The organism is Ponticoccus sp. (in: a-proteobacteria) (assembly GCF_048381735.1).
The window spans coordinates 161,351-274,268 of sequence record NZ_JBLXGL010000001.1; the positions used below are offsets into that span (position 1 = coordinate 161,351).

95 protein-coding genes, 2 tRNA genes and 1 pseudogene (2 of these 98 cut by a window edge) are annotated in these 112,918 nt (G+C 68.2%); 53 read left to right on the forward strand and 45 right to left on the reverse strand.

Annotated elements, in window-relative coordinates; genetic code table 11:
* The 6 genes from ACN5KJ_RS00790 to ACN5KJ_RS00815 form a co-directional block, all read right to left on the reverse strand.
* Positions 1–516: the 5' portion of an ABC transporter permease gene (locus ACN5KJ_RS00790; protein ID WP_418591606.1), read on the reverse strand. It extends 384 nt beyond the left edge of the window; only the first 516 of its 900 coding nucleotides appear in the window; it begins with the start codon at positions 514–516; the stop codon falls past the left edge of the window.
* Positions 517–528: 12 nt separating this feature from the next.
* The gene (locus tag ACN5KJ_RS00795) at positions 529–1,494 is read right to left on the reverse strand and encodes an ABC transporter permease (RefSeq protein WP_418591608.1); all 966 of its coding nucleotides are present in this window, start codon (positions 1,492–1,494) and stop codon (positions 529–531) included.
* An 81-nt stretch (positions 1,495–1,575) separates the two neighbouring features.
* Entirely contained in the window at positions 1,576–3,201 is a 1,626-nt protein-coding gene (locus tag ACN5KJ_RS00800; protein WP_418591610.1) for an ABC transporter substrate-binding protein, read from the reverse strand.
* Positions 3,202–3,848: 647 nt separating this feature from the next.
* The gene (gene ampH, locus ACN5KJ_RS00805) at positions 3,849–5,009 is read right to left on the reverse strand and encodes a D-alanyl-D-alanine-carboxypeptidase/endopeptidase AmpH (RefSeq protein WP_418591612.1); all 1,161 of its coding nucleotides are present in this window, start codon (positions 5,007–5,009) and stop codon (positions 3,849–3,851) included.
* Positions 5,010–5,520: 511 nt separating this feature from the next.
* Positions 5,521–6,306: a Bax inhibitor-1/YccA family protein gene (locus tag ACN5KJ_RS00810; protein ID WP_347167151.1), complete on the reverse strand. Its 786-nt coding sequence runs from the start codon at positions 6,304–6,306 to the stop codon at positions 5,521–5,523.
* Between the two features lie 145 nt (positions 6,307–6,451).
* Positions 6,452–6,625, reverse strand: a complete 174-nt coding sequence (locus ACN5KJ_RS00815; protein ID WP_347167152.1) for a hypothetical protein — start codon at positions 6,623–6,625, stop codon at positions 6,452–6,454.
* A gap of 125 nt (positions 6,626–6,750) precedes the next feature.
* Here ACN5KJ_RS00815 and ACN5KJ_RS00820 point away from each other — a divergent pair, with 125 nt between their 5' ends.
* Positions 6,751–7,599 carry a LysR family transcriptional regulator gene (locus tag ACN5KJ_RS00820; RefSeq protein ID WP_347167153.1) on the forward strand — a complete coding sequence of 283 codons (849 nt, stop codon included), beginning with the start codon at positions 6,751–6,753 and terminating at the stop codon, positions 7,597–7,599.
* Between the two features lie 132 nt (positions 7,600–7,731).
* Here ACN5KJ_RS00820 and ACN5KJ_RS00825 read toward each other — a convergent pair whose 3' ends face one another.
* Positions 7,732–8,130 carry a hypothetical protein gene (locus ACN5KJ_RS00825; protein ID WP_347167154.1) on the reverse strand — a complete coding sequence of 133 codons (399 nt, stop codon included), beginning with the start codon at positions 8,128–8,130 and terminating at the stop codon, positions 7,732–7,734.
* A gap of 144 nt (positions 8,131–8,274) precedes the next feature.
* On the opposite strand from ACN5KJ_RS00825, the gene ACN5KJ_RS00830 reads away from it, so the two are divergent.
* Positions 8,275–9,888, forward strand: coding sequence for a GMC family oxidoreductase (locus ACN5KJ_RS00830; protein ID WP_418591614.1), 1,614 nt, complete (start codon positions 8,275–8,277; stop codon positions 9,886–9,888).
* Positions 9,889–10,101: 213 nt separating this feature from the next.
* Here the strand turns inward: ACN5KJ_RS00830 and ACN5KJ_RS00835 are convergent, their stop codons facing one another.
* Positions 10,102–10,743 carry a TetR/AcrR family transcriptional regulator gene (locus ACN5KJ_RS00835; protein ID WP_206566586.1) on the reverse strand — a complete coding sequence of 214 codons (642 nt, stop codon included), beginning with the start codon at positions 10,741–10,743 and terminating at the stop codon, positions 10,102–10,104.
* A 267-nt stretch (positions 10,744–11,010) separates the two neighbouring features.
* Between ACN5KJ_RS00835 and ACN5KJ_RS00840 the strand changes: the two genes are divergently transcribed.
* From ACN5KJ_RS00840 to ACN5KJ_RS00870, 7 genes are all read left to right on the forward strand, one after another.
* Complete coding sequence (locus ACN5KJ_RS00840) at positions 11,011–12,126, forward strand: sugar ABC transporter substrate-binding protein (protein WP_418591617.1); 1,116 nt, start codon at positions 11,011–11,013, stop codon at positions 12,124–12,126.
* Between the two features lie 66 nt (positions 12,127–12,192).
* Positions 12,193–13,158, forward strand: coding sequence for an ABC transporter permease (locus ACN5KJ_RS00845; protein WP_418591619.1), 966 nt, complete (start codon positions 12,193–12,195; stop codon positions 13,156–13,158).
* A gap of 11 nt (positions 13,159–13,169) precedes the next feature.
* The gene (locus tag ACN5KJ_RS00850; RefSeq protein ID WP_418591621.1) at positions 13,170–14,672 is read left to right on the forward strand and encodes a sugar ABC transporter ATP-binding protein; all 1,503 of its coding nucleotides are present in this window, start codon (positions 13,170–13,172) and stop codon (positions 14,670–14,672) included.
* Positions 14,673–14,679: 7 nt separating this feature from the next.
* Positions 14,680–15,621: an ABC transporter permease gene (locus ACN5KJ_RS00855; RefSeq protein ID WP_418591623.1), complete on the forward strand. Its 942-nt coding sequence runs from the start codon at positions 14,680–14,682 to the stop codon at positions 15,619–15,621.
* A gap of 13 nt (positions 15,622–15,634) precedes the next feature.
* Positions 15,635–16,672 (forward strand): zinc-dependent alcohol dehydrogenase, encoded by a 1,038-nt coding sequence (locus ACN5KJ_RS00860; RefSeq protein WP_418591625.1) that lies wholly within the window; start codon positions 15,635–15,637, stop codon positions 16,670–16,672.
* A 221-nt stretch (positions 16,673–16,893) separates the two neighbouring features.
* The gene (locus ACN5KJ_RS00865) at positions 16,894–18,396 is read left to right on the forward strand and encodes an aldehyde dehydrogenase family protein (protein ID WP_418591627.1); all 1,503 of its coding nucleotides are present in this window, start codon (positions 16,894–16,896) and stop codon (positions 18,394–18,396) included.
* A 345-nt stretch (positions 18,397–18,741) separates the two neighbouring features.
* Positions 18,742–20,343, forward strand: a complete 1,602-nt coding sequence (locus ACN5KJ_RS00870; protein WP_418591629.1) for a GMC family oxidoreductase — start codon at positions 18,742–18,744, stop codon at positions 20,341–20,343.
* Positions 20,344–20,803: 460 nt separating this feature from the next.
* Here the strand turns inward: ACN5KJ_RS00870 and ACN5KJ_RS00875 are convergent, their stop codons facing one another.
* On the reverse strand, positions 20,804–21,622 hold the full coding sequence (locus ACN5KJ_RS00875) for an aldo/keto reductase (RefSeq protein WP_418591631.1): 819 nt from the start codon (positions 21,620–21,622) through the stop codon (positions 20,804–20,806).
* A 122-nt stretch (positions 21,623–21,744) separates the two neighbouring features.
* On the opposite strand from ACN5KJ_RS00875, the gene ACN5KJ_RS00880 reads away from it, so the two are divergent.
* Genes ACN5KJ_RS00880 through ACN5KJ_RS00890 form a run of 3 tightly spaced genes read left to right on the forward strand, consistent with a single transcriptional unit; the run spans position 21,745 to position 24,392 of the window.
* Positions 21,745–23,310, forward strand: coding sequence for an acyl CoA:acetate/3-ketoacid CoA transferase (locus tag ACN5KJ_RS00880; RefSeq protein ID WP_418591633.1), 1,566 nt, complete (start codon positions 21,745–21,747; stop codon positions 23,308–23,310).
* Positions 23,307–24,080 carry an enoyl-CoA hydratase/isomerase family protein gene (locus tag ACN5KJ_RS00885; RefSeq protein ID WP_418591635.1) on the forward strand — a complete coding sequence of 258 codons (774 nt, stop codon included), beginning with the start codon at positions 23,307–23,309 and terminating at the stop codon, positions 24,078–24,080. The genes ACN5KJ_RS00880 and ACN5KJ_RS00885 overlap by 4 nt, the downstream gene beginning before the upstream one ends.
* A complete protein-coding gene (locus tag ACN5KJ_RS00890) occupies positions 24,081–24,392 on the forward strand; it encodes a Dabb family protein (protein WP_418591637.1) in 312 nt (103 codons plus the stop codon).
* Positions 24,393–24,745: 353 nt separating this feature from the next.
* On the opposite strand, the gene ACN5KJ_RS00895 is transcribed toward ACN5KJ_RS00890, so the two are convergent.
* The gene (locus ACN5KJ_RS00895; protein ID WP_418591639.1) at positions 24,746–25,201 is read right to left on the reverse strand and encodes a MaoC family dehydratase; all 456 of its coding nucleotides are present in this window, start codon (positions 25,199–25,201) and stop codon (positions 24,746–24,748) included.
* A complete protein-coding gene (locus ACN5KJ_RS00900; RefSeq protein ID WP_418591641.1) occupies positions 25,198–26,211 on the reverse strand; it encodes an aldo/keto reductase in 1,014 nt (337 codons plus the stop codon). Before ACN5KJ_RS00900 ends, ACN5KJ_RS00895 begins: the two co-directional genes overlap by 4 nt.
* A gap of 132 nt (positions 26,212–26,343) precedes the next feature.
* Between ACN5KJ_RS00900 and ACN5KJ_RS00905 the strand changes: the two genes are divergently transcribed.
* The 4 genes from ACN5KJ_RS00905 (at position 26,344) to ACN5KJ_RS00920 (ending at position 30,378) form a co-directional block, all read left to right on the forward strand.
* Positions 26,344–27,489, forward strand: coding sequence for an acyl-CoA dehydrogenase family protein (locus ACN5KJ_RS00905; protein WP_418591643.1), 1,146 nt, complete (start codon positions 26,344–26,346; stop codon positions 27,487–27,489).
* A 121-nt stretch (positions 27,490–27,610) separates the two neighbouring features.
* Positions 27,611–28,378, forward strand: a complete 768-nt coding sequence (locus tag ACN5KJ_RS00910) for a 3-ketoacyl-ACP reductase (RefSeq protein ID WP_418591645.1) — start codon at positions 27,611–27,613, stop codon at positions 28,376–28,378.
* Positions 28,379–28,390: 12 nt separating this feature from the next.
* A complete protein-coding gene (locus tag ACN5KJ_RS00915; protein WP_418591647.1) occupies positions 28,391–29,539 on the forward strand; it encodes a dihydrodipicolinate synthase family protein in 1,149 nt (382 codons plus the stop codon).
* Complete coding sequence (locus tag ACN5KJ_RS00920; protein WP_418591648.1) at positions 29,539–30,378, forward strand: sugar phosphate isomerase/epimerase family protein; 840 nt, start codon at positions 29,539–29,541, stop codon at positions 30,376–30,378. Before ACN5KJ_RS00915 ends, ACN5KJ_RS00920 begins: the two co-directional genes overlap by 1 nt.
* A 334-nt stretch (positions 30,379–30,712) precedes the next feature.
* Here the strand turns inward: ACN5KJ_RS00920 and ACN5KJ_RS00925 are convergent, their stop codons facing one another.
* Entirely contained in the window at positions 30,713–31,750 is a 1,038-nt protein-coding gene (locus ACN5KJ_RS00925) for a LacI family transcriptional regulator (RefSeq protein WP_418591650.1), read from the reverse strand.
* 203 nt (positions 31,751–31,953) lie between these two features.
* Between ACN5KJ_RS00925 and ACN5KJ_RS00930 the strand changes: the two genes are divergently transcribed.
* From ACN5KJ_RS00930 to ACN5KJ_RS00945, 4 genes are all read left to right on the forward strand, one after another.
* Complete coding sequence (locus ACN5KJ_RS00930; protein ID WP_418591652.1) at positions 31,954–33,198, forward strand: ABC transporter substrate-binding protein; 1,245 nt, start codon at positions 31,954–31,956, stop codon at positions 33,196–33,198.
* Between the two features lie 90 nt (positions 33,199–33,288).
* Positions 33,289–34,179, forward strand: coding sequence for a sugar ABC transporter permease (locus tag ACN5KJ_RS00935; RefSeq protein ID WP_347167175.1), 891 nt, complete (start codon positions 33,289–33,291; stop codon positions 34,177–34,179).
* Entirely contained in the window at positions 34,179–35,060 is an 882-nt protein-coding gene (locus ACN5KJ_RS00940; RefSeq protein ID WP_347167176.1) for a carbohydrate ABC transporter permease, read from the forward strand. Before ACN5KJ_RS00935 ends, ACN5KJ_RS00940 begins: the two co-directional genes overlap by 1 nt.
* Before the next feature lie 401 nt (positions 35,061–35,461).
* On the forward strand, positions 35,462–36,571 hold the full coding sequence (locus ACN5KJ_RS00945; protein WP_418591655.1) for an ABC transporter ATP-binding protein: 1,110 nt from the start codon (positions 35,462–35,464) through the stop codon (positions 36,569–36,571).
* A gap of 160 nt (positions 36,572–36,731) precedes the next feature.
* On the opposite strand, the gene metH is transcribed toward ACN5KJ_RS00945, so the two are convergent.
* Together metH and ACN5KJ_RS00955 are read right to left on the reverse strand one after the other, a co-directional pair.
* The gene (gene metH / locus ACN5KJ_RS00950) at positions 36,732–39,455 is read right to left on the reverse strand and encodes a methionine synthase (protein WP_418591657.1); all 2,724 of its coding nucleotides are present in this window, start codon (positions 39,453–39,455) and stop codon (positions 36,732–36,734) included.
* On the reverse strand, positions 39,452–40,501 hold the full coding sequence (locus tag ACN5KJ_RS00955; protein WP_418591659.1) for a homocysteine S-methyltransferase family protein: 1,050 nt from the start codon (positions 40,499–40,501) through the stop codon (positions 39,452–39,454). The genes metH and ACN5KJ_RS00955 overlap by 4 nt, the downstream gene beginning before the upstream one ends.
* A 310-nt stretch (positions 40,502–40,811) precedes the next feature.
* On the opposite strand from ACN5KJ_RS00955, the gene ACN5KJ_RS00960 reads away from it, so the two are divergent.
* From ACN5KJ_RS00960 to ACN5KJ_RS00975, 4 genes are all read left to right on the forward strand, one after another.
* A complete protein-coding gene (locus tag ACN5KJ_RS00960; protein ID WP_418591661.1) occupies positions 40,812–41,552 on the forward strand; it encodes a Crp/Fnr family transcriptional regulator in 741 nt (246 codons plus the stop codon).
* 123 nt (positions 41,553–41,675) lie between these two features.
* A complete protein-coding gene (locus ACN5KJ_RS00965; RefSeq protein WP_418591663.1) occupies positions 41,676–42,632 on the forward strand; it encodes a sensor histidine kinase in 957 nt (318 codons plus the stop codon).
* Positions 42,633–42,792: 160 nt separating this feature from the next.
* Positions 42,793–43,131, forward strand: coding sequence for a RidA family protein (locus tag ACN5KJ_RS00970; protein WP_418591665.1), 339 nt, complete (start codon positions 42,793–42,795; stop codon positions 43,129–43,131).
* A 21-nt stretch (positions 43,132–43,152) separates the two neighbouring features.
* Positions 43,153–44,409 carry a D-amino acid dehydrogenase gene (locus ACN5KJ_RS00975; protein WP_418591667.1) on the forward strand — a complete coding sequence of 419 codons (1,257 nt, stop codon included), beginning with the start codon at positions 43,153–43,155 and terminating at the stop codon, positions 44,407–44,409.
* A 45-nt stretch (positions 44,410–44,454) separates the two neighbouring features.
* Here ACN5KJ_RS00975 and ACN5KJ_RS00980 read toward each other — a convergent pair whose 3' ends face one another.
* Positions 44,455–45,915 carry a mannitol dehydrogenase family protein gene (locus tag ACN5KJ_RS00980; RefSeq protein WP_418591669.1) on the reverse strand — a complete coding sequence of 487 codons (1,461 nt, stop codon included), beginning with the start codon at positions 45,913–45,915 and terminating at the stop codon, positions 44,455–44,457.
* Positions 45,912–47,120, reverse strand: a complete 1,209-nt coding sequence (uxuA, locus tag ACN5KJ_RS00985; RefSeq protein ID WP_418591671.1) for a mannonate dehydratase — start codon at positions 47,118–47,120, stop codon at positions 45,912–45,914. Before uxuA ends, ACN5KJ_RS00980 begins: the two co-directional genes overlap by 4 nt.
* A 101-nt stretch (positions 47,121–47,221) precedes the next feature.
* Here uxuA and ACN5KJ_RS00990 point away from each other — a divergent pair, with 101 nt between their 5' ends.
* A complete protein-coding gene (locus ACN5KJ_RS00990; protein ID WP_418591673.1) occupies positions 47,222–47,983 on the forward strand; it encodes a GntR family transcriptional regulator in 762 nt (253 codons plus the stop codon).
* Positions 47,984–48,118: 135 nt separating this feature from the next.
* Here ACN5KJ_RS00990 and ACN5KJ_RS00995 read toward each other — a convergent pair whose 3' ends face one another.
* Positions 48,119–48,514, reverse strand: a complete 396-nt coding sequence (locus ACN5KJ_RS00995) for a cupin domain-containing protein (protein ID WP_418591675.1) — start codon at positions 48,512–48,514, stop codon at positions 48,119–48,121.
* Between the two features lie 549 nt (positions 48,515–49,063).
* On the opposite strand from ACN5KJ_RS00995, the gene dusA reads away from it, so the two are divergent.
* Both dusA and ACN5KJ_RS01005 read left to right on the forward strand, forming a co-directional pair.
* Positions 49,064–50,104, forward strand: a complete 1,041-nt coding sequence (dusA, locus tag ACN5KJ_RS01000; protein ID WP_418591677.1) for a tRNA dihydrouridine(20/20a) synthase DusA — start codon at positions 49,064–49,066, stop codon at positions 50,102–50,104.
* Positions 50,101–50,922, forward strand: coding sequence for a sulfite exporter TauE/SafE family protein (locus ACN5KJ_RS01005; protein WP_418591679.1), 822 nt, complete (start codon positions 50,101–50,103; stop codon positions 50,920–50,922). The genes dusA and ACN5KJ_RS01005 overlap by 4 nt, the downstream gene beginning before the upstream one ends.
* A gap of 114 nt (positions 50,923–51,036) precedes the next feature.
* Here the strand turns inward: ACN5KJ_RS01005 and ACN5KJ_RS01010 are convergent, their stop codons facing one another.
* From ACN5KJ_RS01010 to ccmI, 3 genes are read right to left on the reverse strand one after another with little or no spacing between them, the layout of a single operon-like run.
* Positions 51,037–51,288, reverse strand: coding sequence for a DUF1289 domain-containing protein (locus ACN5KJ_RS01010; RefSeq protein WP_347167200.1), 252 nt, complete (start codon positions 51,286–51,288; stop codon positions 51,037–51,039).
* Positions 51,289–51,298: 10 nt separating this feature from the next.
* Complete coding sequence (ruvX, locus tag ACN5KJ_RS01015) at positions 51,299–51,769, reverse strand: Holliday junction resolvase RuvX (protein WP_418591681.1); 471 nt, start codon at positions 51,767–51,769, stop codon at positions 51,299–51,301.
* A 22-nt stretch (positions 51,770–51,791) separates the two neighbouring features.
* Positions 51,792–53,024 carry a c-type cytochrome biogenesis protein CcmI gene (ccmI, locus tag ACN5KJ_RS01020; RefSeq protein WP_418591683.1) on the reverse strand — a complete coding sequence of 411 codons (1,233 nt, stop codon included), beginning with the start codon at positions 53,022–53,024 and terminating at the stop codon, positions 51,792–51,794.
* Between the two features lie 177 nt (positions 53,025–53,201).
* Between ccmI and ACN5KJ_RS01025 the strand changes: the two genes are divergently transcribed.
* The 8 genes from ACN5KJ_RS01025 to rarD all read left to right on the forward strand — a co-directional run bounded on the left by ACN5KJ_RS01025 (position 53,202) and on the right by rarD (position 61,526).
* Complete coding sequence (locus ACN5KJ_RS01025; protein WP_418591685.1) at positions 53,202–54,449, forward strand: sarcosine oxidase subunit beta family protein; 1,248 nt, start codon at positions 53,202–53,204, stop codon at positions 54,447–54,449.
* Positions 54,450–54,582: 133 nt separating this feature from the next.
* Complete coding sequence (locus ACN5KJ_RS01030; RefSeq protein ID WP_418591687.1) at positions 54,583–54,957, forward strand: hypothetical protein; 375 nt, start codon at positions 54,583–54,585, stop codon at positions 54,955–54,957.
* A 126-nt stretch (positions 54,958–55,083) separates the two neighbouring features.
* A complete protein-coding gene (locus ACN5KJ_RS01035) occupies positions 55,084–55,422 on the forward strand; it encodes a sarcosine oxidase subunit delta (RefSeq protein ID WP_347167204.1) in 339 nt (112 codons plus the stop codon).
* A gap of 66 nt (positions 55,423–55,488) precedes the next feature.
* Complete coding sequence (locus ACN5KJ_RS01040) at positions 55,489–58,512, forward strand: sarcosine oxidase subunit alpha family protein (protein ID WP_418591689.1); 3,024 nt, start codon at positions 55,489–55,491, stop codon at positions 58,510–58,512.
* Positions 58,505–59,077, forward strand: a complete 573-nt coding sequence (locus ACN5KJ_RS01045; protein WP_347167205.1) for a sarcosine oxidase subunit gamma — start codon at positions 58,505–58,507, stop codon at positions 59,075–59,077. Before ACN5KJ_RS01040 ends, ACN5KJ_RS01045 begins: the two co-directional genes overlap by 8 nt.
* 76 nt (positions 59,078–59,153) lie before the next feature.
* Positions 59,154–59,573: a hypothetical protein gene (locus tag ACN5KJ_RS01050; protein WP_418591692.1), complete on the forward strand. Its 420-nt coding sequence runs from the start codon at positions 59,154–59,156 to the stop codon at positions 59,571–59,573.
* Positions 59,574–59,668: 95 nt separating this feature from the next.
* Entirely contained in the window at positions 59,669–60,268 is a 600-nt protein-coding gene (locus tag ACN5KJ_RS01055) for a superoxide dismutase (protein WP_023848843.1), read from the forward strand.
* 307 nt (positions 60,269–60,575) lie between these two features.
* Positions 60,576–61,526 carry an EamA family transporter RarD gene (gene rarD, locus ACN5KJ_RS01060; protein WP_418591694.1) on the forward strand — a complete coding sequence of 317 codons (951 nt, stop codon included), beginning with the start codon at positions 60,576–60,578 and terminating at the stop codon, positions 61,524–61,526.
* Here rarD and ACN5KJ_RS01065 read toward each other — a convergent pair.
* Positions 61,433–61,984 carry a TIGR00730 family Rossman fold protein gene (locus ACN5KJ_RS01065; protein ID WP_418591696.1) on the reverse strand — a complete coding sequence of 184 codons (552 nt, stop codon included), beginning with the start codon at positions 61,982–61,984 and terminating at the stop codon, positions 61,433–61,435. The genes rarD and ACN5KJ_RS01065 overlap by 94 nt on opposite strands.
* A gap of 123 nt (positions 61,985–62,107) precedes the next feature.
* Here ACN5KJ_RS01065 and ACN5KJ_RS01070 point away from each other — a divergent pair, with 123 nt between their 5' ends.
* The 4 genes from ACN5KJ_RS01070 (at position 62,108) to ACN5KJ_RS01085 (ending at position 67,229) form a co-directional block, all read left to right on the forward strand.
* Positions 62,108–63,733, forward strand: a complete 1,626-nt coding sequence (locus ACN5KJ_RS01070; protein WP_418591698.1) for a LysM peptidoglycan-binding domain-containing protein — start codon at positions 62,108–62,110, stop codon at positions 63,731–63,733.
* A 114-nt stretch (positions 63,734–63,847) separates the two neighbouring features.
* Positions 63,848–65,662 carry an ABCB family ABC transporter ATP-binding protein/permease gene (locus tag ACN5KJ_RS01075; RefSeq protein WP_418591700.1) on the forward strand — a complete coding sequence of 605 codons (1,815 nt, stop codon included), beginning with the start codon at positions 63,848–63,850 and terminating at the stop codon, positions 65,660–65,662.
* Between the two features lie 342 nt (positions 65,663–66,004).
* A complete protein-coding gene (locus ACN5KJ_RS01080) occupies positions 66,005–66,781 on the forward strand; it encodes a gamma-glutamyl-gamma-aminobutyrate hydrolase family protein (protein ID WP_418591702.1) in 777 nt (258 codons plus the stop codon).
* 1 nt (position 66,782) lies between these two features.
* A complete protein-coding gene (locus ACN5KJ_RS01085) occupies positions 66,783–67,229 on the forward strand; it encodes a thiol-disulfide oxidoreductase DCC family protein (protein WP_418591704.1) in 447 nt (148 codons plus the stop codon).
* A gap of 148 nt (positions 67,230–67,377) precedes the next feature.
* Here ACN5KJ_RS01085 and ACN5KJ_RS01090 read toward each other — a convergent pair whose 3' ends face one another.
* From ACN5KJ_RS01090 to ACN5KJ_RS01110, 5 genes are all read right to left on the reverse strand, one after another.
* On the reverse strand, positions 67,378–70,152 hold the full coding sequence (locus ACN5KJ_RS01090; RefSeq protein WP_418591706.1) for a Hint domain-containing protein: 2,775 nt from the start codon (positions 70,150–70,152) through the stop codon (positions 67,378–67,380).
* A gap of 315 nt (positions 70,153–70,467) precedes the next feature.
* Positions 70,468–72,708, reverse strand: coding sequence for a molybdopterin cofactor-binding domain-containing protein (locus ACN5KJ_RS01095; RefSeq protein WP_418591707.1), 2,241 nt, complete (start codon positions 72,706–72,708; stop codon positions 70,468–70,470).
* Between the two features lie 3 nt (positions 72,709–72,711).
* Entirely contained in the window at positions 72,712–73,164 is a 453-nt protein-coding gene (locus ACN5KJ_RS01100; RefSeq protein ID WP_418591709.1) for a (2Fe-2S)-binding protein, read from the reverse strand.
* Positions 73,165–73,235: 71 nt separating this feature from the next.
* Positions 73,236–74,240 (reverse strand): alkane 1-monooxygenase, encoded by a 1,005-nt coding sequence (locus tag ACN5KJ_RS01105; RefSeq protein ID WP_418591711.1) that lies wholly within the window; start codon positions 74,238–74,240, stop codon positions 73,236–73,238.
* 595 nt (positions 74,241–74,835) lie between these two features.
* Positions 74,836–75,723: a lytic transglycosylase domain-containing protein gene (locus ACN5KJ_RS01110; RefSeq protein WP_347167215.1), complete on the reverse strand. Its 888-nt coding sequence runs from the start codon at positions 75,721–75,723 to the stop codon at positions 74,836–74,838.
* 102 nt (positions 75,724–75,825) lie between these two features.
* On the opposite strand from ACN5KJ_RS01110, the gene ftsY reads away from it, so the two are divergent.
* Positions 75,826–76,965, forward strand: coding sequence for a signal recognition particle-docking protein FtsY (ftsY, locus tag ACN5KJ_RS01115; protein WP_418591713.1), 1,140 nt, complete (start codon positions 75,826–75,828; stop codon positions 76,963–76,965).
* Between the two features lie 86 nt (positions 76,966–77,051).
* Here ftsY and ACN5KJ_RS01120 read toward each other — a convergent pair whose 3' ends face one another.
* The gene (locus ACN5KJ_RS01120) at positions 77,052–77,540 is read right to left on the reverse strand and encodes an MgtC/SapB family protein (protein WP_418592219.1); all 489 of its coding nucleotides are present in this window, start codon (positions 77,538–77,540) and stop codon (positions 77,052–77,054) included.
* A 135-nt stretch (positions 77,541–77,675) separates the two neighbouring features.
* Between ACN5KJ_RS01120 and ACN5KJ_RS01125 the strand changes: the two genes are divergently transcribed.
* Positions 77,676–78,578 carry an EamA family transporter gene (locus ACN5KJ_RS01125; protein WP_418591715.1) on the forward strand — a complete coding sequence of 301 codons (903 nt, stop codon included), beginning with the start codon at positions 77,676–77,678 and terminating at the stop codon, positions 78,576–78,578.
* 37 nt (positions 78,579–78,615) lie between these two features.
* Positions 78,616–79,257 (forward strand): inner membrane-spanning protein YciB, encoded by a 642-nt coding sequence (locus tag ACN5KJ_RS01130; protein WP_347167217.1) that lies wholly within the window; start codon positions 78,616–78,618, stop codon positions 79,255–79,257.
* Positions 79,258–79,294: 37 nt separating this feature from the next.
* Here ACN5KJ_RS01130 and ACN5KJ_RS01135 read toward each other — a convergent pair whose 3' ends face one another.
* A complete protein-coding gene (locus ACN5KJ_RS01135) occupies positions 79,295–79,732 on the reverse strand; it encodes an Lrp/AsnC family transcriptional regulator (RefSeq protein WP_347168037.1) in 438 nt (145 codons plus the stop codon).
* A 118-nt stretch (positions 79,733–79,850) separates the two neighbouring features.
* On the opposite strand from ACN5KJ_RS01135, the gene ACN5KJ_RS01140 reads away from it, so the two are divergent.
* From ACN5KJ_RS01140 to ACN5KJ_RS01155, 4 genes are all read left to right on the forward strand, one after another.
* On the forward strand, positions 79,851–80,969 hold the full coding sequence (locus ACN5KJ_RS01140; RefSeq protein WP_418591717.1) for a type III PLP-dependent enzyme: 1,119 nt from the start codon (positions 79,851–79,853) through the stop codon (positions 80,967–80,969).
* A gap of 71 nt (positions 80,970–81,040) precedes the next feature.
* Complete coding sequence (locus ACN5KJ_RS01145) at positions 81,041–83,335, forward strand: xanthine dehydrogenase family protein molybdopterin-binding subunit (RefSeq protein ID WP_418591718.1); 2,295 nt, start codon at positions 81,041–81,043, stop codon at positions 83,333–83,335.
* On the forward strand, positions 83,313–84,356 hold the full coding sequence (locus ACN5KJ_RS01150) for a DUF2235 domain-containing protein (protein ID WP_418592220.1): 1,044 nt from the start codon (positions 83,313–83,315) through the stop codon (positions 84,354–84,356). The genes ACN5KJ_RS01145 and ACN5KJ_RS01150 overlap by 23 nt, the downstream gene beginning before the upstream one ends.
* Before the next feature lie 214 nt (positions 84,357–84,570).
* Positions 84,571–85,038, forward strand: coding sequence for a CoA-binding protein (locus ACN5KJ_RS01155; RefSeq protein WP_418591719.1), 468 nt, complete (start codon positions 84,571–84,573; stop codon positions 85,036–85,038).
* Positions 85,039–85,337: 299 nt separating this feature from the next.
* On the opposite strand, the gene ACN5KJ_RS01160 is transcribed toward ACN5KJ_RS01155, so the two are convergent.
* From ACN5KJ_RS01160 to hisA, 4 genes are all read right to left on the reverse strand, one after another.
* Entirely contained in the window at positions 85,338–85,649 is a 312-nt protein-coding gene (locus ACN5KJ_RS01160; protein WP_347167220.1) for a phosphoribosyl-ATP diphosphatase, read from the reverse strand.
* A 126-nt stretch (positions 85,650–85,775) separates the two neighbouring features.
* Positions 85,776–86,534, reverse strand: a complete 759-nt coding sequence (hisF, locus tag ACN5KJ_RS01165) for an imidazole glycerol phosphate synthase subunit HisF (protein WP_418591720.1) — start codon at positions 86,532–86,534, stop codon at positions 85,776–85,778.
* 230 nt (positions 86,535–86,764) lie between these two features.
* The gene (locus tag ACN5KJ_RS01170; RefSeq protein WP_418591721.1) at positions 86,765–87,217 is read right to left on the reverse strand and encodes a DUF4168 domain-containing protein; all 453 of its coding nucleotides are present in this window, start codon (positions 87,215–87,217) and stop codon (positions 86,765–86,767) included.
* 522 nt (positions 87,218–87,739) lie between these two features.
* Positions 87,740–88,459: a 1-(5-phosphoribosyl)-5-[(5-phosphoribosylamino)methylideneamino]imidazole-4-carboxamide isomerase gene (hisA, locus tag ACN5KJ_RS01175; protein ID WP_347167222.1), complete on the reverse strand. Its 720-nt coding sequence runs from the start codon at positions 88,457–88,459 to the stop codon at positions 87,740–87,742.
* Between the two features lie 135 nt (positions 88,460–88,594).
* Between hisA and ACN5KJ_RS01180 the strand changes: the two genes are divergently transcribed.
* The gene (locus ACN5KJ_RS01180) at positions 88,595–88,972 is read left to right on the forward strand and encodes a DUF2147 domain-containing protein (RefSeq protein ID WP_418591722.1); all 378 of its coding nucleotides are present in this window, start codon (positions 88,595–88,597) and stop codon (positions 88,970–88,972) included.
* Between the two features lie 247 nt (positions 88,973–89,219).
* On the opposite strand, the gene hisH is transcribed toward ACN5KJ_RS01180, so the two are convergent.
* The 7 genes from hisH to ACN5KJ_RS01215 all read right to left on the reverse strand — a co-directional run bounded on the left by hisH (position 89,220) and on the right by ACN5KJ_RS01215 (position 96,710).
* Entirely contained in the window at positions 89,220–89,852 is a 633-nt protein-coding gene (gene hisH / locus ACN5KJ_RS01185) for an imidazole glycerol phosphate synthase subunit HisH (protein WP_347167224.1), read from the reverse strand.
* Between the two features lie 3 nt (positions 89,853–89,855).
* Positions 89,856–90,443 (reverse strand): imidazoleglycerol-phosphate dehydratase HisB, encoded by a 588-nt coding sequence (gene hisB, locus ACN5KJ_RS01190; protein WP_418591723.1) that lies wholly within the window; start codon positions 90,441–90,443, stop codon positions 89,856–89,858.
* Positions 90,444–90,642: 199 nt separating this feature from the next.
* Positions 90,643–90,717, reverse strand: a tRNA-Gly gene (locus ACN5KJ_RS01195).
* 59 nt (positions 90,718–90,776) lie between these two features.
* Positions 90,777–90,851 (reverse strand) — tRNA-Gly (locus ACN5KJ_RS01200).
* Positions 90,852–91,055: 204 nt separating this feature from the next.
* Positions 91,056–91,670, reverse strand: coding sequence for a DUF2314 domain-containing protein (locus ACN5KJ_RS01205; RefSeq protein WP_418591724.1), 615 nt, complete (start codon positions 91,668–91,670; stop codon positions 91,056–91,058).
* Positions 91,671–92,022: 352 nt separating this feature from the next.
* The gene (locus ACN5KJ_RS01210) at positions 92,023–95,466 is read right to left on the reverse strand and encodes a pyruvate carboxylase (RefSeq protein ID WP_418591725.1); all 3,444 of its coding nucleotides are present in this window, start codon (positions 95,464–95,466) and stop codon (positions 92,023–92,025) included.
* Positions 95,467–95,552: 86 nt separating this feature from the next.
* A complete protein-coding gene (locus tag ACN5KJ_RS01215) occupies positions 95,553–96,710 on the reverse strand; it encodes an alpha-hydroxy acid oxidase (RefSeq protein ID WP_418591726.1) in 1,158 nt (385 codons plus the stop codon).
* A gap of 109 nt (positions 96,711–96,819) precedes the next feature.
* Between ACN5KJ_RS01215 and ACN5KJ_RS01220 the strand changes: the two genes are divergently transcribed.
* Both ACN5KJ_RS01220 and ACN5KJ_RS01225 read left to right on the forward strand, forming a co-directional pair.
* The gene (locus ACN5KJ_RS01220; RefSeq protein ID WP_418591727.1) at positions 96,820–97,602 is read left to right on the forward strand and encodes a hypothetical protein; all 783 of its coding nucleotides are present in this window, start codon (positions 96,820–96,822) and stop codon (positions 97,600–97,602) included.
* A 125-nt stretch (positions 97,603–97,727) separates the two neighbouring features.
* Entirely contained in the window at positions 97,728–100,085 is a 2,358-nt protein-coding gene (locus ACN5KJ_RS01225; RefSeq protein WP_418591728.1) for an ATP-dependent helicase, read from the forward strand.
* A 115-nt stretch (positions 100,086–100,200) separates the two neighbouring features.
* Here the strand turns inward: ACN5KJ_RS01225 and ACN5KJ_RS01230 are convergent.
* Both ACN5KJ_RS01230 and ACN5KJ_RS01235 read right to left on the reverse strand, forming a co-directional pair.
* A pseudogene (locus ACN5KJ_RS01230) lies at positions 100,201–100,554 on the reverse strand (ATP-binding cassette domain-containing protein); the annotation flags it as partial.
* Between the two features lie 9 nt (positions 100,555–100,563).
* Entirely contained in the window at positions 100,564–100,782 is a 219-nt protein-coding gene (locus ACN5KJ_RS01235; RefSeq protein WP_418591729.1) for a hypothetical protein, read from the reverse strand.
* A 463-nt stretch (positions 100,783–101,245) separates the two neighbouring features.
* Here ACN5KJ_RS01235 and ACN5KJ_RS01240 point away from each other — a divergent pair, with 463 nt between their 5' ends.
* Positions 101,246–102,178 (forward strand): aldo/keto reductase, encoded by a 933-nt coding sequence (locus ACN5KJ_RS01240; RefSeq protein ID WP_418592221.1) that lies wholly within the window; start codon positions 101,246–101,248, stop codon positions 102,176–102,178.
* Positions 102,179–102,298: 120 nt separating this feature from the next.
* Here ACN5KJ_RS01240 and ACN5KJ_RS01245 read toward each other — a convergent pair whose 3' ends face one another.
* Positions 102,299–102,973 carry a nitroreductase family protein gene (locus tag ACN5KJ_RS01245; RefSeq protein WP_418591730.1) on the reverse strand — a complete coding sequence of 225 codons (675 nt, stop codon included), beginning with the start codon at positions 102,971–102,973 and terminating at the stop codon, positions 102,299–102,301.
* Positions 102,970–104,049 carry a CaiB/BaiF CoA transferase family protein gene (locus ACN5KJ_RS01250; protein ID WP_418591731.1) on the reverse strand — a complete coding sequence of 360 codons (1,080 nt, stop codon included), beginning with the start codon at positions 104,047–104,049 and terminating at the stop codon, positions 102,970–102,972. The genes ACN5KJ_RS01245 and ACN5KJ_RS01250 overlap by 4 nt, the downstream gene beginning before the upstream one ends.
* Before the next feature lie 232 nt (positions 104,050–104,281).
* Between ACN5KJ_RS01250 and ACN5KJ_RS01255 the strand changes: the two genes are divergently transcribed.
* Positions 104,282–106,723 (forward strand): ligase-associated DNA damage response DEXH box helicase, encoded by a 2,442-nt coding sequence (locus ACN5KJ_RS01255; protein WP_418591732.1) that lies wholly within the window; start codon positions 104,282–104,284, stop codon positions 106,721–106,723.
* A gap of 277 nt (positions 106,724–107,000) precedes the next feature.
* Here the strand turns inward: ACN5KJ_RS01255 and ACN5KJ_RS01260 are convergent, their stop codons facing one another.
* Positions 107,001–107,477 (reverse strand): Lrp/AsnC family transcriptional regulator, encoded by a 477-nt coding sequence (locus ACN5KJ_RS01260; protein WP_418591733.1) that lies wholly within the window; start codon positions 107,475–107,477, stop codon positions 107,001–107,003.
* 128 nt (positions 107,478–107,605) lie between these two features.
* Between ACN5KJ_RS01260 and hppD the strand changes: the two genes are divergently transcribed.
* Entirely contained in the window at positions 107,606–108,703 is a 1,098-nt protein-coding gene (gene hppD / locus ACN5KJ_RS01265; protein WP_418591734.1) for a 4-hydroxyphenylpyruvate dioxygenase, read from the forward strand.
* A 218-nt stretch (positions 108,704–108,921) separates the two neighbouring features.
* Here hppD and ACN5KJ_RS01270 read toward each other — a convergent pair whose 3' ends face one another.
* A complete protein-coding gene (locus ACN5KJ_RS01270; RefSeq protein ID WP_418591735.1) occupies positions 108,922–112,389 on the reverse strand; it encodes a hypothetical protein in 3,468 nt (1,155 codons plus the stop codon).
* A 164-nt stretch (positions 112,390–112,553) separates the two neighbouring features.
* Here ACN5KJ_RS01270 and ACN5KJ_RS01275 point away from each other — a divergent pair, with 164 nt between their 5' ends.
* Positions 112,554–112,918, forward strand: the 5' portion of a protein-coding gene (locus ACN5KJ_RS01275) for an SIMPL domain-containing protein (protein ID WP_418591736.1). It continues 331 nt past the right edge of the window; only the first 365 of its 696 coding nucleotides appear in the window; its start codon is at positions 112,554–112,556; its stop codon lies beyond the right edge, outside the window.

Sequence of the window (112,918 nt, forward strand, 5' to 3'; positions counted from 1 at the left end):
GCCGTTGCGCCAGAACAGCAGGACGATCACGAGGATGATGTTGTTCACGCTCGGCCCCAGCAGCCCGACCGCCACGATGGCGAAGGGCAGGGTCGGGATCGACAGGGCGATGTCGGTGATCCGCATCAGCAGGTCGTCGATCCATCCGCCGAAATAGCCCGAGATCACCCCGAACAGGGTCGAGATCACGCCGACGGCGAAGGCGCCCAGCAGGCCCACCAGCAGCGCCACGCGGAAGCCCAGGATGAACTGGGAAAACACGTCGTGGCCGAAGGTGGTCGTGCCCAGAAGATGCTCGGCAGAGGGGCGGGCGAGGCGGTTGAGCCGCCCGCTTTCGGTCATCGCGGATGCGAAGGGGTCATGGGTGGCGATCATCGGCGCGAAGAGCGCGATCACGAAGAACAGGCCCAGGATGATCAGCCCGCCCAGGGCGAACCGGTCGCGCGCCACGGCGGCGAAGGGGTCAAGGAACCACGCGAAACGCTGGCGCCTCGGATTTGCGGTCATGTCGGTCATTGCTCTATGCCCTCAGCGGTAGACGACGCGCGGGTCGAGTTTGCCGTAGGTCAGGTCTGCGGCAAGGTTGGCCAGAACGATCATCACGGCCAGCAGGAAGAACGCAGCCTGTGCCAGCGGATAGTCCTGGCGGGTCACGGCAAGCACCAGCTCGCGGCCGATGCCGGGCCAGCTGAAGACGATCTCGATCACCACGATCCCGGCGATCGTCTCGGCCAGCGCCGGGAACAGCCATGTGATCAGCGGCAGCAGCGAGTTGCGCGCCGCGTGCCACGCGACCCGGGCGTTCGAGACGCCCTTGGCGCGGACCAGTTCAACGTAATCCTCGTGCCGGTTCTCGACCACGCCCGAGCGCATGAGAAGCAGGTTTTCCGGCAGGAAGTAGATGACGACGGCCAGAACCGGCAGCGTCAGGTGGATCAGGAATTCCCATTGCAGGAACCGCGCCAGACCCTCTTTGCCATTGGTGTCGCCCATGCCGAAGCCGGGCAGCCAGCCAAGCCAGCTGGAAAAGATCGCCAGCAGGACGATCCCGAGGATGAAACTGGGGGTGCCGCGGATCACCGTGGCCAGCAGGATGCCGGTCCGCTCGACGGTGCCGCCCCGGCGCGACCAGCCGACGATCATGCCCAGCCCGGCGCCGATGAAGGCGCCCAGCAAAAGCCCCGGAACGGCGATCCAGAGGGTGTTGTAGATGCGCGGCAGGATCACGTCCCAGACCGGCTGGCGGTAGAAGAAGCTGTTGCCGAAATCGCCGACCAGAAGGTTGCCCATGTAGTGCAGGTACTGGTCCCAGAGCGACCCGGTCAGGCCCCAGCGTTCGAGCAGCGCCTGCCGCGCTTCCTCGGACATCCCGCGCTCGACCATCATCGCTGTCGGGTCAGAGGGGACGATGCGGAACATCAGGAACATGATTGTCGTGACGGCGAAGATGACCACGATGGATTGGAGAAGGCGGCGTATGATATAAGAGCGCATGGGGTCTCGCGTTTTAGGGCTGCGGAGGACGCGGAGAGACGAGCGGCCCCCGGACAGGGGGCCGCTCCTGAGCGAAAGGGCTCAGTTGGCGGGCAGGTGCAGCTTGCCCGAGGAGTCCCAGCCGTAACCGGCTTCCTCCAGGACGGCGCGCGCGGCCTCGACATCGAAGGCGACCGGCTCGATCTCGGCGTTGTACCACTGGCCGAGGGCACGCGGGACCGGCCCTTCCGAGGCGGGGATGGCGAAACCCTGCCAGCCCTCGATCATGACCCGGTTCTTGTCGCTGGCCATGCGCACGGCGCGGCGGAAGGCCTGATCGTCGAAGGGCGCTTTCTCGTTGTTCATCCAGACGTAGAGAGTCGCGTGGGACGGCACTTCGATGAACTCGAGATTGTCGTTCTGCGCGGCCAGATCGGACATCGTCGCAACCGGCAGAACCGTCGTGGCGATATCGCCGGTGCCGTCCAGCATCGCAGAGCGGATGGCATCGGCCTGCCCAAGGGCAAGGCGGCGCAGACCGTCGTACTCGGGCGCTTCCCAGTGCTCGGCGTAGGTCGCCAGTTCGTGCACCTCGTTCGGGCGCCATGTCTGGAACTGGAAGGGGCCAGAGCCGATCACCGCGTCGTCGGCGACGATGTCCCATTCCAGCAGGTCGCCGTCGTGGGCCGACCAGATATGTTCGGGCAGGATGAACATGTAGGTCAGGACGGTGATCTCGAAGGCCGCGTCCGGGGCCTTCAGGTTGATGCGGAAGGTCAGGTCGTCGATCTTCTCGGCGCTCGTGATGTTCGAGGTCCGCGAGGACACGGCGGGCGGCGCGAGGTCGACGACGGTGTTGATGGTATAGACCGCGTCATCCGCCGTCACGGCCTCGCCGTCATGGAAGGTCATGCCGTCGCGCAGGGTGACTTCGAGCGTCGTGTCGTCCACCCAGGTCCAGCCAGCCGCGGCCCAGGGCACGGTTTCGCCTTCCGAGTTGTTCTTGGCGAAGGTGTCGAAGATGAAGCGGACCCAGCCCACGGCGCTTTCTTCCACCAGCGGGTTGTAGGTGCTGACATCCTCGAAATAGGCCCAGTCGAGCCAGCGGTCGTCGGTCAGCGGACGGGCCTTGAGCCAGGGGTTCACCATCTCTTCATGGGCGGCGACCGGCTCGGGGCTGGTCACGTTTTCCCATTTGTCGGAGTTGTAGACGATGCCGTAGATCCGGTTGATCACCGGGAAGAAGGGCATCGCCTCGGTGAATTCGGCCTGCAGGGCATGGACGGCCTCGACGCGCTCTGCGCGGTCGACAAGGGTGCGCTGCTTGGCGGCGCGTTCGCTATAGCCTTCGTCGCACCATTTCGAACCGTTCCGGCGCAGCCCGCAGGCGGCGACGTCGTAAACCCAATAGGTCGGATCGACACGGTCGGGGTCGGCCCCGACAGAGAAGACGGCCATGTCTTCAAGTTGCCCGCCGACAATGTACTGCGACACGAAGGTCGAGAACTGAACCGGGACCAGTTGCAGGTCCAGGCCAAGCTTCGCCCAGTCGTCGGCCAGCGCCCGGGCCGATTGTTCGAACTCCGGTCCCATGTCGGACGCGTAGTAGACCACGGTCATTTCTGGGGCCGGCTCCCCCAGCTGCTGCGCGCCCACGGCGCCGGCTGCGATCATCGCGCCAAGGGCGGCGCCTGTCATCCAGCCGCGCCCGGTCAATCCTCTGTGCATCTCTTCCTCCCTGTTGTCGCGGTCGGCGCGGTCTCCTGTGTCCGCGCTCGCGCCGATGCAGGTTAGTATACAGTTGTTTGGATTGTCAACGATGCCTGAGGTGTTGTGAGTTCGTGTATAATCAGGCAAAAACAATAGTATAGTTGGTTAAGCTGTGAGTTTCTGTCTTTCTGTCCTGCGCTTTATTGTACGGAATAAAAACATTATTGCTTTGAGTGCGGATCGCGCGCACCTCCCGAGTCGGCTGGCGGCGGGGCACATTCAGGCGCCGAAGGCATGGATGGGATCCGCGTGTGCCGCGCAAGGCGGCAGCGTCGCCGGGCAAGTCCCGGCAGCGCTTTTGCGGCTGGGCCAGGGCGCGGCGCGCGCTGCGATCCGGTCGGAAACGGCCCTGCGCAGCCGTGGCCGGGGGCCCAAGGCCAGCCGCCGCGTCGGGTGGTGGCGGCGGGGCTTCTGGCGGCATTGCAATGGTGGGGCGGCCCTCGTCGCGCAGGGGGCGGGACGTCCTGCGCCCGCGCGCCGCCGGTCGGTCGGGCGCGCGGCTGTGGAGCGTGATGCTGGATGAGGAGAGGCCAGAGGGCGCTGGCCGCGCTGCCCGGCGCCGCTGCCCAATTCCTGCAACGGCGCCGGAGCGATATGCCGGGGTGTCAGTAGCCGCTGAGGGTTCTCAGCAGCGCGTTGGCCGCCTCGGTCATCCCTGCGGCGGCGCCGAAGTCGTACTGGTTCATGGTGATCAGCACCGCGGCATCGTATTGCGGGGCAAAGGCGATGTAGGACATCTGCCCCTGAAGGGCCCCGGATTTCTGCAGGTAGAAGGGGCTTTCGGCTGTTGCGTTCATCGCCACCCATCCCAGCCCCATGGCGTCCATGCGCCCGGATTCGTCCATCGAGACCACCGTCTCCAGCCCGTCGCGGGGCAGGTAGACCGCGTGGTCAAGCAGGCGCACCTGCGCATCCGGGCCGGTTTCATCCAGATGCCAGCGCATCCAGCGCAGCAGGTCGTTCGCCGTGCTGTAGAGGCCGCCGGATCCGGTGATGACCGCGCCGGTCGGCACAATCGGCAGCGCCTCGCCATCCGGCGCGTGGCCGATCATCTGGCGCTCGGCCATCCCGGCGGTCGGCGTGAAGGTGGTGTCGTTCAGTGCCAGCGGACGGGTGATCCTGTCGGCCAGAAGGTCGGGATAGCTGGCGCCCCCCGCGGTCGACAGCGCCGCAGAGAGCAGGTCGAAGCCGAAGTTCGAATAGGCCGAACCGCGCCCCGGCGCGAACTGCAGCGCATTGCCCTGAAGCCAGTCGGCAAAGGCATCGGGGGTGATGGTCCGGAAGGGGTCGCTGTCGGGGCTTTCCGCGCGCGGGACTTCGCGGGGCAGCCCGCCGGAATGCGTCGCAAGGTCGATCAGCCGGATGTCCGGGTGCTGGGCCGCCGCCGCGCCGAGCGGGTCGGCCAAGAGCGGGGCGACCGGATCGGTGAAGGCAACCTCGCCGCGGGCCACCGCATGGGCCAGCATCTCGCCCGCGAAGACCTTGGTGATCGAGCCGATGCGGAAGACCGTGTCGCCATCCGGCGTGATGCCGTTGCCCCGTGCGGTTTCCCCGAAGCCCTCGACCACCACGGTGTCGCCCTTGATCGCGCCAAGGATCAGGCCCGGCGCATCGCCTTCGAGATAGGTGATCGTACCGCTCAGCGATATCATTTCCTCGATCATCGCCTCGGGGATCGTCTGGCCGGTGTCCGCCCGCAGCGGGACAGCGGCCACGGTGGCGCAGGCGGCGATGACCGTGATTGGGATCATCCTGATTAGACTCATGGCAGTTTCTACCTCGCAAGTGCCACCGGAATGGCGCGTTTCCCTGTGACGGGTGCGCATGCGGGGTTGGGTCAGACCGGAAACCGGCTGACCTGCTCCCAAGGCGTCCCGTTGCGCAATTATGCACCAGACGGGGGCGGTGCGCTCAACCCCCGTTCGTTGCGATGGGGCGGATTTTGTTGATTTTCCCGGCGCCAGACGGATTTGCAGCGGGCCTGTCTTGGGGGCGCGAATAGGCCGCCGGTCCGGGGGGGGGCTTCAGATCCTGCTGGTCCGACAAGCAGGGGCTGGCCCCTGCCTGAAGGGCCTGGCGGTGCGTGGCGGGTGCCTGCAGGGGAGGGGCGGGCGATCCCTTCAGCCTTATCAGGCGCTGTCCGATCGGCCTTGTGCAGGCACTGCCCGACCGCTGGGGCCAAGGCGGGGGTGTCTGGGGCGTGGGTCGCAAAACGAAAAAGCCCCGCCGAACCAGGGGTCGGCGGGGCTTGTGGTCTGTGTCGGCCGGTGGCCTGCGTTACTCGCGGTTGCCCATGAGCTGCAGCAGGAACATGAACATGTTGATGAAGTCGAGGTAGAGGCTCAGGGCGCCCATGATGGCGGCCTTGCCCAGCCACTCGCTGTCACCATGCGCAGCGTGCTGCAGGTAGGTGTTCTTGATGTTCTGCGTGTCGTAGGCGGTCAGGCCCGCGAAGATCAGAACGCCCAGGACCGAGATCGCGAAGCCCATCGCCGAGGAGGCGAGGAAGATGTTCACGATCGACGCGACGATCAGGCCGATCACACCCATGATCAGGAACGATCCCCAGCCGGAGATGTCCTTCTTGGTGGTGTAGCCCCAGAGCGACAGGCCCGCGAAGGCGATCGAGGTCACAAGGAAGACCTGCACGATCGAAACGCCGGTGAAGACCAGGAAGATCGAGCTGAGCGACAGGCCCATCAGCACGGCGAAGGTGTAGAACAGCAGCTGTACGCCGGCGGCGGACAGGCGGTTCATGGCGGCGCCGAAGCCGAAGAAGATAAAGGCCAGCGGGGCGAACATGATCACCCATTTCAGCGGCGACATGTAGATCGCCTCGCCGAAGGAGGTCAGGTACTGGCCCTCGCGGATCATGGCAGAGGCACCGGTCGGATCGGTAGTGACCGCGAGACCGGCAATCGCCCATGCGGCGAGGAAGGTGATGAACGTGCCCACGGACATGGTGCCGTAGACCTTGTTCATATGGGCGCGAAGGCCCTCATCGATCTGTGCGGAGCGGGCGCCTGCGACGCCTGTCGTCCGAATGGTGTCGTATTGTGCCATCAAAACCTCCGTTTGGCGGGACCCCGCGCGGATGCGCGCGGAATTGTTGCGCTTGATATTGTCAAAGCGGACGGGTTTTTCAAGATTTTCCGGTGCGAAAACACACAAGTATTGGAACTTGATCGATGCGGAACCGTTGGGGCCGTCACAGCCGCCAGTGCGCGGGGGCCGACCAGAGCTGTTCGGCGCTGTCGCGCTCGAACCGGTTCGGCTCGCGCAGCGAGGGGGTTTCCGCACGGCGCGGGCGCGCGGTGTCGGGGCCGGAGGGGCGGCGCGCCGGGCGGGTGCGCCCCAAAAGGATGTCAAGAGCACGGATCATGATGGGCTCCTTCACGGATCGTGATGATTGATTGTTCTGCCATTTTCGTTACTGATGGTTATGTCGCAATCCGGATCATGCTGGAAACGAATGTTCTTGAGGTTTGTCATCATGGAGCTTGATGGATGAGGAATCTGGACGTCACCGTCCTGCGGTCGTTCCTTGCGGTGGCGCAGGCTGGCGGGGTCACGCGGGCCGCCGGGTTCCTGAACCTGACGCAATCCGCCGTCTCGATGCAGCTGAAGCGGCTGGAAGAGATGCTGGGCCTGCAACTGCTCGACCGTTCCGCGCGCGGCATCTCTTTGACGCCCGCCGGGGCGCAGCTGCTGACCTATGCGCAGAAGATCGTCGACCTGAACGACGAGGTCTATACCCGGCTCACCGACCAGGCCTGGGAGGGTGAGGTGGTGCTGGGCGTGCCCGCGGACATCGTCTACCCGGTCATTCCCGACGTGCTGCGGCGCATGGGACGCACACATCCCCGGGTGAAGGTCTCGCTGGTCAGTTCCTTCACGCGGGTGCTGAAGACCCAGTTCGCGCGGGGCGAGGTGGACGTGATCCTGACCACGGAGCCGGGGGTCGATTCGGGCGGCGAAACGCTGATAGAGGTGCCGCTGCGCTGGATCGGGGCGCCGGGCGGTCAGGTCTGGAAGAACACCGCGCCGCTGCGCATCGCCTTCTGCCGCAACTGCGGGTTTCGCGAGGACACGCTGGCGCGGCTGGACCGGGCGGGGGTGGCATGGGAAATGGCGGTCGACTCGCAGAGCGACACGACCATCGACGCCAGCGTCAGCGCCGATCTCGCCGTGACCGCGCGGCTGGAGGGGCATGTGCCGGATTACCTGGCCTACATCGACAGGGGCGTTCTGCCGGATCTGGGGACGCAGAAGATCAACATGTATGTGGGCAACGGCAAGGCCGAGGTTGTCGGCGCGCTGACGGACTATATCCGGCAGGGGTTCTGCGCCCTGTAGCGCTGCGGGCCAAGGTCCGTCTCGACCGGGTTTGGGCGGCCCCGGGGCGGATCGCGCCGCGCCCGGTGGTGCAGCCGGGGCGCGGCAGGGGCGGGTGACCTTTGCGCCGGTCCCCGACCTCAGGCCCTGACCTCAGACTCCGACGTCGGGTCCGTGGCAGAGCATGGGCTTGTCGTCCTGCTGCGCCTCGTAAAGCGTGGTGCTGGTCAGGTCGTTCTCGAAGACCGCGCGCAGGCTGCCGCCGTTGCGGTAGAAGCTCCAGCACTGCGGGTCGGGGTTGTCCTCGTAGACAAAGCAGATCTGCCCGGCGTTCTCGTACCAGAAGCCGTCCTTGCACTGGCCATCGAGGAAGGACCAGCGCACCTGACGGTCCGGCAGGTATTCCTCGACCCCGTAGGGCTGGCCGCTTTCGCCGTAATACAGCGTCTTGCCGGTGACATAGCTTTCGAAGTCCGAGGCCGACATGGGCTCTGCCGCCATCGCGGGCAGCGCCATGAGGCACGATAGGACAAGGGCGAGCGTCTGTTTCATGCGCCCTTTCTGCCCGAAACCTCCCGGTTTCGGAAGTCGGGTATTCATGGGTGGGTCCGGGCCGGGCGGGGCGCCGCCGATCCTTGACAGATGGGGCGGCGGCTGTCACGGAATTAACTGTCTGGTTACTATTCGGGAGGGGGCATGGCGGCATACGACTATATCGTGACCGGCGGCGGCTCTGCCGGCTGCGTGCTGGCGGCGCGGCTGACGGAAGACCCGGGAACGCGGGTGCTGCTGCTGGAGGCCGGGGGGCGCGACCGCAACCTGCTGTTCCACTGGCCCGCCGGTTTCGCCAAGATGACCAGGGGCATCGCCAGCTGGGGCTGGTCGACGGTGCCGCAGCGCCACATGCAGGGGCGCAGCCTGTGGTACACGCAGGCCAAGGTGATCGGCGGCGGCTCGACCATCAACGCGCAGGTCTACACGCGCGGCAATGCGCTGGACTACGACGCATGGGAGGCCGAGCACGGCTGCCCGGGCTGGGCCTACCGCGACGTGCTGCCCTATTTCCGCCGGGCCGAGGGCAACGAGCGTTTCAACGACGCCTATCACGGGATCGACGGGCCATTGGGCGTGTCGATGCCGCGCGCGACCCTGCCGGTCTGCGACGCCTTCATCCGCGCCGCGCAAGGCTGGGGCCTGCGCTACAACCCCGACTTCAACGGTGCCTGTCAGGACGGGGTGGGCTTCTATCAACTGACGCAGCGCGACGCGCGGCGGTCCTCTGCCGCCGTGGCCTATCTGAAACCGGCAATGCGGCGTCCGAACCTGACCGTGCTGACCGGCGCAGAGGCCCTGCGCGTCGAGGTCGAGGCCGACCGCGCCACCGGCGTCACCTACCGCCACGAGGGCCGGGTCGAGACCGCGCGGGCGGAGGCCGAGGTCATCGTGTCCAGCGGCGCCATCGGCTCTCCGCGCCTGCTGATGCTGTCGGGCATCGGCCCGGCGGATCACCTGCGCGCGGTGGGCGTGGACGTGGTGCACGACCTGCCCGGGGTGGGCGAGAACCTTCAGGATCACATCGACCTTTGTGCCCTCGCGGAGCTGTCCGGCCCCTACAGCTATGACGGTTGGGACAGGCTGCACCGGAGCGCCTGGGCCGGGCTGCAATACCTGCTGTTCAAGAGCGGCCCGGCGGCGGCCTCGCTCTTCGAGACCGGCGCCTTTGCCACCGCCGACCCCGAGGCGCGCTCGCCGGACATCCAGTTCCACTTTGGCCAGGGGTCGGGGATCGAGACCGGCATCGCCAAGATCGACGGGGCCGGGGTCACGCTGAACTCTGCTTTCCTGCGGCCGCGGTCGCGCGGCACGGTGCGTCTGGCCTCGGGCGATCCCGGCGCCGCGCCGCTGATCGACCCGAACTACTGGTCCGATCCCTACGATCTGAATATGGCGCTGGAGGGCCTGCGCATGGCGCGCGAGATCCTGTCAGAGCCGGCGCTGGGGGATTTCGTGCGCAAGGAGGTGCTGCCGGGTCCGGACCTGCGGTCCGAGGCGGAGCTGTTCGACTATGCCTGCAAGGTCGCCAAGACCGACCACCACCCGGTGGGCACCTGCCGCATGGGCACCGGGCCGGATGCGGTGGTGGGTCCCGACCTGCGCCTGCACGGCCTGGCGGCGCTGCGGGTCTGCGATGCCTCGGTCATGCCCGCGATCAACTCGTCCAATACCAACGCGCCCAGTATCATGATCGGTGAAAAGGGCGCGGACCTGATCCGCGACCTGACGCCGCTGCCGCGCGCCAAGCTGCCGTGATGCGCCGCGGTGCCTCTGCCCGTGCCACCCGGCGGCGCCCGCCTGCCGGTTCTGTTGCGCGTCCCGGCGCGCCCCTGTCTTCCGACGTGCCCCCGCAGCGCGTCCCGTTCCCTGAGGACACCACCGGGGCTTGATGGCGGGGGTCTTGCACAGAGGGCGCGGCGCGCTCTGTCCCGGGATTGCGGCGCCCCGTGACCCTGGCCACCCGCCGTCTCAGGGTTCGATGCAGATCATCCGCAGGATGGTGTCGATGTTGAAGGCGATGCGGGCGTCCAACGCCTCTTTCGCCATCATGTCGCGTTCGAACAGCAGCGTGCCGGTGTAGCGGTTGGTCAGGTAGTAGTAGTTGACCGCCGCGATGGTGATGTTCAGTTGCACCGGGTCGATGCCCGGGCGGAAGACGCCCTCGGTCACGCCCCGGTTCAGGATGCCCTCGACCATGGACACCAGCTGCCGCTGCGCCGGGCCGACGCGCTCGGACTTCTTCAGGTGGCGCGCGCGGTGCAGGTTTTCCGAGTTCACCAGCGTCACGAATTCCGGGTTCTTCAGGTAGTACTCCCATGTGAAGCGCACGAAACGCTCCATCGCCTCGCGGGCGGGCAGGTGTTCGAGGTCCAGCTTCTTCTCGGCGGCGCGGATGTCCAAATAGGCCTCTTCCAGCACGATGCGGAAGAGATCCTCCTTGTTGCCAAAGTAGTGGTAGATCATCCGCTTGTTGGCCTTGGCGCGTTCGGCGATCTCGTCGATGCGCGCACCGCCAAGGCCGTTGCGGGCGAATTCCTTCTTCGCGGCGGCAAGGATGCGCGCCTGCGTCGCCTCGGCATCGCGCTGCCGTTTCTCGGGTTTCGGGTCCATCGTCGTCGGGCCTTTCGGGCGGTGGTTCCGCACGCTCTTACAGCAGCCATGGCGGAATCGTCAAAACCCATCCACCCGTCACCAGAGCGCGCCGCGCCCCGCTGGCCCTATCGTTTCCTGTTGACGCCTGCGCATTTCATGAAGTAACCAGTTAGTGCGTTAAGGTCGGAATCATATCGATCTTCCGCGTGCAGGGGCTGTCCGGCAGAGGAGTGGGGCAGGGGGCGCGCGAAAGTTCCGGACCAGGCACCAACGGGAGGAAATCCATTGTCGACGTTCATCAAGGACTTCATCGAGAAAGAGAAACTGAGCCGCCGGAATTTCCTGCTGGCCTCGGCCTATGGCGTGTCCGGCGCCGCGGCGATGCGGATGTTCGGCCCCTCGCCGGTCATGGCGGCGACCTATGACGACCCGACCATCGCCTGGTCCTATCGTAACCGCACCAATCCCTACTGGAACGAGATCGTCACCGGCGGCGAGGCCTTCGTCGAAAGCCTGGGCAAGCCCAGGGATGCGATGGTCCACCTGATCAACGAGGGCTCGTCCGAGAAGTCGCTGGGTGACGTGAAGTCGCTGCTGGCCAAGACCGGCGGCGAACTGGCGCTGGCCATCGACACCAACGACGCGCCCAACTGCCGCCCCATCGTCGAGGCGGTCTCCGAGGCGGGCGGCTATGTCTCGACCATCTGGAACAAGACCGACGACCTGCACCCCTGGGACTTCGGTGACCACTACGTCAGCCACATGACATGGTCCGACGAGGGTCCGGCGGAAGAGACCGCGCGCATCCTGCTGGAGGCCATGGGCGGCAAGGGCGGCGTCGTCCACCTTGGCGGCATCGCGTCGAACAACCCGGCCATCGAGCGCCTTCAGGGCCTGAAGAACGCGCTGAAGGATTACCCCGAGGTCGAGCTTCTGGCCGCGGAACCCGCCGACTGGGACACCCAGAAGGCCAACCAGGTCATGAGCGCCTTCCTGACCCGCTTCGGCGACGAGATCACCGGCGTGCATTGCGCCAACGACACCATCGCCTATGGCGTGCTCGAGGCGCTGCGCGCCGAGGGCATCGAGGACATGCCCATCGTGTCCTATGACGGCAACCCGCAGGCCGTGGGCCTCGTGGCCGAAGGCAAGATCCTCGCCACCGTCTTCACCAACCCGCATTGGGGCGGCGGCATCACGGCGGCGCTGGCCTATCACGCGGCGCGCGGCGACTTCAAACCCTCGGAAGAGCCGCAGGAGCACCGCGAGTTCTACGGCCCGACCATCATGGTCACGCCCGAGGACGCCGCCGAGTTCAAGGCCAACTACCTCGACAGCACGCCGGAATACGACTGGAGCGACTTCTGGGGCCCGACGGGCGGCCAGATCCAGTACAAGTAAGCCCGGCCGGGGCGGTCCACAGGGCCGCCCCCCTTCTGACTGATCCCATTTCCCCGGAGGTGCCCCTTGTCCGGCAATCTCTCGCGCGAGGCCCTGTTGAAATGGGCCCCGCTGATCGTCCTGTTGGTGCTGATCGCCCTCTTCACGGTGCTCGAACCGCGCTTTCTGACGGTGCGCAACCTCGCCCGGATCGCGATCTCGGCTTCGCCCGCCCTGATGGTGGCCATCGGCGTGACCTTCGTCATCATCATGGGCAGCATCGACCTGTCGATGGAGGGCACGGTCAGCGTCTCGGCGGTGGTCTTCGCCTATGCCTTCCTGGGCCTTGGCGGCACGGTGCTGGGCCTCGGCTGGCTGGCCCTGCCGCTGGCCTTGCTGGTCGGCGCCTGCATCGGGCTGGTCAACGGGCTGGTGCATGTGAAGCTGAAGATCCCCTCCTTCATGGCCTCGCTGGCCATGGGCTTCGTCGGCACCGGGCTGGCCCTGCTGCTGACCGGCGGCGACCGCGTGCGGGTCGAGGACGAGGTCTTTCGCGGGTTGCTGACCGAACGCCTGCTGGGTTTTCCGCTGATGGTCTACGTCGCGGGCCTGTTCCTGCTGCTGGCGTGGTTCATCCAGTCGCGCACCGCCTTGGGGCGGAACTTCTACGCCGTCGGCGGGGGTGAGGAACTGGCCCATGCCTCTGGCCTGAACGTCAGCCGCGTGCGGGTGCTGGGCTTTACGCTGGCGGGGATGTTCTACGCGGTCGGCGCGCTGCTGGCGGTGGGCCGCATCGGCATCGCCGAAACCGCGACGGGCAACAACTTCATGTTCATGTCGATCACCTCGGTCGTCGTCGGCGGCACGGCCCTCTGGGGCGGCATCGGCGGCGTCTGGAACACGCTGGTGGGCGTGCTGATCGTCAATGTCATCGGCAACGGCATGGTGGTGATCGGGCTGCCCGGCTACGTGCAGGACGGCGTGCTGGGCGCGATGGTCATCGCCGCGGTGGTGCTGAGCACCGACCGCAAGTCCGTCGCCTTCGTGAAATAGGGGAGGGGGTCATGTATCAACTCAGCAAGGTCGACAAGACGTTCCCCGGCGTGCGCGCGCTGAAGGCCGTCGACTTCACCATCGGGCGCGGCGAGATCGTGGGTTTGGTGGGCGAGAACGGCGCCGGCAAGTCCACGCTGATGAAGGTGATCTACGGCGCCTATCAGGCGGACGGCGGCACCATCACCAAGGACGGCAAGGCGGTGCGGTTCCAGAACCCGCGTCAGGCCATGGACCACGGCATCGGCATGGTCTTTCAGGAACAGTCGCTGATCACCAACCTGACGGTGATGGAGAACATCTTCCTCGGCTTCGAGAAGCAATTCGTGCGTTTCGGCGTGATGAACTGGAAGGCCATGGCGGCGGCGGCGCGTGCCCAGCTGGCCAAGGTCAAGCTCAGCATCGACCCCGCGACGGTGACGGCCAAGCTGTCCTTCGCGCAGCGGCAACTGGTCGAACTGGCCAAGGTGCTGACGCTGGAAGAACGCGTCGAGGGCGATCTGGTGATCCTTCTGGACGAGCCGACCTCGGTTCTGGCCCGCGAAGAGGTGGAGCTGCTCTTCGGCATCGTGCGCGAGTTGACCACGCGGGCCTCGTTCATCTTCGTCAGCCACCGCATGGACGAGGTGCTGGAGCTTTCCGACCGCGTCTATGTCATGAAGGACGGCGAGGTGGTGGACGTGGTCACGCGCGAGACCGCGCGGATCGACGCCATCCAGCACAAGATGGTCGGGCGCGACGTCGACAAGGAATACTACCGCGAGCAGAAGCAGAAGCCTCATGGCGACGAGGTGCTTGTGCGCTTCGACGGCGTGTCTGTGGCGAACCGCTTCGAGGATATCTCGTTCGAACTGCGGCGTGGTGAGGTGCTGTGCCTTGTCGGTACGGAGGGTTCCGGGCGCGAGGCGATCCTGCGCACGGTCTTCGGGCTGGAAAAGCCCACCGGCGGCTCCGTCACGATCAAGGACAAGCCCGCCACCCGCTTCAGCGCGCAGGACAGCGTCGCGGCGGGGGTGGGCTATGTCCCCCGCGAGCGCAAGGTCGAGGGCATCGTGGCGGGCATGAACGTCTACGAGAACATGACCCTCAGCCAGATGAAGAACTATTCCGGCGGCGGCGTGCTGCGCCTCTCCGAGGAAAAAGCGCTGGCCGAGGACTGGGTCAAGAAGCTGAAGATCAAGACGCCCAACATCTACAAGGATTGTGGGGGCCTTTCGGGGGGCAACCAGCAGAAGGTGGTTCTGGCCAAGTGGCGCTCTGCCGGGTCGGACATCATCCTGCTGGATCACCCGACGCGGGGTCTGGATATCGGCGCCAAGGAAGACGTCTACGACATGGTCCGCGACATGAGCGCGGCGGGTGCGGGGATCATCCTTGTCGCTGACACGCTCGAAGAGGCCATCGGCCTGTCCCATACGCTGCTCGTCCTGAAGGACGGCGTGCAACAGCAGGTCTTTCACGGGCGCCCCGGCGACAAGCCGAGCCTCTACGACCTCGTCCACCACATGACCTGAGGGTGACATGAGCATCGAAAGACTGAAACCGCATCTTCCTTGGATCACCCTGCTGACGCTGGTGGTGATCGTGGGCGTGGCGGACGCGAACTTCCTGCGGCCGGTGAACCTGCTGAACATGGTCGCCGACATCATGCCGCTTTTCATCATGGCGCTGGGGCTGACCTTCGCCATCTACATCGGCGGCATCGACCTTTCGGCGCAGTCGCTGGCGAACATGACGACGGTGATCGCCACCGTCGCGCTGCCCTCGCTGGGGATCGGCGCGGCGCTGGTCTGTATCCTCGCCGGGCTGACCTTCGGCGCCATCTCGGGCTTCATCACGACGAAGCTTTACGTGCCCTCCTTCGTCTCGACGCTGGCGGTGGGCGGCGTGGCCTACAGCTATGCGCAGTACCTGTCGGGGCAGCGCGCGCTCTATATGGACGCGACCCTGCGCGACTCCTCCTTCGGCTGGATGGTCGGCAATACGGCGGGCATCCCGCACGAGATCTTCGTGGGCGCGGTGCTGGTGCTGGCCATGCTCTTCCTGCAAGAGCGCACGACCTTTGGCCGCGCGCTGAAGGCGGTGGGGGCGGGCGAGCTGGCCGCCGTCGCATCCGGCCTGAACGTGACGCGCATCAAGGTCATGGCCTTCGCGCTGTCGGGGATGCTGGCGGCGATCGCGGGGCTCTTGTTCTCGGTCAAGCTGTCGGGCGGCGCACCGACGCTGGCGAACGGCTTCCTGCTGCCCGCCATCGTGGCGGTGCTGGTCGGCGGCACGCCCCTGACCGGCGGCGTGGGCGGTGTGCTGAACACGCTGATCGGCACGCTGATCGTCGCGGTGATCCGCTCTTCGATGCTGTATTTCGAGGTCGACGCCACCATGCAGCAGATGGTCTTCGGCATCATCCTCATCCTTGCCATTGCCCTCACGATAGATCGCAGCAAACTGCGCATCGTCAAATAAAGGGGAGGAGACCATGACCATGATGAAAGCCGCCGTTCTGGTGAAACCGGGCCGTTTCGAGATCGAAGAGCGCCCGATCCCCAAGCCGGGGCGCGGAGAGGTGCTGATCCGCATCACCCGCACCGGAATCTGCGGCACCGACATCCACATCTTCCACGGCCACTACGCCGCCGAAAGCCTGCCGATGATCCCGGGGCACGAGTTCACGGGCCGCATACAGGCGCTGGGCGAGGGCGTCGAGGGGCTGACCTTGGGCGGCAAGGTGGTGGTGGACACCAATGTCGGTTGCGGGCGCTGCTACTGGTGCCGCCGCAACGAGATCCTGAACTGCCCGGACATGAAACAGATGGGCATCCATGCCGACGGCGGCTTCTGCGAATACATGGTGGTGCCCGCGCGGCTGGTTATCCCGGCGCCGGAGCACATCCCCGACGAAGTTCTCGCCCTGACAGAGCCGCTGGCCTGCGTGGTGCGCGCGGCGCGCAAGGCGCGCGTGCGGTTCGGCCAGTCGGTGCTGGTGATGGGCGCCGGGCCCATCGGCAACCTGCACGTGCAGCTGATGCGCACCATCGGCGCGGCGCCGATCATCGTGACGGACCTTTCGGCGGACCGTGTGCGGATGGCGGTGAAGGGCGGGGCCGACATCGGCGTGTCCGACCCCGCGCAACTGACCGAGGCGGTGATGCAGGCCACCGATGGGCGCGGCACCGACATCGTGATCGAAAGCGTCGGCAACCTCGCGCTCTACAGCCAAGCGCAGCGGCTGATGCGCAAGGGCGGCCACCTTGCCTTCTTCGGCCTGACCGGCCCCGAAGAGGCGCTGCCCATGCCGATCCTCGACACCATCCTGCGCGAGAACTCTGCCAAGGGGTCGGTCGCGGGCATGGGCGAGGATATGCACGACGCGCTGACCCTGCTGGTGCATGGCCGCATCGACACCGCGCCTTTCACCGGCGCGACCTATGCGCTGGAGGACATCCAGAGCGCCTTCGACAGCTTTGCCGACAGGCCGATGGACCTGAAGACCCAGATCGTGATGGGGGCGACATGACGGTCGGGCGCGCATGGCCCGACCGTCCGCGGGGGCGCAGGGCACAGCAGAGAGGCGCCGGTCGCCCGGTCTGACAGGGGCGCAGCGCCCGGACAAAGCCCCGGACCGCGTGGCCCGACCGGGGCGCGGCGGCCTGAGAGAAACGCCAAGGCCCGCGTGGCCGGATGCGGGGGCGACCCCCGCTGCAACGATGAAGGCCCGCATGGCCGGAAGGAGATCCAATGGACCAGATCAGTACCCGCCAGTCGCTGCCCGCAGAGCCGCGCGACTTCGGCTTTTACGTGGACGGGGCCTGGGTTCCGGCGGCAGAGCGAGCGGTCTTCACCCGCCACTCGCCCGCCCATGACGTGCCCGTGACGCGCATCCCGAAATGCACCGAGGGTGACCTCGACATGGCCGTCGACGCCGCGCGCCGCGCCTTCGACGACCGGCGCTGGTCGGGGCTGAGCGGGCAGGCACGCGCCGCCGTGCTGCTGAAGGCGGGTGCGCTGATCCGCGCGCGCGCGGAGGAAATCGCCTATTGGGAGACGCTGGAGAACGGCAAGCCCATCGCGCAGGCGCGCGGCGAGGTGTTGGGCTGCGCCGACATGTACGAATACGCCTCCGGTCTGGCGCGCAGCCTGCACGGCGACAGCTTCAACAACCTCGGCGACGGGATGATGGGGCTGGTGACGCGCGAGCCGGTGGGCGTTGTGGGCATCATCACCCCGTGGAACTTCCCCTTCCTGATCCTCTGCGAACGCGTGCCCTATATCCTCGCCTCGGGCTGCACCATCGTGGTGAAACCGTCAGAGATGACCTCGGCCACCTCGCTGATCCTGGCCCAGATCCTGACCGAGGCGGGCCTGCCGGATGGCTGCATGAACGTGGTGACCGGCTCTGGCTCGACCATCGGGCAGGCCATGGCCGAACATCCGCGCATCGACATGTTATCCTTCACCGGATCGACCGCCGTGGGTCGCCGCGTGGTCGAGGCGGCGGGCAAGTCCAACTTCAAGAAGCTGGGGCTGGAACTGGGCGGCAAGAACCCGCAGGTGGTCTTTGCCGACGCCGATCTGGAGGACGCGGCGGACGGCGTGGCCTTCGGCATCGCCTTCAACACCGGGCAGTGCTGCGTCTCTGGCTCGCGGCTGATCGTCGAACGCTCGGTGGCGGACCGGTTCGCCGAGATGGTGCGCGACAAGCTGTCCCGGGCGGTGGTGGGCGATCCGCTGGACGAGGCCACGCAGATCGGCGCCATCACGACCGAGGCGCAGAACCGCACGATCCTGTTCTACATCGAGAAGGGCAAGGAAGAAGGCGCGCGGCTGATCTGCGGCGGCGGTGCGCTGGACATGGGGCAGGGGCAGTACATCGCGCCGACGATCTTCGGTGACGTGACCCCCGACATGGTCATCGCGCGGGACGAGATCTTCGGCCCGGTGCTGACGATCCTGCCCTTCGATACGCTGGACGAGGCCATCGCGATTGCCAATGATACCGACTACGGTCTGGCCGCCTCGGTCTGGACCAAGGACATCGACAAGGCGCTGGTGGTGACGCGGCGCGTTCAGGCGGGGCGGTTCTGGGTGAACTGCACGCTTGCGGGCGGGCCGGAACTGCCGCTTGGTGGCTTCAAGCAGTCGGGCTGGGGCCGCGAGGCGGGCAAGTACGGGGTCGAGGAATACACCCAGATCAAGTCCGTCCACATCGAGATCGGCAAGCGCAGGCCCTGGATCGCGTGAGGGCGGTGGGCCGGGCGCTGCGGTGTTGCATCGGCGCGCGCGACGGTCCCGAGCGTCGGCAGCGATGGGTGCGAAACCCTGGCCCTGCGGCTGGCTGAGGCGGCTACAAGGCCCTGGCCCTGCGGGTGGCGCACACAGGTGCAAGACCGTGGACCGGCGGGTGACGGACAAGGGCACAAGACCGTGGCCCTGTGGGTGACAGGCAGGGCTTGCAGGCCCGGAGGCCCCTGCCACGGGGCGCGCCCGGGCGATGAAACGAGGCGCGGCAGCGTCGGGAAATCCGATGCTGTCCAAGGAAGAGGGAGGCCCGGCGCGCACAGGCCGCGCATCGGGGGAGGAGGCGAGATGGCTGAGGGTTACGATTACATCATCGTCGGCGGCGGCTCGGCGGGCTGCGTGCTGGCCAACCGGCTGACCGGGGACAGCGCCTGTCGCGTGCTGCTGCTGGAGGCGGGGGGCAAGGACAACCACCCGCTGATCCACATGCCCGTGGGCTTTGCCAAGATGACCACCGGGCCGCTGACATGGGGCCTGACGACGGCGCCGCAGAAGCACGCCAACAACCGCGAAATCCCCTATGCGCAGGCCCGGGTGATCGGCGGCGGCTCGTCGATCAACGCCGAGATCTACACGCGCGGCACGCCCTCGGACTACGACCGCTGGGCCGAGGAGGGCGCCGAGGGCTGGAGCTTTGCCGAGATCCGCAAGTATTTCATCCGCTCCGAGGGTAACACCATGCTGGCGGGCGAGTGGCACGGCACCGATGGCGAGCTGGGCGTGTCCAATGTGCCGCAGCCGCAGCCGATGACGCGGGCCTTCGTGCAGGCCTGTCAGGAACGCGGCATCCCCTTCAACCCGGATTTCAACGGCGCCGTGCAGGAGGGTTCCGGCCCCTACCAGACGACGACGAGGAACGGGCGGCGCTGTTCGGCGGCGGTGGGCTATCTGCGCCCCGCGTTGAAGCGGGCGAACCTGACGGTGAAGACCGGCGCGCTGGTCAGGCGCATCGTGATCGAGAAGGGGCGCGCCACGGGGGTGGAATATTCCACGGGCGGGGCGTCTCAGGTTGCGCGGGCCGAAAGCGAGGTGCTGCTGACCTCGGGCGCCATCGGGTCGCCCAAGACGATGCTGCTGTCGGGTCTCGGGCCTGCGGCGCATTTGCAAGAGATGGGCCTGCCCGTGGTGGTGGACCTGCCGGGCGTGGGCGAGAACCTGCAGGACCACTTCGGCATCGACATCGTGGGCGAGCTGACGGGACATTACAGCCTCGACAAGTACAACAAGCTGCACTGGATGCTCTGGGCGGGCGCGCAGTACATGCTGTTCAACAGCGGGCCGGTGACGTCCAACGTGGTCGAGGGCGGGGCCTTCTGGTACTCGCGCGAGGGGCTGGCAACGCCGGACCTTCAGTTCCACTTCCTTGCGGGCGCCGGCGCCGAGGCGGGCGTGCCGAGCGTGCCCAAGGGGTCGTCGGGCGTCACGCTGAACAGCTACACCGTGCGGCCCAAGTCGCGCGGCACGGTGCGGCTGCGGTCGGCGCGGCCCGAGGATGCGGCGGTGGTCGATCCGAATTTCCTTGCTGAACCCGACGACCTGCGCTGTTCGGTCGAGGGGGTGAAGATCAGCCGCGAGATCTTCGAACAGGCCGCGATGCAGAAGCACCTGCGCGCGATCCGCTTCCCCGGACCGGATGTGAAGACACAGGCCGATTACGAGGCCTATGCCCGGCAGTACGGGCGCACCTCCTACCACCCGACCTGCACCTGCAAGATGGGCGCCGAAAGCGATCCAATGGCAGTGGTGGATGCACAGCTGCGGGTGCGCGGCGTGGACGGGCTGCGGATCTGCGACAGCTCGGTGATGCCCAGCCTCGTGGGGTCCAACACCAATGCACCGACGATCATGATCGGCGAGAAGGCCGCCGATCTGGTGCGCGGAAACCGCTGAGGGATCCTCCACGTCCTCCCGGCGGTCAGGAGGGGCGGTCCGATGGGCCGCCCTTTTTCTGTTTTTGGTGGGATCATGGGTGGATTGGCACCCTTGGCTCCGACGCCATTGTCCCCCGGCTTGTGGCACAAGGTTCGGTGGCTTGGTCGCATCCGTGGCGATCAGTCCTGAAAGGCACTGTGTCTCCGTCTTCCGCCCGGCGCGGAAACAAGGCGAAGCCGCCGCGCATCATGCCAGAGGCATGTCTCCGACATGACGGGCCGTCCCGGGGCCCGGCGATTTGGCTGATGCTGGCGCAACCTGACTGAGGTTCTACGGACTTGGCCGGGATAAACTGCCTTCCTGAACCCGCAGGTTCGCCGGACCACGGCCCGACGATGCGCGGCTTTGCGTTGGACTCGGGCGGTCAGTAGAAGAGGGGGGCGGAAGCGTAGCTCGACCGACGTCCGCCCTGCCGCCCTCAGTCGAAGTCCGGCGCGTAGGGGACGAGGTCGCGCGACACGATGCGGTAGCCTGTCCGCGTCATCTCTTCGATCCGGTCCATGTCGATGGATGACAGGGTGAAATCCATCACTTCGAAATTCGCGCGGATGTTGACGGGCTTGGTCGACATCGTGTTGATGCTGACGCCCTTCTGCAGGATCCAGCGCAGCACCACCTGCGCGGCGCTCTTGCCGTAGGCCGCGCCAATCTCGCCGAAGATCGCGTGCTTGAAAACCTCACCCCGCGCCACCGAACAGTAGGAGGCCAGCGGAATCCCCGTCTCTGTCGCAGCCGCCAGCAGGACGTCCTGATTGAGCAGCGGATGGAACTCCACCTGGTTGGTGACCAGCGGCGCCTCGACGATGCGCCTGGCGTCGCGCATCATCTGCGCGGTGTAGTTGGAAATGCCGATGTGCCTTGCCAGCCCCCGGTCGTGCGCCTTCTGCAACTGCTCCAGCGAAAGGCGGATGTCGCCGCCCGGCGTCGGCCAGTGCAGCAGCAGAACGTCGGCCTGATCGATCTGCAGAGCCTTCAGGCTGGCCTCGACCGAGGGCAGAAAGGCCTCTTCGGTGAAGTTCTCGACGCCCACCTTTGTGGTGATCAGAAGGTCCTCGCGCGCAAGGCCGGTATCCCGCAGTGCCGCGCCCGTTTCGGCCTCGTTGCCGTACATCTGCGCGGTGTCGAAGGCGCGGTAGCCCACCTCTGCGGCGGCCATCACCGCGTCGCGAAGCTCTGGCCCCTTCAGCGGGAATGTCCCGAAACTGCGCTGGTAGGTCTTTTCGAAGTAGATGGTCAAAGCGGCGTCCTCCCTGGATCGCGCGACCGCCCGGGCAATTCTCCCTTGATCGAGTCGCGGCTTTCGTCGTATCACAAATAACCATTTGGTTACAAAAAGGGCAAGGTCGGATGTCGAAGGTGATGACAGCGGAGGAGGCCGTCAGCCATATCGCCAGCGGAGCTGTCGTGGCGGTCAATTCGTCGAGCGGGCTGTGCTGCCCGGATGCGGTGCTGGCGGCGCTGGGGGCGCGGTTCGACCGCGAGGGCGCGCCGCGGGACCTGACCTCGATCCACCCGATCGCGGCGGGGGACTTCTTCGGCACCAAGGGCGTGGACCACATCGCCAAGCCGGGAATGCTCAGCCGGATCATCGGCGGCTCCTACCCCTCGGGGCCGACCAAGGCCGAGCCGCCGCTGATCTGGCAGATGATCACCGGCAATCAGGTCAAGGCGTGGAACGTGCCCTCGGGGATCGTCTTCGACATGCTGCGCGAGGGTGCGGCCAAGCGCCCCGGCGTGCTGACCAAGGTGGGGCTGAAGACCTTTGTCGACCCCGACCTTGAAGGCTGCGCCATGAACGAGGCGGCGCGCTCGGAATCCATCGTCGAGCACCGGGCGTTCGACGGCGAGGATTGGCTGTACTTCCGCGCACTGAAGCCTGACGTGGCGATCATCCGGGCCAGCACGGCGGACGAACGCGGCAACCTGACCTTCGAGCAGGAGGGCGCGGTGCTGGGCGCGATGGAGATGGCGCTGGCGGCCCGCAACAGCGGCGGCAAGATCATCGCGCAGGTGCGCCGGATCGCGGCCAATGGCTCCTTGAAGGCGCATGACGTGCGGGTGCCGGGCATCCTCGTCGACATGATCGTCGAGGCGCCCGAACAGTTGCAGACCACCGCGACGCTCTACGATCCCGCCATCTCGGGCGAGTTGGTGCGCCCGCTGAACACCTTCCAGACGCCCGAGTTCAACGTCGGCAAGGTCATCGCGCGCCGCGTCGCGCAAGAGCTGCGGCAGGGCTGGGCGGTCAATATCGGCTTCGGCATCTCGGCCAATGTGCCGCGCATCCTTGTCGAAGAAGGGCAGCACGGCGCCGTCACATGGATGATCGAGCAGGGCGCGGTGGGGGGCATCCCGCTTCTGGACTTCAAGTTCGGCTGCGCCGCCAATGCCGAGGCCTTCGTCGCCTCGCCGCACCAGTTCTGCTACTTTCAGGCGGGCGGCTTCGATGCCTCGCTGCTGTCCTTCCTCGAGGTCGGCCGCGACGGCTCGGTCAACGTCTCGCGCCTGTCCGCGACGCCGCACCGGACCGCCGGGGCCGGGGGCTTCGTCGACATCACCGCGCGGGCGCGGAAGATCGTCTTCTCGGGCATGTTCAACGCGGGCGCGAAGATGCGGGTGGACGAGGGTCGGCTGATCATCGACACCGAGGGCAAGATCGCCAAGTTCGTGGAGGCGGTGGACCAGGTGTCCTTCTCGGGCGCGCGGGCGCTGGAGCAGGGGCAGGACGTGACCTACGTGACCGAGCGCTGCGTGATCCGGCTGATCGAGGGGCGCCTGACGGTGACCGAGGTGGCGCCGGGGCTGGACCTGAAGCGCGACGTGCTGGATCAGGCGGCGACGGAGCTGCTGGTCGCCGACGACCTGCGCGAGATGGACGGCGCCTTGTTCCGCCCCGAGCCGCTGGGCCTGAGGTTGCAGGCATGAGCGGCTTCGACCTCGAGGTCGCGGGCGGTGTCGGCGTGTTGCGCATCGACCGCGAGGACAAGCGCAACGCGCTGGATGCCGGGATGGTCGATGCCCTGGGCGCGTTCTGCCGCCGGATCGAGCGGCGCAGCGACATCGACGTGGTGATCCTGACCGGCACGGGGCGCAGCTTTTGCGCCGGTGGCGATATCCGCGCGTGGTCGGACGAAAGCGCCACCGCCTTCGGGCGCCACTGGGTGCGCGACGGGCACGAGACCTTCGACCGGCTGGCCCGGCTGCGCCAACCGGTGATCGCGGTGCTGAACGGGCACGCGCTGGGTGGCGGGCTGGAGCTGGCCGCCTGCGCCGACTACCGCGTGGCCGAGGCCCATGTGAAGATCGGTCAGCCCGAGGCGGGCCTTGGCATCATCGCGGGCTGGTCCGGCACGCAGCGCGCGGTGCGCCGCTTCGGTGCGCAGGCGGTGCGGCGCATGGCGCTGATGGGCGAGGTCTTCTCGGCGGAAGAAGCGCTTGGTCTGGGCGTGGTCGACGCGGTGGCCGCGACGGGCGAGGGGCTGGCCCGGGGGCGGGCGCTGGCCGAGACGCTGTTGAAGCGCGGGCCGCAGGCGACCGAACTGACCAAGATGCTGATCAACGCCGCCGAGGGCGAAGAGCGCGAGCGGGTGCTGGAAAGCCTCGCCGGTCGTCTCGCCGCCTCTGGCGCCGAGTTGCGCGAGGGCGTGGCGGCCTTCTTCGACAAGCGGCCCGCCGATTTCCCGAGGGAGGGTTGAATGATCCGGCATCTGGTACACCTGCGGTTTCGCGACGACGTCAGCGCGGCCGAGAAGCAGGCGCTTTATGACCGGCTTGCGGGGCTGGGCGGGCATATCGACGGCATCCTCGACTTCCAGAGTCGTCGGAATGTGTCGGTTGAGACGCCCTTGGTGCGCGGCTTCCTCGACATGTTCTGGCTGGATTTCCGGGATCAAGCGGCGCGGGACGCCTATCTCGTGGACCCCGAGCATCAGGCCATCGGCGCGGATATCGTGGCCTGCCTGGAAGGCGGGGCGGAGGGCGTCTACGTCTGTGATATCGATGTGTGAGAGGGTGACGGCGCCGCAGTCTCGTTGCACTGCCGCAACTAACTCGCGGTCAAGCCCTGACGTTGTCGAAAAGGCGACCTTCCTGACGCCCACCCGGCGCGGAATCAAGGCCGTAGGCCGCCGCGCATCGCTGGGCCGTCCGGGGGCCCGGCGATTTGGTTTATGATGGCGCGACCTGATTCAGGTCGTACGGACTTTGCCAGGATAAATTGCCTTCCTGGCCCTTCAGGGTCGCCGGACCACGGCCCAGCGATGCGCGGCTTGGTGACCTTGGAGTATTAGGTTCAGGAGGGGCAGCATTCCGGGCTGCTGGTGTCCTTGGAAGAGAGTGGAACGGTATTCCTCGACCGCCCTCATACATAGACCATCAGCGCGTTCGTCCCCCTCTGCACCGTCTCGCCCCTCTGGTTGGTCACATCGAAGCGCAGCGTCGCCACGCCGCGCTTGCCGTCCGAGGTTGCCCGCAAGGCCTCGACCGTGATCATCACGCCGATGGTGTCGCCCGCCAGCACCGGGCCGGTGAACTCCCAGTCCCAGCCCAGCGAAGCCATGGCCTCGAACTGCGCGCCGGCCTGGTTCTTCAGCCCGTCCACCATCGACAGCACCAGCAGGCCATGCGCCACCCGGGCGGCAAAGCCGTGGCGCTGCGCCGCCTTCTTGTCCATGTGGATCTCGAAGCGGTCGCCGGTCATCTCGGCAAAGGCGTCGATCAGCGCGGTCGAGACATGGCGGCGACCGGTCTCGATCCGGTCGCCCACCTGCAAGGCGGCCAGACCGTAGCGGCCCGGCCCAAGCATGCGCCCGCTCATGGCGTCGGTGCGTCTTCGCGCAAAAGCCCCTTGGCCTTCAGGTCGGCCCAGAACGCCGCCGGGATCGGGTGGCTGAACCACGCGAGGTTCTTCTGCAACTGCTCGACCGTCCGGGTGCCCGCGATGAAGCTGGGGATCGCCGGGTGGGCCACGACAAATTGCAGCGCGGCGGCGGGCAGGGGCACGTTGTGCTCGGCGCAGACGGCTTCGATCTTGCGCACCCGCTCCATGATCCCGGCGGGGGCGGGGGCGTAGTTGTACTTGGCGCCCTCGACCGCGCCGGTGGCGAGGATGCCCGAGTTGAAGCCGCCGCCCACGACCACCGCCGCGCCGCGTTCCTCGCAGAGCGGCAGGAAGGTGTCGAGGCTGTCCTGTTCCAGCAGGGTATAACGCCCGGCCAGAAGGAAGCAGTCGAAGTCGCGCTGTTCGAGGGCGGTCTGGCAGACTTCCCACTCGTTCACGCCGACGCCGATGGCCTTGACCACGCCCTGATCGCGCAGGTCCGACAGGGCCTTCCACGCGCCGTCCATGGCCTGCCGGAAGACCTCGGGCTGCTCTGCGCCGCGGGTGAAGACGTCGATGTCATGGATGAAGACGATGTCCATGTGTTCGAGGTTCAGCCGCTGCAGGCTGTCCTCGAAGCTGCGCATCGTGCCGTCGTAGCTGTAATCGAAGTTCAGCGTGAAGCGGCCCGCGTTGGTCCAGGGCGCATAATCGATGTCCTGCTTGCGCGCGGGCTTCAGCACCCGCCCGACCTTCGACGACAGCACGAAATCGTCGCGGTTCTTCCAGCGCAGCGAGTGGCCCGTGCGCAGTTCCGCAAGCCCGTGGCCGTACATCGGCGCGGTGTCGTAGTAGCGCACGCCCGCATCCCAGGCGCTCTGGATCATCCCGTCAGAGGTCTCTTCGTCGATCTCGCGAAAGATGTTGCCGATGGGCGCGGTGCCGAATCCGAAGGCCGTGACCTCCAGGTCCGTGCGGCCGAATTTCACCTTGGCATCCGGTTGCATGATATCCTCCCCATAAGTAACCGTATAGTTATTAACGCATGGTTTCGCGCCCGGTTCAAGCGCAACAGCATCTTGACCGACCGGGGAATCGCCACTATCAAGTAACCACTTGGTTACTGGGAGGGTCCGGGGATGTATCTGTCCGAAACGCATGTGCAGGTGCGCGACATGGCGCGCCAGTTCGCAAACGAAGTGGTACGCCCGCTGGCCGAGGAACTGGACCGGGAAGAGCGTTTCCCGGCAGAGATCTACGACCAGATGGGTGCGCTTGGCCTCTTCGGCATCGGCGTTCCCGAAGAGATGGGCGGCCCCGGCTTCGACACCGTGACCTATGCGCTGGTGATGGAGGAACTGTCGCGCGGCTATGCCTCTGTCGCCGACCAATGCGGGCTGGTCGAACTGCTCTCGACGCTGCTGGTGACCTGCGGCAGTGACGCGCAGCGGGCAGAGTGGCTGCCGGGCCTGCTGTCGGGCAAGTTGAAGGGCGCCTACTGCCTGACAGAGGCGGAGGCAGGCACCGACGTCTCGGGTATCCGCACCTCGGCGGTGCGGGACGGCGAGGGCTGGGTGCTGAACGGCGGCAAGATCTGGATCCACAACGCGCCGGTGGCGGATGTGGGCTTTGTCCTTGCGCGCACCGATCCCGAGGCGGGCCATCGCGGCATGTCGATCTTCATCGTCGATTTCCACAAGGATGGCGTCTCGCGCGGGCCGAAGGAACACAAGATGGGCCAGCGCGCCAGTCAGGTGGGCGCGCTGAACTTCGACGACGTGCGCCTGCCTGCCAAGGCGCTGCTGGGTGTCGAGGGGCGCGGCTTTCACATGATGATGAGCGCGCTCGACAAGGGCCGCGTGGGCATCGCCTCTCTGGCCGTGGGGATCGCGCAGGCGGGCCTCGAGGCGGCGGTGGACTATGCCCAGCAACGCAAGCAGTTCAAGAAGCCGATCTCCGAGTTTCAGGGCGTGCAATGGCTGCTGGCGGACATCGCCAAGGACGTCGAGGCGGCGCGCCTGCTGGTGCACAACGCCGCGTGGAAGATCGACACCGGCGCGGATGCCACGCGCTATTGCTCCATGGCGAAATGCTTTGCCGGGGACATGGCCGTGGCGCGCACGGCGGATGCGGTGCAGGTCTTTGGCGGCTCTGGCTACATTCGCGGGTTCGAGGTCGAACGGCTGTATCGCGACGCCAAGATCTGTCAGATCTACGAGGGGACGAACCAGATCCAGCGCATGATCATCGCCCGCGAACTGCTGTCGAAAGGAGCCGCCGCATGAGCCGTCATGGATTGACCGACGCCGGGAAGGGCCACCCGTTCCACGGCGGGTCCCGCCGCGACGGGCCGCGTGTCTTGCGTGCGGGTGAACGCCCCGTCACAGCCAAGGAAGGAGCCGGGGCATGAGCCGCAATGTCGCCCTCGTCACCGGGTCGAGCCGGGGCATCGGCCTCGCCACCGCCGTGGAACTGGCCCGCGAGGGCTTTGCCGTGGCCGTCAACGGGCCTGCTGACGACGACGAGTTGCGCGCCGCCGTCGAGCGGGTGCGGGTCGAGGGTGTTCAGGCCGTGGCCGTGGCCTTCGACGTCTCGGAGCTCTCGGCCCATGCGCCCGCTCTGGCGCGCGTGGAAGAGGCGCTCGGCCCGCTGACCACGCTGGTCAACAACGCGGGCGTCGGCGTGCTGGACCGGGGCGACCCGCTGAAGGTCTCCGAGGCCAGCTATGACCGCTGCCTTGCGGTGAACACCAAGGCGCAGTTCTTCCTGACGCAGGCCTTTGCGCGGCTGCTGCTGGGTAGGGCGCGCGCCGATCTGTTCCACAGCGTGGTCAACGTGACCTCTTCGAACGCGCTGGCCGTGGCGGAGCCGCGCGCGGAATACTGCGTGTCCAAGGCCGCCGCCGCCATGTCGTCCAAGGCCTGGGCGGTGCGGCTGGGGCGCGAGGATATCGCCGTCTACGACGTGCAGCCGGGCCTGATCGCGACAGAGATGACGGCCCCCGTCATCGCGCAATACGAAGAGCGCGCGAAGGCGGGCCTGACCCTGCTGCCGCGCGTGGGCCAGCCCGCAGAGGTGGGGCGGATCATCGCCTCTCTGGCCTCTGGAAAGCTGCCCTACACCACCGGCCAGGCGATCTCGGCGGATGCCGGGATGCTGGTGCCCCGTTTCTGAGGAGCCGAGACCATGAAGATCGCCCTGCCGGACGAGACCGGCGCCCTCACCGACTACACGCTGACCGGCACCCCGGTGCCCGAGGCGAAGCTGCCCGCCAACCCGGCCCGCGTGGTCTATAGCGCCGCGCATGTCGTGGCCGATCCCTTCACCGCCAACGCCCCTTCGGGCGTGGCGACGGTGGATTGGGCGGCGACCATGCGCTTTCGCCACCACCTGCACGGCATGGGTCTTGGCATCGCCGAGGCCATGGACACCGCGCAGCGCGGCATGGGCCTCGACTGGGGCGGCGCGCTGGAGCTGATCCGCCGCACCCGCGCCGAACTGCCGGATGCGCTGGTCGCCAATGGCTGCGGGACGGATCACCTCGATCTTGCCAAAGTCGACGGGCTGGAGGACGTGAAACGCGCCTATCTCGAACAGCTGCACGCGATCCAGTCGCTGGACGCCCGGGTGATCCTGATGGCCAGCCGCGCGCTGGCGAAGGTGGCGACGGGGCCGGACGACTACGTGAAGGTCTACGCCGATATCCTTTCGGACTGCGATCACCCGGTGATCCTGCACTGGCTGGGCGATATGTTCGATCCGCAGCTTGCGGGCTACTGGGGCGCCGACACCTTCGAGCAGGCGCTGGAAACGGTGGTGCAGATCATCGAGCAGAACGCGGCGAAGGTGGACGGCATCAAGATCTCGCTGCTGGACAAGCACAAGGAGATCGCCCTGCGCCGCCGCCTGCCCGAGGGTGTGCGCATGTATACCGGCGACGACTTCAACTATCCCGAACTGATCGAGGGCGACGAACAGGGGTTCTCGCACGCGCTTCTGGGCATCTTCGACCCGCTGGGGCCGGCGGCGGCCCATGCGGTCGATCTGCTGGGGCAGGGCGATGCACAGGGCTTCCGCGCGGTACTGGACCCGACCGTGCCGCTGGCGCGGCTGATCTTCCGCGCGCCGACGCAATACTACAAGACCGGCGTGGTCTTCCTCGCGTGGCTGAACGGCTTTCAGGACCACTTCGTCATGCTGAACGGCGCGCAGGCCATGCGGCCCTTGCCCTATTTCACCGATGTCTTCCGGCATGCCGACGCCTGCGGGCTCTTGCGTGATCCCGATAGGGCGGTCGGTCGGATGAAGCGGCTTCTGGCGGTTTACGGCTGCTGATGCGGGACTTTGCCCGCGATACCTCGGCGCTTGCGCTGAACACGGCGACGCTGGGCCACAACCTCGACGGCCACGGCATGGGCTGGCCGGTGGAACGCGTGATTGACGCCTGCGCCGAGCGGGGCTTTGGCGGGATCGTCTTTTGGCGGCGCGAGATCGCTGCGCGCGCGCAAGAGATCGGCGACCGGGTGCGCGCGGCGGGCATGCGCGTCGATGGCCTGTGCCGGACGCCCTACCTGACCGGGCGCGAGGCCGGGACGGAGGCCGAGGTGCGCGCCAGCATCGACATGGCGGCGGGCCTTGGCGCGCCGGTGCTGACCATCGTGACCGGCGGGACGGAGCCCGGCACGCTGGGGCTGGAGCCCAGCCTCGACCGGCTGGCAGAGCGCGTGGCGGCCCATGCCGACTATGCGGCGGGGCAGGGCGTGGCGCTGGCGCTGGAGCCGCTGAACCCGATGTTCGGCGGCAACCGCACGGTGCTGTTCACGCTGCGCGATGCGCTGGAGGTCTGCGACCGGATCGGCGCGCCGAACCTTGGCGTGGCGGTGGACGTCTACCACGTCTGGTGGGATCGCACCCTTGCCGCGACCCTGCAGGAGGCGCGGGGCCGGGTGCTGGGCTACCACCTTTGCGACTGGCTGGAGGACACGGCGCACATGCTGCTGGACCGGGGCATGATGGGCGACGGGGTGGCCGACCTGAAGGCGCTGCGGGCCGCCGTCGAGGGCGCGGGCTACACCGGCCCCTGCGAGGTCGAGGTCTTCTCGAAGCACTGGTGGCAGCGCGATCCCGCTGAGGTGCTGGACGTGATCGTCGAGCGGTTCAGGACGGTCTGCTGAGGTGGTGCCGGGCGTTCCTGTCCCGGCCCCGGCGTCCCCGATGGCGCCTTCCGCAGTGCCTGCGTTGCTTGCCCCTCTGGGTGGCGCTGATGACGGCCCGCGCGCCGAAAGCGGAGGGGCCGAGGGCAGAGGTTTGTCGGCGGAAGGCGGCGGGAGGGGGTCGTTTGCAGGCCATGGCCCCTGCGCCGGTAGCGGCCTGTGTGGCGGCGGCATGAGTGTCGGAGGTGGCGTGTATGCAGGCAGAGGCGCGTGTGGTGAGGGCAGCGCGCACTCAGGCCGCGGCCCGTGCGCCGACAGAGGCCCGTGCGCCGGACAAACCTGCGCCGCGCCCCGTTCAGTCGTGCGGGGTGAGCTGTCTTTCCGATGCGATCAGGCCCGGCTGGATCAGGTGATGAAGCGCGTCCGGCGCTTCGCCCCGCAGGCGGCGCAGCATCATCTCTCCCAGCCGCCGCGCGGTCTCGGTCAGATCCTCGACGATGGTGTCGACGCGCGGGCGCATCAGTTCGAAGATCGGCGAGGCCTGCTTGACCACGATATCCACGTCGCGCCCCGGCACCTGTCCCGCGTCCTGCACGGCCGACAGGGTGGCAATGCCCATCACCTCGCCGACGCAGATATGCCCGTCCGGCGGGGTCGGCCCGCGCTGGATCTCCAGCAGGCTGGCGGCCAGCTTGCCCGGGGGCGTTTCCAGCGTCAGATCCCCGGCGATGACGTGATCGACCCCGGCCTCGCGCACCGCCGACAGAAAGCCGTAACGCAGGTGCTGGGCAAAGGTGAACTGCTTCTCGGGCAGGACGATCATCAGCCGCCTGCGCCCCTTGGCGACCAGCCGCTGCACCGCCTGCCGGGCAAAGCTCTCGTTGTCGAAATCCACGTAAGGATGCGGCGCGGTGAACTCTGTCCGGCCATGGCTGACGAAGGGAAAGCCGCGCTCCAGCAGCAGGCGGACGCGCGGGTCGAAACATTCGGTCCGCGACAGGATGATGCCGTCGGCAAGGCGGTTGCGCAGGATGTTCTCGATCACCGCGATCCGGTCGTCTGCGATGAAGTCGGGCATCAGCGTGACCGAATAGCCGGTGCCGCGCAGGGCCTCGACAATGCCGGTCTGGATCTGGCTGAGAAAGCCGAGGAATTCGTGGTCGGGGTTGATCAGCAGCGTGATGACCTTGGTCCGCCCGGTGCGCAGGCGCTGCGCGGCGCGGTCCGGGACATAGCCCAGGCGGCGCGCGGCCTCGGCCACCTTCTGGCGCGTGGCGGGCGCGATCTTGGGGTCTCCGGACAGCGCCCGCGACACGGTCGTGACGGCGAAACCGGTGGCATCCGCCACGGTCCGCAAGGTCGGTTTCCCGCGCTGTTTCCCGATCTCTTCCATGCCCCGGCCTCCGGTCCGGTCGGTCTGTTCCGTGCCGCGCATTTGAAACGTTGCAAATCCCTTTCGTCAAGCGGGGTTTCATGCTGCGCGGCAGCAAACGCTTGCGCCCTGGGGTGCTACAAACATGTTGACAGGTCTCGGATTTGTATCGTTACAATTCCCGCCAGACGGTGCGGATTAAAACCGTCACAGGGAGGAATGACATGACCATGATGAAGACACTGAAGATGTCCGTGGCGGCCCTTGCGCTGACCGCGACCCATGCCGTGGCCGAGGACGTGGAGGTCCTGCACTGGTGGACCTCGGGCGGCGAGGCGGCGGCGCTGAACGTGCTGAAGGAGGACCTGCAGGGGCAGGGCATCGGCTGGAACGACATGCCCGTGGCGGGCGGCGGCGGCGAGGCCGCGATGACCACGCTGCGCGCCCGCGTCACCGCCGGCAACGCGCCGACCGCGGTGCAGATGCTGGGCTTCGACATCAAGGACTGGGCCGCCGAGGGGGCATTGGGCAACCTCGACTCGGTCGCCGCCGACGGCAGCTGGGACGAGGTCGTGCCGGACGCGCTGCAGAACTTCTCGAAGGATGCGGACGGCCACTGGATCGCAGCGCCCGTGAACGTGCATTCGACCAACTGGGTCTGGATCAGCAAGTCGGCGCTGGACGCCACCGGCATGGATGCGCCCGAGAGCTGGGAAGACCTGATCGCCGTGCTGGACGCGATGAAGGACAACGGCATCACCCCGCTGGCCCACGGCGGTCAGGCCTGGCAGGACGCGACGATCTTCGACGCGGTGGTCCTGAGCCTTGGCGACGATTTCTACAAGGCCTCGATGATCGACCTCGACCCCGGGGCGCTTGGCGGCGAGAAAATGGTCGAAGCCTTCCAGCGCATGGAAACCCTGCGCGGCTACGTCGACGACAACTTCTCGGGCCGCGACTGGAACCTTGCCTCTGCCATGGTCATCGACGGCAGCGCCGGCATGCAGATGATGGGCGACTGGGCCAAGGGTGAATTCCTGCGCGCCGATCAGGTGCCGGGCGAGGACTTCGTCTGCATCCGCTTCCCCGGAACGCAGGGCGCGGTGACCTTCAACTCGGACCAGTTCGCGATGTTCAAGGTCGACGAAGGGCAGGAGGCGCAGCTGGCCATGGCGGCATCTGTGATGGACCCGGCCTTCCAGTCGGCCTTCAACGTGGTCAAGGGCTCGGTGCCCGCGCGCACCGACGTGCCGAACGACGCCTTCGACGATTGCGGCAAGAAGGGCATGGCCGATCTGGCCGACGCCAACTCTGCCGGTCGCCTCTTCGGGTCCATGGCGCATGGCCACTCGGTCCCCGCGGGCGTGAAGAACGCGATGTACGACGTCATCACGGCGCATTTCAACGGCGAGTTCAGCGCCGAGGAAGCCGCCGAGGAAATGGTCAACGCGGTCGAAGCCGCGATGTGATCCGGCGGGCGGGGCTCCACGGCGCGTCCCGCCACCCCTTTACCGCCGACGCCTTGACCGCCGGTCCGCAGAGCTTGCGGAGGATACCCCATGGCCACCGATACCCCGGACTTCCGCACCCGTTTGCAGGACTGGATTCCGAAACTGGTGCTCTCGCCCTCGCTGGCGATGGTGCTGGTCTTCGTCTACGGCTTCATCGCCTTCACGGTCTACCTGTCCTTCACCGACAGCCGCATGCTGCCCAGCTACGACTGGGTCGGCTTCGAGAACTACGCCAAGCTCTGGGGCCTCAGGCACTGGCACACGGCCATTGTGAACCTTGGCATCTTCGCCTTCCTCTATATCTCGATCTGCACGGTGATCGGGCTTGGCCTTGCGATCTTCCTTGACCAGAAGATCCGGGGCGAAGGCATCCTGCGCCCGATCTACCTCTATCCCATGGCGCTGAGCTTCATCGTGACCGGCACCGCGTGGAAATGGTTCCTCGACCCCGGCATCGGGCTGGAACACACCATGCACCTCTGGGGCTGGGAAAGCTTCGAATTCGGCTGGATCAAGGATCGCGACATGGCGATCTACACGGTGGTGATCGCGGCGGTCTGGCAGACTTCCGGCTTCGTCATGGCGATGTTCCTCGCGGGGCTGCGCGGCATCGACAACGAGATCCTGAAGGCGGCGCAGATCGACGGCGCCTCGAACTGGAACCTCTACCGGCGCATCGTGATCCCGCTTCTGCGGCCCGCGTTCCTCTCGGCCTTCGTGATCCTCGCGCACCTCGCGGTGAAGTCCTACGACCTGGTGATCGCGCTGACCGGCGGCGGGCCGGGGCGGGCGACCGAACTGCCCGCGACCTTCATGTATTCCTACACCTTCACCCGGAACTCGATGGGGATCGGCGCGGCCTCTGCGGTGATCATGCTGATGACCATCGCGGCGATCATGATGCCCTACCTCTACGCCGAACTGAAGGAGAAGACGTGATGGCCGTCGCTGAACAGGACACCGCCGTCCGCACCGGGCGCATCACGCGGACCTTCATCTACCTGCTGCTGCTGCTCTTCGCGCTGTTCTACCTGCTGCCCTTCTTCGTGATGCTGTCGAACTCGCTGAAGCCTTTGGACGAGATCACCGGCGGCAACATGATGGCGCTGCCACGGGAATGGACTATCGAGCCCTGGCTGGCCGCCTGGTCCACCGCGCAGATCGGGGTGGAGCCGACGGGGCTGAAGCCCTACTTCCTGAACTCGATCCTGATGGTGGTGCCCGCCGTCGCGATCTCGACCATCCTCGGCGCGCTGAACGGCTACGTGCTGACCAAGTGGCGTTTCAGGGGCGACACCCTGCTGTTCGGGCTGATGCTCTTTGCCTGCTTCATCCCCTTCCAGATCGTGCTGATCCCGATGGCGCGGATGCTGGGGCTGATGGGGCTGGCAGGATCGACGCCCGGGCTGGTGCTGGTGCATGTGGTCTACGGCATCGGCTTCACCACGCTTTACTTCCGCAACTACTACGCCGCCTTCCCGACCGAGCTGGTGCGCGCAGCGATGATCGACGGGGCGGGCTTCTTCCGGATCTTCTGGCGCATCCTGCTGCCGGTCTCGGGGCCCATCGCCGTGGTCTCGGTCATCTGGCAGTTCACCAATATCTGGAACGACTTCCTCTTCGGCGCCTCCTTCGCGGATCTCGACTCGATGCCGATGACCGTGGCGCTGAACAACCTCGTGAATTCCTCCACCGGGGTGAAGGAGTACAACGTCCACTTTGCCGGCGCGATTCTGGCCGCCCTTCCGACGCTGCTCGTCTACATCGTGGCGGGGCGGTATTTCGTGCGCGGCTTGATGGCCGGATCGGTCAAGGGATGAGGCGCGGTCTCTCGCAGAGAGATCGGAGCCTCCGGGGGAGGGTCCGAAGCGCCGAACGCCCCGCGCCCTACGCGCGGGCATGCGGTCTCTCGCAGAGAGATCGGAGCCTCCGGGGGAGGGTCCGAAGCGCCGAACGCCCCGCGCCCTGCGCGCGGGCATGCGGTCTCTCGCAGAGAGATCGGAGCCTCCGGGGGAGGGTTCGAAGCGGCGAACGCCCCGCGCCCGGCGCGAGGGCACGCGGTCTCTCGCAGAGAGATCGGAGCCTCCGGGGAAGGGTCCGAAGCGACGAACGCCCCGCGCCCTGCGCGACGCCGCTCGCGGCACGCGCAAAATTCATCGAAGAATTTTGCCAAGAGTTTTCGAAAACTCTTGGCGCCAGACAGAACCGACGGAGCTGACGCATGGGCTTTCTCGACATCGACAACGTCACCAAATCCTACGGCGCGGTGGAGGTCCTGCACCGGGTCGACATTGCCGTGGAAGAGGGCGAATTCCTCGTGCTGGTCGGGCCTTCGGGCTGCGGCAAGTCCACGCTTCTGAACATGATCGCGGGGCTCGAGGGCATCACCAGCGGCGAGATCAGCATCAGGGGGCGCGTGGTGAACGGGGTGCACCCCTCGAAGCGCAATATCGCCATGGTGTTCCAGAGCTACGCGCTTTACCCCAACATGACCGTGGGGCAGAACATGACCTTCGGGCTGGAGATGCACGGCGTGCCCAAGGCGGAGCGCGACAAGGCTCTGGCGGATGTGGCGAAGCTCTTGCAGATCGAGCAATTGCTGGACCGCAAGCCGGGGCAGCTGTCGGGTGGCCAGCGCCAGCGGGTGGCCATGGGCCGGGCACTGGTGCGCGATCCGGATGTCTTCCTGTTCGACGAGCCGCTGTCGAACCTCGACGCCAAGCTGCGCGTCGACATGCGCACCGAGATCAAGAAGCTGCACCAGAATCTGGGGACGACCATCGTCTACGTGACCCACGACCAGATCGAGGCCATGACGCTCTCGACCCGGATCGCGGTGATGAATGGCGGTTATGTGCAGCAGCTGGGTACGCCGCAGCAGATCTACGACGACCCCGAGAACGTCTTTGTCGCCAGCTTCATGGGGTCGCCCTCGATGAACCTCGTGCAGGCCGTGGCGCGGGTCAGTGGCGCGGGCGCGGGGGTCGAGGTCACGGGCGCGGACGGGGTGCCGCATGTGCTGCCGCTGCCGGAGAAGCCTGCAGGCCTCACGGACGGACAGCAGGTGCTCTTCGGCATCCGGCCAGAGGCGGTGACGGACAGTGAGGGCGCGGACCGCAACGCGCGGGTGCTGGCGCGGCTGGTGAACCGGATCGAGGTGATCGAACCGGCGGGGGCCGATACCTTCGTGACCACGACGCTGTCAGGCCGGGACGTGATCGCGCGGATGCGTTCGCAGACCAGCTGCCGCCCGGGCGATGACTTCGAGCTTGTGCTGAACATGGACAAGGCGGTGCTTTTCGACCCGGAGACCGAAAAGCGTATCCGCTGAGGGGGCTACCGGGGCCCGCAGGGTCGGACGGCGGGCGGTAGGCGGGGGACGTTGCACCTGCGCCGATGCGGCAAGCCGTTCGCCGGGCCTCGTGCCCCGGCTTCCTGACTGCAATGGGCCTCCAGCCCGGCGGGGGGAAGGGGGCGCGCGCCCCCTTCGGTCACGCCGCCGTCGTGGCGGGCGTTTTTCCGGGGATGTAGTTCAGGACCGGGGCCAGCCAGCGCTCGGCCTCTTCGATCTCCATCCCCTTGCGGGCGGCGTAATCCGCCACCTGGTCGCGTTCGACCTTGCCGACCCCGAAGTAATAGCTGTCCGGGTGCCCGATATAGAGCCCCGAGACCGAGGATCCCGGCCACATCGCCATGCTTTCGGTCAGCGTGACGCCGGTCGCCTCTTCGGCGTCGAGCAGGCGGAAGAGCGTGCGCTTTTCCGTGTGGTCGGGCTGGGCCGGGTAGCCCGGCGCCGGGCGGATGCCCGCGTAGGGCTCGCCGATCAGCTCCTGCGGGTCGAAGCCCTCGTCCGGCGCATAGCCCCAGAACTCGCGCCGGACGCGCTCGTGCAGCATCTCGGCCATGGCCTCCGCAATGCGGTCGGCCAGCGCCTTGACCATGATCGCGCCGTAGTTGTCGTTGGCCTTGTCCAGCCGGTCCGCGATCTCTGCCTCTTCCGGTCCCGCGGTCACGACGAAGCCGCCGACATGGTCCGCGCCCTTGCCCTGGGGCGCCACGAAGTCCGACAGGGCGAGGTTGGGGCGGCCCGGGCGCTTGCCGGTCTGCTGGCGCAGCGTGTGCAGCGTGGCAAGGCCCTGCGTCCGCTCCGCATCGGCGAAGAGGCGGATGTCGTCGCCCGAGGCATTGGCGGGCCAGAAGCCCACCACGGCGCGCGGCGTGAACCAGCGTTCAGAGACGATCTTCGCCAGCATCTCCTGCGCGTCGGCAAAGAGGGACCGCGCGGCCTCTCCCTGCTTCTCGTCGTCGAGGATCTTGGGGTACTGGCCGCGCATCTCCCAGGTCTGGAAGAAGGGCGTCCAGTCGATATAGCGCGCGATCTCGGCAAGGTCCCAGTCGTCCACGACGCGGGTGCCGGTGAAGGCGGGCGCTGGCGCCACCACGGTCCAGTCGAAGCTGCCCGCATTGGCGCGCGCGGCAGAGAGCGGCAGGCGCTGCTTGGCGCGTTCGGAGCGTTCGTGCTTTTCCGCCACATCGGCATATTCAGCGTGGATGCCAGCGACGTAATCGGCCTTGCGTTCGGGGCTGAGCAGCGCGCCCACCACGCCGACCGCGCGGCTGGCGTCGGTCACATGCACCGCCGGGCCGCTGTAGCGGGGCGCGATCTTCACCGCCGTGTGCACGCGGCTGGTGGTGGCGCCGCCGATCAGCAGCGGCAGGTCCAGCCCCTCGCGCTCCATCTCGGAGGCGAGGTGCACCATCTCGTCGAGCGAGGGGGTGATGAGGCCCGAGAGGCCGATGATGTCCACGCCCTCGTCCTTGGCGACCTGAAGGATCTTCTGCGGCGGCACCATGACGCCAAGGTCCACGATCTCGTAGTTGTTGCAGGCCAGCACGACGCCGACGATGTTCTTGCCGATGTCGTGGACGTCGCCCTTTACCGTGGCCATCAGGACCTTGCCGGCGGATTGGCGGCCCTCGCCGCCATTCAGGCGCTTTTCCTCTTCCATGTAGGGCAGCAGAACGGCCACCGCCTGCTTCATCACGCGGGCGGATTTCACCACCTGCGGCAGGAACATCTTGCCCGCGCCGAACAGGTCGCCGACCACGTTCATGCCCGCCATCAGCGGGCCTTCGATCACATGCAGCGGACGCTCTGCCGCCGCGCGGGCCTCTTCGGTGTCCTCTTCGATGAACTCGGTCAATCCGTTGACCAGCGCATGTTCCAGCCGCTTCTCGACCGGCCAGTCGCGCCAGGCCAGATCGCGGACCTTTTCCTCGCGCTTGCCGCCCTTGAAGCGCTCGGCCAGGTCCAGCAGGTTCTCGGTCGCCGTGCCGCCCGCCTTGGGGGTGCGGTTCAGCACCACGTCCTCGCAGGCCTCGCGCAGGGCCGGGTCGATCTGGTCGTAGACCGCCAGCTGGCCCGCGTTGACGATGCCCATGTCCATGCCCGCCGCGATGGCGTGGTACAGGAAGACCGCGTGCATGGCCTCGCGCACGGTTTCGTTGCCCCGGAAGGAGAAGGACAGGTTGGACACTCCGCCCGAGACATGCGCATGGGGCAGGTTCTCGCGGATCCAGCGGGTCGCCTCGATGAAGTCGACGCCGTAGTTGTCGTGTTCCTCGATGCCGGTGGCGACGGCAAAGATATTGGGGTCGAAGATGATGTCCTCGGGCGGGAAGCTCATCTCCTCGACAAGGATGCGGTAGGCGCGGGCGCAGATTTCGGTCTTGCGGGCCTGCGTGTCGGCCTGCCCGGTCTCGTCGAAAGCCATGACCACCACCGCCGCACCATAGGCGAGGCAAAGCCCGGCATGGTGGCGGAAGGCGTCCTCACCCTCTTTCAGCGAGATCGAGTTGACCACGGGCTTGCCCTGCACGCATTGCAGGCCGGCCTCGATCACCTCCCATTTCGACGAGTCGATCATGATCGGCACGCGGGCGATGTCGGGCTCCGAGGCCACGAGGTTCAGGAACTCGACCATGGCCTGTTTCGAGTCGATCAGGCCCTCGTCCATGTTCACGTCGATGATCTGGGCGCCGTTCTCGACCTGATCGCGCGCGACTTCCAGCGCGGCGGCATAGTCGCGGTTCACCACCAGTTTACGGAAGCGGGCAGAGCCGGTGACATTCGTGCGCTCGCCGACGTTCACGAAGGGGATGTCGGGCGTCAGGACAAAGGGTTCGAGGCCGGAAAGGCGAAGGAGATGGGTCATGCGGGCACCGTGCGGGGGGCAAAGGGGGCGACCGCTTCGGCGATCGCGCGGATGTGGTCGGGCGTCGTGCCGCAGCAGCCGCCGACGATATTGACGAGTCCTTCCTGCGCGAATCCCGCCACCTGTTCGGCGGTCTGCTCGGCGGTCTCGTCGTACTGGCCGAAGGCATTGGGCAGCCCGGCGTTGGGGTAGGCGCAGATCAGCGTCGGCGCCACGCCCGACAGCTCGGCGATATGCGGGCGCATGGCGGCGGCCCCCAGCGCGCAGTTCAGCCCGACCGAGAAGGGGCGGGCGTGGGCCACCGAGTGCCAGAAGGCGGTGGGCGTCTGCCCCGACAGGGTGCGGCCAGAGGCATCGGTGATGGTGCCCGAGATCATGATCGGCAGGCGTCTGCCCGCGCGCGCAAAGGACTCGAAGGCGGCAAAGATCGCGGCCTTGGCGTTGAGCGTGTCGAATATCGTCTCGATCAGGATCAGGTCCGAGCCGCCCTCGATCAGCCCGTCGATCTGCTGGCCATAGGCGGTGCGCAGGTCGTCGAAGCTGACGGCGCGATAGCCGGGATCGTTGACGTCCGGGCTGATCGAGGCGGTGCGGTTGGTCGGCCCCACGGCGCCCGCGACAAAGCGCGGACGGCCGTCTTCGGCGGTGGCGCGGTCGGCGGCGCGGCGGGCCACCTGCGCGCCCGCGACGTTCAGGTCGTGCACTGCCGACTCCAGCCCGTAATCGGCCTGCGCGATGGTGGTGGAGGAAAAGGTGTTGGTTTCGAGGATGTCGGCGCCCGCCATTGCAAAGGCGAAGTGGATGTCCTCGATCGCCTCGGGCCGGGTGAGGCTGAGCAGGTCGTTGTTGCCCTTCTGCGGGCGGTCGGTCGGATGATGACGGCAGCCGGGGCCGTGAACGTGACCGCCGTCGGTGAAATCCTCCTCGGACAGGCCAAGGGTCTGGATCATCGTGCCCATCGCGCCGTCAAGGATCAGGATGCGTTGCGCTGCAACCGCGCGAAGGGTCGCGAGGGCAGGGGCGTCGGGCAGGGCAAAGGGCAGCATGGGACCTCCGGTCGGGATTGAGCGCCCTCCTTACCGCATCCGGAACATGAGTTGAATTGAATTCCCCTTGGGATCTTTATGAAATCCGCGCATGATTCGAGTGTGTCATTTCTTAAACGAAAACCCCGTTCCGATGCGGCCCCGGAGGCGCGCGGGCGGGGATTAAATTCCACCTGTGTGAGGCGAAATCCGCTTTCCGCGCGTTGTTCCCGCAATTCGCGTGGTGCCTCGCCGTGGCAATCCTATTAACAAATGTTAAATATTCCCACCGGGGCGGGTTTGTCCGATCCGGAACCGGGCAGGAGCACGCATGACCGATGACGACTATCCGAACACCCGGCGGTTCCTTCAGGGCCGCTCTCGGGAGGCCCTGACCGCGCGTGAGAAGGGCGTGCTGGAAGGGCTTGTCGAGCGGACAGAGCGCTTCACCGGCCCCCATGTCATCCTCGAACGCGGCACCCTCCTTCAGCAGAGCACCATGCTGATCGAAGGCTTCGTTGCCCGCGTCATCCATGCCGAGGGCAAGCGGCATATCGTGGCGCTGCACGTGCCGGGGGATTTCGTCGACCTGCATGCCTTTACCCTGAAACGCCTGGATCATGACGTAGTTTCCATCGGCACCGTGCAGATCGGCTATGCGCCACACGCGCGCATCGAAGAGGTGCTGAGGACCGAACCGAACCTGGCGCGGATGCTGTGGTACTCGACCCTGCTGGACGCGGCCATGCACCGCGAGTGGATCATGAAACTGGAACGGCTCAGCGCCGACGGGCGCGTCGCGCATCTGGTGGCGGAACTCTGGCGGCGTCTCGATTTCGTGGATCTTGCCTCGGCGGGGGGCTTCCCCCTGCCGTTGACCCAGCAGGAGCTTGCGGATGCCTGCGGCACCACATCGGTGCATATGAACCGGGTCGTGCGCAAGCTGCGGGAAACCGGTGTCGTGGATATCTCGCGCGGGCAGGTCACGGTGCTGGACAGTCAGGCGTTGTGGGCCTTGGGCAGCTTTGATCCCGCTTACCTTTACGGCAACGGGCCGCTTAAACTGACCTGACCGGTTGACACTTGGTCATGAAAGTTAACATTGGAACGGCGTGGTGTTGCCCCAGTGGCGACTCCGCCGAGCCGATGTGAAATTGCCCCCCAAACACGCCCTGCCGCGAAGGATTTGCCCCCGATGTCGCCATCCGGAACGTCACTTGACCTTGCCTTCGGCTATGCCGGGATCGGGCGCTGGGACTATGACCCGGACGATGGGGCGCTGCTTCTGGACGAGACCTGCCGCGCGCTGTTCGAAATCGACCCCGGCGCCGAGGTGACGCAGTCGCTGATGCAGTCCCGGGTGCATGCAGAGGATCGCGAGCGGGTTTTCGGCGCGCTTGCGGCGCTCGATACGGAGGGCGCCGTCTACGAAGAGGTCTTTCGCCTCGATCTGCCCTCGGGCACGGCCCGCTGGGTGCGGGGCGTGGCCCGGCTGGGCATCCGCGACGGCATGCCGAAGATCACCGGGGTCAGCTTTGACGTGACCACCGAGCAGGAACTTCTGGCCGAACGCGAACTGCACCTTGCGGAGATGAACCACCGCATCAAGAACCTCTTTGCGCTGGTCTCGGCGATGATTTCGAGCGCGGCGCGCGAAAGCGAGGACAAATCCGCCCTGGTCGACAACCTGCGCGGGCGCGTCGCGGCGCTGGACCGCGCGCATTCGCTGATGAAGAAGACCGACAGCACCCAGCCGCTTGGGCTTGCGGCCCTGCTGGAGCGGGTGCTGGCCCCGGCCCGCACGCAGCAGACGATTGCGCTGAGCGGCGCAGAGGTCATGGTTCCCGCCAAGGCCGTGACCTCGCTGGTGCTGATCTTCCACGAATGGGCGACCAACTCGGCCAAATACGGGGCGCTGCACCGCCAGGACGGAGAGATCGCCGTGACCTGGACCATGGTGCCCGAGGGGCTGCATCTGACCTGGCGCGAGACGGCCGAGGACTATGACGAAGGGGCGCAGAAGGGCTTTGGCTCGATGCTGATCAAGGCCTCTGCGATGCAGCTGGGCGCCGAAAAGACGCGCCGGGTCGAGAATGGCTGGCTGATCATCGACATGAAGGTGCCGCTGGCGGCGCTGCACGAAGAGGCCTGACCGGGGCGGGCCGGTCCCGGGCTGGCACGGCGCGGGCATTTCCGCGCTGGCCGGTGGCCGACCCCTTGACCCCGTCGCGCCGCCGGAGTGTCATCCCGCCGGGAAAGGCGGTAACGCGGGCCGGGGCCCGCGGGTCGCGCGTCAGGACAGGACAGAAGACATGATCGAACGGATCGACACCGGCGCCCGGATGAGCCGGATCGTCAAGCACAATGGCACCGCCTATCTCTGCGGTCAGGTCGGCGAGGGCGCCACCGTGACCGAGCAGACGCAGGACTGCCTTGCCCGCATCGACGCGCTGCTCGAGCGGGCCGGATCCTCGCGCGGGCAGATCCTGCAGGCCATCGTCTGGCTGTCCGACATGGCCGACTTTGCCGAGATGAATGCGGTCTGGGATGCCTGGGTCCCCGAGGGCGAGGCGCCCGCGCGCGCCTGCGGCGAGGCCCGCCTTGCCCGCGACACGCTGAAGGTCGAGATTATCGTGACGGCGGCCTGCTGACCGCCCGAAAGGAGACGTGGGATGAAAGTCATCGTGATGGGGGCGGGCGTGATCGGCGTGACCACCGCCTATTACCTTGCCCGGGCGGGCGCCGAGGTGACGGTGCTGGACCGGCAGGCCGGGCCGGGCCTCGAGACCAGCTATGCCAATGCGGGCGAGCTCAGCTACGGCATGACCTCGCCCTGGGCCGCGCCGGGCATTCCGGTGAAGGCGGTGAAGTGGCTCTTCATGAAGCGCCGCCCGCTGTTCATATGGCCGCTGATCAGCCCGACCATGTGGGCCTGGGGTGTGCAGATGCTGCGCAACTGCAATGACGAACGCTACCGGGTGAACAAAAGCCGCATGGTGCGGATCTCGAATTACTCGCGCGATGTCATGCCCGACCTGATCGCCGAGACCGGCATCGATTACGACGGGCGCGAGCAGGGCACGCTGCAGCTGTTTCGCACCGAAAAGCAGCTGGAAGGCTCCATGGCGGATCAGGAGATCCTCGCCGAGTACGATTCCCCCTTCGAGGTGCTGGACCGCGAGGGCTGCATCGCGGCGGAACCGGCGCTGGGGCGGGTGCGCGAGAAATTCGTCGGCGGCCTGCGGCTGACGGCGGACCGCACCGGCGACTGCCGGATGTTCACCACCGCGCTGGCCGAGAAATGCGTCGAGATGGGGGTGGAGTTCCAATACGGCCAGACGATCCGATCCATCGCCATTGAAAACGGGCGCGTGGCGGGCATCGAGACCGAGATCGCGGGGCGCATCACCGGCGATGCCTATGTCTGCGCCTTGGGCAGCCATGGGCCGAAGCTGCTGACGCCCGCCGGGATCCGCCTGCCGGTCTACCCGGTGAAGGGCTATTCGGTCACGCTGCCGGTGGTCGAGGATGCGGCGGCGCCGCAATCGACGATCATGGACGAGACGCACAAGGTTGCCATCACCCGGCTGGGTGACCGCATCCGGGTTGCGGGCACCGCCGAGATCGCGGGCTATTCCGACCGGCTGGGGCCGCATGCCACCGATACGGTGCGCCATGTGGTGAACGATCTCTTTCCCGGCGGCGGCGACCTGTCCCGGGCCGAGGGCTGGACCGGCCTGCGCCCGATGACCCCGGACGGCACGCCGGTGCTGGGGCGCTCGCGCTACGACAACCTCTTCCTCAACACCGGGCACGGCACGCTGGGCTGGACCATGGCCTGCGGCTCGGCCCGCGCGGTGGCGGATGTGGTGCTTGGCCGCGAGCCCGAGATCTCTTTCGACGGGCTGACGGCGGACCGGTACAACTGACCGGTACGGTACAGCCGGCTGGCGCGCCTGCCTTGGGGCAGGGCGTCAGTCGGCCTCGGCGATGAGGGCGGCGGGCATGCCCTGCCGCATCATGACATCGAGACGCGAGACCACCGCCGCGCGCCAGTCCGGCGCCGCGGTCAGGGCCTCGGGCATGAGCCCCGGAAGCCGCGCCAGACGGTCGTAGAGCGCGCCCGCATCCTCGCCTTGGGCGGCGGCGCGCAGGTCGTCTTCGCGCGGGTCGCGCAGGGCGTAGCCGGTGCCGTCATCCTGCCGCCCCAGCGTGTAGCGCATCCATGCGGCACTGGCGAAGGCGAAGGCATCCAGCGGTTGTCCGCGCCGCAGGGCCTCGGCGGCGGGGGCAAGGATGCGCTGCGGCAGCTTCTGGGTCCCGTCCATGGCGATCTGGTAGGTCTCATGCCCCAGATGCGGATTGGCGAAGCGGCGCGACAGGGCCTGCGCGTAGCCGTCCAGATCGACGCCGGGCAGCGGGTCCAGGGTGCCCGCCGCCGCCCGCAGGTGCCGCTCGACCAGGCGCGCGAGGGCCGGGTCCGCCATCACGTCGCGCACGTAGCGGTGCCCGGCAAGGAAGCCCGCATAGGCCAGCATCGAATGCGCGCCGTTCAGCATCCGCAGCTTCATCAGCTCGAAGGGGCGCACCTCGGGCACAAAGAGCGCGCCGCCCGCCTGCCACGCCGGGCGCCCGGTGGGGAAGCGGTCCTCGATCACCCATTGCCGAAAGCTCTCGGCCTCGATGGCGGCGTGATCTTCGACGCCGGTCATCTCCTGCGCCAGCGCCAGCGTGGCAGGCGTGCGCGCGGGGGTGATCCGGTCGACCATGCTGCCGGGGAAGGCGACCCGGGTCGCGATGTGATCCACGAGGTCGGGCGCCACGTGCCGCGCCATGTCGATCAGCAGCGAGCGGGTCAGCGCGCCGTTGTCCGGCAGGTTGTCGCAGCTGAGTACGGTGAAGGGCGGCACAGCCGCCGCGTGGCGCAGCGCCAGTGCCCGGACCAGAAGGCCCGCAAGGCCCTGTGGAACCTCGGGCGCGGCGAGGTCGGCGATGATGGCGGGGTGGCTGCGGTCGATGCCGCCGGTGGCGCGGTCGAGGCCATAGCCCTTTTCGGTGACGGTGATCGTCACGATCCGCGTCTCGGGCGCGCAGAGCGCCGCCATCACCGCCTGCGCGTCGGTCCGGGCGCAAAGCGCGCGGGCCAGCGCGCCGATGACGCGGGCGCGGCTGCCGTCGACGTCGCGTTCGATCACCGTGTAAAGCCCGTTCTGCGGCGTCAGTTCCTCTGCCGGTTCGGGGCTGCGCAGGCTGACCCCGATGATGCGCCAGTCGCCGCCCTCGGCGGTCAGCGCGTCGTCCGTGTAGACCGCCTGATGCGCCTTGTGAAAGGCGCCAAGGCCGATGTGGACGATCCCCGCGCCATGGGCGGAGGGGGCGTAGCCGGGCCGCGCGACGGTCCCGGGCAGGCTGTCCGGCGTGCCGAGGCGGGTCATGCGGACACGCGCGGCGACAGGGCGGCGATGATGCCGCGCAGTTCCGCAAGCCCCTTGAGCCGCCCGATCGAGGGATAGCCGGGCTGCGTGCGGCGCCCGAGATCGTCGAGGATGTCCTGCCCGTGATCGGGCCGGAAGGGGATCGACCAGTCGGCCCGGCCTGCCTTGCGGCGCCGTGCCTCTTCGACCAGCACGGCCTCGACCAGCGCCACCATGTCGGTGTCGCCGCCCAGATGTTCGGCCTCGTAGAACGATCCACGGATCTCGGTGCTTTCGCGTTTGACGTTGCGCAGGTGCAGGAAATGCACGCGGTCGCCCAGACGTTGCATCATGCCCGGCAGGTCGTTGTCGGGCCGCGCGCCCAGAGAGCCGGAGCACAGCGTGATGCCGTTGGCGGGAATGTCGACCGCCTGCATGACCTGCGCGTATTGCGCCTCTGTCGACATGATGCGCGGTAGTCCCAGCAGCGGGAAGGGCGGATCGTCCGGGTGGCAGCACAGGCGCAGCCCCAGTTCCTGCGCGACCGGCGCGACCTCGGACAGGAAGTCGATCAGGTGGCTGCGCAGGCTGTCCTCGGACAGGGCGGCGTATTCCGCGAGATGGGCGCGCACATCCTCCAGCGAGAAGCGTTCCGCCGCGCCGGGCAGGCCGAAGACCACGTTGCCGGCCAGCGCCTCGCGCGCGGGATCGTCCATGGCGGCGAAGCGGCGGGCGGCCGCGTCGCGCAGGGCCTCGTCGTAATCCTCCGCCGCGCCGGGGCGGGCGAGGATATGAAGGTCGAATGTGGCGAAATCCACAAGGTCGAAGCGCATGCAGCTTGCGCCGCTCTTCAGCCGCCAGGCAAGGTCGGTGCGGGTCCAGTCCAGCACCGGCATGAAGTTGTAGCAGATCACCTCGATCCCCGCCCCCGCGAGGTTGCGCAGGCTGGTCTTGTAGTTGGCGATGTGTTCGCGCCACGCGCCCTGCTGCTTCTTGATGTCCTCGGAGACGGGCAGGCTTTCGACCACCGCCCAGTCAAGCCCCGAGGGGCTGCCGTCGGTCATATGCGCGATCTCGGCCTGCCGCTGCGCGATCTCTTCGGGCGTCCAGACGGCGCCGGTCGGCACGTGGTGCAGCGCCGAAACGATGCCCTCGGCGCCCGCCTGCGCCACGTCCTCCGTTGAAACCAGATCTTTGGGTCCAAACCAGCGCCAGGTCTGTTTCATGCTGTCCTCCCGAGTCGATGTCTTTGGCACGGGCCTATCATCCTGCGGATTTAATCTCTAGTATGGAAGTATGGTAGAGTGATCCGGGAAGGGGATGAACGATGCGGGCAGATATCCGGGAAAGCTGGTCGCTTGATCCTGCGACGCCGATCACGCGGCAGATCTCGCGGATCCTGCGCGAACGGATCATCCAGGTCGACCTGAAGCCCGGCGACCGCCTGTCCGAATCCGAGGTTGCGCGCTTCTACGACGTCAGCCGCCAGCCCGTGCGCGAGGCCTTCATCCGCCTCGCCGATCAGGGCCTTTTGGCGATCCTGCCCCAGCGCGGCACCATCGTCAGCCGGATCGGCTACAATGCCGTGCTGGATGCCCGTTTCCTGCGCGAGGCGATCGAGGCCGATATCGCCAAGATCCTCGCCTTGCAGCAGGATGCCGCCGTGATCCGCGAGTTGCGGGCGCAACTGGACCACCAGGCACGGGTGGGGCAGGACACCCCGCAGGATTTCTTCGGCTATGACGATCTGTTTCACCGCACGCTGGCCGAAGCCGCCGGGAAGGGCGGGGCATGGAAGCAGATCGAGGGGCTGAAGTCGCAGATGGACCGGGTGCGCTTCCTGTCGCTGGGCCAGTTCCCGCAGCGCAAGCTGATCGCGCAGCACGGGGCCATCGTCGATGCCATCGAACGGGGCGCGGTGCCGCAGGCCAATGCGGCGGTGCGCCGACACCTGCGCGAGGTCCTGTCGGAGCTGCCGCAGATCGTGGCGACAAACGCCGCCTATTTCGAACTGCCCGAGGGGGCGCTTCCGCAGCCGGTCCATGCCCCGATTCAGGGATATCCAGAAGACGGCCTGCCGTCAGACTGACCGTAGGGGCGGAGTTGCCGCCGCCTGCGCAACGAACGCCGGGCGCCTCGGCGACGGCGACGGCGCGCATGCACAGGCCGCTGTGCCGCTGCCGCGCATCTCCGCGCCGCCGCATGGACAGGCGGCGCGGGGGCGTCAACCGTTGTAATCGGCGTCCGAAACCTTCTCCAGCCAGATCACAGGCGTGCCGTCGATGCTTTCCTGAATGGCGATATGCGACATGGCGGTCCGGGGCGCGGCGCCGTGCCAGTGTTTTTCCTCGGCCGGAAAGAAGACCACATCGCCCGCCGTGACCTCTTCGACCGGGGCGCCGTCGCGCTGTACCCGGCCGCGCCCGAAGGTGATGATGATGGTCTGTCCCGCCGGGTGGGTATGCCACGCGGTCCGGGCGCCGGGTTCGAAGGTGACATGGGCGCCGCTGGTGCGGCCCGGCGGCTCGGCCTGGAACATCGGGTCGATGCGAACGGTTCCGGTGAAATACTCCTCGGGGCCGGGGGCAGAGGGCGTGCTTCCGGCTCGGATGATCTTCATGGACAAGTCTCCCTTGGTGTGGCGGCGGGGCCGGGCCGCGATGTTTCAGGGCGCGCGACCGTCGAGACCCTCGCGGGCCACGGGCATCGCCCGGCCCAGCTTGGGCCAGCCCGCGCAGAAGGCAAGCCGTGACACGCGGCCCCGGCGTCTTTCTGCGCCTGCCGGTTGTTCATCGCGCGGTTCAGGGGGAGGCGCATCTGCGTGGGCTGTCAGGCCGAACGCGCCGCGCTTCGTTTTGCGGGCCGCCGCTGTGACCCACCCAGCGCCGTCTTTCTTCCGAGGGTCCGAAATGGTACTTGTCCGGCTCGCGTGTCGCGGGGCAGTCACCGACCGCCAAGGGGTGGGTCGAGACGGCGCGGCCCGGGCGATGTATCGAGCCGGGGGCGGGATCGTGTCCCGGCAGGCCGGGCCCCGACCTCGGCCGCGCGGTTGACAGGGCAGGGCACCGAAGGGCGGTGCAACAGGCGGCGTCGGTGCAACATTGTGTTGCACCATCCCCGACAACGGGCGCAAAAGGCCCGGGCATGGGCGGAAGCAGGAGTGGGGCGGATGACGGAAAAGCCAGAAAGACAAGCAGTTTCGGACCTTCATTCGGACCTTCACCGGGCCGCCGGCCTCTCCGTCGCCCCGATGATGGACTGGACCGACCGGCATTGCCGGTATCTGCACCGGCTGATGTCTCGCCGCAGCCTGCTCTACACCGAAATGGTCACGGCGCCAGCGCTGGTGCGGGGCGGGGCGCTGCATCTGCTGGATCATCACGCCGCCGAGCATCCCGTCGCCCTGCAACTGGGCGGGTCGGATCCCGTGGAGCTTGCCGAGGCGGCGCGGTTGGGCGCGCGCGCCGGATACGACGAGATCAACCTGAACTGCGGATGCCCCTCGGACCGGGTGCAGTCGGGCACCTTCGGCGCCGTTCTGATGAAGGACGCGCCGCTTGTCGCGGCCTGCGTCGCGGCCATGCGCGAGGCGCTGCCCGACGGGCCCGAGGTCACGGTCAAATGCCGCATCGGCGTCGACGATCAGGACCCGCAAGAGGTCCTGCCCGCCTTTATCGAGACCGTCGCCGCCACGGGCGTCACGCGGTTTTCCATCCACGCCCGCAAGGCCTGGCTGCAGGGGCTGTCTCCGAAAGAGAACCGCGATATCCCGCCGCTGGACTACGGGCTTGTCCGGGCGATGCGGGCGCGCTTTCCGGCGCTGCACCTGTCGGTGAACGGCGGCATCGCCACGCTTGACGCGGCTGAGGCCTTTCTTGCGGACGGCCTTGACGGGGCCATGATCGGACGCGCCGCCTATCACCAGCCCTGGGATATCCTCGGCCGCGCCGACAGCCGCCTGTTCGGCGCGCCGGACCCCTTCGACAGCCCCGAGGAGGTGGTCCGGGCCATGATGCCCTACATCGACGACCACCTTGCGTCCGGCGGGCGTTTGCATCAGATCACAAGGCACATGATGGGCCTCTTTGCCGGGCGCCCGGGCGCAAGGCGCTGGCGGCAGATCCTGTCCGAGGGGGCCAGCCGGCCCGGCGCAGGCACCGGCCTTGTCGCGGAGGCGCTGGACAGCATTCCCGGACAGGAGGCCGCATGACACTGGACCTATCGACCCTCGCACCGCTGGTGGCGGTTCTCATGGCGGCCTCTGCGGTGGCGGGGCTGCTGGCCGGGCTCTTCGGCGTGGGCGGCGGCATCATCCTTGTGCCGGCCTTCTACTTCGTCCTGCACGGGCTGGGCTATGACGGGCCGCAGGTGATGCAGGTCTGCCTTGCGACCTCGCTGGCCTCGATCATCGTGACCTCGATCCGCTCGGTCCATGCGCACAACAAGCGCGGGGCGGTGGACTGGGATATCCTGAAGGGCTGGGCGCCGGGCATCGCCATCGGCGCGGTGCTGGGGATGCTGGCCGCCGCGCGCCTGCGGTCCGAGGTGCTGGCGGTGATCTTCGGCGTTCTGGCCACGATGGTCGGTCTCTACCTTGCTTTCGGGCGGCAAAGCTGGCGGCTGGGGCCGCAGATGCCGCAGGGCGGCGCCCGGGCGGCGCTGTCGCCCACGGTCGGCTTCTTCTCGGTGCTGATGGGCATCGGCGGCGGCAGTTTCGGCGTGCCGCTGATGACGCTTTACAGCGTGCCCATGCATCGGGCGGTGGCAACGGCGGCGGGCTTCGGTCTTGTCATCGCGGTGCCCTCGGTGATCGGGTTCCTGTTCCTGAACGTCGCCGGGGCGCCGCCCCTGACGGTCGGCGCGGTCAACGTCCCGGCGCTTGTCATCGCGATCTCGATGACGCTGATCACCGCGCCGATGGGGGCGAAGCTGGCGCATGCGCTGGATGCGCTGCTGCTGCGCAGGCTCTTCGCGGTCTTCATCCTGATCGTCGCCGTCAACATGCTGCGCAAGGCGCTCTGGGCCTGAGCCTGAGCCTGCGCGGGTGCGAGGCCTGCGCGATGGATGCCGCAGAGTGTCCCGGCAGCCTGCCGCCTCAGCTGCACATCCGGCCCGGCGCAACGGTTCCCCGGGCGCTCTGCCTCAGCCCTCGGTGCCGCCCCCGCGCCGCTTCAGCCGCGCCGCGCGGCCGCCGCGCCGATGCGTCAGATGCCCCTGCCGGTCGGGCAGGGCGGCCATGACGGCGCGGCGCTCTTCGGGGTCCATGCGCGACCAGCGCGCGATCTCGTCGAGCGAGCGCAGGCAGCCGGTGCACAGCCCGGCCTCGGGGTGGATCACGCAAAGCTTCACGCAGGGGCTTTCGATCTCCCGGCGTTTCCAGATCTCGTCACTCATCGCGTCCCGTTCAGGCTGACAGGTGGCGCAGGCGGTCCAGCGCCCCTTGCAGGATGTACGATGCGGCCACGTGGTCGATCACCTCGGCGCGACGCTTTCGGGAGGTATCCGCCTCCAGCAGGGCGCGTTCGGCGGCAACAGTGGACAGGCGTTCGTCCCAGAAGGTCACCGGGCCGTCCCAAAGCGCGGCAAAGTTGCGCGCGAAGGCGCGGGTCGACTGGCAGCGCGGGCCCTCGGTGCCGTCCATGTTGCGCGGCAGGCCCAGCACCAGCCCGCCGATGCCGCGTTGCTTCAGGATCGACAGCAGGCGTTCGGCATCCAGCGAGAATTTGCGCCGCTTCACGGTTTCAAGCGGTGTGGCGACGGTGCGGAAGGTATCGGTGACCGCGACGCCGATGGTCTTGGTCCCGAGGTCCAGCCCGGCCAGCGCCGTCATGGGCCGCAGGGCGGCGGCGAAATCGGCAATCTCGTCATGGATCACGGGCGGGCCACTCCTTTGCGCGTCACTCCGACGCCAGCCCCGCTGATACCGCCGCGTCGCGCAGCGCCGCAAGGGCCTCTTGGTTTCCGGCAAAGACGGTCTTGCCCTCGGTCCAGATCGCGCCGGCGCGATCGGCCTCGCCCAGCACGCCAAGGGCAGAGATCGCCCGCGCCCATTCCTGCGGCGAGCCGCCCTCGGTCGCCAGCCGCTCCAGCAGCCCGTCGACCATGCCGCGGATCATCGCAGAGCGGTCCTCGTCGCTGAGGTCGGCGGCATTGTCGATATCGGCGGCAGATGGGCCGCGCAGCGGGGCAGGGGCCTCGGGCAGCGAGAAGTTCGTCACCCCGGCGCGGGCGGCCATGTCGGTGATCTGGGCGCGGATCGGCGCCACCCAGGGGTCTTCGGCGGCGCTTTCGCGCAGCAGGCGGTTCCACATCTGGAAGCCAAGGTCCGGGCGCCCGGTCTGCGCCATCATCAGCCCGCCGTAGAACCGCGCAACGCCATTGTCGGGGTCGCGGCTCAGCGCCTGTTCCAGCACCTTCTGCGCCTCGGGCGAGACATAGCCCCCCGCCGCGATGATCATCAGGTCGGCGAGGTCGGTGAAATCCTGAGCGACGGCCTCTTCGCCCTTCAGGCGGATCACCTGCTGCTGCGCCGTGTAGGCGGCCCGGGCATTGCCAAGCGCCGCTTCGTGGCGGGTCAGCAGCATGTGGCCCTGCAGGTCGTCGGGACGTTCGGACACGGCGGCGCGCAGCTTTTCGACCAGCGCGGCGTAATCCTCGGGCACGTCCAGCGGCGCGGTGGCGGGCTGGCGGGCCTCTGCCTCGGCCTGCGCGGTGCGGTCCTGCAAAAGCGCCTCTGCCTGTTCCATGCGCAGCTGAAGCGGGCGGTCCGGGTAGCCGGGCACGCCGAGGTAGGTGTAAAGGCCGAAACCGCCACCCACCAGCACCAGCGCCACGATCACTGCCATCACGCGCGCCGCGCCCTGCGGCTGGCCCGTCTCTGCCGCCGTGCCGCGCGCCTTGGCGTCGGCGGCCAGCAGGCGGCGCGAGATCTCTGTCTTCAGGCGCTCTGCCTCTTCGGGGGGAACCTTGCCGCTGGCCGCGTCCGCCTCGACCTCGCGCAGCTGGTCGCGATAGACCTGCAGGTCGAAGGCCTCGGCCGGGCCGGTTTCCCTGTGGCCCCGCAAAAGCGCCGCCACAAGGGCCACCGTCAGCACCAGCGCCACCGCGCCCGTCACAATCCAGAACAGCATCTTGCCTCCCCTTCGTCCGGCCTCATGTATGCGGGGAGGGCTTTGAAAAAAAGGTCCAATCGGGCCGCCGCCGCACCATGTCGCAACTGCGCGTCAGAATGACGGTTGCAGCCGCAGCGCCAGCGGCGTTTGAGTCCATACCACCAGAAACCCACGCCGGAACCGGATTCGAGCCATATGAAACGCTACTCCGCCTTTGCCATCGCCCGGGAAGCCCTTTCGAACCACCAGCGCTGGGAGCGCGCCTGGAAGAAGCCCGCCGCGCCCAAAAGCCGGTACGACGTGATCATCGTCGGCGCGGGCGGGCACGGTCTGGCGACGGCCTACTACCTTGGCAAGCGGTTCGGCATCACCAATGTCGCGGTGCTGGAAAAGGGCTGGCTGGGCGGCGGCAACACCGGGCGGAACACGACCATCATCCGGTCGAACTACCTGCAGGACGCCTCTGCCGCGATCTACGAAAAGTCGCGCTCGCTGTACGAGACGATGAGCCAGGACCTGAATTACAACGTCATGTTCAGCCCGCGCGGCGTGATGATGCTGGCGCAGACGGAACACGAGGTGCGGGGCTATCGCCGCACCGCGCATGCCAACGCGCTGCAGGGGGTGAAGACAGAGTTCATCCTGCCCCGCCGGGTCAAGGAGCTGTGCCCGATCATCAACCTGGACGGGCCGCGTTACCCGGTGCTGGGCGCGCTCTGGCAGGCGCGCGGCGGCACCGCGCGCCACGACGCGGTGGCCTGGGGCTATGCGCGGGCCTGTTCGGCCATGGGCATGGACATCATCGAGAAATGCGAAGTCACCGGCATCGACCGAGACGGCGACCGCGTGACCGGCGTGCAGACCACCCGCGGCGCCATCTCCTGCGACAAGCTGGGGATCGTGGTGGCGGGCCATTCGGGCGTGCTGGCCGAGATGGCGGGCTTCCGCCTGCCGGTGGAATCCGTGGCGCTTCAGGCGCTGGTCAGCGAGCCGATCAAGCCGATCATGGACGTCGTCGTCATGGCCAATACCGTGCACGGCTACATGAGCCAGTCCGACAAGGGCGAGATGGTGATCGGCGGCGGCGCCGACGGCTACAACAACTACACCCAGCGCGGCAGCTTCCACCACATCGAGGAAACCGTCCGCGCGCTGGTCGAGACCTTCCCCATGGTCTCGCGCCTGAAGATGCTGCGCCAGTGGGGCGGCATCGTGGACATGACCGGCGACCGCTCTCCGATCCTGTCGAAGACGCCGGTCGAGGGCGTCTTCATCAACTGCGGCTGGGGCACCGGGGGCTTCAAGGCCATCCCGGGCTCTGGCTGGGGCTTTGCCGAACTGATGGCAAGGGGGCAATCGCCGCTTTGCGACGCATTCTCGCTGGGCCGCTTCCGCGAAGGCCGCTTCATCGACGAAAGCGTCGCCGCCGGGGTGGCGCACTGATGAGGCCCGACGCCGCCCAGACCCCCATCGGCAAGGATCCGCGCGGATTTCCGCCGGACCCCGGAACCCCCGGGAACCAGACCTGTGCCCTCCGTGTTGCGCCTTCAACGGAACATGGAGAAGGAACAGACAAATGGCTGATACCACCCACACCCAAACCACCGCTGCCGACCGCAACGCTGCCCATGGCGCCGGCCACTCGACAACCACGACCACGCACACCACGGGCCGCAGCAATTCCGGCCTCGCCTTCGTCGTGGGCATCGTCGTCGTCGTCGTGGCGGTGCTGGCCTATGTCATCTTCGGCACCGGCGGCGAGCCCGTCACCGCGCCGGGTGACGACGTCGACGTCACCATCCAGAGCGATGCCCCGGCGGCAACCGCACCGGCTGCTGACGCCCCGGCGGCAACCGCGCCAGCCGATGCACCGGAAGCCGCTGCTCCGGCGGCTGACGACGCTGCACCCGCAGCCGATCCCGAATCCGCTGCGCCTGCCGCAGACCAGTAACGCTTCGCTCGTGACGCTGCCCCGCTCCGGGGCGGCCCGGGCCGGGATGCCGATGGGTATCCCGGCCCTTTGCATGTCCCGCAGTCACGCCGAAGCCCCGCGTTCCCTCCGCAAGAAGGTGGTCCCATGCTGACACTCCAATGCCCCTACTGCGGCATCATGGCCGATGAAACCGAACTCAGCCCCGGCGGCGAGGCGCATCTGACGCGCTTCGGTCCCGGCAGCGGCGACGACGACTTCGAGGGCTACCTCTTCCTGCGCGAGAACCCGCGCGGCGTGCATTTCGAACGCTGGCGCCACAGCTACGGCTGCGGCAAGTGGTTCCTTGCCGCCCGCGACACCACGACGATGCAGGTCTTCGGCACCTACGCGGCGCAGACGACAGAGCCGCCCGCGTCAATCGTCGACGAGATCCGGGGCAGCAAACCCGGATTTTCCTGGCGCGACCTGTTCAAGCCGGCGTGACCGAATGACCTTCTTCTCTGCAAAAATACTCGAATCCGCGCCTGCCACGGGCGCAAGGGGGGCTGAATGAGCACCAGACTGGCACAGGGCGGACGCCTCATCGACCGTTCCACCCGGGTTCCCTTCACCTTCGACGGCAAGCGCCTGACCGGCCTTGCCGGAGACACGCTGGCCTCGGCGCTGCTGGCCAACGACCAGATGCTTGTCGGGCGGTCCTTCAAGTACCACCGCCCGCGCGGCATCCTTGCCTCGGGCGCGGAAGAGCCCAACGGTCTGGTGAACCTTGGCGAGGGCAATACCCACGAGCCGAACCAGCGCGTGACCATGACCGAGGTCTTCGAGGGGCTGACCGCCACCTCGCAGAACCGCTGGCCCTCGCTGGAAACCGATATCGGCGCGCTCAACGGCTTCTTCAGCCGCTTCCTGACCGCGGGCTTCTACTACAAGATGTTCATCCACCCGCGTCCGCTGTGGAAGCACGTCTACGAACCCTTCATCCGCAAGTCCGCCGGTCTGGGCAAGGCGCCGGACCCGGAGACCCGCGACCCGGACATCTACGAGCACTTCCACGTCCACACCGACCTGCTGATCGTCGGCGGCGGCGTGGCGGGGCTTCAGGCCGCGCTGGCCGCCGGGGCCTCGGGTGTGCAGGTCCTGCTGATGGAGATGGAGCCGCATCTGGGCGGCCGTGCCCCGGTCGACGGCGGCATGATCGGCGGCAAGCCGGTCGAGGACTGGATCGCAGAGACCCGCACCGCGCTGGAGGCCATGCCCAATGTGACCATCCGCACCCGCTGCATGGGTTCGGGCGTCTACGACCACGGCTATGCGCTGGGGTATGAGAAGGTCGCCGACCACGTTCCGGGCAGCGGCGCCCCGCGCCATCGCCTGTGGCGGGTCCGGGCGCGGCACATCCTGCTGGCGACCGGCGCGCTGGAGCGGCCCATCGCCTTTGCGGGCAACGACATTCCCGGCGTCATGCTGGCCTCGGCGGTGCGCGACTACATCGTCAACTACGGCGTGTCCTCGGGCGACCGCACGGTGGTGGTGACCAACAACGACGACGCCTACCGCACTGCGCTGGCGGTGAAGAAGGCGGGCCTGTCGGTGCCCGCGATCATCGACACCCGCGTGCTGCCCATCGACCCCGCCCTGGTGGCAGAGGCCAAGGCGGCGGGCATCCGCGTGCTGGAAGGCATGGCCATCGCCAAGGTCAAGGGCGGCAAGCGGGTCGAGGGCGTCGTGGTCTGCTCGCAGGCGGGCGAGGGCGCCATGATCGAGGAAATCGCCTGCGACGTGGTCGCCATGTCCGGCGGCTGGTCCCCGGCGGTGCACCTGTGGTCGCATTGCGGCGGCAAGCTGCTGTGGGATCCCGAGGCGGTTTGCTTCCGCCCCGATCCCAACCGCCCGCCCACCGGCGCCGAGGGCACCGCCTTCGTCAGCATCGCGGGCGCGGCCAACGGCCATATCGTCACCGGCCCGGTCCTGAAGGATGCCGCCCGCGCGGGGTTCGACGCCGCCGAGGGGCTGGGCGCCACGGTCACGCGCGTGGATGCGCCTGACAGCGACGCACCGGGCGAGGCGCCGGTCATGGCGGTCTGGCTGATGCCGCAGGGCGCCGGTCACGACCTGAAGATGAAATCCTGGCTGGATTTCCAGAACGACGTGAAGGTCTCGGACGTGCAGCTTGCGGCGCGCGAGGGCTTTGAATCCGTCGAGCACGCCAAGCGCTACACCACGCTGGGCATGGCGACCGATCAGGGCAAACTGTCCAATATCAACGGTCTGGCGATCCTGTCGGGCGCCTTGGGCAGCGACATCCCCGACGTCGGCACCACCACCTTCCGCCCGCCCTATACCCCCATCTCGATGGGGGCGATCGCGGGCGAGGCGCGCGGCGCGACCTTCCTGCCGCTGCGCAAGACGCCGATGCACGCCTGGCACGAGGCGCATGGCGCCGCGTGGGAGCCGGTCGGCCACTGGCGCCGCCCCTACTGCTTCCCCAGGGCGGGCGAAAGCAAGCACGACGCCGTCACACGCGAGATCTGGGCCACGCGTGACAGCCTTGGCCTGCTGGATGCCTCGACGCTGGGCAAGATCATCGTCAAGGGGCCCGATGCGGGCCGCTTCCTCGACATGCTCTACACCAACATGATGAGCACCCTGCCGGTCGGCAAATGCCGCTACGGGCTGATGTGCAACGAAAACGGCTTCCTGATGGACGACGGTGTCGTGGCGCGGATCGACGAGGATACCTTCCTCTGCCACACTACCACCGGCGGCGCGGACAGCATCCATGCCCACATGGAGGACTGGTTGCAGTGCGAGTGGTGGGACTGGAAGGTCTACACCGCCAACGTGACTGAACAATATGCGCAGATCGCCGTGGTCGGCCCCAAGGCCCGAAAGGTGCTGGAAAAGCTTGGCGGCATGGACCTGTCGAAAGAGGCGATGCCCTTCATGACATGGGCCGACGGGCGCCTTGGCGGCATCCCGGTGCGGGTCTACCGGATCTCCTTCTCGGGCGAACTGAGCTACGAGATTGCCGCCCCGGCGGCGCAGGGCCTTGCCCTGTGGGAGATGCTGCACGCGGCGGGCGAAGAGTTCAACGCGACCCCCTACGGCACAGAGGCGCTGCACGTCATGCGGGCCGAGAAGGGCTTCATCATGATCGGCGACGAGACCGACGGCACCGTGATCCCGCAGGATCTGGGCCTTGGCTGGGCGATCTCGAAGAAGAAAGAGGACTACCTCGGCAAGCGCGCCCAGACCCGCAGCCACATGGACAACCCCGACCGCTGGCAGCTGGTGGGGCTGGAAACGTTGGACGGTTCGGTCCTGCCGGACGGGGCGCTGGCTGTGGCAGAGGGAAAGACGGCGAACGGCCAGCGGCAGACGCAGGGCCGCGTGACCTCGTCCTACTACTCGCCCACGCTGGACCGGGGCATCGCCATGGGCCTTGTCCACAACGGCCCCGACCGCATGGGCGAAGAGATCGATTTCATGAAGGAAGACGGCGAGACCAAGATGCGCGCGCGCATCGTCTCGGCGGTGTTCTTCGACCCCGAAGGAGAGAAGCAGAATGTCTGATCCTGTCCTGCCGCTGGGCGGCGCCTCTTTCGAGGGGCTGTGCCATATCGCCGAACACGGGCCGCAGGGTTGCGTGCTGATCCGGGGCGACCTTGCCACCGCGGCGCTGAAGAATGCCGCGACCGGGCTGACCGGCGTCGACATGCCGGGCACGCGCGGCGCGGCGGGCAACGGCGAGCGCGGCATCCTGTGGATGTCGCCGGACGAGCTGCTGCTTCTGCTGCCCCGGGCCGAGGCGGCGCAGGCCGCCCTGGAGCTTCAGGGCCAGTTGGGCGGCAGCCATGCCCTTGTGGCCGATGTCTCGGACATGCGGGCGCATTTCCTGCTGACCGGCCCGATGGTCCGCGAGGTTCTGGCCAAGCTGACGCCCGCCGACCTCTCGCCCGAGGCCTTCGGCCCCGGGGAACTGCGCCGCACCAAGGTCGGTCAGGTTGCGGCGGGCCTGTGGATGCGCGACGCTCGGACGGTGCAGCTGTTCTGCTTCCGCTCCGTCGCGGACTACATGTTCGCCCTGCTCAAGACCGCCGCGGCCCCGAACAGCGCCGTCGGCTATTTCCGGGAGTAATCTGCGACAGCGGTTGCCATGGCGGGTGCGGGGACCGATAGTCGCAGGACGTTCCCGCCCCGGTAAAGGAGCCGCCATGCGCCGGATCGCCCTTGCCTTCCTCGCGCTGACCGCTCTGGCAGCCCTGACCGCCCCGGCTGCGGCCAGCGTCATGGCCTATCAGTGCCACTTCCCGCAGTCGCGCGACCGCGACTGGGTGCAGCCGCTGATCTTCTTCGGCCATGACACGCGCAGCGGGCGGGTGGTGATCTCGGACGCCGGGATCCTGCATTTCAACGAAGGTCAGCCCGCCGAGGGCCGGGTCGAGGTCACGGGGGCAGAGATCACCGTGCACTGGCAGGTGCGGATGCGCGCGGCCTTCAACATGCGCGTGCTGATGACCTACCGCGCCCGCATCGACCGCCGCACCGGCCAGGTCACCGTTCTGGCGCTGGGGCGCGGGCAGGGCATCCGCCAGGAACGCAGGGGCCAATGCGAGATGCGCGAACTTTCGTGACTCCAGCATGTTTCCGCCGTCACGAACCCTTGACGCGGGGTGACTGGCGAGACACGTATGACGCAGCACCACAACCGTAACGAAAGGGGCCCCTCATGGCTTTTGAACTTCCTGATCTTCCTTACGCACACGATGCGCTGGCCAGCCAGGGCATGAGCCAGGAGACGCTGGAGTATCACCACGATATCCACCACAAGGCCTATGTCGACAACGGCAACAAGCTGATCGCGGGCACCGAGTGGGAAGGCAAGTCGGTAGAAGAGATCGTCAAGGGCACCTATGACGCCAACGCCGTTGCCCAGTCGGGTATCTTCAACAACGCGTCGCAGCACTGGAACCACGCCCAGTTCTGGGAAATGATGGGCCCGGGCAACGCCGGCATGCCCTCCGAGCTGGAAGCCGCCATCAAGGAAAGCTTCGGCACCGTCGAAGACTTCAAGGAAAAGTTCTCGGCCGCCGGTGCCGGTCAGTTCGGCTCCGGCTGGGCCTGGCTGGTGAAGGACACCGACGGCTCGCTGAAGGTGACCAAGACCGAGAACGGCGTGAACCCGCTGTGCTTCGGCCAGACCGCTCTGCTGGGCTGCGACGTGTGGGAACATTCCTACTACATCGACTTCCGCAACAAGCGCCCGGCCTACCTGGCAAACTTCCTCGACAACCTGGTGAACTGGGAAAACGTGGCCTCGCGCCTGTAAGCCCTTCGACCGGTTCGAAACGGAACGCCCCGGCAAAAGCCGGGGCGTTTCGCGTTTGGGGGCGCTGGAAACGCATCCCCGGGGCCACGTGCCCGCCGCCGAGGGTGCGCCGATATCCTTGCGTTTTCAAAGCATTGGCCAGAGATCCGGCTTTCCCTGCCCCTTGCCCCGAACCCTGCCGCCCCGGCGCGGTCCCGCGCCGTGAGGGCCGGTGGCCGCAGGCACCCCGGGACCGCGCGGCCCCCGTCACTGGCTTGCAGCCCCCCGCGTCCGGGCGTAGGTCTTCCGGGTACAGGCGGGAGGTGACATGTCAACGCAACGCTCGGGTGTCCTTGCCATCATCGGCGCCTGCATCATCTGGGGCCTGTCCCCGCTCTATTACAAGCTGCTGACCCATGTGCCGCCGCTGGAACTGCTGGCGCATCGCACCGTCTGGTCGCTGGTGGTCTTTGCCGGGCTTCTGGGCCTGCAGGGGCGGCTGGGCCGCATCCGCGTGGCAATGTCCTCGCGCCGCGATGCGCTGATCCTGACGGCGGCGGCGCTGCTGATCTCGGCGAACTGGTTCTTCTTCATCTTCTCGGTGCAGGTCGGGCGGGTGACCGAAACCTCGATGGGCTATTACATCCAGCCGCTGCTGGTGGTCCTGCTGGGGGTCTTCGTGCTGAAGGAGCGCCTTGGCCCGCTGCAATGGCTGGCAATCGGGCTGGCGGCGGCGGGGGTCGCGCAGCTGACATGGGGCCTGGGCGCCGCGCCTTGGATATCCCTGCTGCTGGCCTCGACCTTCGCGCTATACGGGCTGCTGAAGAAAAGCCTCTCGGTCGGCCCGGTTGTCTCGGTCACCACCGAGGTGCTGATCCTGACGCCGCTCGCGGTGGTCTGGCTGGCCTGGGTGCATCTGCGTGGCGAGGGCCTGTTCGGACAGGACCTCTATACCTCGGCGCTGCTGATCCTCTCGGGGCTGCTGACCGCGCTGCCGCTGATCCTCTTCTCGTCGGGCGCGCAGAAGGTCAGCATGGTGACGCTTGGCCTTGTGCAGTATCTCAACCCGACGATGCAGTTCTTCCTTGCGGCGGTGATCTTTGCCGAGCCGCTGACCGGCTGGCACGTCACCGCCTTTGTGATGATCTGGACGGCGCTGGCGATCTACACCGCCGTCACCCTGCGTCAGGAAAGGGCGCGGCGCAGGATCGTCATGACCTCTTCGGCAGAGGCGGCGGCCTGGACGAAATCCAACAGCGAGCGTTCTGCAAAGCCCTGATCGACGACATGTTCCATCAGGGCGCGCAGCGGCCCCCAGTAGCCCGCCACGTCCATCAGCACGATGGGCTTCGAGTGCAGGCCAAGCTGGCGCCAAGTCAGCACCTCGAAGAATTCGTCGAGCGACCCGGCGCCGCCCGGCATCACCACGACCGCGTCGGCGTTCATCACCATGACCTTCTTGCGCTCGTGCATGGTCTCGGTGACGATGAATTTCGTCAGGTCGGTCTTGCCGACTTCTAGGCTCAGCAGGTGCGTCGGGATCACGCCGAAGGTCTCGGCCCCGCCGGTCTGCGCCGCCCGCGCGACGGTGCCCATCAGGCCCACGTCGCCCGCGCCGTAGACCAGCCGCCAGCCCTCGGACGCGATGGCGCCGCCGAGGGCCTCGGCTTCGGACGCATAGGCGGGCAGGGCGCCCGCCCGCGAACCGCAATAGACACAGATTGAGAATTTTGTCATGGCTGCCCGCCTCTTGGTGGATTTTCCGCTTTTGACCCTTGTTACCGGGTGGTTTATACACGCTCAACTGCCCTTTTCCGCGATGGGGGTCGCGGAGGGGGGCCTGTGACCGGAACGACTGCCATGAGCAAGACAGGACTCTACCTCGCCGTGACCGCGGCCGCGACCGCCGGGGCCGTGGCCCTGGGCATCGCCAGCGGTGTGATCACGCTGCCCGGATCCGACGACCCGCAGGCGCCGGCGCTGACAAGCCGAGAGGCCGCATCGCCGGACACGCCCGCCCCCTCCGCTGACGCCGATCCCGCCGTCGAGGCCAGGCCCGCCGCTGACGTCGAGCCTGTCGCGAAAGCCGCCGGTGCCGGCCCGGCTTCTGACCCCGATCCTGCCACGGAGGGTGCCGGGGCCGATCCCGCCCTTGTCGATCAAGCGCCCGGGCGCCCAGCCGACCCGGTTTCCGTCGCCGCGCCGGTCTTCGACCTCGTGCGGGCGGAAACCGACGGGGCCGCGCTGGTGGCCGGGGCCGCCGCACCCGGCGCGCTGCTGGAGCTTCTGGTGAACGGCGAACCGGTCGAAACCGTCGACGTGGGCGGTGACGGCAAGTTCTCGGCCTTTGTCGCGCTGCCGCAGGACGGGGCCGTGCTGGCCCTGCGCATGTCCGTGGAGGGCGAGACGCTGCTGTCCGAGACCGAGGTGATCGTCGCGCCCGCCGATCTTGTCGCCGCGCTGGAACGCCCGCAGGCCCTGTCGCAGACGCCCGCCGCGCCCGGCGCTGCCAGGGTTCCGGCAGGGTCCGGTCCCGATGCGCACTCCGTGGCCGACCCGGGCCTTGCCGGTGGCGCCGACCCGCGCGCGCCGCAGGCCTCGGACCCCGATACCGCCGCCCGCGCGGTGCCGCTGCCCCGCGCCGGAGAGGCCCCCGCGCCGCTGGCGGCGCAGGATGACGCGGTGGGTCAGACGCCGCAGGTGCCCGGCAGCTCGACCGCGCGCCCGGCGCAGGAGGCACTGGCGACGCTGCGGCTGGAGGCGGCGGACGGTCCGCCCGCTTCGTCCCCCGGGAGCCGCGCCGAACCGGCGTCGGTCATCGCCAGCGCCGATCCCTCCCGCGTACCCGGCGCCGCAGAGACCGCCACCCTTGACGCCCTGCCGCGCGATCCGGCCATCGACGCCCGCAGCCAGACCGCCGCCGCCGCCGCGCCCGACGGTTCCTCGGGCGGGCCGACGGTTCTGGTGTCCGGCCCGAGCGGGGTCGAGGTGCTTCAGACCGCGCCGCTGTCGCCGGGGGACGTGGCGCTCGACTCGATCAGCTACGATGCCGAGGGCGACGTGCTGCTGTCCGGTCGCGGCGAGGATACCGGCTTTGTGCGGGTCTACCTCGACAATACGCCGGTCTCGACCTCGCGCATCCGCGAGGACGGGCGCTGGCGCATCGTCCTGCCCGAGATCGACACCGGCACCTACACGCTGCGGGTGGATCAGCTGGACGCGCAGGGCGCCGTGACCGCCCGGGTCGAAAGCCCCTTCCTGCGCGAAAGCGCCGAGGCGCTGGAGACCGCGACCGCGCTGGCGCAGGGGCCGATCACCTCTGTCATCGTGCAGCCCGGAAACACTCTGTGGGGTATTTCCAAGGGCCGCTACGGCGACGGGCTGGACTACCTACGCATCTACGAGGCCAACCGCGACCGCATCCGCGACCCCGACCTGATCTATCCCGGCCAGCTTTTCGACCTGCCCGACACCCGGACAGAGTGACGCCGGGCCGCCGGTTCGGGCAGGGCGCGCGGCCCCTGCCACCGCTCTGTGCGCTGCCGCACTGGCCTTCCCGGCTGCGGCACCCTAGGTAGGGAGGCCGAGACCGGAGCACCCATGACAGACCAGCCCCCCGCAGACATCGCACAGGCAGAGCGCCGCTCTGGCTGGCGCACCATCCGCCGCGTCGGCCCCTACCTCTGGCCCGAGGGGCAGACATGGGTGAAACGCCGCGTGGTGATCGCGCTGGGGTTCCTCGTGCTGGCCAAGGTGATCGCGGTCTTCACCCCGATCCTCTACAAGCAGGCGGTCGACACCCTGTCGGGCGAGGGCGCGTCGGACCTGATGCTGGGCGCCGTCGGCCTGACCGTGGCCTATGGCCTGGCGCGGCTGATGAACGTGGGCTTCCAGCAGCTGCGCGACGCGGTCTTCGCCAAGGTCGGCCAGCGCGCCCTGCGGCAACTGGCGCTGGAGACCTTCACCCATATCCACCGCCTGTCCCTGCGCTACCACATCACCCGCAAGACCGGCGGCCTCAGCCGCATCATCGAGCGCGGAGTGAAAGGGGTCGAGTTCCTGCTGCGCTTCCTGTTGTTCTCGATTGGGCCGCTGGCGCTGGAACTGGCCCTTGTCGCCATCGTGCTCTTCTTCCTCTTCGACGTCTGGTATCTGGTCGTCGTGGTGGGGGTCGTGGCGCTTTACGTCGCCTTCACCTTCAAGGTGACCGAATGGCGGGTGAAGCTGCGCCGCGAGATGAACAAGCAGGACACGGATGCCAACCAGAAGGCCATCGACAGCCTGCTGAACTTCGAGACGGTCAAGTATTTCGGCGCCGAGAGCCGCGAGGCCGCGCGCTACGACCGCGCCATGGAAGGCTACGAGGCGGCGGCGGTGAAGACCGCGACCTCTTTGGCGGCGCTGAACACCGGGCAATCGCTGATCATCACCAGCGGACTTGTCGCGGTCATGGTCATGGCGGCGGTAGGCGTGCAGAACGGCGCGCTGACCGTGGGCGATTTCGTCATGGTCAACGCCTACATGATCCAGATCACCATGCCGCTGAACTTCCTCGGCACCGTCTACCGCGAAATCCGGCAGGCGCTGGTCGACATGGGAGAGATGTTCGACCTGCTCGAACAGCCGCAAGAGGTGCAGGACAAGCCCGGTGCCCCCGCGCTGGACGTGGCGGGCGGGGCGGTGACGCTGGACGGCGTGGTCTTTGGCTATGACGCGGCGCGCCCGATCCTGAAGGGCGTCTCGGTCGATGTGCCCGCCGGGCAGAACGTCGCGCTGGTGGGGCCGTCGGGCTCCGGCAAGTCGACCATCGGGCGGCTGCTGTTCCGCTTCTACGATGTGCAGGGCGGGGCGATCCGCATCGACGGGCAGGATCTGCGGGACGTGACGCAGGACAGCCTTCATGCTGCCATCGGGGTGGTGCCGCAGGACACGGTGCTCTTCAACGACACCATCCGCTACAACATCGCCTATGGCCGGGACGGCGCCTCTCAGGCGGAGGTCGAGGATGCGGCGCGGGCGGCGCAGATCCACGACTTCATCACCTCGTTGCCGGAAGGCTACGACACGCAGGTGGGCGAACGCGGGCTGAAGCTGTCGGGCGGCGAAAAGCAGCGCGTGGGCATCGCGCGCACGCTGCTGAAGAACCCGCCTATCCTGCTTCTGGACGAGGCGACATCGGCGCTGGACACCGAAACCGAGGCCTCGATCCAGGAGGCGCTGCGCCGCGCCGGAGAGGGGCGGACCGTCATCACAATCGCGCACCGCCTGTCGACCATCGCCGATGCCGACCGGATCGTGGTCCTGCAGGACGGCGAGGTGGTCGAGGAAGGCACGCACGAGGCGCTGCTGCTGCGGCAGGGGCGGTACGCCCAGCTTTGGGCGCGCCAGCAGGCCGAGGATGTGGAGGCGGCCTAGGGAGGCAGCGGGCCGGGGCCTGGATGTGAGGCAGGGCCGTCCGGCGGCGCGGCTGACAGCGCCATCGGGATGGTTGCCTGACAGGGGGCTGCGGCGCGTCGCGTGTCAGGGCCGTCCGGCCCTCGCGTGAAAAGACGATCCGCCCAGGCTTTTGAGGGGCCGCCGGGCCGGTCCTTGGGCCGACTGGCCTGTCCGCAGCGATCTGACCGCCGTCCCCGGCCCCCGGGGCAGCGCGCAAAAACCCGGCAGACCTGCATCAGCGCAGGGGCGCTGCGCCGTGCTGTCTCTTTCTTAACCCCGCTTTTGGCTTTAAACAGGGGAAAAACAACGGAGCGACCGCGCATGCACCGCCCAATCGTCGGCATCATCGGCAACCAGCATCTGATCAATGACCAGTACCCGGCCCATGCGGGCGGGGCCATGAACTCCGAGGCGGTGGCCAGGGTTGCGGACTGCATGCCGCTGCTTATCCCCGCCGACCCGCGCTTTGTTTCGATCCCCGAACTGCTGGAGGCCTGTGACGGCTTCCTGCTGACCGGCGGGCGCGCCAACGTCCACCCCGAGGAATACGGCGAGGCCTCGACCGAGGCGCATGGCAGCTACGACCGCGCCCGCGACGCCATCGTGCTGCCGCTGGTGCGCGCCTGCGTCGAGCGTGGCCAGCCGGTCTTCGGTATCTGCCGTGGCTTCCAGGAGGTCAACGTGGCCATGGGCGGGACGCTCTACCCGGAAATCCGCGACCTGCCGGGCCGGATGAACCACCGCATGCCGCCCGATGGCACGCTGGAAGAGAAATTCGCCCTGCGCCACAAGGTGACGCTGACCGAGGGCGGGGTCTTTCACCGGCTCTGGGGCGCGACAGAGGTCATGACCAACACGCTGCACGGGCAGGGCATCAAGCAGCCCGGCAAGCGCGTGGTGATCGAGGGCCAGGCACCGGACGGCACCCCCGAGGCGATCCACGTCGAGGGCGCCAAGGGCTTTACCCTTTCGGTGCAATGGCATCCCGAATGGGACGCCGCCAACGACCCGGTGTCCCGTCCGCTGTTCCAGGCCTTCGGCGCGGCGGTCCGCGACTGGGCCGCCATGGGCACGGAACGGACGCGCCAGAGCGCCTGAGATGGGCGCGGCCTCACATCGCGCCGATGCCTCGGTGCCCGCTTTCGACGACAGCGGCCATGTGGTGGTGGTTGACGGCACATGCGGTGTCTGTTCTCGCGGGGCGCGGATGCTGGCGCGGCGCGATACCCGGCAGGAGTTCCGCATTGCCACGGCGGGCAGCGGTCTGGGCCGGGCGCTGTTGCTGCACTACGGGCTGGACCCCGACGCCCCCGACAGCTGGCTGTACCTGCGCGAGGGTGAGGCGCTGTTTTCGCTGGATGCCGTGATCGCTGTGGCCACAAGGCTGGGTGGGGCCGGGCGTCTCGCCGCCGCCTTGTGGCTGCTGCCGAAGGGCCTGCGCGACTGGGCCTATCGCCGGATCGCCCGCAACCGTTACCGGATCATGGGCCGCACCGATCTTTGCGCGCTGCCGGACCCCGCGCTGCGGAAGCGCCTGATCGGCTGAGGCGCCCTTGCGAGGGGGCGTGACGCCTCCGGCACAGTCGTCTTGCGGTGGGAAAGGCGTCGTGGACCGGGCGCCGTGGGGCAGGGGCCTTTCAGCCGCGCCCCTTGTCCCGTTGCCGCAGGCCCCCTGCGGGAGCGGTCCGGTGGTCCTAGGCCACGCGGCGCAGGGCCATCGGCCCCTGTCCCGTCAGGGCCTGCACCTCGTGCCGTTTCAGGCAAAGCCGCGCGGTGCCGCCATAGGCAGAGACATCGCCGCGCAGATGCGGCATCGCCGCGAAAAGGCTGTCGCGGGCGGGCGGGGTCAGCGCGGCCAGCCCCTCGTCGCCGACGAAGAAGCTCTCGCTGGCGAGGCCTTCGGCGTAGATCACCTGATGCCGGTCCAGCGCGAGGTGGATATAGGTCACCTCTCCCCCCTCGACGCGGGACACACCCGGCGTGCCCAGCATGTGGCGGGCCGAGGCAAAGACCTCGTCGGTCCCGAACATCAACTGGGCATCGTAACCTTCCAGAAGCATCCGGTGCTGTGGCGAGACCAGCAGGGGGCGGGTGCCGCCCAGCACCTGTGGCGCGATGCGGATGGGGGCTGCGCGCCCTGCCGCCAGCGCCCGCCGGGCGCCGATCCAGCGCAGCGGTTGCAGGCCCTCGTCGCGGGTCACCAGACGGTCGCCCGCGCGCAGGGTCTCGACCGGGCGATAGCCGGTTTCGGTCAGGATCCGGGTGCCGGGCGTGAAGCAGATCACGTTGTCGATGTTCGAGAAGGTGACAAGCGTGCCGTCCAGCAACTGCACCGTCCCGGACTGCTCTCCGCCGACGTTCGAGGTGATCGTGAGCGTCGCGCGATCCGCCAGCCCGTTCAGGTTCAGCGTGTCGCCGCCGGTCTGGCCGCCGGTCAGGCCGTCGATGAAGATGCCGCCAGCGCCGGTCTCTCCGGTATCGACGAGGGTGATGGTGTCGTCGCCGTCGCCGCCGGTGATCGTGTCGCCGTAGGAGGCGAATATCGCGTCGTCGCCCGCGCCGCCGTCGAGCCTGTCGGCCCCCGATCCGCCTGCCAGCCAGTCGTCGCCATCGCCACCAGACAGCGTGTCGGCGCCGTCGCCGCCTTCCAGCCTGTCCGCCCCGTCGCCGCCGGTCAGGACATCGTCGCCGGTCCCGCCCTGCAGGATGTCGTCGCCGATGCCGCCGTCCAGCGTGTCATTGCCGGCGCCACCGATGAGGGAATCGTCGCCCTCTTCGCCATAGAGCGCGTCAGAGCCGCCGCGCCCGTCCAGCGTGTCGTTGCCCAGCCCGCCGTAGAAGACGTTGGTCCAGTCCGGCCCCTCATCGTCGTATCCGGCAAGGCTGTCGTCGAAGTCCGACCCGATGATGCCGTCGTTTCCGCCAAGGTTCACGTCGCCCTCGGCATGGCCGCCCGAGAAGGCGCCGCTGGCAAGGTCGATGGTCACACCGGCGTCGGACGAGGCATAGGACAGGAAGTCCATGCCGCCGCCGCCAGAGAGCCTGTCGGCGCCCGCACCGCCCTCCAGCGTGTCGTTGCCCGCTCCGCCGATCAGGCTGTCGGCGCCGCTGCCGCCGGACAGGGAATCCGCCCCGGTGCCGCCGTCCAGCGTATCGTCACCCTCTTCGCCGAACAGCGTGTCCTCGCCCGCGCCGCCAAGGATCAGGTCGTCTCCGCCTATTGGGACGGCCTCGAACTGCACATCGGTGACCCAGATGCCCTGCGTGCCGTTCAGCGCGTTGCCATAGACGATCTCGATTCGCGACACCGGCCCGGCGATATTCACCAGCACCGACCCCCCGGCCTGGTTCGTCGCCTCGGCCACGCTGTTGGCGGTGACCGTGTTGCCGGACACCGTGTCGCCGCCCGAAGGCGTCAGCACCACGGTCACCGGGTTGCCCTCCGCGTCGAAGGCGTTGACCGTCACGACATCGCGGTGGTTGCCGCTGCCCCAGTCCACGTCGTTGATCCGGAAAGAGACGTTCTCGACCGCGTCCGCCACGCTCGACCCGGCGCTGGCGGCGAAATTCAGCGTCGTGCGCGAGGTCGCGCCGTCGCCATTGCCAAAGAGGTAGAGCGAGGAGTTCGGGTTGTAGGTCTCGCCGCCCGCCCGGTACTGGGTGTCGTCCGTATCGACCTGGAAGGTCGGGTTGTTGTTGCCGGTGCTGGCGAAAGAGACCGAGACGTCGATCTCTCCGGTGTCCTGCGTGAAGCCGCTCGCCAGGTTGGTGCCGTTTCCGCCCTGCGCGGTCCAGTTCAGGTCCTGCGCGATGCGACCGGCCGTGGTGCCGCCCAGGTCGCCATGGACCAGGTCGTTGCCGTCCCCGGCGTCGATGGTGTCGTTGCCCGCGCCGCCGTAGACGGTGTCGTTGCCGTCCCGCGCAGTGATGGAATCGTCCATCCCCCGGGCCGCGCCGTCGACCTGCTCGCCGTGGATATCCTGATAGGCGAAGTCGATCAGGTCGTCGCCCCCGGTGCCGTCGATATCGCCATCGGTGAAATCGGCGTAGCGAAAGGCGATGTCGCCCGCCGATGCATTGGGATTGCTGTCGTAGGCCAGCACGTCATAGCTGCGCCCGGGCACCAAGGGCTGTTCCGAAAGCGTGTACAGCCCGTCCGCCGCGCCGCCTTCGATGTCCAGCTGCGCGACCTGGAAGACCTCGCCGGTGACGCTGTCGCGCAGCGTCCAGACGCGCTCGGCGTCCATGTTCACCCCGGTCGAGGTGCCCGCGCCGGTGGTGGCGTTGCCGTAGGCGCTTTCGCCGCCGGCGCTGTCGTCGTCCAGCGTCTGGCCGCCGATACCGGCCTCAGTGTCGGTGATTGTTGCGGTGCCGCCGTAGGTGGCTGGACCCGTCCAGACAAAGGAACCACCCGTGGGGACGGTGCCCCACGGGTCAAAGTCGTAGAATTCGACAGTATATACGGGCATTCGCCTCTGGTCCCGGTCCTGTCAGCCTTCAGCGCCTGTTGCGGTCTTCCGAAGGGTTTGCCCGCGTTGGGGCGATGCTCGACGGTCTTGTCCGTTCCGCTCTTGCTGGCGGTGTTTCCAATCTGACTACAATCGGACCGGGGCAGGATTGTGCGCGAAATGTGGCAATTTTCTGGCAGGGGCGCTTTTTGGAAACAATCCCGTCCAGGGCCGGGGTCCGCCGCCGCTCTTCTTCGGTCTTCCAAATACCTTGGGGGTCCGGGGGCAAAGCCCCCGGCCGGTCGCCTGCCGACAGGCAGGCGAAATCTTCATGCCTCAGGCATAGAAGTCGAAGTGCTTGTTCAGCGGCAGTTCCCGCACCCGCTTGCCGGTCAGGTCGAAGAGCGCATTGGCCAGCGCCGGGGCGGCGGGGGGCGTGCCGACCTCGCCGATGCCGTTCAGGCGCTCCTGGTTCTGCAGGACGCGGACCTCGGTACGGGGCATCTGCGACATCCGCAGCGTCCTGTAGTCGGGGAAGTTGCTCTGTTCCGCGCGCCCGCCCGCAAAGGTGATCTCTTCGCCGATGGCCGCCGAGAGCCCATAGGCCATGGCCCCGGTCAGCTGGGCCTCGATATTGCCGGGGTCCAGCGCCACGCCCGGATCGGCGGCGATCCATGCGTTGGTCAGGCGGATCAGTCCGTCCTGGTCCTGCACCTCGATCACCATGGCCGTGGGCGTGCCGAAGCTGTAGACCATGGCCAGCCCGCGCCCGGTGCCCTCGGGCGTCTCGCCGGTCCAGCCCGACATCGCGCCGACCGCCTCCAGCACCTGCCAGGCGGGCAGCCATTCGTCGCGGGTCAACTCCATCCGCAACTCCAGCGGGTCGCGGCCCGCCGCATGGGCCATCTCGTCCATGAAGCTTTCGTGGAAGAAGCCGTTGAAGCTGGCCCCCACCGACCGCCAGAATCCAAGCGGCGGCGCGATATCCGCGCGCCAGCCGCGCACACGGTAGTTCTTCAGCCCGTAGGGCTGGTTGAACAGCGCATCGACGATGGACACGTCCGGCCCGCCCGGCGCGAAGCCGGTCCAGCGGTCCATGGCCTGTCCCATGATCGAGGGTGCGGCCACCTGCGCGTCGATCATCACGATCCCGCCGTCCTGCACCGCGCCCTTCATGCGCGCCTGCGCGGGCGGGCGGTAGAAGTCATGTGTCATGTCCTCTTCGCGCGACCACGTCACGTTGACCGGCGTGCCGGGCACTGCCTTGGCCACCCGCGTCGCGAGCACCGCATAATCCAGCTCTCCACGCCGTCCGAAACCGCCGCCCATGAGCGTGACATTGACCTCGACATCCTCCAGCGCGACACCCGCCTCTTCGGCGCAGCGCGCCTGCAGGAAGGTCGGCCCCTGGTTGCCGCACCAGATCCGCAGCTTGTCGCCGTCGAACCATGCGGTGGCGTTCATCGGCTCCATGGTCGCATGGGCAAGGAAGGGCACGCGGTAGGTTGCCTCGACCACCTCGGCCCCGTCCGGGATCAGCGTCACGATGCCGTCGTCGCGGTACGTGCTGTCGGGTTCCTCGTTGTCGAAGGCCGAATCCAGCGCGGCGAACATCTCTTCGGTGGTCTCGGGGTAGCTGGAGGGTTCCCAATCCACCTCGACCGCCTCGACGGCGCGCTGCGCCAGCCATGTGTTGGTGGCGATGGCGGCCACGCCGTCCCCCATGTCGACGATCTTCTCGACGCCGGGCATGCGCTCTGCCTCGAAGGCGTCGAAGCGCGTCATGCCCGCCCGTGTCGGCGCCATGCGCACAGCGGCGAACAGCATCCCCGGCAGCCGCGTGTCGATGCCGAACTGCGCGGTGCCCATGGTCTTGGCGGCGAGGTCGATGCGCGGCTGGGTCTTGCCCAGAAGGCGCCAGTCCGAGGCATCGCGCAGCTGCACGCTGGGCGGATCGACCTCCGCCGCCGCGGCGGCCAGTTCGGTATAGGGCAGGGTGATCCCGTCGGCGGCGATCACCGCGCCGCGCTCTGTCCGCAGCGTCTCGATCGCCACGCCCAGCCGGTTCGCCGCGGCGGTCTTCAGCATCTCGCGCGTGGCGGCGCCGGTCACGCGCAGCCTCTCGTAGCCGTCCTTCATGGCGGTCGAGCCGCCGGTGACCTGCATCTTCAGCACCTTGCCCATCTTGGCCACGACCTGACCAAGGTTGTGCTGGAAGGCCGAGGCGTCATAGCCCTTCGAGGGCACCGCCTCGGCCAGCATGGCGGTGTTGTAATAGGCGGCGGCGGGCGGGCCGTGGATCACCCGCACCTGATCGAGGTCGAGGTCCATTTCCTCGGCCAGCAGCGCGGCCCATGTGGTATGCGTGCCCTGACCCATCTCGGCGCGCGGCGCGATCAGCGTCACACCCTCGCCGTCGATCAGCACGAAGGGGTTCAGCGTGGCCGCGCCGTCGCCCGGCTTCAGCGGGTTGGGCGCGGGCTTCATCACGTACCAGGCGCCGAAGGCCGCGCCCCCGGCGACGGCGGCGACCCCGATCAGAAAGGTCCGGCGGGCGATCTTGCCGATGCTGGCCATGGCTCAGGCCCCCTCTGAGGCGGATTTGATGGCGGCGCGGATGCGCGGATAGGTCCCGCAGCGGCAGAGGTTGCCGGACATGGCGGCGTCGATCTCGTCGTCGCTGGGGTTCGGGAACTCGGCCAGCAGGGCGGCGGCCTGCATGATCTGGCCCGACTGGCAGTAGCCGCATTGCGGCACCTGATGCGCGATCCATGCCTCTTGCAGCGGGTGCGGGGCCTCGGGCTGGCCCAGCCCCTCGATGGTCGTCACATCGCCCCAGACCTCCGACAGCGGCACCTGGCAGGACCGCACGGCCTCGCCGTCGATCTGCACGGTGCAGGCCCCGCAAGAGGCGACGCCGCAGCCGTATTTAGTGCCGGTCAGGTTCAGCGCGTCGCGCAGCACCCAAAGCAGGGGGACGTCGCCGGGCAGGTCGACCTGATGGGTCTGCCCGTTCACGGTGAGGGTGGTCATGAGAGCCTCCGATAAGCGGTGAGTTCAGAATTGGGGCTCTGCCGGGCAGTGTCAATCGAGGCGGGGCAGCGTCACCCGGCCCTTGCCCAGCGGGCCGCGCGCCGGTCCATGACGCGGCGCCAGAGCGGCGGCACCAGCGCGATACAGGCCATGACCGGCAGCGAATAGGGCAGGATCGGCATGGAGTCGCGGTCGATCTGAAGCCCCGGATAGGGGCGCGCGGGATGCGCGTGGTGGTCGGAATGGCGCGGCGCGTTCAGCATCAGCGCCGAAGACGCCCCCTGCGGTGCGTTCCAGCTGTGCTGCGGGCCGACCGGCTCGGGCCTGCCATTGGCGCTGTCTCGGCGCCTGAGGCCGTAGTGCTGCACGTAGTCCGACAGGAACAGCTGTGCCTGCGCATAGGCCGACAGGGCCAGCAGGGCCGCGATGCCGGCGACACCTCCGATCACGGCGGCGATGCCCAGCGACAGGACCGCTCCGCCCGCATACCACGCATAGGGATGCACCCCGCGCCTCTGCCGCAGGCGGCTTTCGGCGCGATAGCCCGCGCGCAGCGAGCCCACCCATGCGCGCGCGGCGAAGGCGTACCACGACTCGCCCAAGCGCGCGGAATTCGGATCGCGGTCCGTCGCGGCGTGGATGTGATGCACCCGGACATGGGCCGAGGCATGGTGCCCGAACAGAACCGAGGCATAGACCGCGACACCCAGCCTGCGCGGCCAGCGCCCGGCGCGGTGGATCAGCTCATGTGCGTTGGAATTGCTGACCTGCCCAAGGAACAGCGACAGCGCGAGGAAGATCAGCAGCTTGTCCAGCCAAGGCGCGTCAGAGGACAGCACCGCGACCCCGCCGTAAAGCAGGGGAAAGTGCAGCAGCCCCAGCGTGATCGACAGCCCGCCGCCCGCCGGGAACTCTGCCCCCGGCACATCGGGCGCGGCCAGCGCGGTGATCTTGTCCAGCGCCCAGACGAGCGCCGTGACACAGGCCAGCGCCATCGCCGGAAAGGGGGCGCCCACCACCATGGCCAGCGCCAGCAGCGCCACCATGCCAAGGGTCGCAAGCGCGAAACGGATCATGACTTCCCCTACAATCTACCTTACCGGCCAGTCTTGCGCCCGATATCACAACATTCCGTCACCGTTCGGGCAGAGTCACGCTATGTCACGGCCCGGGTTGGGGACAGGGCGTCCCTTTCCGCCAGAGCAGTGCCGGGGGAAGCGGTATCCAGTGGAGGGTGCGCATGGCGCCGGACGAAGGCAAGGGCGCGCGGCCTTGCGGGAAACGGTCGCCGGCGCAAGCCGCGCAGCTTCAGGCGCTGCTTTTACATCGGCAGAGAGGCCTTTGTTATTACTTGTGAAATGGCGGTTGACGTATGGATCGTGGAAGCCGGGCCAGGCTGTATCCGCCCGGGCGACGGATGCCCCCTCTCTCACGCGATCTTGCGGAGGGACATCAAGGCGCTGGAAGGCGCGGCTCTGGCGGGCGGGGGCTTCTTCGACCTGTGGCGCGGGGCGGGGGCCTTGATTTGCGGGCAGGTCAGGCGACCCCGAACCCGATCCGCGCGGTTATGCAAAAACGCCCCGGCGAAATGCGGGCAAGATCGCAAAACTGTAAGTGGACTGGCGCGTTTCCGAGAAGGTGACGGCCTTCCTGTCCGATAAAGTCAAAATTTCAGTGGTTCTTGTAGACGGCGCAGATGCAGCCCTGCGCCTTCAGGCGGGTGCAGAGCCGCCAGGCGGCGTCCCGCGACTCGTGCCCGATGCGGGCCATGTAGTAGCCGCCCTTGGGGCTCGACCGGCTTTTCTGCCAGACAAGATCCGGGACCGCGTCGCCGACCAGAGCCTTGCAGGCCCGCGCCCGGCTCTTGAATTGCTGCATGGCCACCGCCTTGGTGGTTCCGAAGGCCATCTGGACGCCCCATTTCTTCAGCTTCGGCGTACCCGGTTGCTGTGCCGGATAGGCGGTCAGGCGTCGGTTGCGCGCCATCTGGTGGCAGGCCTCCCGAAAGGGCCGGTCCCCGTCCAGCCGGAAATCCGGCGCCTCGGGCGGTGCGTCGCGCCAGGTTTCGGCGGCCAGCCCGGTGATGATCCTGACGTAATCCACCGTCTCTTTCGCCAGCCCGCCGGTGCCCGCCACCAGCCCGTCGGCGCGTCGTTCACCGCCGTTATAGGCCACCGCCGCCAGCCCGTGATTGCCGTAGCGCCGCCGCAGTTCGCCGAGGTATTCCGCCGAATACTCAAGGGCTTCTGCCGGATTGTAGGGGTCCAGAAGGCCGCGCAGCCGGGCGGTCGAGGCGATGAACTGCGCGATCCCCATGGCATCGGCGTGGCTCAGGGCATTGGGGTCGAAGCGGCTTTCCTGCCAGATCAGCCGCGCGAAGAAGCCCGGATCCAGATCGTGGCTTTCGGCGAAGATCTCGATGGCCTGGCAGGTGTCAAAGACGAAATGCGCGGGCCGGATGCACTGCACCTGGCCGAAGGCGCCGGCAGAACACATCGTGCCGGGCTCCGCGCGCAGGGCGGCAGGCCAAAGCAAGAGGAACAGGACAAGGGCGCGCATGCTTCAGTGATCCGTCGCGCCACGCGCTGCGTCAACTCACACTTTTATTAAGTGGCCCTCCGTATTAGGTGGAGGGAGAGTATCAATCGGGAAAGATCCGCCATGTCCTTCTTTGGAAAGCTGAAGAACCGGCTTTTGAAGTCGTCCTCCAAGCTGGATGAGGGGCTTGATGCCATCGTGCAAGAGGGCGGCTCTGCCGATGCGGGCCAGCCCGAGGATCTGCCCAAGACAGAGATGCCGGTGACCGCCCCGGCCATGCCCGCACCGCAAGCGCCGCCGCCGCCGCCGTCGGAAGCGGCACGGATCAAGCCCATCGACCTGCCGCCCCAGCCCGTGGCCGCGCCGCCGCAGCCGGGGCTTCTGGGGCGCTTCATCGGCAAGGGCCGGGCAGAGCCGGCGGTGCGCCGGGTCCTGGACGACGAGATGCTGGAGCAGCTCGAAGAGCTGCTGATCGCCTCGGATATGGGGGTCGACACGGCCCTGCGGGTGACCGGAAACATCGCCGAGGGGCGCTTTGGCAAACGCCTGTCGACGCGCGAGATCAAAGAGCTGCTCAGCGCCGAGGTGGCCCGGATCATGGCGCCCGTCGCGCGGCCCCTGCCGCTCTACCCGCGCCGCCCGCAGGTGGTGCTGGTGGTCGGCGTGAACGGCTCGGGCAAGACCACGACCATCGGCAAGCTCGCCAGCCAGTTCCGGGCCGCGGGCAAGAACGTGGTGATTGCCGCGGGCGATACCTTTCGCGCGGCGGCGGTGGAACAGCTTCAGGTCTGGGGCGAACGGGCCGGGGTGCCGGTCCTGACCGCGCCCGAGGGTTCGGACCCGGCCAGCCTTGCCTTCGACGCCATGACGCGGGCGCAGGCCGAGGGTGCCGACCTTCTGATGATCGACACGGCGGGGCGGTTGCAGAACCGGCAGGACCTGATGGAGGAACTGGCCAAGATCGTCCGCGTGATCCGCAAGAAGGACCCGGAGGCGCCGCACAACACGCTTCTGGTGCTGGATGCGACAACCGGCCAGAACGCGGTGAACCAGGTCGAGACCTTCCGCAAGCTCGCCGATGTGTCGGGGCTTGTGATGACCAAGCTGGACGGGACGGCGAAGGGCGGTGTCCTGGTCGCCCTGGCGGACAAGTTCGGCCTGCCGATCCATGCCATCGGCGTGGGTGAACAGATCGACGATCTCGCCGCCTTCGACCCCGAGGAATTCGCCGCCGCCCTGACCGGCCTCGATACGGAAAGCTGACCTCTTCGGTTTCTTCTGTCCCGAAATATCCCGGGGGAGCGCGGCACGCGCGGGGGCAGAGCCCCCATGGGCCGCCGCGGGCCGCCTCACTGGGTCTCGTTCGTGCCCATGGCCCGCTCGACCCGGCGCAGCACCAGCAGCACGGCGACCACCACGACGGTCGCCATGGCGGCCAGCGGCATCTGTCCCGCGCCGCAGCCCAGTCCGATCCCGCCCACCAGCCAGAGCGAGGCGCCAGTGGTCACGTTGCGGACCTTCTCGCCGGCGGTGAAGATCAGCCCGGCGGCAAGGAAGGCCACGCCCGCCGTCACCGCCTCGATCATGCGCAGCGGGTCGTTGCGCTGCTCGCCCGCGCCGAAGTCCATGGCCGCCAGTTCACGGCCCAGCAGCACGAAGAGGCAGGCCGCCACCGAGACGAGGATATGCGTCCGCAGCCCGGCCGGTTTCTCGCGCCATTCCCGTTCCAGCCCGACGATTCCCCCCAGCAGGATGGCCGCCACGATACGGGCAAAGGCCACCTCCGGCGGAATGACGGAGAAAGAGCGGGTGAATTCCTGCGAGATCTGTTCGAACATGGTCAAGCGGCCCTGCGGAGGTTTCCGGCTTAACCGGGGCCGGGCGCTCGAGGTTCCTCGAAAGCCGTCAGAACCCTTGCATCCGCCCGCGCAACCGGGCAGATGCATGACACCGTCATGCAAAAAGGGGCGCCCGTGTCGGACTGGCTGATCTCTCTCGAAGGCACGGCAGAGGGGCATCGGCTGGCGCTGATCCTTGCCCTGCTGGCCGCCTTTCTTCACGCGGTCTTCGGGGCGCTTCAGAAGGGGCGGCACGATCCGTGGATGTCGCGCGGCGCCATCGACGGCTGTTACGGGCTGATGGCGGCGCCCTTCGCGCTTTTCGTCGTGCCCTGGCCCGAGCCGCATATGTGGCCGATCTTCGCCGGCGCCTTCCTGATCCACACGGTCTACAAGCTGTTGCAGGCCATGGCCTATACGCAGGGCGCCTATACGGTGGTCTACCCGGTGGTGCGCGGCACCGGGCCGCTTTTCGCGGTGATCGGCGCCTCGCTGGTCTTCGGCGAGCATTTCGCGCCGATGCAATGGGCCGGGGTCGGTGTCCTGTTGTCGGGCATCTTCGGGCTTGCGGTCTACAACCTGCGCTACCTCGAAACCGCGCGCGACACGCTGCCCCGGGCGCTGGCCTTCGCGGTCGCCACCGGGCTTTTCGTGGCGCTTTACACCACCTATGACGCCTATGGTATCCGGGCCACGGCGGACCCCTTCACCTTTCTGGCGTGGTTCTTCTTCATCGACGGCCTGCTGATGCCGGTGATCGCGGTGCTGCGCTACCGCAGGATGGCAGAGAAGCCGACCCTGCCGCCGCTGCTGCTGCGCGGCTTCGTCGGCGGCATCGTCGCATTCTTCAGCTTCGGGTCGGTCATGCTGGCCACCCGCCTCGACAAGGTCGGCGAGGCCGCCGTCCTGCGCGAGACCTCGACGGTCTTCGCGGCGGTCATCGGCTGGCTGGTGCTGAAGGAAACCGTGGGCCCCCGGCGCATCGCGCTGATGGCGCTGATCGCCGCCGGGGCGGTGATCGTTGAGTTGGCGGGCTGAAACGCCTATCTGGAGCGGGACAGGTACGAGAGGCCCCATGACCGACCCAACGCCCACGACAGAACCCAAGCCCGCAACGGACCCGAAAACCGTGAACCCGATGCTGAAGACCGCGCTGGAATTCGGCCCGATCCTTGCCTTCTTCGCAGCTTACCTTTGGCTGAAGGACGAGATCTTCACCATTGGCGGGACAGAATACAACGGCTTCATCCTGGTGACCGCCGCCTTCATCCCGGTCTTCCTGCTGTGCATGGGGGCGCTTTGGAAGCTGACCGGCCACCTCAGCCGCATGCAGGCGGTGACGGCGGTGCTGATCGTGGTCTTCGGCGGGTTGTCAGTCTGGCTGAACGACGAACGCTTCTTCAAGATCAAGCCGACGCTGATCTACCTGCTGTTCGGCGGGGCGCTGGCGATCGGGCTGATGCGCGGGCAAAGCTGGCTTCAGGCGGTGATGGAGGGCCTGATGCCGCTGAAGCAGGAAGGCTGGATGATCCTGACCAGGCGGGTGATGTGGCTCTTCTTCGGGCTGGCGGCCCTGAACGAGGTGATCTGGCGCACCATGAGCACCGAGACATGGGTCTATTTCAAGACCTTCGGCCTGACCGCCGCGATCCTCGTCTTCTTCATGTTCCAGGGCGGGCTGTTCAAGAAATACAGCACCGAGGAAGCGGCGGAGTAATCCGCCCAAGGGGTCAAGGGGTGGGGCCAAGCCCACCCTAGCCACCCCGCCGGTCGATGCGCGTGCTGAGGTGGATCAGGCTTTCCGAGCCGCGCACGCCCTTCGCCTCTCCGATCTGATCCAGCGCGCGGTCCAGCGCCTCCGTGGTCTGCGCCGCCAGTTCCGCCACAAGGTCGAAGCGCCCCGAGGTGGTGTGCACCGTCTCGACCTCTTTGACCTGTTTCAGCCGGGCCAGCACCGAGGCCGTGGCGCGCGGTTCCACCCCGATCAGCACCGTTGCGCGGATCGCCGGGTCCAGCCGCTGGCCGCGCCGGATCGTGTAGCCGGCGATGGCGCCCGACTGCTCCAGCTTCTCGATCCGCGCCTGCACGGTGGTCCGCGCAAGGCCAAGGCGCTTTGACAGCTCGGTCGCCGAGGCGCGGGCGTTTTCGGACAAGAGCGCGATCAGCGCGCGGTCTGTTTCGTCGAATTGTATCATCGGACCTGCGTTTTGACGGGCGTTTCGAACATCCTGACGCATCTGCCCGATGAAATCGACAGGAATCGCGCGGAAACTGGGAGGACAGGCAACCTATACCAGAGGCGCGAACCCCATGGTCCTTCAGCAGGCATTCCACCGCAACCCGACGCAGTACCTGTCCCGCGAGACCCCGCAAGAGCCGGTCTTCTTCTTCGACCCCGCAAGGCTGACCGCCACCGCGCGGGTGTTCCTGGACGGCTTTCCCGGCCTCGTGACCTTTGCGGTCAAGGCCAACCCCGACCGCGCCGTTCTGGAAGCGCTGGCCGCCGCCGGGGTGGGTGCCTTCGACGTGGCCTCGCCGGAAGAGATGCACATGGTCCGCGCCGTGGCGCCGGGCGCCGTGCTGCACTACCACAACCCGATCCGCGCCCTGTCCGAGATCGCCGAGGGGCGGCGCATGGGCGTCACCTCGTGGTCGGTGGATCGCTTGTCGGAACTGGACAAGCTGGGCGACCTGAGCGGGCAGGAGATCGCCGTGCGGCTGAAGCTGCCGGTGGCGGGCGCCATCTATGACTTCGGGTCCAAGTTCGGCGCAGAGCCCGACCGCGCCGCCGCCCTGCTGGCCGAGGTGGTGAAGCGCGGCGGCACGCCCTCGATCACCTTCCACCCCGGCACCCAATGCCGCGACGCGCAGGCCTGGGTCGCCTATATCCACGCCGCCGCGCGGGTGGCGGAAACCGCCGGCGTCACCCTGCACCGCCTGAACGTGGGCGGCGGCTTTCCGGCGCACCGCGAAGACCCGGCCCCGGACCTGCCCGCCATCTTCGAAGCCATCGACGAGGCTACACGCGCCGCCTTTGCCACGCCGCCCGCGCTGGTCTGCGAACCGGGCCGGGCCATGGTCGCCGATTGCTTTGAACTCGCGCTGCTGGTCAAGGCCGCGACCGAGGGCGCGGTCTTCCTGAACGACGGCATCTATGGCGGCCTCAGCGAATGGCGCGACCTCGGGCCCTCGGCCCGCATCACCGCGCTGTCGCCCGCAGGCACGCCGCGCAGCGCGCCCCTGCGCCCGCTGACCGTCTTCGGCCCGACCTGCGACAGCCTCGACCGGCTGTCGGAAACCGTGCTGCTGCCCGGGGATCTCGCCGAAGGGGACTATCTGCTGTTCCACGCCTGCGGCGCCTATTCCAACGCGCTGGCGACGCGCTTCAACGGCTATGGCGCGCGGAAGATCGTGACACTGGCGCGGTGACGCGGGCTGGACACTTCGGGCATGGCCGCTAAGGTCCGCGCTAAGGCATCCAGCACGCGCGAGGGACCCCCATGGAAAAGTTCGGCAAGGCCCAATCCGTCACACGCAGGGAAGACACGCGGTTCCTGACCGGGCAGGGGCGCTACGTCGACGACATCGTCCCCGAGGGTGCGCTGCGCGCCTTCGTCTTCCGCTCGCCCGTCGCGCATGCGCGGATCACCGGGCTGGACGTCTCTGCCGCGCGGGACGCGGAGGGTGTGCATCTGGTGGTGACGGCGCAGGACATGACCGAGGCGGGCGTCGACATCGCCATGTCGGCGACGCTGACGCCGAACCGCGACGGAACCATGGGCGCGGAGACCCGCCGCCCGGTCCTGGCCGAGGACAGGCTGCGCTTTGCCGGGGAACCGGTGGCCGTGGTCGTGGCCGAGACGCTGGAACAGGCCCGCGACGCCGCCGAGCTGATCGAGCTGGATTACGAGGACCTGCCGGTCATGCTGGACCTCGCGCCGGGCGACACGGCGATCCACGACGAGGCCCCGGACAACCGCGCCTATGACTACGGCCTCGGCGACGAGGCGGCCACCAAGGCGGCCTTCGAGGCGGCGGCCAGGACCGTCTCGCTGGAGGTGGGCGACAACCGCATCATCGTCAACGCCATGGAACCGCGCGGCGCCTATGCGGAGTACGAAGCGGGGCGGATGCACCTTGCCTTCAACGGGCAGGGTGTCTGGGGCATGAAGGAAGAACTGTCGCGCGCCTTCGGCGTCGATCCCCGGACGGTGCGGGTGACCAATCCCGACGTCGGCGGCGGCTTCGGCATGAAGGGCATGCCGTACCCCGAGTATTTCATCCTGCCCTATGCCGCCAGGGTGCTGGGCCGGGCCGTGCACTGGATGTCCGACCGGGGCGAGGCGATGCTGAGCGACAATGCCGGGCGCGACCTGACCACCTTTGCCGAGCTGGCCTTCGACGAGACCCACAGGATCACCGCCTATCGCCTGCACACGCGGTCGAACCTTGGCGCCTACAACTCGCACTTCGGTCAAATGATCCAGAGTTTCCTCTTTGGCCGGGTCATCACCGGGGTCTATGACATCCAGACGATGTACTACCGGGCCGAGGGTTTCTACACCAACACCACGCAGGTCGACGCCTATCGCGGCGCCGGTCGGCCCGAGGCGATCTATGTGCTGGAACGCGTCATGGACCGCGCCGCGCGCGAGCTGGGGGTGGACCCGCTGGAGCTGCGGCGGATCAACTTCATCAAGCCCGAGCAGTTTCCCTACAAGACCGCCTCTGGCGAGCTGTATGACGTGGGCGATTTCGCGCGGGTCATGGGCCATGCGGAAGACTTCGCGGCGCTGGATGGCTTTGCCGAGCGGCGCGCGCAGAGCGAGGCGCGGGGCAAGCTGCGCGGCATCGGGCTGTGCTACTACATCGAGTCGATCCTCGGGCAGCCGCATGAGGACGTGAAGGTCGAATTCACCGAGGACGGGGCAAAGATCTACGTCGGCACCCAGTCGAACGGGCAGGGGCACGAGACGGTCTTTGCGCAGTTCCTGTCCGACCAGTCCGGCATCCCCGCCGAGAAGATCGAGGTGATCCAGGGCGACAGCGACCTGATCGCCACGGGCGGCGGCACCGGCGGCTCGCGCTCGGTGACGACGCAGGCCAATGCGACGCTGGCGGTGGTCTCGACCATGGTCAGCGGCTTTGCCGACTTCCTCGCCGACGAGATGGGCGTGCCGGCGGAAGAGATCTCCTTCGACGACGAACGCTTCCGCGCCGAGGGGTCGAACGTCACGCCGACGATGATGGAGGCGGCGCAACTGGCGCGCGAGGCGGGCCGCGAGGACCTGCTGACGTGGGACGCGCGGGCCGAGCTTCCGGGCCGCAGCTATCCCAACGGCTGCCACGTGGCCGAGGTCGAGATCGACCCCGACACCGGGCTGACGGAGTGCGTGCGTTACGCGGTGGTCGACGATTTCGGCAACCTCATCAATCCCCTGCTGGCCGAGGGGCAGGTGCATGGCGGTGTCGCGCAGGGGCTGGGGCAGGCGCTGGTCGAACAGGTGGCCTACGACGAGACCGGCCAGCTGCTGACCGGCAGCTTCATGGACTACGCCATGCCGCGCGCCTTCGACATGCCGATGATCGATTTCGCGACAGAGCCGGTGCCCTCGACCGCCAACCCCATGGGCATGAAGGGCTGCGGCGAGGCCGGGACCGTGGGCGCCCTGGCGGCGGTCTCGAACGCGGTGCAGGACGCGCTGTGGACCCGCGGCATCCGCCAGGTCGACATGCCCTTCACGCCGCTGCGCGTCTGGACGATGTTGCGCGATCATGCGGCCACGGCTGGGTAACAGGATCTTCGGCTGGTTCCGTCGGCGGCTGTCGACGGACCATTCCGCATGGGGCCACAGGCGCGGGCCGGTCGATCACGTCATCATCCTTGACGGGACCATGTCCTCTTTGAAGGCGGGGCAAGAGACCAACGCGGGCCTGACCTTCCGCCTGCTGCAGGAGCGCGGGCATGCCTCGCTGTTCTACGAGGCGGGGGTGCAGTGGACGGATTGGGCCGCCACCGCCGATGTCGCCTATGGGCGCGGGATCAACGGCCAGATCCGCCGCGCCTATGGCTACCTGTCCTCGCGTTACCGGCCCGGCGACCGGATCTACCTGATGGGCTATTCGCGCGGCGCCTACGCGGTGCGGTCGCTGGCCGGGATCATCGACCGCGTCGGGCTGATCCGCGCCGAGGCGGCGACGGAACGCAATATCCAGCAGATCTACCGCCTGTATCAGCTGGCGCCCGGCGGCACCGCGGCGCGGGATTTCGCCCGGCTCTATTGTCACGACAGCGCGCCGATCGAGATGGTCGGCGTCTGGGACAGCGTCAAGGCGCTGGGGCTGCGGCTGCCGCTGCTGTGGCGGCTGACCGAAAGCAACCACGAGTTTCACAACCACGCGCTTGGGGCGACGGTCCGGCGCGGCTATCACGCCCTGGCCTATGACGAGACGCGGCAGGCCTATGCGCCGGTGCTCTGGTCCTCGCCGCCCGGGTGGGAGGGCGAGGTCGAGCAGGTCTGGTTTCGCGGCACCCATGGCGATGTCGGCGGGCAGATCGGGGCGGAGACGGCGGCGCGGCCGCTGTCGAACATCCCGCTGGTCTGGATGCTGGAAAAGCTGGAGGCCAGCGGCGTGGCCCTGCCCGAGGGCTGGCGGACGCGGTTTCCCTGCGATGTACACGCGCCATCGATCGGAACCTGGACCGGGCTGGGAAAGCTCTTCCTGCTGCGGGCGCCGCGGCTGGTCGGTGCGGATTCCACCGAAAGCCTGCACGAAACGCTGATCGACAGCCTTGCAACCGGCAGATCGGGGTGATGGTCAAGAAAATTCGTTCACGAGTTCTTTACAGACCTTTAACCTGTGACATTCTAGCCTATCTTTCTATCAGGTCGCGGGGCCGGAACCCCCGCGAAACCTTCACTGTCCCTCGTTCCGTAACTGCGCCCGGGTATTTTCCCGGGCGCTTTTTCTTTTTCAGGGCAGGGGTTTGCAGCTTGCGTCCCGGCACCACCGGCCTAGGATGAGGCGCATGGAGTACACCGACGGCCATCTCAAGGATATCCTGACAGGCACGCGCAAGATCGCGGTTGTCGGCGTGTCGATGAACCCGGTCCGGCCCAGCTACTACGTCGCGCGCTACCTGAAACTGAAGGGATTCGCGGTGATTCCGGTGAATCCCGGACATGCGGGGCAGACCCTGTTCGGAGAGACCGTGCGGGCCGGGCTGGCGGATTGTCCCGGCGACGTCGACATGGTCGATATCTTCCGCCGGCCCGAGCATGTGCCGCCGATCGTCGACGAGGCGCTGGCCTGTTTTCCGGGGCTGCGGACGGTTTGGATGCAGATCGGTGTCGTCAGCGAAGAGGCGCGGGCCCGGGCAGAGGCGCGGGGCGTCGACGTGGTGATGAACCGGTGTCCCAAGATCGAGTATCAGCGCCTGTTCGGAGAGCTGCGCATGGGCGGCTTCAACACCGGGGTGATCTCGTCGAAGCTGTGAGGCTCCGGTCCGTGGCCGGTCTCGTGATGCGCGAAGGCGCCCGGCCCACCGTCTCGCTGGCCGCCGTAGCGACCGCTGCGTCGCGGGCGGGACCGGGAGTGAGGTCCGTGCAGCGCCGGTTAACCGGATCCCGGTAGAGCTTGGCGCGCCGGGGGGGCAGCCACCCGGGTCATGCGGCCTCTCGGGCCATCTGCGCGGGGATACCCGCAGCCTCCGGTTTTGCAGGTCGCGGTTCATGGGGGCGCAAGGCCATTCGAAGGGCCTTCGACAAGCGGCTTCGAAGCCGCTTCGCGCCCGTCTCAGCCGCCGCGCGCCGCTTTCTCGGCCAGCCCGGACTGCGATTGCCGCGCCGCGAGCACGGCCATGACCTGCGCCACGGACACATCCCGGGCGCGCAGCATCACCAGCAGGTGAAAGAGCACATCGGCAGCCTCGGAGGCCAGCTTGTCGCGGTCCCCCTTCACGGCTTCGATGATCGCCTCCACCGCTTCCTCACCGAATTTCTCGGCGCATTTCTCGGGGCCCTTGGCCAGGAGCTTGGCGGTCCAGCTTTCATCGGGAGAGGCCTTGGCGCGGCTGGCCACGATGGCTTCGAGGTCTTCCAGTGTCATGGCGGGGTCCTCAGGGGCGGCTGAAACGGGGCAGGGCCGGGTGGTGGGCCTGCGCCCGGACCCGCGATGGCGTGGGGATGTCGTGGCAGGGGGCTGCGCGCCGGGCGCTGTACGGGGCCTTGCCGCTCACAGCCGCACGGGGATGCCGGCGGCGGCCATATGGGCCTTGGCCTCGGCCACGGTGAAGGTGCCGAAGTGGAAGATGCTGGCTGCCAGTACCGCCGAGGCATGGCCCTCGGTCACGCCCTCGACGAGGTGGTCCAGCGTGCCGACACCGCCCGATGCGATCACCGGGATCTCGACGGCATCCGCGATGGCGCGGGTCATGGGCAGGTTGAAGCCGGATTTGGTGCCGTCGCGGTCCATCGAGGTCAGCAGGATCTCTCCGGCGCCCTTGGCGGCGATCAGGCGGGCGAAGGCGACCGCGTCGATGCCCGTGGGCTTGCGGCCGCCGTGGGTGAAGAGCTCCCACTTGCCGGGGGCCACGGTCTTGGCGTCGATGGCGCAGACGATGCACTGGCTGCCGAACTGATCGGCGGCCTCGGCCACCACATCGGGGTTGGCCACCGCGGCAGAGTTGAACGAGACCTTGTCGGCGCCCGCCAGCAGCAGCGCCCGCACATCCGCCACGGTGCGGACACCGCCGCCCACGGTCAGCGGGATATAGCACTGCTCGGCGGTGCGGCTGACCATGTCGAACATGGTGCCGCGGTTCTCGTGCGTGGCGTGGATGTCAAGGAAGCAGAGCTCGTCGGCACCGGCGGCGTCATAGGCACGGGCGGCGTCCACCGGGTCGCCTGCATCGCGCAGGTCGACGAAGTTGACGCCCTTCACGACGCGGCCATCGGCGACGTCAAGACAGGGAATGATGCGGGTCTTCAGCATGGCCTTCCGGTAGCGCGAAACACCGCGCTTGGAAAGGTCAAAGCAGCGGGCTGCCGGGGGTGGGGCCGGTTTCTTGCAAAGAAACCGCCCCGAATTCCTGGGAGGAATTCGGGGCCTGCACAAAAGCGCGCCGCCCCGGGGGAGGAGGCGGCGCGCGGTCGGGCGGCCCCGGTGTCCGGCCCGTCGGCCGGGGAGGGGGCCGCCCGCGGGCGGGGCAAGCCTTGGGTAAGTCAGCCCTCGCCGTTGTCCTGTTTCTGCATGTGCTGCTGCATCATCGCGGTCAGGCGCTCGTTGACCTCGGAATCCGACTGCGAGGCGGCGCCGATGGCATTGTACTGCTCGACGTCGATGCCGTCGGTGGCATCGATGGCCGCGCGCATCTCGGTCAGGGCCTGCTCCTGTAGTTCCTTGACCGTCTCGCCGTCCTGCGCACCCTGGATCTGGGCGGCGAATTCCTGTCGGATCTCGGCAATTTCAGAGGCCGCCTCGACGAAGCTCTGCAGCTCTGCGTCGCTGAAGTCCACGGCTTCGGGCGTGGCGGCGGGAGCCTGTGCAGGGGCCTCTGCGGGGGCCGCTGCCGGGGCATCCTGCGCGGGGGCGGTCTGCGCCAGAACGGGGGCCAGCGGAGCGGCGGCCAGCGCGGCCAGAGTTGCGGTGCCGAGGAGGGTCTTGCGGATGGTCATGTGCCTTTTCCTTCCGTTGTTTCGGGCTGCGCCATGAGGGCGGCGCGGCCTTCGTCCAGAAAGGTGGCGTGCGGTCCGTCCGGCTTCAACCGGGGCGCGACGGGGCGGCGGCGGCTTGCCGAAATGCCGTGGTTCGGCCTGCGGGGAATCGCGGACGGCGGGGTTTCGCCCTTGAAGACAGGCCACCGTGCCACCACGGCGGCGGTGGCCGTACGGCGGCCAGCGCAAGGCGAGGCTGGGGGGGCGGCAAGGCGAGGCTGGGGGGGCGGCAAGGCGAGGCTGGGGCGGCGGCAAGGCGGGGGCGGGCGGAAGGCTGACGCGCCGCGCGCCAGGATCGCGACATTGCTGTCCCGACGGGGGCAAGGCGCCTTGGGCCTTGGTGCCGGCGTGCCGGTGCGTTCGGCTATCGAGTGCCGCAGGCGCCTTTGGCTGCGCCTGCGTCCGGGTGGCGGAGCCGGAAAGGTGGGTCGCCGGTCGGTTGGCGGCGGGGCGGTCCTGCGTCGGACCGCCGCGGCCCCTTTGTCAGGCGAGGGCCTTGAGGGCCGCTTTCAAGTCGAGCGCCCCGTCGTAAAGCGCCCGGCCCGAGATCGCGCCGTTCAGCGCGGCACCGCAGTCGCGCAGGGCGATCAGGTCTTTCAGCGAAGACACCCCGCCCGAGGCGATGACCGGGATCGTCACGGCACGGGCCAGGGCCGCGGTTGCCTGCACGTTGGGGCCCTGCATCGCGCCGTCGCGGTTGATATCGGTGTAGATGATGGCCGCGACGCCCGCGTCTTCGAAGGACCGCGCGAGGTCGGTTGCATCGACATCCGTGGTCTCGGCCCAGCCCTTGGTCGCGACCTTGCCGTCCCGCGCGTCGATGCCCACGGCGACCTGCCCCGGGAAGGCGGCGGCGGCCTCGCGCACGAGGGCGGGGTTCTCGACCGCCACGGTGCCGAGGATCACCCGGGAGAGACCCTTCGACAGCCACATCTCGATGGTCGCCATGTCGCGGATGCCGCCGCCCAGCTGGGCCGGGGTCTTGGTCTGCCTGAGGATTTCCTCGACCGCGGCGGCGTTCACCGGCTGCCCGGCAAAGGCGCCGTTCAGGTCGACAAGATGCAGCCACTCACAGCCCTGCGCCACGAACTCCAGCGCCTGGGCGGCCGGATCGTCGTTGAAGACGGTCGCCTTGTCCATATCGCCGCGCAGCAGGCGGACGGCCTTGCCGTCCTTCAGGTCGATAGCGGGGTAGAGGATCATTTGTGCAGCCCTTCCAGAGTCTTGCGGCCCCTTAGTATGACGCCACGATACATGCAAGCGGACCCTGCGTCACGCTTGCCGTAAAGGCCGGGCGGGCGGCATCGTTTCGGTCATGTCACGACGGGAGGAGAGGACATGAGACTTCTGGCAATGGCGCTGGCGCTGGTGGCCGGTGCGGCGGCGGCGGACCCGGTGGAGGGGACCTGGAAGACGCAGCCCGACGAGGGCGCCTATGCGCATGTGCGCATGGTGCCCTGCGGGGACAAGCTGTGCGGCGTGATCGTGCGGACCTTCAACGCCTCGGGCGAATACGAGTCGCCCAACAAGGGCAAGACGCTGGTCATCAACATGGCGCCGCAGGGCGGTGGCCAGTACCGGGGCAAGGTCTGGCGGCCGTCGAACAACAAGGTCTACACCGGCAAGATGGCCCTGAGCGGCAATGCGCTGACCCTGCAGGGCTGCGTTGCGGGCGGCCTGCTCTGTTCCAGCCAGACCTGGAGCCGGTTGAACTGAGCGGTTTCGCCCGGCCCCTGGCCGGGCGAAGGCCTGGGCGCGCGCCTCTTGCCTGCGGCGAGCCTGGGCCCTCGGGATCCCCCGGGGGCGCAGGCAGGGATCCGGCGCGTCTGCGGGGCAGTCGATCAGAGGTATTTGGGCCAAGAAGAAACCCGAAGGGCGGGCGCCCGGCGGGCGTTTTTCTTGAGGGGTCGGGCAGAGAAGAAAGGCGGCGCGGGCGGCCTGAGCGCTGTTCGCGCCGGTTCTGTCAGGGGCGCCAGCGCAGGAAGTTGGCGATCATGCGCAGGCCTGCGGCGGCGCTTTTCTCGGGGTGGAACTGCAACCCGATGCAGTTGTCGCGGGCGACGATGGCGGTGATGTCGCCGGCATAGTCGACATGGGCCACGCGCTGGGTCGGGTCGATCATCCGCATCTGGTAGGAGTGCACGAAATAGGCGTGTTCGCCGGTTTCGAGGCCCGCCATCACCGGGTGCGGGCGTTCGATCACCAGATCGTTCCAGCCCATATGCGGGATCTTGAGCGCCGGATCGCCGGGCGTGATGCGGTCGACGGTGGCGTCGATCCAGCCGAGGCCTTCGGTCTCTTCGTATTCGAAGCCCCGCTGCGCCATCAGCTGCATGCCGACGCAGATGCCGAGGACCGGGCGGCCCCGGTTCACCGCCTCGAGCATGGCGTCGAAGCAGCCCGAGGCGCGCAGGGCCGCCGCGCAGGAGGGGAAGGCCCCGTCGCCCGGCAGCACGATGTGATCGGCCTTTGCCACGACCTCGGGGTCGCCGGTCACCTGCACGGTGCCGGCGCCGACCTCTTGCGCCATCTTCTGGAAGGCTTTCTGGGCCGAGTGCAGGTTGCCGGTTTCGTAGTCGATGATCGCTGTCAGCATGGATTAGAGCGCGCCCTTGGTGGAGGGGATTTCGTCGCCTTTGCGGGGGTCGGCTTCCACCGCCTCGCGCAGCGCGCGGGCGACCGCCTTGAAGGCGGCCTCGGTGATGTGGTGGCTGTTGATCCCGTGGAGCGCGTCGACGTGCAGGGTGATGCCGCCGTGGGTCGAGAGCGCCTGGAAGAACTCGCGCACCAGTTCGGTGTCGAAGGTGCCGATCTTGGGCGAGGGCAGGTCGAGGTTCCACACCAGGAAGGGCCGCCCCGAGAGGTCGAGCGCGGCGCGCACCAGCGCGTCGTCCATGGGCAGCAGGCAGGCGCCGTAGCGGCGGATGCCGCGTTTGTCGCCAAGCGCCTGGGCCAGGGCTTGTCCGATGGCGATGCCGGTGTCCTCGACCGTGTGGTGGTCGTCGACATGCAGGTCGCCCTCGGCCCGGATGTGCATGTCGATCAGCGCATGGCGCGACAGTTGATCGAGCATATGGTCGAAGAAGCCCACGCCGGTGTCGTTGTCATAAGTCCCGGACCCGTCGAGGTCGAGGGTGACGGTGATCGCGGTCTCGGCGGTCTTGCGGGTGATGGTGGCTTTGCGCATGTCGGATCGTCCTGCTGTATGCCGGGGCTTATAGGCGGGCCGGGCGCAGGGGGAAAGAGGGCAGGGGGAAAGAGCTGGGGCGCGTCGGGCGGGACAGGCGTTGCGCCGGGGGTGGTCGCCAGCGCGACGCGGCGTGCCGCCTTCGGCGCGGTTGGCGTTTTCGCTGTCGCTGCGATCCATCCGGATGAAGAAGGTGACATGGAGCGGGCGAGGCGATTCGAACGCCCGACCCTAACCTTGGCAAGGTTATGCTCTACCCCTGAGCTACGCCCGCGCGCCATGTCATCTGTGGATCGTGACGTCGGCTGTCTGCCGTGTCGTGATCCGGCCACTTGGAGCGGGCGAGGCGATTCGAACGCCCGACCCTAACCTTGGCAAGGTTATGCTCTACCCCTGAGCTACGCCCGCGAACCAAATGGTGAAGGCGGATTTATAGCGAGGCTTCGGGGGGTGCAAGAGGAAATCCGGGGGCTGGCAGGTTTTTTCGTCGCTTTGTTTGCGAAGGGGGCTGCGACGGGCGTCGGGGCGCCTGCCCGATGGCGCGGCGATGGGGGCAAAGGGGGGTGAGGCGGCGGCCCCGGGGTCCGCTGCGGTCCCCGGTGGCAGGCGCGGTCACTGCCAGAGCTGCGGCACCGGGCGGGGCACCAGCGTCACGCCGATGCGGCTGCGTTGCGGCTCTTGCATGTCCTTCAGCAGGACGCGGGTGGTGAAATAGCCGTAGTAGCGGCCGTCGACGGCCTGCACCGCCCAGTCGTAGACCTGCGGGTAGACGAAGACGATCTCGTCGCGCAGGCGTTTGCCGGGGATGCGGCGCGGCCATGCCGCGAGTCGGGCGGTGAAGTGGTCGCCCCGGCGCCGGATGGTATCGACCCAGACGAATTCTATCGGTCGCTCGGCATCGGGCACCTTGACCGCGATGAGAAGCGCGAGCGAGGGCGAAAAGAACCCGTGGCGTTTTTCCGTGGCCGAAACCACGTTCGGCAGGGCGGCGCGGGCCTGCCGGTAGGCCTCGTTCATGCGTGGATCGGAGGAGCGGAAGCGCAGCACCGGCAGGTGGCGGATCGGGTGGTCGGAGATCGGGACCTCTTCGACCGGGCCTTCCTCGTCGAAGGGAATGACGGGGGCCTCCTGCGCCGGGACCGGCAGGATGCCGAGGGCCAGCAGAAGGGCGCCCAGCCCGATGAAACGGCGCAAGACCATCGCGGTGTCCTTCCCCCAAATCAACATGGAGAGGATTCTACCCTATAAAGGTCAGGGCTGCGCCGCAACTTTCTGTTTCGCGACGGGAAACGGGGTTGTTCACAGGGGCGCGGGGAAGGACAGCGCGCCGCGCGGCGGGGCGGCCTTGACGGTGTTGCGGCCGGCCGTCCTGCGGGGCCGAGCCCATCCGGGGCGCCGGCAGGCCGGTGTGATCGTGGGGGGCGGACAGCGTTCCAGGGCGCATGCGCGGCTGCCATGGCCCCCGCTCGCGGCGCCGGGGGCTATCGCCTATCTCTGCGATCCGGCCTCGACCGATCCGGCGCGGCGGCCTATGGCCCGCCCGAAGGCGGGCCCTGTGTCAGGCTCCGGGTCTTCTGCGTCACTCGAACTCGATCAGCAGGTCCTTGGCGTCGATCTGGCTGCCGTGCTGGACATGCACGGCCTTCACCGTGCCGTCGCGCTCGGCGTGCATGCCGGTTTCCATCTTCATCGCCTCGATGGTCAGCAGCAGGTCGCCGGTCTTGACCGCATCCCCCGCTTTCACCCCGATAGAGGCCACGACCCCCGGCATCGGGGCGCCCAGATGGGCGGGATTGCCGACCTCGGCCTTGGGGCGAACGCCGCTGGCAGCGCCGGCCTTGCGATCCGGCACGCGGATCGTGCGGGGCTGGCCGTTCAGTTCGAAGAACACCCGGACCTCGCCGTCGTCCTGCGTCTCGCCAACCGCCTGAAGCCGGATTTCCAGCGTCTTGCCGGGATCGATTTCCGCGGCGATCTCTTCGCCCGCTTCCATGCCGTAGAAGAAGGTCCGCGTGGGCAGGGCGCGCACCGGGCCGTAGGTTTCGTGCCGGGCCGCGTAATCGGTGAAGACCTTGGGATACATCAGGTAGCCGTTCAGGTCCTCGTCGTCGAAGGTGACGCCTTCGAGGGTCGCGGCCAGTTCTTTGCGCTTTTCCTCGATATCGATCGGGGCGGCCTTGAGGCCGGGGCGCTCGGTGAAGGGCTTCTCGGCTTTCAGGACTTTCTTCTGGATCGCCTTGGGCCAGCCACCCGGGGGCTGGCCAAGGTTGCCCTTCATCATGTCGATGACCGAATCGGGGAAAGAGAGATCCTTGTTCGGGTCCTCGACATCGGCGCGGGTCAGGCCCTGGCTGACCATCATCAGGGCCATGTCGCCCACCACCTTGGACGAGGGTGTGACCTTCACTATATCGCCGAACATCTGGTTCACATCGGCATAGGTCTGGGCGACCTCGTGCCAGCGTTCCTCCAGCCCCATGGAGCGCGCCTGCGCCTTGAGGTTGGTGAACTGGCCGCCGGGCATCTCGTGCAGGTAGACCTCGGACGCCGGGGCCTGCATGCTGGATTCGAAGGCCGCGTACTGGCCGCGCACCGCCTCCCAGTAGTTCGAGATCTCGCGGATCGCGGCGATATCCAGCCCGGTCTCACGCTCGGTGTGGCGCAGGCCCTCGACGACAGAGCCCAGCGTCGGCTGCGAGGTATTGCCCGACAGCGCGTCCATGGCGCAGTCGACCACGTCGACGCCCGCGCGCGCGGCCTCCATGATCGTGGCGATGGCGGCGCCAGAGGTGTCATGCGTGTGGAAATGGATCGGCAGGCCGACCTCTTCCTTCAGCGTCTTCACCAGCAGGGCGGCGGCGGAGGGCTTCAGCAGGCCCGCCATGTCTTTCAGCCCGAGGATATGGGCGCCGGCCTCTTTCAGCTCCTTGCCCATGGCGACGTAGTATTTCAGGTCATACTTGGCCCGGTCCGGGTCGAGGATGTCACCGGTGTAGCAGACCGTGCCTTCGAGGATCTTCCCCGACTCAAGAACCGCATCCATGGCGACGCGCATGTTCTCGACCCAGTTGAGGCTGTCGAAGACGCGGAAGACGTCGACGCCGGTCTCGGCGGCCTGCTTCACGAAGAACTGCACCACGTTGTCGGGGTAGTTGGTGTAACCCACGCCATTGGCGCCGCGCAGCAGCATCTGCGTCATCAGGTTCGGCATGGCGGCGCGCAGGTCGCGCAGGCGCTGCCAGGGGCATTCCTGCAAAAAGCGGTAGGCCACGTCGAAGGTGGCGCCGCCCCAGCATTCCACGGAAAAGAGCTGCGGCAGCTTGTGCGCATAGGCGGGCGCGACCTTGATCATGTCGAGGCTGCGCATCCGGGTGGCCAGCAGCGACTGGTGGCCGTCGCGCATGGTGGTGTCGGTGATCAGCACCTGCTTCTGGCTGGTCAGCCAGTCCACGACCGCCTGCGGCCCCTTTTCCTCCAAGAGGGTGCGGGTTCCGGCGCGCGGCTCCTCCAGCGGGACCTTCGGCGCCTTCGCGGGCTTGAGGTCGGGGTGGGGCATGGCGCGGCCCTGCACCTCGGGGTGGCCGTTCACGGTGATGTCGGCGATGTAGGTCAGCACCTTGGTGCCCCGGTCGCGGCGCTTCTTGAAGTCGAAGAGATCCGGCGTCGTGTCGATGAACTTGGTCGTGTACTGGTTCGACAGGAAGGTCGGGTGCTTCAGCAGGTTGATGACGAACTCGATATTCGTGGTCACCCCCCGGATGCGGAATTCGCGCAGGGCGCGGTCCATGCGCTTGATCGCCTTCTCGGGCGTCGGCGCCTTGGCGGTGACCTTCACCAGCAGCGAATCGTAGTAGCGGGTGATCACCCCACCCGCGTAGGCGGTGCCGCCATCCAGACGGATGCCCATGCCGGTGGCCGACCGGAAGGCGGTTATGCGGCCATAGTCGGGGATGAAGTTGTTGGTCGGGTCCTCGGTGGTGATCCGGGTCTGCAGCGCGTGGCCGGTCAGCTTCACGTCGTACTGGCTGGCCTTGCCGGTGGCCTCGGCAAGGCTTTTGCCCTCGGCGATCAGGATCTGCGCCTGCACGATGTCGATGCCGGTCACCTCTTCGGTGACGGTGTGTTCGACCTGCACGCGCGGGTTAACCTCGATGAAGTAGAAGGCGCCGCTGTCCATATCCATCAGGAACTCGACGGTGCCCGCGCATTCATAGTTCACATGGGCGCAGATCTTGCGGCCCAGTTCGCAGATTTCCTCGCGCTGCGCCTCGCTGAGGTAGGGCGCGGGGGCGCGTTCCACGACCTTCTGGTTGCGGCGCTGGACGGAACAGTCTCGCTCGTACAGGTGGTAGATCGTGCCCATCTTGTCGCCGAGGATCTGCACCTCGACGTGGCGCGCGCGGGTGATCATCTTTTCGAGGTAGCCCTCGTCATTGCCGAAGGCGGCGGCGGCCTCGCGGCGGCCTTCGAGGATCTTGTCCTTCAGCTCTTTTGGGCCTTCGATGGGGCGCATGCCGCGCCCGCCGCCGCCCCAGGAGGCCTTGAGCATCAGCGGATAGCCGATTTCCTCGGCCTCCTTGGCGATGGCCTCCCAGTCGTTGCCCAGCACCTCGGTGGCGGGGATGACCGGCACGCCCGCCTCGATGGCGACCTTGCGGGCCGAGGCCTTGTCCCCCAGCGCGCGCATGGTCGCGGCCTTGGGGCCGATGAAGGTGATGCCCGCCGCATCGCAGGCATCGACGAAATCGGGGTTCTCGGACAGCAGGCCATAGCCCGGGTGGATCGCGTCGGCGCCGGCCTCCTTGGCGACGCGGATGATTTCCTCGATCGACAGGTAGGCCTGCACCGGGCCCAGCCCCTCGCCGATGCGATAGGCCTCGTCCGCCTTGAAGCGGTGCAGCCCCAGCTTGTCCTCTTCGGCGTAGACGGCGACCGTCTTCTTTCCCATCTCGTTGGCGGCGCGCATGATACGGATGGCAATCTCGCCGCGGTTGGCGATCAGGATTTTCTGGAAATCGGCCATTGGAACTCCTCGTCTGTCACGCCAACCGGCGATGGTTCCGGCGATTTGAAGCTCACGCCGCGCCGCAGCGCAAGGGTATTTGCATATTAACCGGGCAGGGCGCGCGGGTTTGCAAAGATTGCGTGACCACGCAGCGCCTCTGCCCGGGACGCGCCCAACTGGCCGATATTGGCAATCAGGTCGCGGTAAAGCAGTTCCGTCAGATGCGCCGGGCCGTCCTCGCCCAGGGCGCAGACCGCGTAAAGCCAGGCGCGTCCCAGCATCACCATGTCGGCGCCAAGGCTGATGGCGCGCAGCACGTCGAGACCGCCCTCGATGCCGCTGTCGAAGAGGATCGGCAGCGCGGTCGCGGCACGCACGGCGGGCAGGCAGTCGATCGCCGCCGGAGAGCCGTCGAACTGGCGCCCGCCGTGGGTGGACACCCAAAGCGCGTCGGCGCCCTCGGCCTCCAGCCGGGTGGCGTCCTCGGGTTTCAGCACGCCCTTGACGATCAGCTTGCCGGTCCAGTGCCTGCGCAGCCAGCCGAGGTAGGACCAGTCCGGCGCGGTGCGCAGCAGGTAGCCCACGTGTTTGGTGGGGTCGCGCGGCGTGTCGTCGTCGGCGTATTTCATCAGCGTTTCCATGCGCGGCATCCCGGCGCGGGCGCGGGCCAAGGACCACGCGGGCGTGCGCAGGCATTGCAGGAGGATGCGCGGGGTCAGGCGCGGCGGCTGGACAAGGCCGCCCCGCACCTGCGCCTCGCGCCGCGCCGCGACGGGGACGTCCACGGTAAAGACCAGAGTGTCGAAGCCAGTGTCCCGAAGGCGTTTCAGCATGTCGAGCCGGATGGCCTCGTCGCGCGGCGGATACAGCTGGAACCAGCCCCTGCCGCCGGTCAGCGGGCCGATCTCTTCCGGCGCGGCATTGGCGACATTGGACAGGCAGTAGGGCAGGCGGGCCTTGTGGGCGTGCCCGGCCAGCATCCGCTCGGCCCCGGGCCAGAGCAGCCCGGACTGGCCGACCGGCGCCATGCCCAGCGGCAGGGCATAACTGTGCCCCAGAAACGGCGTTTCGAAGTCGGGGGCCGGTTCGCCGTGCAGGATCGAGGGCATGAACCGGACCCGGTCCAGCCCGTCGCGGTTGCGGCGGGCGGCGGCCCCGGTGCCGGTGGCGGTGTCGAGATAGGCAAAGGCGAAATGCGGCACTCGGGCACGGGCGCGGCGGCGCAGGTCCTCGACGGTCAGGTAACGGCTGTGGTGATCCATGGGTCCTCTGGCACTGCGCGGTCGTCCTCGCAAATCTTCAACATATTTTAAGCGGCTTTGGCGAGTCTGTCCGAAACGCTGCCAGAAGGAGTCTTTCGCGATGCATGCCATGATAGTCGATTCCCGCCCGACCCGGCTGGACCTGACCCAGATCGCCTTTCTGGAGGCGGGGATTCACGTCACCGGCAGCGGGTCCCTGGCGGTGGCGGACTGTTGCCTGCGCCGCGCCGTGGTCGACCTGCTGGTGTTGGATGCAGAGGTGGCCGGGCGCCGAACGGGCGAGATCATCGCGCTGGCGGAGCGGCGCAACCCGCGTCTGGTGACGCTGGTGCTGACGCGGAACGTGGCCAGCGTGACCGATACCTATACAGAGGTGTTTCAATCCGTGCATTGCGTGCTGGAGGCCGATGTGCCCCCCGCGATGGTGGCGCGCATGGCGCAGGCCTCGCTGGCCGGGCGGACCATCGCGCGGGTCGCGGCGGCAAAGAGCATGACGGCAGAGGGCGCGCCGGATGCGGCGGGGCAGGTGGCAGGCGACAGGCAGCGGGCGCCGGAGATGGCGCCAGGCGAGGCGGCGGTTGCGCAGGCAGGTCACGCGCCGTCTTCTGCACCGGCCGACGGGGCCCATGCCGGGGCCGAACCCTCTTGGCCAGGGGCCGGCGGGCAGGAGGTGGCGGCGCCGGTCGCGCCGGGCCCCGCGTCGGCAGAGAACGCGCCGTTCCCGTCCAGCGCGGCGGATGCGACCATGGCCCCGGCGCCGCGACAGCCCGCGCTGGCGCAGGGGCTGGCCAGGCAGCCTGCCGCAGCAGGGCAGGACGGCCCGCCCCCGGTCTTCGCCACGCGCCGCCGCCGTGTTGCTCCGCACCATCAACTGATGGCCATGGGGGCGTGACGCGCGCAAGGGGGCGCGGGCCAAGGCGCCCCTGATCCGGTCAAGCGGGAAATTGCCGGGGAAAGCCGAGGAACGTTTCGCGAACACATCTTTCCCTTGCGCATCGCAGGCGTTAGACTGCGCGCATGAGCAGTTTCGACGAATTCGATGCCTTCGAGGCCTCCTCGCTGTCCGCCCGCGCCATGGCGGCGCGGCCCACTCCCTATCTCGACGGGCTGAACCCGGCGCAGCGGCAGGCGGTGGAAACGCTGGACGGCCCCGTGCTGATGCTGGCGGGGGCGGGGACCGGCAAGACCAAGGCGCTGACCGCGCGGGTGGTGCACCTGTTGATGACGGGCCGGGCGCGCCCGAACGAGATCCTCAGCGTGACCTTCACCAACAAGGCCGCGCGCGAGATGAAGAATCGCATCTCGGGCATGCTGGGCCAGACGGTCGAGGGGATGCCCTGGCTTGGCACCTTCCACTCGATCTGCGTGAAGCTCTTGCGGCGGCACGCGGAACTGGTGGGGCTGAAGTCGAACTTCACCATCCTCGACAGCGACGACCAGTTGCGGCTGCTCAAGCAGCTGGTGCAGGCGGCGGGGATCGACGACAAGCGCTGGCCCGCGCGGCAGCTGGCCTCGATCATCGACGACTGGAAGAACCGCGCGCTGACCCCCGACCGCGTGCCCGCCGCCGATGCGGGCGCTTACAACAACAAGGGCGTCGCGCTGTATCGCGCTTATCAGGAACGTCTGCGCGAGCTGAACGCGACGGATTTCGGCGACCTGCTGTTGCACATGGTGACGATCTTCCAGACCCACGAGGACGTGCTGGACCAGTACCAGCGCTGGTTCCGCTACATCCTTGTCGACGAGTATCAGGACACGAACGTCGCGCAGTACCTCTGGCTGCGGCTTCTGGCCTCGGCGCACAAGAACGTCTGCTGCGTGGGCGACGACGACCAGTCGATCTATGGCTGGCGCGGCGCCGAGGTGGGCAACATCCTGCGCTTCGAAAAGGATTTTCCCGGCGCCCATGTGGTTCGGCTGGAGCAGAACTACCGCTCGACGCCGCATATTCTGGCGGCGGCCTCCGGGGTGATCCGGGGCAATGCCTCGCGCCTTGGCAAGGAGCTGTGGACCGAGGCGCGCGAGGGCGAGAAGGTTCGCCTGATCGGCCATTGGGACGGCGAGGAAGAGGCCCGCTGGATCGGCGAGGAAATCGAGGCCATGCAGGGCGGCACCCGCGGGATGCGGCCCTTCTCGCTGGACGAGATGGCGATCCTGGTGCGCGCCTCGCACCAGATGCGCGCCTTCGAGGACCGTTTCCTGACCATCGGCATGCCCTACCGGGTGATCGGCGGCCCGCGTTTCTACGAGCGGATGGAGATCCGCGATGCCATGGCCTATTTCCGGCTGGTGGTCTCGCCGTCCGACGACCTCGCCTTCGAGCGGATCGTGAACACCCCCAAGCGCGGGCTTGGCGACAAGGCGCAGCAGACGATCCAGACCATCGCGCGGGCCAATGGTGTTTCGCTTCTGGACGGCGCGGCGCTGGCGGTCGAACAGGGCGAGATCAAGGGCAAGGGCGCCAAGGCGCTGGGCGAACTGGTCGCCGGGCTGGCGCGCTGGGGCCGGATGACCGGCGACGCCGCAATGACCCACATGGAACTGGCCGAGGTGATCCTCGACGAGTCGGGCTACACGGCGATGTGGCAGAACGACAAGACGCCCGAGGCGCCGGGCCGGCTGGAGAACCTCAAGGAACTGGTCAAGGCGCTGGAGCAGTTCGAGAACCTGCAGGGCTTCCTCGAACACGTCAGCCTGGTGATGGATAACGAAAGCGACGAGCAGGGCGCCAAGGTCTCGATCATGACGCTGCACGCGGCCAAGGGGCTCGAATTTCCGGCGGTCTTCCTGCCGGGCTGGGAGGACGGGCTGTTCCCGTCCCAGCGCAGCATGGATCAGAGCGGCGTCAAGGGGCTCGAGGAAGAGCGGCGGCTGGCCTATGTCGGCATCACCCGCGCCGAAGAGGTCTGCACGATCTCTTTTGCGGGCAACCGGCGGGTGTTCGGCCAGTGGCAGTCGCAGCTGCCCTCGCGCTTTGTCGACGAACTGCCCGAGGAACATGTCGAAGTGCTGACGCCGCCGGGGCTTTACGGCGGGCCGGGCGGCGGTGCTGCGATGGGCATGGGCGGCGTGGGCTCGACCCTGCATGACCGCGCGGCAGAGGCGAATGTCTACAATTCGCCGGGCTGGCGGCGGTTGCAGGAGCGGCAGGGCCAGCGGCCCGTCAGCCAGCCGCGCGAGAGCACCTCGACGGTGATCGACCTGCAGGCGGTATCCGCCTACACGGTGGGTGAGCGGGTGTTTCACCAGAAGTTCGGCTACGGCAGCGTCGAGGGCATCGAGGGCGACAAGCTGGAGATCGCCTTCGAGAAGGCGGGCACAAAGAAGGTCGTGGCCCGCTTCATCTGCGCGGCGGACGACGTGCCGTTCTAAAGGGCGCTTTCGTCCGTTGCTCAGTGTTTGCTTCTGGCGTCGCAGAAATGGCCCGCCCGGCGGGCACGCCGGGCAGCGTCATGCCAGAGACCGGTCTTCGGCATGGCCCGCCGCGTCAGACCGAGAGGTTGGCATTGCGGATTTCTGGCTGGGCTTCGAAGTCGGCGAAGGTGCGGTCGAACTGCTTCACGCCGCTTTCGATGATGATGGCGCGGTCGGCCACGGCGCGGCCGAAACGCAGGTTCTGCTCGGAAATCATCACGGTCAGCCCCTCGGCCTTGAGGCGCAGGATGGACGCGGCCCTCAGTTCGACGATGACCGGTGCGATGCCCTCGGAGGGTTCGTCCAGCAGCAGGAGTATCGGGTTGCCCATCAGCGTCCGCGCGATGGTCAGCATCTGCTGTTCGCCGCCCGACAAGAACCTGCCCCGGTGGCCGCGCCGCGCGCCGAGGTTGGGGAAGAGGCCGAAGGTCACGTTCTAGATGGCATCGGGCTTGGCGCGCTCGATGGCCTGCGCCTCGGCGCCCGCGTCGATGTTGAACAGCGCGGGCCACTGTTTGGCGACGGACGCGACCTCGGGCTTCAGTCGCGTCAGGTCTTCCCTGAAGGCGACGACGGCAACCTGCCCGTAGGCGTAGTTCGGCGCGATGGTGGCGTATGCCACCGCGCCGGTCTTGGCGGCCTCTTCGGCCAGCATCGCGACCTGGATCCAGGCCGGGGCGCCTCGCTGCGGCTGGCCGGAAGGGCACAGGTCGTTCCGGCGGCGCTTGCCGGCCTACAGGGTCCCGGCCAGCGGCAGGACACGGCCCCTATGGCCCCCGGCGCGGTGCCGTCGGCGGCGGGGATGGTGCATCCGACCGGCGCCGCCCGCGCGGATGTGGGCAGGTGGCCGAAGGCATTCCTCGGCATCCGCGTCCCGTTCGCCATCACGGGTATCCCGCTACCTGGCCCCTTGAACACCGGCGCGCCGCCGCAGGCCACGCGGGTCTGCGGGGCCGGGTTTCCTGTTACGCTGGGGCGGGCGCCGCGCCGCCAGGATGGGCGCCGGAGCCTGCGAAGGGGCGCATGCGCGCTTCGCCGGATCGGGGACAGAAGCCGTGTCGGGCCCGGTGACATGTCAGCCCTTTTCCTCTGCCCCGATCCGTGCCACCGTCCGGGCCATGACCATGACCACGCTCTCGGGCGCCACGCCCGCCCGCTTCGCCTTTGGCACGATGCAGTTCGGCGGCAAGGCCGACGAGACCGCCAGCCGCGCGCTCTACGACGCCTGCCGCGCCGCCGGTCTCAGCCATTTCGACAGCGCCTATGTCTATACGGAGGGCGCGTCCGAGACGCTGCTGGGCCGCTTCGCCGCAACCGAGAGGCGCGAGGATCTCTTTATCGCCACCAAGGCGAACATGGCCGGGGGCGGCACCCGCGCGGGCATCCTCGACAGCTTCGAGGGCAGCCGCAAGCGGCTGGACATGGATGTGGTCGACCTGTTCTACATGCACCGCTGGCACGCGGAGACACCGCTCGAAGAGACCTTCCAGACCCTCGCGGAACTTCAGCAGGCGGGGAAGATCCGCTACATCGGCGTGTCGAACTACGCCGCCTGGCAGGTGATGAAGGCGCAGGCGGTGGCGGCCAGATTCGGCACCCGGATCGACGCGATCCAGCCCATGTATAACCTTGTGAAACGGCAGGCCGAGGTCGAGATCCTGCCGATGTGCGCCTCGGAGGGCATCGTGCCGGTGCCCTATTCTCCGCTGGGCGGCGGCTTGCTCAGCGGCAAATACGCGCGCGGCGAAACCGGGCGCCTGACCGAAAACGACCAATACGCCCGCCGCTACGGCGAGGGCAACATGTTCGACACCGCCGCCGCGCTGGAAAACGTCGCGCAGGAGCTCGGCACCCATTCCGCCACGCTGGCCGTGGCCTGGGCCGCCCGCCATCCCGCGCAGCCGCACCCGATCCTCTCGGCCCGCTCGGTCGCGCAGCTCCGCCCCTCGCTGGAGGGCATGCGCTTCGCGATGGAGGATGCCCTGTATGATCGCCTCTCAAGCCTCAGCCCGACGCCGCCCCCCGCGACCGACCGGCTCGAGGAACGCTGAACCCGCAGGGCCGGGCCGGATCGTCGCACCCGGCCCCCGGTTTCTTCTGTCCGGAAATATCCCGGGGGAGCCGAAGGCGGGGGCAGAGCCCCCTCCGCCATCCCCGCCGAAGACCGAAGGTCACCGCCAGTCCACCATCTCACCCGGCGCGGCCCGTTCGGTGCGGAAACCGTTCGCCGGGTGATCGGCATCCGGATATCCCACGGCGATCCCGCACAGGACGTCGCGATCCCCGGCGAGGTCGAACCAGTCCCGCACGAAGGGGGCGAAGCCCGCGATCGAGGCCATGGCACAGCTGCCGATGCCGCGCGCCGTCAGGGCCGTCAGCAGGGCCGAGACATAGGCCCCGCAATCCAGTACCCCGTAGGTCCCCAGCGCCCTGGGGGTGGTGATCAGCAGCAGCTGCGGCGCGCCGAAGAAGCGGAAGTTCTCGCGCATCTGCCGGGCAGAGGCGGCGCGGTCGCCCTTCTGCACCCCCACCGCCTCGTACAATTGCCAGCCGCAGCGGCGGCGGCGGTCCCGATAGGCGCCCTCATAGGCGGTGGGAAAGGGGATGTCGCTGGCATGCGGGGCCTCGGCCACGTGGGCGTAAAGCGCCTCGGCCAGCCGCGCGGTCTCCGGCGCGCCGCAGGCGATCACCTGCCAGGGCTGCGAATTGCACCACGAGGCGACATGCTGCGCATCCGCCAGCGCCGCGTCGATCAGGGCGGGCTCGACCGGGCGGGGGGCGAAAGCGCGGCATGAGTAACGGCTGCGCAGCAGGCGCCCCAGCCTCTCGGCATCGGTTTCGGTCATAGCAGCCCCTTGCGTTTCAGCTCTGTCAGGATCTCGGCCCCGTGCTCTCCGCGCGCGGGGGGCGGGCTGGGGCGGCGCATTGCGCCGTCGAAGCGCGGCGCCGGCACTGGCCCCTCCGGCTGGCCGTGACCCCGCGCCGCCATATGCGGATCCCGCGCCGCCTCGTCCGGGGAGAGCACCGGTGCGACACAGGCCTCGCTGCCTTCGAAGAGCGCCGCCCAATGGGCACGGTCCTGTTGCGCGAAGAGCCCCGCAAGCCGGGCGGTCTGGCGCGGCCATTGGGCGGGGTCGTGCTGCGCCGCAAAGACCGGATCGCCGGTCAGGCCCAGCCGGTCGAGGAAGGCCGCGTAGAACTGCGGTTCGAGGCATTGCACCGCAACATGGCCCCCGCAGGCGCAGGCATAGCAGCGCGACCAGTGCGGCCCGTCCAGCAATGAGGCGCCGCGCGCGGCACTCGAGAACCCCGGACCCATCGACCGGAGCAGCGCCATCATGTGGCTGGTGCCGTCGACGATGGCGGCATCGACCAGGCAGCCCTTGCCGCTCTGCTGCGCCTGCATGAGCCCGGCCAGCATGCCGAGCGCGAGATACAGCGCGCCGCCGCCGATATCGCCCAGTAGCGTCGGCGGCACGGCGGGGACCGCCCCGGGCAGGCCCGCGTAGAACAGCGCGCCGCTGAGCGCGAGGTAGGTCAGGTCGTGCCCGGCCTGCTGCGCGCGCGGCCCGTCCTGCCCCCAGCCGGTCATGCGCCCGTAGACCAGCCCGGGGTTTAGGGCGCGGGCGGGGTCCGGGCCAAGGCCCAGACGCTCCATCACGCCGGGGCGGAGCCCCTCGATCAGCCCGTGGGCGTCGCGGATCAGCGCGCGCGCCACGGCAAGATCCCCGGGTGCCTTGAGATCCAGCGCGATGGAGCGCTTGCCCCGGTCGAGCAGGTTGCGCGCGGGCGCCCCCGGAGCCGGGGAGCCGCCGCTTCGGTGAACCACCGTGACCTCGGCCCCCAGATCGGCCAGCAGCATCCCGGCAAAGGGCGCAGGGCCAAGAGCCTCGAATTCGACGATGTGGATGCCTGCGAGCATGGGGTGTCCTCCACCGCCGAGGGAAGCGCATTTGGCCGGGGAAGGAAAGGGGCGCTGCCCCTCGGCCCTGCGGGCCTCACCCCGAGGTATTTGGACGACCAGAGAAGCAGAGGGGGGATCTGATCGAGCGGATTTGTTGAACGGGCGGGGGAGAGAGGGCCAGCGGCGCCTTTGCGGCGGGGTGGCCGCGCGGGGCGTTTTCCTTTTGTTCGGGCCGCGCTATGTCAGGGCGATGATGGATCTGCCCGAAGCCTTGCAGGGATGGTTCGACCGGCGCGGCTGGTCGGTGCATCCCCATCAGCGTGCCATGCTGGAGCGGGCGGGCGCGCCGGCGCTGCTGTTGATTGCGCCCACCGGGGGCGGCAAGACGCTGGCGGGCTTCCTGCCGACCCTGACCGAGCTGGCCGCGGGGGGGCGGCCCGGTCTGCACACGCTTTACGTCAGCCCGCTGAAGGCGCTGGCGGCGGACATCCGGCGCAATCTGCTGATCCCGATCGAGGAGGCGGGGCTGCCGATCCGGGTGGAGGACCGGACCGGCGATACATCCTATGCGAAGAAGCGGCGGCAGCGGGCCGATCCGCCGCATATCCTGCTGACGACACCCGAGTCGCTGGCGCTGATGACCTCTTACGAGGATGCGGCACGCACCTTTGCGGGCCTGCAGCGGGTGGTGGTGGACGAGATCCACGCGCTGGCCGAGTCGAAGCGCGGCGACCAGTTGATGCTGGCGCTGGCGCGGTTGCAGGCGCTGGCGCCGGGGCTGCGGCGGGTCGGCCTGTCGGCGACGGTCGAGGATCCGGGGGCCGTGGCCGCGCTGCTGGCGCACCATCCCGACCCCTGCGAGATCCTGACCGCCGATCCGGGGCCGGAGCCGGACATCCGCATGCTGGAAACCGATCAGGCCCCGCCATGGGCCGGGGGCGGCGCGGCCTATGCCATCCCCGCCGTGCTGGACGCGGTCAGGCGGCACAGGACCACGCTGATCTTTCACAACACCCGCGCGCAGGCCGAGATCTTCTTTCACAACCTCTGGCTGGCCAATGAAGAGGCCCTGCCCATCGGCATCCACCATGGCTCGCTGGATCGGGGTCAGCGCGAGAAGGTCGAGGCGGCCATGGTGCGCGGAGAGCTGCGTGCCATCGTCTGCACCGGGTCGCTGGATCTGGGCATCGACTGGGGTGACGTGGATCTGGTGATCCAGATCGGCGCGCCGAAGAACGTCAAGCGGCTGGTGCAGCGGATCGGGCGGGCGAACCATCGCTACAACGCGCCCTCCAAGGCGCTGCTGGTGCCGGCCAACCGCTTCGAGGTGGTGGAATGCGTGGCGGCCCTGGAGGCGGTGAAGGCGCAGGACCTCGACGGCGACCCGCGCGGGCCGGGGCCGCGTGACGTGCTGTGCCAGCATATCCTGATCGCCGCCGCCTCTGGCCCTTTCGAGGCCGATGCGCTGTACCGGGAAATGGCCAGCGCCGGGCCCTATGCCGGGCTGAGCCGCGCCTCTTTCGACGATTGCCTGAATTTCTGCGCCACCGGCGGCTATGCGCTGCGCGCCTACGACCAGTGGCAGCGGCTGAAGCAGCGCGAGGACGGGCTGTGGCAGCTGCGCGATCCGCGATCCGCGGTGCGTATCCGCCAGAACGTCGGCACGATCCAGGACACCGATACGCTGAAGGTGAAGTGGCGCGGGCGCGGGGGGGCGCCGCTGGGCGAGATCGAAGAGGGCTTTGCGGCCAGCCTGACCAAGGGCGACACCTTCCTGATCGGCGGGCAGATCGTGCGCTACGAGGGCCTGCGCGAGCTGACCGTCGAAGTGACCCGGGACCCCGGCAAGAAGCCCAGGATCGCCACCTTCATGGGCACCAAGTTCGCCACCTCGACACAGCTGTCGCAGCGTATCCTGCGGATGTTCCGGCAGGAGCACTGGCCCGAGCTGCCCGCCCATACCGCCGAGTGGCTGGCGCTTCAGCGCGCGGTCAGCCGCCTGCCGGAACCCGGGCGGCTGCTGGTCGAGACCTTTCCGCATGACGGGCGCCAGCAGATGGTGGCCTACGGTTTTGCCGGGCGGAACGCGCAGCAGACGCTGGGGCTGCTGCTGACGAAGCGCATGGAAGAGATGGGGCTGGCGCCCATGGGCTTTGTCGCCACCGATTACGCCACGCTGATCTGGGGGCTGGACCGGGTGACGGACCCGGCGCCGCTCTTCGATCCGGCGGCGCTGGAGGCGGGCCTCGACGGCTGGCTGGCGGGCAACGCGGTGATGAAGCGGACCTTTCGCGCCAGCGCCACCATCGCCATGCTGATCGAGCGCCAGACCGGCGGCCAGCGCAAGAGCGGGCGGCAGGCGACCATGTCCTCGGACATCCTGTACGACGCGCTGCTGAAATACGATCCGGATCACCTGTTGATGCAGATCACCCGTGAAGAGGCGATGCGCGGGCTGGTGGATTTCGCCCGCATCCGCGAGATGCAGGACCGCATTGCGGGCCGCATCGACCACATGGCCCTGAGCCGCGTGACGCCGCTGGCCGCGCCGCTGTTCCTGGAGCCGGGCCGCGTGCCGATCCGGGGCGCCGCGGACGAACGCCTGCTGGAAGAGGAGGTCACGCGCCTACTGGAGGCGTCCGGGTTGGCGCAGGTCGAGGCGAAACCGCGCGGCTGGCGGGGGCCTTTCTAGCGGTGGCACTGGCCGTGCCGCGCGGGCCCCCGGTGAACCCTGTCCCGGACCGGATCGGGCAGGCCGGGAAGTCTCGGCAGGGGCGCGGTGTTTCGCCTGCCTGACGGCAGGCGCCCGGCCGGGGGGCTTTGCCCCCCGGACCCCCCAGGATATTTCCGGACAGAAGAAGGAAGGGCGTCGCGCCGCCGGGGGGCGTGGACCGATGCCCATGCCGGTTTCGGATCGAGGCGCCAGCGGGCTTGGCCTGGCACGGGCCTTTGCAAGATGGGGCGGCGCCTTAGCCCACCGGCAGGGGCGCGTCGCCTTTCGGCTGGTCCATGACGATCTGGCTGTGGACCCGCGAGACCGCCGGATGGGCAAGAAGGACCTCGTGGATCAGGCGGTTCAGGCCCGGCAGGTCGGCGCAGAAGACCCTGAGCAGGTAATCCGCTTCGCCGGTCATGGTCCAGGCCGAGATGACCTCGGGGCGGGTGCGCAGCAGTCGGGTGAAGCCCGTGCCCTCTTTCTCGCCGTGGCGGGCGAGCTGCACCTGAATGAAGGCCTGCACCTCCAGTCCCAGCCGCGCCGGGTCGAGGCGTGCCCGGTAGCCCTGGATCACGCCGCGCTCTTCCAGCCGTTGGCGGCGGCGCCCGGCCTGGCTGGCCGAGAGGTTGAGGGTGTCGCCCAGCTCCTGTGCCGTGGCCTGCCCGTTCTTCTGCAGCGCCTGAAGCAGGGCGATGTCGGTGGTATCCAGGGATATGCGTGATCGTGTCATGGCTGACCCTTTCGGCGCGTGATCTGCGCGTGATCTGTGTCAATCCTGGCCAGGATGCGCGGAATTCGCGCCCGGGTAAAGTTATACTGCAGGGGACGCAAACGCGAAGAGCACAGGAGGAGAGCGCCATGGGACCCTTCCCGCACGACGCCCCGCAGGCGACGATCACCGATGAGAACCCCGCCGGCACCGACGGTTTCGAATTCGTGGAATTTGCCCATCCGGACCCGCAGGAGCTGCGCGATCTCTTTGCGCGGATGGGCTATGCCCATGTGGCCAATCACAAGACGAAGAAGGTCGAGCTTTGGCAGCAGGGCGACATTACCTATGTGCTGAACGCCGAGAAGGGATCCTTCGCGGACCGTTTCGTGGATGAACACGGCCCCTGCGCGCCCTCGATGGCCTGGCGGGTGGTGGATGCGCAGCATGCCTTCGAGCATGCGGTGAAGCTGGGCGCCGAGCCCTACGAGGGCGCCGACAAGACCGTCGACTGGCCCGCGATCAAGGGCATCGGCGGCTCGCTGATCTACTTCACCGACCAGTATTACGCGACCTCACCCTACAACGAGGAATTCGACTGGATCGCCACCTCGAAGCCCGAGGGCGTCGGCTTCTGGTATCTGGACCACCTGACGCATAATGTCTTCAAGGGCAATATGGACACCTGGTTCCGCTTTTACGGCGACCTGTTCAACTTCCGCGAGATCCGCTTCTTCGACATCGAGGGCAAGTTCACCGGGCTGTTTTCCCGGGCGCTGACCTCGCCCTGCGGGCGCATCCGCATCCCGATCAACGAGGACCGGGGCGAGACCGGGCAGATCGTGGCCTACCTGAAGAAGTACAAAGGCGAGGGCATCCAGCATATCGCCGTCGGCGCGAAGGACATCTACGACGCGACGGATGCGATTGCCGGGAACGGTCTGACGTTCATGCCGGGGCCGCCCGACAGCTATTACGACCTCTCGCACGATCGGGTCACGGACCACGAAGAGCCCATCGAGCGGATGAAGAAGCACGGCATCCTGATCGACGGCGAAGGGGTCGTGGACGGGGGCGAGACCCGCATCCTGCTGCAGATCTTCTCGAAGACGGTGATCGGGCCGATCTTCTTCGAGTTCATCCAGCGCAAGGGTGACGACGGCTTTGGCGAGGGCAACTTCAAGGCGCTCTTCGAGTCGATCGAGCAGGAGCAGATCGACAACGGGGAACTGCACGCGGCGGAATAAGACAGCCCGCCGTCCGGCAGGGAGGAGGAGAGGGTGTCCCTTTCGGGGGCGCCCTCTTTCTTTGCGCGGATTGGGGACGGGGGGAGGCGCTGCGCGCCTGCGAGAGGCGCTGCCTCTCGCGCTCACCGAGGTATTTCGGGACCAGAGAAGAGGGGGGCGGAAGGGGGGGCGGGAGCTGTGCGCTGCGGCGTGGTCAAGCGGGGCGCGGGCCTTTCGGGTCAGCCGCCCGGCATGTCGAGGGTGATAGTGCGGCTGCCCTTGCTATAGCGCAGCTCGGCATCGCCGATGGCGGCGACGCGCCCGCCGTCCAGCCGGTCGCCGACCTTGACCTTCTGGTACTTGCCGTTTGCCAGCCGCACGAGGGCGCGGCGGTTGTTGGGGGTGCCGTAGACGCCGATCAGGTTGATCCGGCCAAGGTTGATCGCATTGCGCACGGTGGCCGAGCGGGCAACGCTGGCGCTGGAGGGCACCGCCGGAGAGACCGTGCGCGGCGCAACCGCGGCGGTCTGCACGGGTTCCGCCTGGGCCTGCGGCTGCGGTGTGCGTTCGGCGCGGCGCACCAGGGCGGCGAAATTGCCGGGCCGCTGGACCGGCGGCGGCGAGGCCTGCACCGCCTGCGCGGTCGAGGGGGTGGCGGGCTCTGCCGCCTCGGCCTCTTCCTGGACCGACTGGGGGCGGGCGGTGGGGCGGAAGGCCGCCAACTCGCTGCGGGAAATGCCTTGCAGCGTCGCCCGTTCGCGCTGTTCGATCACGTCTTCCGGGCGGGCGCGCGGGCGCAGGTCGCGGAAGCGTTCCAGTTGGTCCGCCACGGGGGGCGCATCGGGGGCGGCGTCTTCTGCCTCTGCCTCGGGCTCGGCCTCGGGCGGGGTGCGCAGCGGCGGCACGGCAGGCGGAAGGCCCGCGTAGATACGCAGGCCCTGGGGTGTCAGCGCGCCTTCGGGTGTGGCCCGCACAAGCCCGCGGTTGTCGATGTCGAATGTCATGCCCGGGGGCGGCGGCAGGCCGGGGTCCTCGACCAGCGGTTCCTCCGTGGGCGACAGGGCCGCCGGCAGGGCCACCGCGTCAGAGCTTTCCACCCTCGGGTCGATCGAGGCGACGTAGACATCCTCGACCCCTTCGTCCGGGGGGGTGAGCGGCGAGGCCGGGGCCCGCTGCCAGATGCCGGTCGCGGCATAGGTGGCGGCGGCCTCTTCCGGCGACAGGGCGCGGGGCGCCACCGGGCGCGACAGCGCGGGCGAGGCCGGTTCCGGCGCCGCGGTGCCGTCGCGGGCCGTCTCGGGTTGCAGGGTTGCGGGTCCTGCTTCGGGCTCCGGGTCGAGGGCCGCCAGTCGCAGCGCCTCGGCGGCCTCGGACTGCGGCGGCGTGTCGGGGCCTGTCGCGGTGTCCGGCTGCAGGTCGGTGTCGGCGGGAAGCGTGGCGATCTGTGTGTCGGGCTCGGCGCTGCGGAAGAGACGGGCCAGCCCGTCGTCGAGGAAGACCGAGGCCCATGCGGCGACACCGGCAAGGAAGATCAGCAGCGCCGCGGTCAGCATCAGCCCGAGGAAGCGGGGCTTGCCGCCGACAGGGGCGTTGTTGCGGGCGCCGAAGACGGTCATGCGCTCGCGTTCTTCCGAACTGGAGGTCAGCGTGCGCCCGGCCTGTTTGGCAGAGGCGAAGCGACCGGCGTCCTCTGCCGGCAGGGCCGCGGCGGCCGCCGCCGTTCGGGCCATCACAGGTGCGGCGACGGCGGGGGTGGTGGCGGGTGCGTTCACCCCCTGCGAGCGCAGCGCGGCGAGGCGCGCAAGCGGGTTTGGGCCGGGGGCTTCGGCGGCGGTGCGGGCCGCGATGGGGGCGGGTGCGCCGGGGGCGGCAGGCTTTGCCGCCGGGGAGGCCGCGCCTGCGGGGGTTGCCTGCGTGACGGGCGGTTTCGCCGCCGGGGTGGGCGCCGGTCTCGGGGCCGGGCGCGCGGCTTCGGGCACTGTCGCGGCGGGGGCCGCAGGCGATCTGTCGCCCGGCGCTGGCGCCCCGCTCGGGGTCTTCAGCGGCGGCACGGGGCCCGTGCCGTCGGCGGTGTCCCTTGCCGCGGCGGGCGCCCTGGGTGCCGGTGTCCCGGCGGCCTTGGCGGCGGCATCCGGGGCAGGGGCGCGGGGCGGCACCGGTCCGGCTGTGGCCGCGGGCCTGGCCGCCTGCGGCGTGACCTTCCCGGCAACGGCCCGCGTCACCGGAGGCGTGGCCTTGCCCGGTGCGGACGGCTCGGAGGTGGCTGGCCGCTTGACCGGCGGGTCGGCGCGCGGGGTCGCGGCCTGCGGCGTGGCGGAACGGTCGGCGTCCGGGGGCTGGGCCGAGGCGGCGGGCGGGGTGCCGCGCGGAGCGGCCACCGGCGAGAAGCGGGGGCGCTGCGACGAGCCCGAATCCGGTCCCAGTTTCAACGGTCGCGCGGCCGGAGGGATCGTCTCGTCCCGCTTGGCCCGGACGGAGGCAAAGGTGAAACTGCCCTGCGCGTCGTTGTCGTCGAGGGGCGTCATCTCGGGCAGGGGGGGCAGATCTGCGGGGTCCGTGGCCTTACCTCCGGCGCGGCCAGCGGTGGCCGCCGGGTCGGGGGTGGCAGGTTGCGGCCCGGGCATCGGCTGCGCGGGCTTGGACGCTGCGGGCTGGGGGGCTGCGGTCGCGCTTTGCGCCGGTTTCTCCGGTGTCGGTGCCGGTGCTTTGACGGTCGCGGTTTCGCTTTGCGCCGCCTCATGCCGGGGGGGCAGGGTGTGGGCCTTTTCGGGGATCGCGTCGGCAGCCTGTGCAGGACTGGAGAGGGCGGGGTCAGCAGGTTTTGCGGCTGCCGGAGTCTCTGGCTTTGCGATTGCCGGTGCCGGAGCCTCCGGCTTTGTGGTTGCCGGTGTTTCGGGTGCTGCGGTTGCCGGTGTTTCGGGTGCTGCGGTTGCCGGTGCTTCGGGTGTTGCGGCTGCCGGTGCCGGTGCCTCGGGCGTTGCGGCTGCTGGAGCCTCGGGCGTTGCGGTTGCCGGTGTCTCCGGTTTTGCGGCTGCCGGAGCCTCTGGCTTTGCGATTGCCGGTGCCGGTGCCTCAAGCGTTGCGGTTGCCGGGGCAGGCTTGGCTGCATCCGGGACCGGCGCGGGCTCTTGCGGTGCGGGTGCGGCAGAAACGGCAACCGGTGTCCGGGCGGCTTCGTCCGCGGCGACGATCTCGATGGCCCGGGCAGGGCGGTCTGCGGCGCGGCGCCACGAGGCGGCGCGTCCGAAGAACACCGCGCCGTCGAAGGCCCCCTGCGGCGCGATCGCCGCGAAGCCGACAGGCGTGAAGCCGTGCATCTCGGCAAAGCCCTCGGCCTCGGCCAGGGTTTCGTTCGCGACGGCGGCAATCAGCAGCCGCCCGCCCGACAAGGTGTGGTCATGGGTCAGCTCGGCGACCGGGTAGGGCGTGGCGCCATCCAGCGCCGCCCGGATCGCGGCGTCGCGCGTGCCGTCGGCGCCACCGGGATCGGCCTGATCGAGATAGCGGATCTGTTCGTTCGGGATGATCAGCAGGACCTGCGTTCCGCGCGGGTCAAGCGCGGCGGCGCGCTCGCGCAGGCCCGCCATGGCCGCGTCGAGGTCGGGGTCGTCGATGGCGACCTCTGCGATCAGGGCCCACCGGGGGCCCATCCGGCGCAGAAGACCGATGCCGTCGAAAGAGAGCGAGAGCGCGAAATTCGGTATCATGGAGCGGTCTTTAGCAGTCCTGCAGGGCCCGCGGGAGTCATTATCCGGATGCTGAACAGTCTAAGGCAACTCTTTGCCGAAGCACAGAAAGACCGGACCGGCCCCCTTGTTTCCAGAGAACAATATGATGATCTGCAGAAGGATTTCAACTTTGGAGCGCTCTCATGCGACATCTCGCGATACTTCTGGCCCTGGCCAGCCCCCTGGCCCTGCCGACGAACGCCCTTGCCCAGGAGGCGCAGACCCTGACCGTCAACGGCGAGGGCAACATCGCGGCGGTGCCCGATCAGGCGGTGTTGCGGGTCGGTGTGGAGGCGCGCAACGAAAGCGCGGCCCGCGCCATGAACGAGGCCTCGGACCATATGGACGCCCTGCTGGCGGTGCTGGCCGAGCGCGGGATCGAGCCGCGCGACATGCAGACGGCGGCGCTGTCGCTGAACCAGATGAACGGCAATGACAGCGGCTCGCTGCGGGACGGCGACCGGGACTATGTCGCGCGCAACACGCTCTCGGTCACGCTGCGCGACGT

Excerpts from the sequence above, each read along its gene's own strand:
- ACN5KJ_RS00795 (WP_418591608.1), bottom strand. The coding sequence starts at position 1,494 with ATGCGCTCTTATATCATACGCCGCCTTCTCCAATCCATCGTGGTCATC.
- ACN5KJ_RS00800 (WP_418591610.1), bottom strand. The coding sequence starts at position 3,201 with ATGCACAGAGGATTGACCGGGCGCGGCTGGATGACAGGCGCCGCCCTT.
- ampH (WP_418591612.1), bottom strand. The coding sequence starts at position 5,009 with ATGAGTCTAATCAGGATGATCCCAATCACGGTCATCGCCGCCTGCGCC.
- ACN5KJ_RS00810 (WP_347167151.1), bottom strand. The coding sequence starts at position 6,306 with ATGGCACAATACGACACCATTCGGACGACAGGCGTCGCAGGCGCCCGC.
- ACN5KJ_RS00815 (WP_347167152.1), bottom strand. The coding sequence starts at position 6,625 with ATGATCCGTGCTCTTGACATCCTTTTGGGGCGCACCCGCCCGGCGCGC.
- ACN5KJ_RS00820 (WP_347167153.1), top strand. The coding sequence starts at position 6,751 with ATGAGGAATCTGGACGTCACCGTCCTGCGGTCGTTCCTTGCGGTGGCG.
- ACN5KJ_RS00825 (WP_347167154.1), bottom strand. The coding sequence starts at position 8,130 with ATGAAACAGACGCTCGCCCTTGTCCTATCGTGCCTCATGGCGCTGCCC.
- ACN5KJ_RS00830 (WP_418591614.1), top strand. The coding sequence starts at position 8,275 with ATGGCGGCATACGACTATATCGTGACCGGCGGCGGCTCTGCCGGCTGC.
- ACN5KJ_RS00835 (WP_206566586.1), bottom strand. The coding sequence starts at position 10,743 with ATGGACCCGAAACCCGAGAAACGGCAGCGCGATGCCGAGGCGACGCAG.
- ACN5KJ_RS00850 (WP_418591621.1), top strand. The coding sequence starts at position 13,170 with ATGTATCAACTCAGCAAGGTCGACAAGACGTTCCCCGGCGTGCGCGCG.
- ACN5KJ_RS00855 (WP_418591623.1), top strand. The coding sequence starts at position 14,680 with ATGAGCATCGAAAGACTGAAACCGCATCTTCCTTGGATCACCCTGCTG.
- ACN5KJ_RS00860 (WP_418591625.1), top strand. The coding sequence starts at position 15,635 with ATGACCATGATGAAAGCCGCCGTTCTGGTGAAACCGGGCCGTTTCGAG.
- ACN5KJ_RS00865 (WP_418591627.1), top strand. The coding sequence starts at position 16,894 with ATGGACCAGATCAGTACCCGCCAGTCGCTGCCCGCAGAGCCGCGCGAC.
- ACN5KJ_RS00870 (WP_418591629.1), top strand. The coding sequence starts at position 18,742 with ATGGCTGAGGGTTACGATTACATCATCGTCGGCGGCGGCTCGGCGGGC.
- ACN5KJ_RS00880 (WP_418591633.1), top strand. The coding sequence starts at position 21,745 with ATGACAGCGGAGGAGGCCGTCAGCCATATCGCCAGCGGAGCTGTCGTG.
- ACN5KJ_RS00885 (WP_418591635.1), top strand. The coding sequence starts at position 23,307 with ATGAGCGGCTTCGACCTCGAGGTCGCGGGCGGTGTCGGCGTGTTGCGC.
- ACN5KJ_RS00890 (WP_418591637.1), top strand. The coding sequence starts at position 24,081 with ATGATCCGGCATCTGGTACACCTGCGGTTTCGCGACGACGTCAGCGCG.
- ACN5KJ_RS00895 (WP_418591639.1), bottom strand. The coding sequence starts at position 25,201 with ATGAGCGGGCGCATGCTTGGGCCGGGCCGCTACGGTCTGGCCGCCTTG.
- ACN5KJ_RS00900 (WP_418591641.1), bottom strand. The coding sequence starts at position 26,211 with ATGCAACCGGATGCCAAGGTGAAATTCGGCCGCACGGACCTGGAGGTC.
- ACN5KJ_RS00905 (WP_418591643.1), top strand. The coding sequence starts at position 26,344 with ATGTATCTGTCCGAAACGCATGTGCAGGTGCGCGACATGGCGCGCCAG.
- ACN5KJ_RS00910 (WP_418591645.1), top strand. The coding sequence starts at position 27,611 with ATGAGCCGCAATGTCGCCCTCGTCACCGGGTCGAGCCGGGGCATCGGC.
- ACN5KJ_RS00915 (WP_418591647.1), top strand. The coding sequence starts at position 28,391 with ATGAAGATCGCCCTGCCGGACGAGACCGGCGCCCTCACCGACTACACG.
- ACN5KJ_RS00920 (WP_418591648.1), top strand. The coding sequence starts at position 29,539 with ATGCGGGACTTTGCCCGCGATACCTCGGCGCTTGCGCTGAACACGGCG.
- ACN5KJ_RS00925 (WP_418591650.1), bottom strand. The coding sequence starts at position 31,750 with ATGGAAGAGATCGGGAAACAGCGCGGGAAACCGACCTTGCGGACCGTG.
- ACN5KJ_RS00930 (WP_418591652.1), top strand. The coding sequence starts at position 31,954 with ATGACCATGATGAAGACACTGAAGATGTCCGTGGCGGCCCTTGCGCTG.
- ACN5KJ_RS00935 (WP_347167175.1), top strand. The coding sequence starts at position 33,289 with ATGGCCACCGATACCCCGGACTTCCGCACCCGTTTGCAGGACTGGATT.
- ACN5KJ_RS00940 (WP_347167176.1), top strand. The coding sequence starts at position 34,179 with ATGGCCGTCGCTGAACAGGACACCGCCGTCCGCACCGGGCGCATCACG.
- ACN5KJ_RS00945 (WP_418591655.1), top strand. The coding sequence starts at position 35,462 with ATGGGCTTTCTCGACATCGACAACGTCACCAAATCCTACGGCGCGGTG.
- metH (WP_418591657.1), bottom strand. The coding sequence starts at position 39,455 with ATGACCCATCTCCTTCGCCTTTCCGGCCTCGAACCCTTTGTCCTGACG.
- ACN5KJ_RS00955 (WP_418591659.1), bottom strand. The coding sequence starts at position 40,501 with ATGCTGCCCTTTGCCCTGCCCGACGCCCCTGCCCTCGCGACCCTTCGC.
- ACN5KJ_RS00960 (WP_418591661.1), top strand. The coding sequence starts at position 40,812 with ATGACCGATGACGACTATCCGAACACCCGGCGGTTCCTTCAGGGCCGC.
- ACN5KJ_RS00965 (WP_418591663.1), top strand. The coding sequence starts at position 41,676 with ATGTCGCCATCCGGAACGTCACTTGACCTTGCCTTCGGCTATGCCGGG.
- ACN5KJ_RS00970 (WP_418591665.1), top strand. The coding sequence starts at position 42,793 with ATGATCGAACGGATCGACACCGGCGCCCGGATGAGCCGGATCGTCAAG.
- ACN5KJ_RS00975 (WP_418591667.1), top strand. The coding sequence starts at position 43,153 with ATGAAAGTCATCGTGATGGGGGCGGGCGTGATCGGCGTGACCACCGCC.
- ACN5KJ_RS00980 (WP_418591669.1), bottom strand. The coding sequence starts at position 45,915 with ATGACCCGCCTCGGCACGCCGGACAGCCTGCCCGGGACCGTCGCGCGG.
- uxuA (WP_418591671.1), bottom strand. The coding sequence starts at position 47,120 with ATGAAACAGACCTGGCGCTGGTTTGGACCCAAAGATCTGGTTTCAACG.
- ACN5KJ_RS00990 (WP_418591673.1), top strand. The coding sequence starts at position 47,222 with ATGCGGGCAGATATCCGGGAAAGCTGGTCGCTTGATCCTGCGACGCCG.
- ACN5KJ_RS00995 (WP_418591675.1), bottom strand. The coding sequence starts at position 48,514 with ATGAAGATCATCCGAGCCGGAAGCACGCCCTCTGCCCCCGGCCCCGAG.
- dusA (WP_418591677.1), top strand. The coding sequence starts at position 49,064 with ATGACGGAAAAGCCAGAAAGACAAGCAGTTTCGGACCTTCATTCGGAC.
- ACN5KJ_RS01005 (WP_418591679.1), top strand. The coding sequence starts at position 50,101 with ATGACACTGGACCTATCGACCCTCGCACCGCTGGTGGCGGTTCTCATG.
- ACN5KJ_RS01010 (WP_347167200.1), bottom strand. The coding sequence starts at position 51,288 with ATGAGTGACGAGATCTGGAAACGCCGGGAGATCGAAAGCCCCTGCGTG.
- ccmI (WP_418591683.1), bottom strand. The coding sequence starts at position 53,024 with ATGCTGTTCTGGATTGTGACGGGCGCGGTGGCGCTGGTGCTGACGGTG.
- ACN5KJ_RS01025 (WP_418591685.1), top strand. The coding sequence starts at position 53,202 with ATGAAACGCTACTCCGCCTTTGCCATCGCCCGGGAAGCCCTTTCGAAC.
- ACN5KJ_RS01030 (WP_418591687.1), top strand. The coding sequence starts at position 54,583 with ATGGCTGATACCACCCACACCCAAACCACCGCTGCCGACCGCAACGCT.
- ACN5KJ_RS01035 (WP_347167204.1), top strand. The coding sequence starts at position 55,084 with ATGCTGACACTCCAATGCCCCTACTGCGGCATCATGGCCGATGAAACC.
- ACN5KJ_RS01040 (WP_418591689.1), top strand. The coding sequence starts at position 55,489 with ATGAGCACCAGACTGGCACAGGGCGGACGCCTCATCGACCGTTCCACC.
- ACN5KJ_RS01045 (WP_347167205.1), top strand. The coding sequence starts at position 58,505 with ATGTCTGATCCTGTCCTGCCGCTGGGCGGCGCCTCTTTCGAGGGGCTG.
- ACN5KJ_RS01050 (WP_418591692.1), top strand. The coding sequence starts at position 59,154 with ATGCGCCGGATCGCCCTTGCCTTCCTCGCGCTGACCGCTCTGGCAGCC.
- ACN5KJ_RS01055 (WP_023848843.1), top strand. The coding sequence starts at position 59,669 with ATGGCTTTTGAACTTCCTGATCTTCCTTACGCACACGATGCGCTGGCC.
- rarD (WP_418591694.1), top strand. The coding sequence starts at position 60,576 with ATGTCAACGCAACGCTCGGGTGTCCTTGCCATCATCGGCGCCTGCATC.
- ACN5KJ_RS01065 (WP_418591696.1), bottom strand. The coding sequence starts at position 61,984 with ATGACAAAATTCTCAATCTGTGTCTATTGCGGTTCGCGGGCGGGCGCC.
- ACN5KJ_RS01070 (WP_418591698.1), top strand. The coding sequence starts at position 62,108 with ATGAGCAAGACAGGACTCTACCTCGCCGTGACCGCGGCCGCGACCGCC.
- ACN5KJ_RS01075 (WP_418591700.1), top strand. The coding sequence starts at position 63,848 with ATGACAGACCAGCCCCCCGCAGACATCGCACAGGCAGAGCGCCGCTCT.
- ACN5KJ_RS01080 (WP_418591702.1), top strand. The coding sequence starts at position 66,005 with ATGCACCGCCCAATCGTCGGCATCATCGGCAACCAGCATCTGATCAAT.
- ACN5KJ_RS01085 (WP_418591704.1), top strand. The coding sequence starts at position 66,783 with ATGGGCGCGGCCTCACATCGCGCCGATGCCTCGGTGCCCGCTTTCGAC.
- ACN5KJ_RS01090 (WP_418591706.1), bottom strand. The coding sequence starts at position 70,152 with ATGCCCGTATATACTGTCGAATTCTACGACTTTGACCCGTGGGGCACC.
- ACN5KJ_RS01095 (WP_418591707.1), bottom strand. The coding sequence starts at position 72,708 with ATGGCCAGCATCGGCAAGATCGCCCGCCGGACCTTTCTGATCGGGGTC.
- ACN5KJ_RS01100 (WP_418591709.1), bottom strand. The coding sequence starts at position 73,164 with ATGACCACCCTCACCGTGAACGGGCAGACCCATCAGGTCGACCTGCCC.
- ACN5KJ_RS01105 (WP_418591711.1), bottom strand. The coding sequence starts at position 74,240 with ATGATCCGTTTCGCGCTTGCGACCCTTGGCATGGTGGCGCTGCTGGCG.
- ACN5KJ_RS01110 (WP_347167215.1), bottom strand. The coding sequence starts at position 75,723 with ATGCGCGCCCTTGTCCTGTTCCTCTTGCTTTGGCCTGCCGCCCTGCGC.
- ftsY (WP_418591713.1), top strand. The coding sequence starts at position 75,826 with ATGTCCTTCTTTGGAAAGCTGAAGAACCGGCTTTTGAAGTCGTCCTCC.
- ACN5KJ_RS01120 (WP_418592219.1), bottom strand. The coding sequence starts at position 77,540 with ATGTTCGAACAGATCTCGCAGGAATTCACCCGCTCTTTCTCCGTCATT.
- ACN5KJ_RS01130 (WP_347167217.1), top strand. The coding sequence starts at position 78,616 with ATGACCGACCCAACGCCCACGACAGAACCCAAGCCCGCAACGGACCCG.
- ACN5KJ_RS01140 (WP_418591717.1), top strand. The coding sequence starts at position 79,851 with ATGGTCCTTCAGCAGGCATTCCACCGCAACCCGACGCAGTACCTGTCC.
- ACN5KJ_RS01145 (WP_418591718.1), top strand. The coding sequence starts at position 81,041 with ATGGAAAAGTTCGGCAAGGCCCAATCCGTCACACGCAGGGAAGACACG.
- ACN5KJ_RS01155 (WP_418591719.1), top strand. The coding sequence starts at position 84,571 with ATGGAGTACACCGACGGCCATCTCAAGGATATCCTGACAGGCACGCGC.
- ACN5KJ_RS01160 (WP_347167220.1), bottom strand. The coding sequence starts at position 85,649 with ATGACACTGGAAGACCTCGAAGCCATCGTGGCCAGCCGCGCCAAGGCC.
- hisF (WP_418591720.1), bottom strand. The coding sequence starts at position 86,534 with ATGCTGAAGACCCGCATCATTCCCTGTCTTGACGTCGCCGATGGCCGC.
- ACN5KJ_RS01170 (WP_418591721.1), bottom strand. The coding sequence starts at position 87,217 with ATGACCATCCGCAAGACCCTCCTCGGCACCGCAACTCTGGCCGCGCTG.
- hisA (WP_347167222.1), bottom strand. The coding sequence starts at position 88,459 with ATGATCCTCTACCCCGCTATCGACCTGAAGGACGGCAAGGCCGTCCGC.
- ACN5KJ_RS01180 (WP_418591722.1), top strand. The coding sequence starts at position 88,595 with ATGAGACTTCTGGCAATGGCGCTGGCGCTGGTGGCCGGTGCGGCGGCG.
- hisH (WP_347167224.1), bottom strand. The coding sequence starts at position 89,852 with ATGCTGACAGCGATCATCGACTACGAAACCGGCAACCTGCACTCGGCC.
- hisB (WP_418591723.1), bottom strand. The coding sequence starts at position 90,443 with ATGCGCAAAGCCACCATCACCCGCAAGACCGCCGAGACCGCGATCACC.
- ACN5KJ_RS01205 (WP_418591724.1), bottom strand. The coding sequence starts at position 91,670 with ATGTTGATTTGGGGGAAGGACACCGCGATGGTCTTGCGCCGTTTCATC.
- ACN5KJ_RS01210 (WP_418591725.1), bottom strand. The coding sequence starts at position 95,466 with ATGGCCGATTTCCAGAAAATCCTGATCGCCAACCGCGGCGAGATTGCC.
- ACN5KJ_RS01215 (WP_418591726.1), bottom strand. The coding sequence starts at position 96,710 with ATGGATCACCACAGCCGTTACCTGACCGTCGAGGACCTGCGCCGCCGC.
- ACN5KJ_RS01220 (WP_418591727.1), top strand. The coding sequence starts at position 96,820 with ATGATAGTCGATTCCCGCCCGACCCGGCTGGACCTGACCCAGATCGCC.
- ACN5KJ_RS01225 (WP_418591728.1), top strand. The coding sequence starts at position 97,728 with ATGAGCAGTTTCGACGAATTCGATGCCTTCGAGGCCTCCTCGCTGTCC.
- ACN5KJ_RS01235 (WP_418591729.1), bottom strand. The coding sequence starts at position 100,782 with ATGCTGGCCGAAGAGGCCGCCAAGACCGGCGCGGTGGCATACGCCACC.
- ACN5KJ_RS01240 (WP_418592221.1), top strand. The coding sequence starts at position 101,246 with ATGACCATGACCACGCTCTCGGGCGCCACGCCCGCCCGCTTCGCCTTT.
- ACN5KJ_RS01245 (WP_418591730.1), bottom strand. The coding sequence starts at position 102,973 with ATGACCGAAACCGATGCCGAGAGGCTGGGGCGCCTGCTGCGCAGCCGT.
- ACN5KJ_RS01250 (WP_418591731.1), bottom strand. The coding sequence starts at position 104,049 with ATGCTCGCAGGCATCCACATCGTCGAATTCGAGGCTCTTGGCCCTGCG.
- ACN5KJ_RS01255 (WP_418591732.1), top strand. The coding sequence starts at position 104,282 with ATGATGGATCTGCCCGAAGCCTTGCAGGGATGGTTCGACCGGCGCGGC.
- ACN5KJ_RS01260 (WP_418591733.1), bottom strand. The coding sequence starts at position 107,477 with ATGACACGATCACGCATATCCCTGGATACCACCGACATCGCCCTGCTT.
- hppD (WP_418591734.1), top strand. The coding sequence starts at position 107,606 with ATGGGACCCTTCCCGCACGACGCCCCGCAGGCGACGATCACCGATGAG.
- ACN5KJ_RS01270 (WP_418591735.1), bottom strand. The coding sequence starts at position 112,389 with ATGATACCGAATTTCGCGCTCTCGCTCTCTTTCGACGGCATCGGTCTT.